The sequence below is a fragment of the Bacillus cereus group sp. Bce019 genome (assembly GCF_051781745.1).
Taxonomy (GTDB): Bacteria; Bacillota; Bacilli; order Bacillales; family Bacillaceae_G; genus Bacillus_A; species Bacillus_A cereus.
In genome coordinates, this window is record NZ_JBPWJX010000012.1 from 1 (window position 1) to 115,343 (window position 115,343).

A 115,343-nucleotide genomic window follows, 5' to 3' on the forward strand; every position below is an offset into this window, starting at 1 on the left:
TGCGCTTTCTCTTCTTCTTTAGCTTTCTCTTCTTCTTTAGCTTTTTCTTCTTCTTTAGCCTTTACTATTTCTTGCGCTTTTTCTTCTTCTTTAACTTTTACTTCTTCTTTAGCCTTTACTATTTCTTGCGCTTTTTCTTCTTCTTTAACTTTTACTTCTTCTTTGATTTTTGCCTCTTCTTTAGGTTTTACTATTTCTTGCGCTTTCGGTTCTTCTTTAACTTTTACTTCTTCTTTGATTTTTGCCTCTTCTTTAGGCTTTACTATTTCTTGTGCTTTCGTTGTTTCTTTCGCTTTTGCTACTTTCTGCGTCTTTATTTCTTTCTTTTCTTTAACTGATTTTTGTACTTTCGCTACTTGCTTCGTTTTCTCTTCAGTTTTCTTTTCAGTTGGTGCTGTACTTGATAGGAAAGAAACGTTTGCATAAGCAGTTTTTCCTTTATACTCAAATTGCAGCCATCCGTCTTTTACTTGATGCGTTGATTCAATTACATCATCTTTTTTTAGTCTGCCAAGAATTTCTGAATCCGTGTTTGCTTCAGTACGTACATTTAACAAATTCGCCGTTACATGATATACATCTTTTGTAAACTCCGAACTTACAAACACTTCTTTACCATTCAACTCAATTTTTGACCAGCCATCTTCGGTATTTATGACTTTTAACTCTTGCCCATTCTTTACTTTTTCGACCACTTTTGATTCTGTAGTCGGTTTTTCACGTACGTTAAGTACATCTGCTGTTACGATTGTTTCTGCGGTAGCAGTTGTAGTAAACGCTCCCAATCCAAAAACAGTTGCTGTTGCTGCGCCAATTACTTTTTTCATATTACCCTCCATTAAATTTTTTGAATTTTATCAAATGTCTCTGTAAAATTGTATAATTTTACATAATATCAAAACATTTGCAACAGCATATTAATATTGTTTAATATACTGTTATTAAAACTCCTTACTCCAATACTATCAAATTCTCATTTCTAATTCTATATATTATAAATCTCCTTATCTTTTATAAAAGCTCCATGCCCTTCTTCACACTAAATAGTTGTGGCAATTCCCGCCAAAAATAAACTTACGATTGCTAAAATTTGAGTAGCGACAATAGCCCCTCTTAAATGAAACTTATAATCTTTATATCCTTTCATACCTTCCGTACTAGGAATCACAACAAACCTTGGAGTAATCCAGCAAAAAATTAGCCAATCAATTATAAGTAAATCTACTAAATTGAAAATCATTAAAATACCAAAAGTGTGTAAATAGGCATCCATATACATTAACTTTTCATGCTTATGTAGTATATATGTAGAAACGAAAGGAGTACCGAAAAGAATAGTATTATATACAATATTAAAATAAATGGTTTGCTTTTTTTCATGAATCGATTTTGGAAAAACTACCTTTTGAATATCTTTCGGATAATCAGTTAACGAAAGTCGAGGATTATAATATAAGGACCCTAAAATCATTACGGATAGTACAATAGACATGATGACACCAACGTACATCATTTGCTCAAATTGATTCATATGCTTCATTCACCCTTTTCTGTAATTACTATGATGGTCATTCACTTAATTACATATTGTATGTACGTACATAATCAAAAATTAACAACTAGCTTTAATAGCGAAGCAAAATTGTTGCAATGCAAATGCAAATTTAATACAGTGGAAGCCTAATTGATACAGATAGGATTGGTGAAACCTATGAAAATTGAACATATTGCAATTTGGGTAAATGACTTAGAATGTATGCGTGATTTTTATATGAAATACTTTAATGGTAAAGCAAACTCTTTATATCATAATAAAACGAAACAATTTGAATCTTATTTTATTACGTTCGAATCTGGAGCAAGACTTGAACTTATGCGTAAAAAAGGGATTGAAAATAAGCCTAATTTAAACATAACCGGCTACACTCATATGGCTTTTTCTGTCGGTAGTGAAGAACGTGTGAATGAACTAACAAAGGTGATAAAAGATGCTGGTTATCCTTTATTAAATGGACCACGTTTTACTGGAGATGGCTATTATGAAAGTGTAATAGGCGATCCAGAAGGCAATCAAATAGAAATTACGATTTAACTTACCCTTTTCCACCACCTCCGTATTTTTCCACAGATTAGGCGGTGCTGTTGTTGAGGTGCCAAATGAGGCAACTGCTTACTTTTACCGAAAAGCACTATCAAACATGCCAATATTCGCTACTTGGGAACAGCCAGAAGGTGCTGGTGGAAGTATTCGATGGGTTGAAGACTTCCGCTTAGCAATGCTTCCATTTACAAAAGGTGTCTATGTTAATACTCCTGACCTATCCATTAAAAATTGGCCAGATGCATACTTCAGTTGCAACTTTGACCGATTAATGGAAGTAAAAGCGGAATACTTTGCGAAAAATGTCTTTAACTTTCCGCAAAGTATTCCGCTTTTTTAAACTATATATTCCACCTAATATATCAAAATATAAAACATCCATTTTTTTATGGGTGTTTTACAAAAAGAGTTTACATAATATAATTATTAGTTGCTTCTTTTACTAAATATCTATTCAGCAATCGAAAGTAACACTTTCTCAAGGTCTTTTTTAGATAACATACTTTCGTTTATATAGCCATTCTTTTAATTGTACTTCATCCAAAGCTCCGTTCCCCTCTCATAATCCTTCACACTATATTCGCTCGTTTTTCACAAAAGGTTCATTTTACATGAAAATTTATTTATTACAATAAAAATATAAGGTATATTTTTATGAAAAGGAGGAATTCAATAATGAATACAGAGGATAAAATTCACGCTGAAAAAGTGTTAAAAAATCTATTCATCGGATCACAAGTTGATGGATTACAATTTGGTATTTCTCCAGGCGCTATAAAGATTCATTTCACAAACTTTCACGACTCAGTTTATTATGACGGACAATTATATATCAATATCGAATCCAAATGGTGTTTATTTAATAAACCTCAAAAAAGCTACCCATTAAATGAAGATGAATTTGAAGTTTATTCTGAGAAAGAAGAATATGAAAGAATATGTAAGATAAGAAGACAAAAAGTTACCGATATACAACTTGGCTTAGAAAGCCCTCATTTAATTATTACATTAGAGAGTGGACAAATTATTTTTTTAAATGGTTTTCATGATTATTATGAATGTTGGCAAGCTGGTGTCCTATGTGAGCAATGGCTTGTAGTCGCTGCACCTGGGAATGAAATCGCCACTTGGGCTCCCGATGAGTTTACCGATAAGTAAACTGTCTTCACGAAGAAGAAACGAAGATATTTTATGAAGTACTATACTAATGAACTACATAATCATTTCTATTACACGTAAACAAAATGACGATTTTACTTTAATAGAGCTCACTTTATTAAAGTTGAAAGGATGATAATGATGGCATGTGTCCATGATTTTGGAATAATTGACGATTTTACTTCTCAAAAAAATTACGAAGATTATACACCAGAGAAATATCATTGTATATCTGTTGATGATGATATTATCAGTAGTTTAAATCAAAATTTATCAATTATGAAAACCTACTTCCATACAGTCAAAAATCAGAAATACGGTTTAGCTTACTGTGGTATTACAATTATCCCGCCTGAATCATTAGCAATTTTCTATGAAACAGTTACATCCTCAAAGTTCTTCAGAAAATCTGATGAGCTGAATGAGTTAGCTTCAAAAATTGTACAAGCTGCAGCAGAACAGAAGTACATGATCCATTATGGGGTTTAAATGTAATACATTTATTCCTTAACCATTTAGTCAATGCTTGAGCCTATGGACCCATCTTTTACAAGTGAGGGCGCCCCTATTAATCTAAATAAGCGTCTCATTTCCAATCTTCCAGCTAAACCATCTCCCGTGCCCTTCTGTTTCTCCCACCGTTTCACGATATTCGTTTCCGTTAATATAATAATCAATATGAAGGTCACGATCCCACATGTTGTTATACAGGTGGAATACATCACGTTTTGCGCCAATTTCTTGTATTTGTTTTTCTAACTTATGTTTTACTTGTTCTGGTATTTGATTTGCAACATGTGTATGGAAAATACAAATAACAGCTTCTTCACTTATTTGTTCAATAATAGATGATAATAGCTCTACACCGTCTCCTTCTATTAATTGGACAGATTCATTTTTCACTAAAGATGCAGCTTGATCAAACATCTCAAGCCTTTCTTTATGTTCTGGCCAAATTAAAGCACGTAACCATAAATAATGTTCCTTATTATGTAAATCATTCACATGTAAGTCCAGTCCAATTCTTTCTACGACAGATGGGCTTTCTTTTAGAAAATGTGGCACATTCGTCCCTCTTATTTCAGAAGTTACATGCACATTTGAATTTATATTTCCGTACATTTCATCCGTCCCGTACGAATAACTATATTGGTCCCAGAACAGTTGCAACCCAGAACTTGTCCCAATTTCAATTAACGCTAACGGCTTCTTCACTTTGTTAAATATGTAGCAGAAACTTGGGTATAAGTATGCGCACCGTCTTACTTCATTTGTTTGAACGAGTTTCGTTTGTAACAAAGTAATGATTTCTTCTCGGTACTCTTTACAGAAATCTTTAAAATGATTAAAAGCTTTATCTAAATTTGTATCAGCATTTTCAACTAAACTACTATAATACGTTTTTAAATGATGTTCTTTCCCTGCTAACAATAAATAATGTACTGCACCTAATAGTAAGTTTGGGACTGGTTGACCTACCTGAGCATAGGACGATAGTGTAAGTACTTCCTCATCTTCAGCAATTTTCATTGATAAATATTCATATAAATCACTTGACCCTTTACATTCCTTTATTGAAAAGTTTCGAAATAAGTTTGAAATTTGTTCTTTTGTACACATTAGAGTCCCTCCTTTTTATTTTTCAGAATAATCTTACCATTACAGAAAGAATAATCCTATAAAAAGGTACTCGATTTAGTCACTTAAGGATACGTAAGCTTTTTCGAGATAATTTCAAACTGTAATTTTTTTCTATTTATCACCTTAAAAGAGCTTGTTAAATAAGATTTTTAGCGAATAAAACGTTAAATAGTTTAAAATTATCAGATAACACTAGATATTTTAGTCTATTAATTATTATAATAGAGTATGAGATGGTTATATAATTGAGACAAAAAAGGTATACACCTAGGTGGGGCCTAGGCGGTGTTTCTCTTTTACGGCTTAGACATAGAAAACACCTACACTTTTTTGCCAATATAGGGGATGGAGAGATTATCATGAGCAACATGCAGCAAAAAACAGACGTTATCTTAATTGGTGCAGGAATTATGAGTGCAACGTTAGGCTCATTACTAAAAGAATTAGCACCAGAATGGGAAATTAAAGTTTTTGAAAAACTCGCAAGTGCCGGGGAAGAAAGCTCTAACGAATGGAATAATGCAGGTACAGGGCATTCTGCGCTATGCGAACTGAACTATACTTCCGAAAAAGCTGACGGATCTATAGATATTAGTAAGGCTGTAAAAGTGAATGAGCAATTCCAGCTTTCAAGACAATTTTGGGCATATCTTGTAAAGAGCAAATTAATTCGTAATCCACAAGATTTTATTATGCCACTACCTCATATGAGTTTAGTACAAGGGGAAAAAAATGTTGAGTTTCTAAAAAACCGTTTTGAAGCGCTTTCAAAAAATCCACTGTTTCAAGGAATGGAATTTTCTGATGCTCCTGAAACATTAAAAAAATGGCTTCCACTCATTATGGAAGGCCGCACATCTAATGAACCGATGGCGGCAACGAAGATTGACTCTGGAACAGATGTTAACTTCGGTGCATTAACACGTATGTTGTTTGATTACTTAAAAACAAAAAATGTCGAGCTAAACTACAAGCATAGTGTCGAAAATATTAAGCGCACGAAAAATGGTTTGTGGGAAGTAAAAGTACACGATATGAATAGTGGTAAAATTGAGCATCATACTGCTAAATTCGTCTTTATTGGCGGCGGTGGCGGTAGCCTACCTCTACTTCAAAAGACTGGTATCCCTGAATCAAAACATATCGGTGGATTCCCGGTAAGTGGACTATTTATGGTATGTAAAAACCAAAAAGTTGTAGAGCAACATCATGCGAAAGTGTACGGTAAAGCTAAGGTTGGTGCTCCGCCAATGTCTGTACCTCATCTAGATACGAGATATATAGACAATAAAAAAGCTTTACTGTTTGGACCATTCGCAGGCTTCTCACCTAAATTCTTAAAAACAGGTTCAAATCTTGACTTAATCGGTTCTGTAAAACCGAATAACGTCTTAACGATGTTAGCCGCTGGTGTAAAAGAAATGGGACTTACAAAATACTTAATTCAGCAAGTTATGTTATCACATGAAAAACGTATGGAAGAATTACGCGAATTCATTCCGAACGCGAAAAGTGAAGATTGGGATATTGTAGTTGCTGGGCAACGTGTACAAGTAATTAAAGATACTGATGCTGGCGGTAAAGGGACACTTCAATTTGGTACAGAAGTAGTAAGTGCAGCTGACGGCTCAATCGCCGCATTACTAGGCGCATCACCAGGTGCTTCTACTGCTGTTCACGTCATGCTTGAAGTATTAGAAAAATGTTTCCCAAGCCGCATGGTAGAATGGGAAGAAAAAATAAAAGAAATGATTCCTTCATATGGCATTTCACTAACTGAAAATCCAAGATTGTTCCAAGATCTTCACACTTCTACTGGTCGTACACTTGGATTAAACGAAAAAGAAACTGTTCATAATTAATGAAGAAATAAAAAAACGTCCGATATATTCGGACGTTTTTTTGTCTACTAAAAATTATACTTATCAATATTGTCTTTCGTAAATACAACTCGTTCTGGTAATACGATAATTCCATTCCCTTCTGCCTCATAATCATATCCTTGAATGGAGTTTGGCTCTACCTTCACTTTTCCAATTCCTTTTACTTCAAAGCTATCCCCTACTTTTAACTTCTTCCCTTTTACAACAATTTCATTTGCTACATACGTTGCGAGAGCACCTTGTTGTTTTACATCCCATAAACCAAATTGTGCTACTGTTCCTCGTTTTACGTAATCACGCATAACGTTTGGTGTAGAGAAGCCAGTTACGACAACCTTTTTATCCATTTTTAAATTTTCAGCTGCTTGTGCCATTGCCGGAAGTGCCGTTGCATCTGGACAAATGACTGCATTAATATCAGGATACGTTTTTAAAATATTCTCTCCTACTGACAAAGACTTTTGCGCATTATTTTCACCGTACTGCGTCGTTACAATTTCCCAGTTCGGATATTTCTTTTTAATAATTTCTTTCGCTTTCGTTACCCATTGGTTTTGATCCGTTACTGTCGGGCTAGAATAAAAGAAGGCTACTTTTCCTTTATCTCCAATTTGCTTTGAAGTCATTTCTATTAATAAATTAGCAAGTTGGTCTGGTGTTCCTTGGCTTATATAAAAAGAACGATCTTTCGGATTCACATCAGAATCCCATGTTAACACCGTCATCCCTTTTTTCTTAGCACGTTGCAGTGATTGCGATAACCCATCCACTGACGTAGATGAAACCATAATCGCATCATAGTTTTGATTAATGAAATTGTTTATATATTTAACTTGCCCTGAAACACTCGCTTCAGACGGTCCATCATACTTCACTTGCACGCCTAACTTATCTCCCATCTCTTTTGCCCCTTCACCACCCGATGTGAAGAAACCAACTCCTGTTAATTTCGGAATAAATGCAAATTTCACATCATCAACCTTTTTCTTATCTGCCGTTTGGCTAGAACACGCAATTAAACCGATTAAACAAATACATACAATCAATACAATCCCCAGTTTTCTCTTCATGACATTTCCCCCTTATGCAAATTCTTTCTTTTCTCCGCTAAGAATTGATGTAATTTGAAATGTCTCATAATAACTGAAAGAATAAGGATAATACCTATTACTACATTGGATTGTTCATTTGTTAAACCCGTCATTTGCAAGCCATACTGCATGAGCCCAATAAAAATACTCGCTAGTACAGTACCAATAATACTTCCTTTTCCCCCCGTAATAAGTGTCCCGCCTAATACGACTGCTGTAATGATTGGTAAAATTGTTTCACTTCCCATATCAGCACGTGCGGAACCGAAGTAGGCAGTTAAGAAAGCGCCTCCTAATCCACCTCCTAACCCTGAAAGTATGTAAGCAATAATGACTACTTTTTTCGTTTTAATCCCGGTGTATTTTGCTGTATTTTCGTTTGCACCTGTTAATTTTACATGGCGCCCGTATATAGTTCGGTGAAATAATACAGTACATAAAACTGTTAATACGATCAGTAGCCATAATAAATTCGGTATTCCTATAAAACTACCATTTGCCAGTTGTACAAATGTGTCAGGTAAACCGCTTATTCCTTCGTACCCAGAAGCACCTGCCCCTCCTGAAATGACGAGGGCAATTCCCCCGTATAAAAACATCGTTCCGAGTGTAACGACGAGTGGTTCTACATCCGTCATTTTTATAATGAGTCCGTTTAAAGCGCCTGCTAAACAACTAATTATTAGGGCGATTATAACAGCAAACAAAATAGGTATTCCGTTCATCCAAAGTACACCGATTAAGATTGAAGTGAGCCCCATTATTGAGCCGATCGATACATCAATTCCTCCTGTTACTATAACAAAAGTCATTGGTATCGCCGCAATTGCGATAAATAGGAAATCATTTGTACTAAAAAGGAGATTACTAATATTTAAGAAATCACTATTTATTAAACTAAAAAGGATGAATTCTACAAGAAGTAATACAATTAGAACCCCTTCCCATCTATATACATACTTCATAGATTCATCCTCCTTTCTGCCTTCCACTTTTTCATAACACTATCTAATATGATGATAAGTAATAATAAAAAACCTGAAATAGCATTATTCCAAAATGCTGGTATTTTTAAAAAGACGAGTGAGCTACTTATTGTTTCTAAAAATAACGCTCCTAATGCAGCTCCAAATAAAGATCCTGTTCCTCCTTTTAAATGAATTCCTCCTAGTACAGCGGCTGCGATTACTTGTAATTCTAATCCTGTACCTGTTTGATTTGGCACGAAACCGATATTCATAACAAATATGCAACCAGCGAGCGCAGCGCTTATGCCTGAAATCATAAACGCATATATCTTCACTTTATTTACAGGTATACCAATAAGCCTCGCGCCATCTTCATTATCACCTACCGCATAAAAGTATCTTCCCAATGGCACTTTTCTTAAAAAGAAGTATAGTAGTAGTAAAATAATAAGAACGAACCATACAGTTATAGGTAAACCAAGAATGATGATAGATGACAGCTGCTTAAAATCGTTTGGAATATCTTCAATCCACTTCCCGCCTGTGAAAATTAACATTGTACCTCTAATAATTCCTAACATGCCTAATGTCATAATAATGGCTGGTACCCGAAACTTCGCAACTCCAATACCATTTACGAAACCAATAATGGCCCCAAGTATAATAGCTACAAATATCGACAAGAATGCACTATACCCATTCGTTAACATCATTCCGCAAACTGCTGCACTTAACCCCATGCTTGAACCAACTGATACATCTATATTTTTCGTAAATAAGACGAACGATTGACCGATTGCTAGCACGACTAAAATAACGCTTGATTTCATCAGTAAAGATAACGAGTTAAATTGAATAAAACTAGGGTTTATCATTCCTACAATAGCTATATAAATTAGTAGTAACAGTATGATAGACGTTTCATGCATTTTTAACATATGTTTCATTCCGCTACACCTCCGTATGCAAGGCGTGTAACTTCATTCACACTCAGTTGTTCTTTTTCCATATGAGAAACAAATCGCCCATTTCTCATTACATATACACGGTTTACTAATTGGACAATTTCTTCAACATCTGAAGAGATTAATAAAATTGCGAGTCCTTCCCTTTTCATTTTTTTTATCGTCTCATACACTTCAAGCCTTGCTTTCGCATCAATTCCGCGAGTCGGCTCATCAAGAATAATAATTTTAGGATTACATGCAAGATACTTCGCAAGCACGACCTTCTGCTGATTACCTCCTGATAAAGATGCCAGTTCTTTATTCATATCCTGTACAACAATTCGGAACTGTTCTATAAACGAATTAACTAAAGCGCTTTCTTTTTCTTTATTTATAAAAAAGCGATTATTTTGATATAAACTTGCTGCTGCAATATTTTCTTTAACAGAAGCAATTGAGAAAATTCCATTCCTCGCCCTATCCTCTGGCACATAAACTAGTCCTTCGTCTAGCCTTTTATGCAAAGAACACGTATCAATTGATTTTCCACCCAATAAGATAGACCCTGATTTTATAGTTTTCAATCCAAATATCGCTTCTGCTAATTCCGTTCTGCCAGATCCTATAATGCCAGCAACACCTACAACCTCACCCGCATGTACAGTGAATGATATATTTTCGAATGCGTGACCATTTATATCAACCACTTCTAATATTTTTTTCGTCTTTACTGTCTCTTGAACTACTTCTATTTTCTCTTTCTGTTTATATCCTTTTGGCAATAGTCCCTCCATCAGCATGTCATATGTATAGTCACATACATCACCTTGGCTTACAACCATTCCATCACGTAGTATTGCTACTTTGTTGGCAATTTCAAAGATTTCTGGAAAACGATGCGTAATATAAATCATCCCAATTCCTTTTTCTTGTAAACTTTTCATCAACACAAAAAGACTCTTAATTTCGTGTGTTGTTAATGTCGATGTTGGCTCATCTAGAATAAGAATCTCAGCTTCTCTTATTAATCCTCTAACGATTTCTACTAACTGTTGTTGCGCAATCGATAATGTTCCTCCTAGTTTATTAAGGTCAATATCCCATCCTAAGCTGCTAATCAATTGCTGAATCTGTACTTTTAGTTTCTTTTTCTTTTCTTTTAACCCGATACATATATTTTCTTCAATAGTCATATGCGGAAAAATGAGTGGTTCTTGCGGTATTAAATAAATACCTTTTCGGTGTGCTTCTGATGGATTTGAAAACTGTTGCTTCCTTCCTTTTACATACATCTCTCCATCATCATACGAATATAACCCCGTTAATATTTTCATTAATGTTGATTTCCCGGCGCCATTTCCCCCCACTAAAGCGTATATATCTCCGCGCTCTACTTGTAAGTTCACTTCTTTTAATACAAGTTGATTTAAAAACGCCTTACTCATTTTCTTTACTTGTAATAAAGGTACGTTCTCCACATGATGTCACCTGCCTTTATCCAGAACATTTTTTGAGAAAATGATTATTTGTTCTACTTGTTTTGTAGCATTGTATATTCCTTTTTTTATATCTAGAACACTTTTTTCTACGTACTATTAATCGTTTCAACTGGAATAAACAAAATATATGGTACATATGTTTAAGCTGTGGTCAATTGTTGAAAGGGATGAAGAGTATGACTCAGCTGAACTTTGAAGAAAATTTATTAACTAAAGTAGCTTGGTACTATTATAAAGACCAATTAACACAACAGGAGATCGCGTCACTTCTTCATATTTCAAGAAATAAAGTCGTCCGGTTATTAGATAAAGCGCGGAGTGAAGGTATCGTTACATTTCACGTAAAAGGGACTGGTTTGCACTGTTTAAGTATTGAGCGTGACCTAATGAAAAAATTCCACTTAAAAGATGCTTTTATTATCCCTACCCCAGTAAACAATTATCACGCTTCTCTCGGAAAAGCTGCTGCACAATATTTAGAAACTCATCTCCAGCAAGGCGATTTACTCGGTATTGGCTGGGGAGAAACAATTAGCAAAATGCTAGAAAACATTCATTTTGAAAGTTCTATCAACCTTTCAATCGTAACGCTCACAGGCGGGGTAAATCACTATCTCCCGAGAAAACAAAACTATTTACACTACATGCAAGGCGAACTTCACATTATCCCTACGCCGTTTCTAGCGTCTACAACCGAAATGGCACAAAGTATTCTATCAGAACCGAGTGTAAAAGATATGCTTCAAGTCGCTTCACTTGCTCATACGGCTGTTGTCGGTATTGGGGGATTATCTCAAGACGCTACGATTGTAAAAGAAGAAAAATTAACACTACGTGAGATGACATATATTCGTAGTCAAAACGGTGCTGGCGATATTTTAGGACAGTTTTATAATACAAATGGCGATTTATTAGAACTCTCGCATCACAATCGTCTAATTGGCACGCCCCTCTCTATTTTGCGCAATATGAAGCATGTCGTCGGTGTTGCTGGAGGTACTGAAAAGATAGATGCAATTTATGGTGCCTTAAAAGGAAAGTTTATTCATTCATTAATTACCGATGAGGAAACTGCCCTCTCCTTATTACGAAAGGATGGTGATTGTTAATGACCCATTTATTAGCTTTCGATGCTGGTACAGGGAGCATTCGAGCAGTTCTTTTTGATTTACATGGTAATCAAATTGCAGTAAGTCAAAAAGAATGGATTCACAAATCTGACCTTCGTTATCCAGGCTCTATGAACTTTGATGTAGTAGAAAATTGGAAGCTAGTACAAGAATGTACGAAAGAGGTGCTTCAAAAAAGCAACACTCCTGCCTCTTCTATTCTTGCTATTAGCGCTACAAGTATGCGAGAAGGATTTGTTTTATATGATCAAGATGGGCAAGAAATATGGGCGTGTGCAAATGTTGATGGGCGCGCATCCGTCGAAGTTAGTGAATTAAAAGAAATTCGGTCACATCTTGAAAAAGATTTATATACAAAGTCTGGTCAAACTTTTTCATTAGGTGCTTTACCACGCCTACTCTGGATAAAAAAACATGAACCCGACGTCTATAATAATATTTACTCTTTTACAATGTTAAACGATTGGATTTTATATAAACTAAGCGGCGTACTACAAATTGATCCCTCAAACGGATGCACGTCAGGTATTTTTGATTTACAAAATAGAGTGTGGGATAACGATGTCGCTAAGGAGTGCGGTCTATCTTTGCCATTTTCACCAACAGTAAATGAAGCTGGTACAGTAATTGGCAACGTTACAAAAGAGTGTGCAGCATTAACTGGATTACGTGAAGGGATTCCTGTCGTCGCCGGGGGTGGAGATGCTCAAATGGCATCGCTCGGAACAGGAATCGTGAAACCAAATCAAACGTTAATATGCGGGGGTAGCTTTTGGCAACAAGAAGTGAATGTTACTGAGCCAATAACAGATCCACATGCTGCGATTCGAGTAAATTGTCACGTCGTTCCGAACCTATGGCAATATGAAACAATCGCCTTTTTCCCAGGTCTCGTTATGCGCTGGTTTCGAGACGCTTTTTGCCAAGAGGAAAAGAAACTTGCTGATAAACTTGGTGTAGATGCTTATGAATTACTAGAAGAACAAGCGAAAGACGTACCTGTCGGTTCACATGGCATTATCCCTACTTTTTCAAACGTTATGAACTACATTTCTTGGCGTCATGCCGCACCTTCATTCTTAAATTTAAGTTTAGACGCTGACAAATGCGGAAAAAAAGAACTGTTTCGTGCTATTGAAGAAAATGCAGCCTTCATTACACTTGGAAACTTAAAATTAATAAAAAATCTAACTGGCACATTCCCTTCTGAAGTTATTTTTGCTGGCGGTGCCGCTAAAGGAAAACTATGGCCACAAATTCTATCAGACGTACTCGGTATTCCTGTAAAAGTACCTGTTGTGAAAGAAGCAGCTGCTTTAGGAACTGCGATTGCTGCTGGAGTTGGTGCTGGCATATATTCATCTATGGAAGAAACTGCCGAAGAGTTTGTACAGTGGGAGCAAACATTCGAACCAGTTACTGAAAATCACGAACTATATAAAGAGTTCTATGAAACATGGAAAACTGTATATGACAGTCAGCTCGCTTTAGCTGATAAAGGGCTCACCTCACATATGTGGATTGCGCCTGGTGCACTGTAACACATTACATAAAGGAGTGAACTGTATGTTAAAAGCGAATGAAAATGACTTCTCCTATCGCTTCGGTGATAACGGGCCGAAATATTTAATACAAGGGCCAAATATTGATCTTGGCCTTGTTGTCATTCAACCGGGCCAGGAGTTTCAAAACCATTATCATACGACGTGCGAAGAGGTCTTTTATGCATTAGAAGGTGAAATAGACTTCTATGTAAATAACGAAAGAGTTCCGATTAAACAAGGTGATGTCCTGCAAGTTCGCCCTCATGAATCTCACTATCTGATTAACCATTCTGACAAACCTTTTAAAGCTGTTTTTATAAAGTCACCACATTTACCAAATAAAGATACGGTACAAACGGAAAATCCAACATTAACGAAGGAGTGATTTTGAATGACTTGGGGATTTAAAAATCGATTAAATACAATTTTACCTGATGGTAGAGCGGTTATGTTAGCAATAGATCACGGTTATTTCTTAGGACCAATTCACGGACTAGAACAACCACTTGAAACAGTTAAAAACTTACTTCCTTATACAGACTCCCTCTTTTTAACACGCGGTGTACTTAGCTCCTGCATTCCTGAAAACTGCAGCACACCGATGGTTATGCGTGTATCTGGTGGCGCTACTGTCGTCGGTAAAGATTTAGCGAATGAAACAATTGTTACACCTGTGAAGGAAGCAGTGAAGCAAAACGCAATTGGCGTTGGCGTTTCTGTTTTTGTCGGATCAGACTATGAAACACAAACTGTTACAAATCTCGCAAATGTAGTTTCTGAAGCTCATGATTACGGCCTACCAGTACTCGGCATTACCGCAGTCGCAAAGGAATTACAAAAACGTGAAGCTCGCTTTCTAGCACTTGCTTCCCGCGTATGTGTTGAAATGGGTGCTGATATTATTAAAACGTATTACTGCGAAGGATTCGAAAAAATAACGAGCACATGCCCTGCCCCAGTCGTCATCGCGGGCGGCCCAAAACTAGATTCAATTGAAGACGCATTAAACATTACGTACAATGCATTGCAAGAAGGAGCAATTGGAGTAGACATGGGCCGAAACATATGGCAATCCGAGCACCCAGCTGCGATGATCCAAGCAATACATGGCATTGTGAAAAATGGATTGAATGTGAAAGAGGCACTTGAACTTTATGATGATGTGAAGAATTAATGTGAAAAGACAGACTATTTATTAGTCTGTCTTTTTTACTTTACAGTGAAACTTTCATAATCCGTCTTCTAATATGATACATACTTAAATTTTATACACCTTCAAATGATTACTCTTGTTGATCGCTATTAAGCTTTGAAATTTTCTTACCTTCTCTATAATCAAGACAAGACACTTCAATTAATAAGCCATTAAATACTGTAAAATAAAAACCATAACTACTACCTCGCATCGAATAAGGTTCCTTATCTATTTCAATGCCGCCTGCTACTAAACGATTATACGCTTGATCAACTTCATTTGAAGTATCCACTAAAAAACCAATATGAAAAGCTTCAGGATACATAACTTCCTTATTTCCCTTAAATGCTTTTGGATCGCTCAGCACAAGTATAAATCCACTTTCATCACTCATTACTAATAATGCCTTTCCCTTTTGCTCTAAAAATTGAAAATCAAAAAATGTTTCAAAGAAATGTCTCGCTTCTGATAAATCATCAACACATAAATTCAAATGATTTAACTTCATTCACTCATCTCCTTTTAAGCAGAGGGTATGTAGACTCATTTTCATAACACTTAAATATGAAAGGTAAGATATTCAAGCGTTCCGTCTAAGACTATGCTTTATAAGTCTAATACTTTTCTCCATAGCCTAGAACGTTTTTTTAAATGAATGAAAGATTTCCTATCATTCCCATCCCCCCAGTCATAAAAAAGAGGATACATGATTGCTTCTACAACATGTATCCTCTACTTATATATTACGACTGTTGATAAGCCGATTTCGATGATTTCACATAATAAACTGCATGATCCACATTAATAATATGATCTGGCTTTGGTTTACCACGGCCCGCTCTATGTCCAGCTAAGTGTTCTTCACTTGTTTCCCAGTTTTTCCATGCTTCTTCAGATTCCCAGCGAATCATTACGACAACTTCTTCGTCGCCGCGTCTTACTTTTTTCACGAGAACACTTAAATCGATGAAGCCTTCAAATTTTTCAATAATACCTTCTCCAGTGAAACGTTCTACAACTATATTTGATGTACCTTCTTTTACTGTAAATGTTTTCGTTTCGATAAACATATATCCCACTCCCTCTTTGTTATACGAATACTAGTATTCTTCTATTATAATTGATTATGATAATTATTTTCAATTGTAAAGTTTTAATTTTTTGAATTATGCTGATTTCTTTTCTATCGCCTCATCTAAAAATTTGAAATATGGAAGTAAGATTCCGACTAAAGAAGTGACACATATAATTGAACCGATAATAAAGTATAGTGCTCTTACTCCCCACATTTCACTCAATATGCCCCCTACTAACACACCTAACGGCATAGCGGATCGTATGAAAAATAAGCGCACTGAAAATACTTGTCCTATCATATTATTCGGCACGGTTTGTTGGCATATTGTCGTGTTATGAACATTGAAAAATGCAATACAAATCCCTGCTATTACTTCAATTATTATTGCAATGATAATACTATGATTGAATCCTAATGAAATGTATGTGAGTCCCCCTATAAACAATCCTCCAAGCATAAGTATACGCCGACTTTTATATGTTACTTTTCCGACTAATACTGAGCCAATTACGTAGCCAAGTGGAAAACCTGCCATGAAATAACCGTACTCTGCATATCCCGCTGACAGCTCGTCTTTTATATAAGGAAGATTTGTGACCATCGTTACCCCTACTCCAAACTGCACGAAAGTAAGAAATATACCGAGCCAAATGATGATTGGTTTTGTGAAAAAATATGTAAAACCGTGAAAAAACTGTTCTAGCCACGTTTTCCGAATAGGTTGCGACGTTCTATTTTCTTTTATATAAAATAAGAAAGTGCCACTAACAAATAAACATATGCATACGAAAGATAATGTAAGTTCTGTTCCAATCAAATGAATGACTACTCCGCCTAATACTGGCGCAAGAGACATCATAAGGCGAGTCATTCCATCAATGTACGCATTTGCATCTTGAAGTTGTTCTTTCCCTACAATGCTCGGTGTAATTGCTTGACTTGCAGGTGTATAAAGTGGTGTAATAAGTCCCACTACAATTTGAACAACATAAATGTGCCAAACTTCTATACTACCCGAAACTAGCATCACCAAAGGTAATAAAAATACGGACGCTCGTATCCATTGTGAAAATATCATAATCCACTTCCGGCTCCATTTATCAATAAATGGGCCACTTATTAATTGCAATATGAGTGATGGGATGAAATATAATAACCACATACTACTTAAAGCCATTTCTGATCCTGTTAACTCATATACTAGAATTGAATTACATAACGTTCCGAAAGCCCCTCCTAATTCAGAGATTGCACTACCAATCCACATAAAAAAGAACGAACGATTTTTCAATACACTCTTCATTATAGCTCACCAACTTTTCTCTTAAATTCCTCCCTTTATGTACATTCTTGTTGCATATTATCTACTCAAAAACGCTTCTAATTCTTTCGCTAACGACTGCACTGCTTTCTTCCTTAATACATACTTTCCATCATGTATATCAACTAACTTCGCTGCACGTAACAATTTCAAATGATGGTGTACTGTCGATTTACCAAGCTGCAATCTTTCCGTTATTTCCTGTAATGTACGTTCTTTTTTAAACAACATTTTTACAATTCGCAATCTCGCCTCATCCCCAAGAGCCTTATGTTTTTGAACTAAAAAATAATTCGGTTCATACGGATCTTCAGGATGAATGCTTTCATTCGCAACTGGATAATGAAATACTTTCGTATCATCAATATCTGCTTCAATATTCCACGGTCTGTACGTCATTTGCGGAATAAGAAGTACGTGATGAACACTTGGCTCTGGCATATAGTTCACGCCACCAGTCGCCCACTCGACAAACTCTTCCGGCTTCATCTTTTTATTCATTTCATTTTTTGCTTCATAATCTCGTTTTAATATAGAAAGTATTTCTTCTTCCTCACTCTTAATTACACTCTCATACCAACCTGTCATTACAGCGATTAAATGAGATTTCAGCACTTGTACATCTACATCACATATAAAGCGAATGTACGTAGAGAAAAACTGATGATCATGTGTTAATTCCTTTAGTTCATGTATTGCAGTTCCATCTCTACTTGCGGCTAAACGTCTTTTTTTCTCATATTTCTCCCCTAAAAACGGTAAACATATATACTTCAAATCTTCTTCTGAAAGTGAATCGATTTTAACATGAAACTGTGATACATCCTGTATGTCTTCTTCATACAACAACTGAAGCAATGCTTTCCACGTATTATTTTCTTCGACAAATTGTAAGTGCTCTCTCATTTCTTCTGTTAATGATTTCTTAATTTCTTCCCATTCATTTTGACTCTTTTCAAGTGTATCAATTAACCTCTTATGAGTAATTGCTGCAATGCCAAGCGCACATTCGAAAAGTATCGAATATTTCACTTGAACGTTATAAGTTTCCCTCTTTCTACTCGTTATGTGATAGACCTCCATTTTTATCCCCTCCTTGTTTGCTATATATCAAATTCTATTTTTATCGAATTTAACCTTCTATATTTTTAGAATTATTTTGCGACTTCAAAAAAACTCTAATCAATGAGCAAATAGAGAAAGGTTTATACTCTTTTTCATTCTGACTCAATTAAAGCCTTGATTATTAAGTATCATATTAAAAAGAAGTTTTTTAATGGCTCTGTTATAAGTTGTCTTTCACCCTCTTGTGCAACTATAGAAAAGGTTTATTGAAGAGAAAAGAGAATTGGTTTTATTAAGAAAAATGAACAGGAGGCTATACGAATGGGAAGAAAAGAAATGTTGCAAAATGGAGTCCAACAAGTTTTTTACGAAGAAGAATGGTACCCACCAATATCAGAAGCGTTAAAGAATCTTACGGCTGAACAAGCATGTTGGCAACCAGAAGGTGCTGCCAGTAATACGATTTGGGAAAATGTGAACCATTTATTAATCTTTAAAGAACGCCTACTTTCCCGCTTACATGAAGACGACACATTTGTTGCTCCACAAAATAATGATGAGACGTTTATCCAAGGTGGACCTAATGAAGATGCCGCTTGGCAGCAAACCGTAAAGCGAACGCTTCAAGTACATGATGCCTTACAATCTTCATTAACCGCCCTTCAAGAAGCAGAACTAGATCAACTAAGTCCTTCTCTACCAGTTTGGCAACAATATATGAATATCCTTTTGCATGATGCTTATCATACAGGACAAATTATACAGCTTCGAAAACTTCAAGGTTCATGGCCAACTCACCGTTCTTATTTATAAAGTGAAATTTTAATCAGCTCTTACCAATCGGGATTTTGCGGGCAGCCCATCTCCACCTCACTTCTTTGCTTTCCTTGAATTTTGAGGTAAAAATCTTACTGCTCGTTAATCCGGAATAAACGATGTTTAAAATCGCATACGTTTAATATCCAACAAAACAATTGAAAACAGCTAATTGTTCGATAATTACTGCGATTGCTCAAATTAAAATACATTGATTCCTAACATAACTTACATGCTTCATAACTTCTAATCATAATCCAAATTTGGAAGAATAGATGCTTTTTTATATACAAATAATAACTCTCAAGGAGTTGTTGACATGTATTTCATATTGAATATGTTAGGGATTTTCGTTGTCATATTAATCATTTTCTTATGTTCGCCTAATAAAAAACATATAAAATGGAGACCAATTGTAATTCTCATCCTATTGGAGCTTTTTATTACGTGGTTTATGTTAGGCACAAAGCTCGGCAGTATTATCATTAATAAAATTGCGTCATTTTTCAGTTGGCTACTAGCATGTGCGAATGAAGGTATTCGATTTGCATTTCCTTCAGCTATGGAAAGTCAGCACATTGATTTCTTCTTTAGTGCGTTACTTCCTATCATTTTTGTTATTACTTTTTTCGATATTCTTTCTTATTTCGGAATCTTAACTTGGATTATTGATAAAGTAGGTGCAGTTATTTCAAAGATTTCTCGTTTACCAAAGTTAGAAAGTTTCTTTTCGATTCAAATGATGTTTTTAGGAAACACCGAAGCACTTGCGGTTGTTCGTGATCAATTATCTGTTTTAAAAGAAAATCGATTATTAACTTTTGGAATTATGAGTATGAGTAGCGTTAGCGGATCCATTCTTGGTGCTTATTTATCAATGGTTCCAGCAACATATATTTTCAGCGCAATCCCATTAAACTGTATTAACGCATTAATTTTAGCCAATGTATTAAATCCTGTGGAAGTTTCGAAAGAAGAAGACGTTGTTTACACACCTTCAAAACATGAAAAAAAGGATTTCTTTTCTACTATTTCAAACAGTATGTTAGTTGGGATGAATATGGTTATCGTTATTTTAGCTATGGTAATTGGTTATGTAGCTTTAACAGCATGTTTAAATGGGATTTTAGGATTTTTTGTAACGGGGTTAACAATTCAAAAAATCTTCTCCATTATCTTTAGTCCTTTTGCATTTTTACTCGGTTTATCAGGCAGTGATGCTATGTATGTAGCTGAATTAATGGGGATCAAAATAACGACGAATGAATTTGTTGCAATGATGGATTTAAAATCAAACTTAAAGTCGCTACAACCGCATACGGTTGCGGTTGCAACGACATTTCTAGCTTCTTTTGCTAACTTTAGTACAGTAGGTATGATTTACGGAACTTACAATTCATTATTTGGCGGAGAAAAATCATCAGTCATCGGTAAAAATGTTTGGAAGCTTCTTGTTAGCGGGATGGCTGTTTCTTTATTAAGTGCTATGCTCGTTGGGCTATTTGTATGGTAATTAATTTTTATAATAAAAGACACCCAAGCCAATTGAGTGTCTTTTATTATTATTTTCGAATTTGTCCATTTCCACGAATCACATATTTTGTAGAAGTTAATGCTGGAAGCCCCATTGGTCCTCTTACGTGTAACTTTTGTGTACTGATACCAATTTCCGCTCCGAATCCAAATTCGGATCCATCTGTAAAACGAGTCGATGCATTATGATAAAGTGCCGCGGCATCTACAGAAGTAAAAAACTTGCTGACGTTTTCCTCGTTTTCAGTAATAATTGCTTCAGAATGCATAGATCCATACGTATTTATATGATGAATCGCTTCTTCAACAGTGGAAACCATTTTCACTGCTAGTGTGAGAGATAAAAACTCAGTTTCCCAGTCTTCTTCTGTCGCAAGTAAGATAGAAGAATCAATCGCCACTGCTTTATTATCACCACGTAGCTCCACTCCTCTTTCCTTCAAGGAAGAAAACAACTCGCTACCATATTGCTCTGCCCAATTCTCATGAAGTACAATCGTCTCAATTGCATTACATACAGATGGGCGCTGTGTTTTTGCATTTATAATAATATTAAACGCCATTTGTTTATCTGCTGTTTCATCAATGAATATATGACAATTTCCCGCACCTGTTTCAAGTACTGGAACAGACGCTTCTCTCACAACAGTATCGATTAATTGTTTGCCACCTCTTGGTATAAGAACATCCAAGTACTCGTTCAATGTAAACAACTGTTTTGCACTATCTCTCGTTGTATCTTCTATGAGCTGTACACTTTCTGAAGGCAAGCTAGTTTGCTTAAGCGCCCGGTGAATAACGCTAACGATGGCTTTGTTAGAATGGATAGCAGAAGAACTACCACGTAGTATTACTGCGTTTCCTGTTTTTAAACAAATTGTAGCAGCATCAACAGTTACATTCGGTCTTGCCTCATAAATCATCCCGACAACACCAAGTGGTACGCGCATCTCCTGAATAGATAGTCCATTTGGCCTTTCCCATGCACTTACACATTCTCCTACAGGATCACGTAATTCAATTAGCTGCTTAATCCCCTCTGTCATATCAATAATACGATTTTCAGTTAGCAGAAGACGATCAAGGAGTGAATCAGAAAATCCTTTTGCCTTACCTTCTTCAATATCCCTCTTGTTTTCTTCTAAAATATAAGCTGTTTCTAATATTAACTGATCAGCTATTGCGGAAAGTGCTTCGTTTTTTTGCTCTGTAGATTTAAGCACAAGCTCTCTAGCAACCTCTTTTGCTTTTATCCCCTTTGCCAACACTTCATTCATTTTTATTTCCTCCTTTTTAAAGTGAAACCCAATGATCCCTATGGATGACTTCATAACTATGTCTCTCGCCTCTTACTTGAATATCTTGGCTTTGCATACCTTTTACATCTATTAGTTCCTCTGCACTATATGTGCATTGTCCTTTTCCTATTACGCGCCCTTGTTGCGTTACAACCTCTACAACTTCACCCACTTGGAAAAATCCTGATACATTCGTAACACCAGCTGGAAGTAAACTCTTACCATGCTGAATGATGGCAGTAGCTGCCCCAGCATCTACTTCAATTTGTCCGCTAACAAGCGAATGTAAGGCAATCCATTGCTTGTTCATCTTCATTTCTTTTTGAGGAGCATTACCAACATACGTTCCATCACCCTTACCCTTCAAAACATCTACAAACTTTTCCTGTCCACGTCCTGTTCCGATAAATACACTCACACCAAGAGAGAGCGCTGTCTTTGCAGCGTCGATTTTTGATTTCATACCGCCAGTCCCAAGTTTTGAGCCAGCATCTCCTGCAAGAGAAGAAATTTCTTCCGTAACTTCAGGAAGAAAATAATATTTTTTTGCATCCGCATTTTTCTGAGGATTTTTGTCATATAACCCGTTCACATCCGTAAAGATCATAAGCATATCCGCCGAAACAAGCCCGCTTACTAAAGCTGACAGCATATCATTATCACCGAACGTCAGCTCCTCTAAAGAGATGGAATCATTTTCATTAATAATTGGAAGAGCGGAGCGGTTTAATAATTCTCCTAACGTAGCGTAAGCATTACTATATTGTTCTTTTCTAGAAAAATCACTTCTCGTCAGCAAAAGTTGCGCAGTAACGATGCCATATTTACGGAATTCCTCCGTGTACGCCTGCATTAACAAACTTTGTCCGACAGCTGCTGCAGCCTGTTTCCCTTTAATCGTTACAGGTCTGCTAGGATATCCTAGCGCTGAAAAACCTGCAGCGACGGCTCCAGATGTAATTAACACAACCTCGTGCCCATCTTCTTTCAACCGAGCCAATGCGGCAACGTGATCTGAAAGCTGTTCTGTAGAGATGCCTCCGTGACTATCTGCCAAGGAACTACTCCCAATCTTTACAACAACTCGTTGTTTTTTCACTTTTTTATCCCCCAAGTCTAAAATCAAAGTTTTTTATAAATTACACTTCATTCACTTTGTAACTATATCTATTCTCATCAATGCTGCAATGAGGTATTTAAGAGCAAAATAAAAATGACCGCTTCGCCCTTAATAAAATAAAAAGGACGAAACGGTCATTGTTCCGCGGTACCACCTTAATTGATATACATAGATATCCACTTGGTGCCTATAACGCAGGCGAACGCCTAAACTTTCATTTAAGACTCAGGGATAGGTTCGATATATTCTATACGAGGAATCTTTCAGCCGGTGAATTCCACTCTCTTTCGCAAGAAGACATATGTACTAATTCCCTTCAACGATTTTCAATCTAATTTTTTTATATTATGCGATATAGTTCGATTCGGTGTCAAGAGGTATTTTTAAAAATAAATAGAGCCGCAAGTTATTTGTATGAAATTATCGCCCTACTGAATGAAAATACAAAATGATATAAGTTTAACTCATATTCATAAACATAAAACCTTTCATTATAGTGTATATATTTACATAATGTCGAATATAATTAATTTTTATCTTTTAGTGTTGCAAAAAGGAATATATTCTCTTAGAATGTTTCTTTATATTGCACAGGGATGTTATTCTTATTCTAAGAAAATAATATCAAACCGATATAATTGATTATAAAAGGAGCAAGATTGAGTTATTATGGATAAACAAATTGGATTCATCGGTTGCGGAAATATGGGAATGGCTATGATTGGCGGAATGATAAACAAAAATATAGTGTCTTCAAATCAAATTATTTGTTCAGATTTAAACACTGCTAATTTAAAAAATGCTAGTGAAAAATATGGACTAACTACAACTACCGACAACAATGAAGTAGCTAAAAATGCTGATATTTTAATTTTATCAATCAAACCAGACCTATACGCGTCAATAATTAATGAAATAAAAGAAGTAATCAAAAACGATGCTATCATCGTAACGATCGCTGCTGGGAAAAGTATTGAAAGTACTGAAAATGCCTTTAATAAAAAAGTAAAGGTTGTAAGAGTAATGCCTAATACTCCTGCTCTTGTTGGAGAGGGAATGTCTGCATTATGCCCTAATGAAATGGTGACAGAAAAAGATTTAGAAGATGTACTAAACATTTTCAATAGTTTTGGTCAAACAGAGATCGTAAGTGAAAAATTAATGGATGTTGTCACATCCGTAAGTGGTTCTTCACCAGCTTATGTATATATGATTATAGAAGCGATGGCAGATGCTGCTGTACTAGATGGTATGCCAAGAAATCAAGCATATAAATTCGCTGCTCAAGCTGTGTTAGGCTCTGCAAAAATGGTACTAGAAACAGGAATACATCCAGGTGAATTGAAAGATATGGTTTGTTCTCCTGGCGGAACGACAATAGAAGCTGTAGCAACATTAGAGGAAAAAGGACTGAGAACAGCGATTATTTCAGCTATGCAGCGTTGTACGCAAAAATCTGTTGAACTATCTGGTCAAACTAAAAAGTAAAACTGTAAAAGAGATCGCGTTAGCTATGAATTCATATGAATTTAATTAGAAATTCACTACATGATAAACGGCCAAACTCATATATACTTGAGTTTGGCCGTTTCAGCTTTAATTATATTAAAATAATTTCATTCAAATCTTCTTTACAGGTTCTGTTTTATCCCTTACCTATTCCCTACTATGATTGTGTAATTTTATTAGAAACTAATAATTTTTCAATGCATTTCGGTAACATATCTAATAGCGTTTCAAATGCGTAGTTTACATCTAGACGTTCTGTCCATTGATGTGCATCTTTTCCTACCGGCCCCATATTTAATACTGGAACATCAAACTCTTCTAATTCCTGAAGCGGAATTGAATAACCTTTATCCCATAATGGCATATTGTCTACAAGCGAACTAATTGAATCCAGTGGATACTGCAAGCCTACATAACTTAAATCTGAAATCCCCCCAAAATAATTTTGGTTTTCAAATGTAATTTTATGATTGTAGTGTGCATACTTTTCCATTTCTACAACTACCTCTTTTATTAAAGGATTGTTACGTGAACTCACAGCTGGATAGTACGGCGGAGCGAAGAAAAGTACAATCATCGGTGCCTTTTCTTTACATAAAATCGCTAATTTATCTACTAAATCAATCGTTACCGCACGATCATCTTTATCTCCTCTATTTTTTATAATATTAGATTGAATATGATTTATTTTTTCTCGTCCATGTTGCTCAATTGCATATGTGATAAGCTCTTCATAAGTTAATACATTTACCTTGAGATTAGGTGGTATAAATGGATTATATTTAGAAAAACGATATGCATGTTTTTCATACGACTCTTCTATTTTCTCTGCTACTTTCGTTACTTTTTGACGTAACAATGAAACTACATCTGTCATTGATTTTTCTAATAAAAACAAATTAAATAATGTAACTGCACGATGCGGAATTTGTACAGAATAATCCTCTTTTAAGTCCCTTTGAAGTAAGTTAGTTGGCGGAGGACTCGCTTCCCCTTCTACAATATCACAAAGGTCTGTGTTTAACTCTAATTCTGCTGTTATTAATGAAGCCATATAACTCCCATTTAACCCTGCAAAAGGTTCACCTACATGTGTCTCTTTTCCGTAGCAAAGAAAACCAGGTAACACTTTACCAATAGAGCCAGTGTAAATATACTTATTTTGGTCACCAGGATGTCTTGAAAACATAGGCTCTGAGTTTAAGACCGTTTTATAATCTAAGTTATGCTCTCTTGCTAAATCTAACAGTCTCGGAACAGCGGCCCTCATCCCTACAGAATTTACTTCTTCATCTGGTACAGCCAATAAAAGAACATTCCCATCAAATCTTTCTTCGCAAGCTTGCTCAATCATTGCCATTTGTAATGCGAGGCCGCATTTCATATCCATTGTTCCTCTACCAAACAGCCATTCTCCATGTTCTATATCTTCACGTACATGGTCTGGAAGTTCATCTTTATGAGAATAAAACATAGATGTTAACTTTTTAGGATTAAATGCATCTTCTTTCCACATTCCGTAATCTTGTACATCTACAACATCAAAGTGACTTACTAGAATTACAGTATTTTTTGTACTATCGCTTTTCTTTACTAGTGCTGTAACAAAATATCGTCCGTCCCCTGTCGGATTTTTTTGCAAATGGTGCGGGTTTTGTTTGAAATACTGTAAGTCAGATAATTGTTCCACAACAAAGTCTGGCAATATTACTTCAGCTTCTGAACCGGTAATACTAGGAATTTCAACAAGACTGCTTAATAATTGAACCAATTGTTCTTTTGATTGCCACTTTGACATATAAATCCCCCTATTTTCCACATTATGAAAACTAATTCCAGTATATGAATAAAAAATGACGACAGCTATCAAAATTATAGTTCTGATGTACTGCCGATTTTTATTGATATTTCATGAGCCGCTTGTTTTACCTTGCTAATAAGAAAAGATAGTCGATCATCATTAATACGATGACTAATTAACCCAACACTTAATGCTCCTACTACTTTATGATTAAATCCGATAATAGGTGCAGCTACTGAAGCTGTCCCTTCTGTTTTTTCACCATAACTGACAGCATATCCTTCGTTTCTTATTTGCTTTATTTGATCAAGAAGAATTTGCTTTTGTTCTGGTAAAGCAGAAAGTAGTTGCTCAACAATATATTCCGTTTCATTCTGTTTCATATTGGCAAGCATCGTTTTATTTGCAGCACCAATCGAAAGAGGAATCTGTTCCCCTAAGTTATCAATAACCCGAATTTTTAAAGGGCTATCCATTCTTTCAATAATAATAGAATGTGTTCCGTTTGGAATATTCAAATAGACACTTTCTTCCACTTCAGAAGCCAAACGTTTCATCACTTCTCTTGCAACAGATCTATAGTCTACCTTCTCCAATTGACGCAACCCTATTTCCATCCACATTGGTCCAATTTTGTACTGTTTTGTCTCTGTAATTTGTGTAACTAACCCATGCTCCATTAGAGAGTTAAGTAATCTATGTACTGTACTAACCGGGAGATGTGTTCCATCAGCTATATCAGAAATAGCCCAATACTCTTTTTCATTTGTAGAATTCAATAATTTAATAATACTTATCGCTCGATCAATGGACTGTACCATAACTCGCCTCAACTTTACTCGTAATATGTTAGTACGCTTAATTAACTATCAATTTAGCAAACATTCGAAATGAAATCAATCTATTTATTTAATTTTCTAACAATAAAAACATATCACTAACAACGAATTGAAAACGCAAACAAAAAAATATTGACTTTTCTTTTTAATTATCTGAAAATTATAACAAGATTTCACATCACGGAATACATTCCATAATACGGAAAAACATCAAACGTTATTCTATCAACTACGAAAGTGAGGAAAACAATGGCGCAAGTAAGCAATACAAACAATGAATTAAAACGTACGATGAAAAGTAGACACTTATTCATGATTGCACTCGGTGGTGTGATTGGAACCGGGTTATTTAACGGATCTGGCTTTATTATAAGTCAGGCTGGACCTGGTGGATCCGTACTTGCCTTTATTGCTGGTGGATTATTAATGTATTTCGTTATGCTATGTCTTGGTGAACTTGCTGTAGCCATGCCTGTTTCAGGTTCTTTTCAGGAATATGCTACTAAATTCATCAATCCTGCAACTGGCTTTACAATCGGATGGTTGTATTGGTTAAGCTGGGCGAATACGACCGGTCTTGAATTTACAACTGCCGGTATTACAATGCAGCGCTGGTTTCCTGATATTCCTGTTTGGGTTTGGTGTTTAATATTTGGCGTTACCATCTTCACTATTAACGCATTATCTGCTCGTAGTTATGCAGAAACAGAATTTTGGTTTTCAAGTATAAAAGTATCTGCCATTATAGCTTTTATAATTCTTGGTGGCGCCGCTATGTTCGGTTTTATTGATTTAAAAGGCGATGAACCAGCTCCACTTCTTTCAAATTTCGTAAATCATGGTGGTTTATTTCCGAATGGACTTGCGGCTATTCTATTAACAATGGTTACAGTCAATTATTCCTTCCAAGGTACAGAGCTTGTCGGAATCGCAGCAGGTGAAAGTGAAGATCCAGCAAAAACTTTACCTCGTTCTATTAGAAATATTATATGGCGCACAATGTTTTTCTTCGTCTTAGCAATCTTTGTTCTTGTTGCTTTAATTCCTTGGGAAGAAGCTGGATTAACAAAGAGTCCATTCGTTGCTGTTTTTGATAATATCGGTATTCCATATGCAGCTGATATTATGAACTTTGTTATTCTTACTGCTGTTCTTTCTGTCGCAAACTCAGGACTATACGCTGCTACTCGAATGCTTTGGTCTTTATCAAAAAACGAAATGGCTCCAGCATTTTTAAAGAAATTATCATCACGTGGGATTCCTCTCAACGCTTTAATCATGACAATAGCTATTTCTGCTTTTTCTCTTTTGACAAGTGTAGTAGCTGCTGAAACTGTTTACTTGTGGCTCATTTCAATTTCCGGAGTCATTACCATTATTGTTTGGATGTCAATTTGTGTTTCTCAATTCTTTTTCCGCAAACATTATGTAGCAGACGGCGGAAAATTAGAAGACTTAAAATTTAAAACGCCACTTTATCCACTCGTACCAATTCTTGGTTTTGGATTGTATGGCATTATATTAATCAGTCTTATTTTTATCCCAGAACAACGACTTGGAATCTATTGCACTGTCCCATTTATCATCTTTTGCTACACTTACTATCACTTTAATGTTAAGAAAAGAAATTCTACTAACACTCATAGTAAAACTAAAATTAGCGAGACTTCGTAATATTTGACTATACATAAAAGACCACACCTGGCGTTTCACTTCATGTGTGGTCTTTTTTCATTATTTTAATATGATTTCATCTGAATTTAATGAATATATCCCCTTTCCTACAAAAGTAGTAGAGTGTTCATTTAAACACTTACTACCTCAGTGGGATTTATCACATTCCAATTTCAATATAATAGTAAATAGGTATATCGGATATAGATGTACATTACTAGGCTTATACATATTTCAACTTTAGAATTATATTCACTATTCAATTGGTAGTTACCAATAAAGAAAGGAATGATTATAATAATACAGAACATATACGAAACTCATTTACATGTAAGAAATTTAGAGAAGGCAATAAATTTCTATCAAAACAAGCTAGGATTAACGTTAGCAAGAAAACTCTCCAAAAGAAGAGTGGCTTTCTTTTGGGTCGGAGAAAATAAACAACAAATGCTTGGACTATGGGAAGTACATAACATTGAAGACTTTGAGCCGAGACATTTTGCTTTTGGTGTAAATTTAGAGTTTTTAATGACTTCTAAAGCGTGGTTAGAGGAACGTGGAATAGCAGTGATAGGAAGTCAAGGAAAAGGAAATCAAGAGCCAATTGTCCAAAGGTGGATGCCTGCTGCAAGTGTATACTTTCTAGATTGTGATGGAAACAAATTAGAATTCATTTCTATGCTACATGAGAATCCAGATGAATTAGAATATGCGTCCTATTTAAGTGTATGGAATGCGGAACACCAAGAAAAATGAATGGAATTTTCGTTCAAGTCTTTTCTTATTTTTGGATATAATGTTGTACGATCCCCCCTTTTACTATGAATTTGTTAACATAATGCATTTACTGTCATCTTATATTTGTACTTACGTACGAGCAATTCCTAATCTGCTTCAATTACAATTTGAATTATGTAAATTTTCCTCTTATCTGGCATCTACTCTTTAAACACAAACTCCCCTTAAATCGAAAATGATTAAGGGGAGTTTTATATACGATGCAATTATAGTTCAGATTTCACTCGAACAGAAACATTATTTTTAATTATATTTTTGACATCTTTAAAGCTAACAAAATTGTTACTTTTCTCATCCCAAAGACGGAAACGTAGTGATTGTAAGCTTGTAGCAAGCGTAATCGTTGGTACATTTTTTAACGGAAGCGTATTATTGTGTGCCTCTTCTAGTTTATAGTTAGGTACCCTTGGGCTTAAATGGTGAACATGATGGAATCCAATATTACCAGTTAAGAATTGCAAAATTTTAGGAAGCTTATAAAAAGAACTTCCTTCCACTGCCGCTTTCACATATTCCCAATCTTTATCCTCTTCAAAATAAGAATCCTCAAATGTGTGCTGTACGTAAAACAGCCAAATCCCTACTGAACCTGCTATTAAGAATATAGTACCATGTACTAACAGAAACGATTGCCACCCAATTGCCCAGCAAAGTATAGCTACTACAGCAACAATTATAATATTCGTCAAATAAGTATTCATACGTTCTTTCTGCCTTGCACCTTTTCGGTTAAATCTATTTTTAAGCAAGAAAACATAAATCGGACCTAATCCAAACATAACGAATGGATTGCGATATAAACGATATGCTAAACGATGTCTAAATGGTGCAGCTACATATTCATCAACTGTAAGCGTCCAAATATCCCCTGTACCCCTCTTATCCAAATTACCACTTGTAGCGTGGTGAATAGAATGTTCATGCCCCCACTGATCAAATGGGAATAATGTTAAAACACCCATACACGTTCCAACTATTCTATTTGCACGTCGACTTTTAAAGAACGAATAATGGGTGCAATCATGAAAAATAATGAAAATTCTTGTCATAAATCCAGCGGCTAACAGTGCTGGAACTAATGTTAACCAATAAGAAACTGACAAACTTTTATAAGCAAGGTACCATAAAATAATAAATGGCATGATTGTGTTGATCAGTTGCCAAACACTTTTTTTAATCGTTGATTTTTCAAAAGGAGCAACTTGTTTTTTTAAATTTTTAGTATTTTCTAAGGTCATTATTCTAATTCCTTTCCTTTTTGTTGCTAATTCATATTATAGCACACTATTAGTATCAGGTGTTAAAAGTAGCTATAATAAATATTATATACTATGAAAATCTCTTTTTTCTTACTCATTACTTACAAATTACTTACGCCCAAAATAGCTTCTATAATTGGACAGGCGGAGTATTTTATTTATAAAAGAAACTTCGAATTTTTCCAATAAGTACATAAAAAAACAGCAAGTTTTTTCACAAGAAGAAAAAAGCTGCGATAAGTCAGTTTCACCGACTTATCGCAGCTCCTCTTCGTTTTACCTTATTTTATCGATGAAGCCACACTGCACCTGCAGACTTGTCTTCAGCTTGGCCTACCACTTCAAACTTCAGTCCTAGTTTCGGTAACTTACGTCCTGCATCAGGAATAATGCTGTTGATGTATTGCTTAGAATCATCAAATTTTGCCACTCCTGGTAATCCTTTATAATCGAAGATACCGCGAGTTGGTGAATTTACTTTCCATGCTGGTGTTTGATCAAATGAGAATGCCGCATCGGCAATTTGGTAACGCGTACTGCTCTTCACAGTAGGTTGTCCGTTTAATGTCCCTACAATTGCCTCTGGATGAGAATCTACTACTCCTAAGAACCCTTCACCTGGATGAACGCCTACCCAGTTATCTGTAAAGCTTTGATCCGCATACCATACAACCATTCCTGTATTAAATACTGGGCCACGTGCATGTTGTAACGCAGTGTCAGAGCCAGCGTAATTTCTCCACTCTACATAGTAATTATGTTTTTTCTGTTCAAATCCGTTAGACACAGTAAAGCCTTTTAACGTCATTGCTGGCTGACCTTCTGCATCATCAGAGAAAACAACTTTTCCATCTACAGTTAATGCTGCATTATCTAACGCAAACCCTTTATAAGCTACTGCAATATCTGTTAAGTACTCAAATTGCAGTTTTACTTTTTTTCCTTTGAATTGGCTTAAATCGTATGATTTATCAACCCACTTACCATCAGTTGTATCCGCGCCGCCTTTTACATCTTTTTCGCCCATTCTATCAATGCGTGTCTTCGTTCCATCTTCTGCAATCGCATATACGTCAAGGAAATCATACTTCGCTTCAAGTTCGTAAAATGCCTTATAATCGAACTTAGCATCCTTTGCATTTGTTAAGTCAAATACTGGTGTCTCAAGTGTTGTATGAATGTCATTTCCTTTTGTACTGTAATAGAACTTCTTACCAAACGCTGATTCGATATTTTTTATATCTTTGTCCGGCAAGTTAACACGAACGATTCCAGGTCGTTTAGATTTTGTAGTACTTTGATCTACATATGTCGCAACACCGATTCCTTTGCTAAGTTTGTCATAATCTACTTCAAGGATATTCGCCCAGTTCCCCTTCATATTCTTTTGGAAAAATTCTTTATTTTGTGGTGAGAAACTCGTTGGCTCTGTTCCTGCAATTTTTCCAGCCCAGCTACCACCACTCATAATAGACCATGACTCAACAGGTTCACCTTGTCCTGAGTACTTTGTATCATATTCATCTGGTAAGCCTAAATCATGGCCATACTCATGTGCAAACACACCAACTGCCCCGTCTTCAGGCTCAATTGTATAATCATATGCAGCCATCTTTCCGCCCCAGTTCGAAACAGAAGATTTCGTGCCATCAATTGCATATGGTTTTGAACCTAGTTTTGAACGATGTGACCAAATCGCATCATCTTTCAATTTACCGCCGCCAGCTTCTTGACCAACGCCAGCATGTACAACCATTAAATGATCAATAATGCCATCTGGCTCATTTTTATTTCCATCACCATCTTGATCGTATTGATCAAATTGGTCATAGTCTGCTAAATTGATTCCTTTTGCTACCGCTGCTTTTAATGCTTCTTTCACAAAATCTTTTGGTCCTAAAGGCCCCTTGTTATCATGCCCAGTACCCGCATCAGCACCATAATCTGATGCTTTTCCTGGAACAGTAAGCCATTCTGTTACAGTCCCATCAACTGTGTAGCTACCACCAGATTGTTCTTCATAATATTGCTTAAATGTGTTAATCTTCGATCCATCAAATAAAGTAAATGGTTCATCACCAAATAACATTTTTTGATAATGTTCACGATTAAAGTCTTTAGAATACATGTATCCTGGCTCTTGATCAATATTGTTATGCTTAAAATCGCTAAATTCTACAAGTAAAACAAGTACTTTATCTTTTCGAACAGTTCCATTGTATTCTTCTTGCTTCGCTGATGTAGTAGGTACTTTTCCATTTAATTTCCCAGGGTTCAATGCTGCACCTTGTCCAGCTACTGGGCCTACTTCAGGCTGCTGCGCCTGTTCATTTTCCTTCATTTTTGCATCTTTTACTTTTTTCATAAAATCAGAAGCTTCTTGCGTAAGACTATCTCCTGTTAAAATTTCTTTCCCAGGGTTTTCCCCTTTCTTTTTCTCAACATATTTTTCGACAGCCTTTGACGTCTCAGCTTGCGATGCAGATTGATCAATTACCCCCCGTTGTTTTAGCGCTTCAGCCAAGCGCTCCTCCGGTATTAAGTGCTCATCTATTGGTAGAGATGATGTTGGTGTCTCAGCATGCGCTGCGTGACCTCCAAAAGCAAACGTACTACTTAGTACTGCTGCTGTTGTTAATACCGCTAATGGTTTTAATTTCTTTTTCTTTTTCAATGTATTTCCTCCCCAGTGTCTGCAAATTATCGTTTTTTGCCGATAACAACATAATATTCGTTATAATACGAATATTCAATCTTTTTCAACAAATAAAATGTTGAGAAATATTTTTTATGCAGGGTGAAATACATAAGATAGAAAAACAAACTCACCTATAAATAACAGTGAACTTTTTTAGTAAAAATAAGAATTAAATATTTTCTATACTACTTAATCTATGGGTTACCATATTACTCACTAATCTCATTATTACAAGCTAATAGTGGTTCGTACATCATTATAGCGTGATTCTCTGTTACATATTGATCTTCTATTAACTGTTTCTGTAGATTATATACTTTACGTTGAATCACATTATGTCGTATATAACCGCCCCAGTATGCAGGTTGAATTGAGTGTTCTTTCTCATACACTTCATATTGATAAAGTTGCGGATAGACTGTTCTCCATTCACCAACTAAATGTTCATCTGTCATATAAAGGTGAAGTTGATACGGTTGATCCGTTTCATTTTTAATTTGTAAATCCAAATAGTTATAGGAACAAGTTGCCCCACTCCCAAACGGTTGAGTTCGCCTAGAATCAGGAAAGACATCAAAGCTATGACGATATCGTTCGGTTACTGTCAGTGGTGTATGTAGAGTCATCCAATATATTAAATTTGAAAGCTGACAAAGACCTCCTCCAATACCTGATTGAAAAGATCCGTAGTGTAATACCATACCTTCTACATACCCTTTTTTCCTCGTTGGCTTACCTATTAAACGCCAGTAAGAAAATGTTTCTCCCGGTCTAATGACGATACCATTTAGTTTTTTAACAGCAATTTTCAAATTAACAACCTTATTCTGTTGATACCACATATCTACATCTTTGAGCTTACGAAGTAATATTGTTTGGTGCTGAATTGCTGTACAAGGTAGCTTTTCTTGTTGGAACCTTTTTGCATATGTTTTTCCGTCTGCTAACCACTGAATGTGCCTCTTTGTAGAGTAATACCACTTACCTAGCATAATGCGATACTTAGACCGCTGTTTAGGACGTAAGTGCACTATATTCATTTTATTCCCTCTCTCTTTCTTCAACTAAATTCTAATATATTTCTAATTCAATAAATTACAGTTTTCTTAACTGCATAATAATTTCCGCAAAAAAATAATAAATTTACTCTAGTGGAGATTTTATTTTGATGATTGCTTTATAATTATATAAAACTGAGCTTCAATACAATAAATTGAAATAAACACATTATAAATATAACGGATAACCTTAAATAAAAAATAATGAACATTAAAGAAATTCTAAAGTATTAATATATTTTTCGTAAATATTAATTGATAACCCATTAGACTTTACTATATGTATAACTTCTTATTCTACAAAACGAAATTTTTTAATGTAAGAAAAAACTATACTTTCCCTTTAACATTGATACCAGTCTCATATGGAAAACTTTACAAAACAATCCGAACCCTTATATTTAGAATAAACACAAAAAATTGCCACCAGTTAGCTTAACTGGTTGGCAATTTTTTAACGAGAATGCTTTACAAATAGTTGAATTGCTTCTTCTGGTACATAGCACTTTCCATTACTCTCTACAATAATACTTCCTAATTCATACCCTTTACCATTGATACGAATTATATTTTTGTTACCAAATAATTGTGCTTCTACTTTATTACGTTTTACTACGAGTAACGGGTTTGCTCCTTCGGTTTTGTCGGCTGTTACAGTTGCACCGATTTTCTTAAAGGCTTGTTCACTCTCTAAAAATATTTTATTCGTTACTTCTTCTAAGTTAAAGCCCATCGCTTTCGCCATCGTCTTCGCAATGTCTGTATTTTGGATTAAGCCTTCTGGTTTTTGAGGTCCATAAGAATGTAAAAATACATCCTCACCTGTATGTCCTCCTGTCGTAAAGCCGATATTTGCACGATTAGCCAATAATGTAGTAAGAATTCGTCCTACATCCATTTTCTTTTTTGCCGCTTTTAATTTTTCTTTTTCATCATGAGTTAGATTATCCAAACCGTATAGTTTAGCTACATCTTCTACATTTGATAAATCAGATTTCAGTTTATTTATAGTTCCTTCAAGTGTCATTTTCGCCTTTTTCAATGAATCAATGTATGCAGAAACCGGTGTAGTATTGTATCCTTTTGTCGTATTTCTATTCCCTATAGAGATACCGCTGTTACCATGATCAGTTAAAGCTATGAGCATCGTATCCCCATCTTTCTTTGCAAATTGTAACGCCTTTGCTACCGCTTCATCAAATGCCAATACATCACTAATCATCCCAATTGGATCATTAGCATGGGCTGCCCAATCAGGCTTACTACCTTCTATGAATAAAAAGAAGCCATCTTTATCTTTTGATAATGTTTGAATTGCTTTTTCTGTCATTTGAGAAAGTGTTGGTTGTTCTGGGTTTGTTGCTATACGATCCATATCAAACGCAAGAGCATGATGTGAGAAAGAGCCCCAAATTTTATTAGATTTGGAGTTCAATAACGCATCTTTCGTTTCAACGAAATCGTATCCTTTGTCTTGAATCACCTTCACTAAATTTTCACCATCTTTTCGGATTCCATTACTTTGCATAGGTAGCAGCGCTGCTTTTCCCCCGCCTAATACGACATCTATATTTTGATATACTTGCTGCTTCGCAATTACGTCAAATTGCTTGCGATTGACATGGTGAGCCGAGAATCCCGCCGGAGTAGCATGCTGAATTTCAGATGTAGCAACAATTCCAGTTGCACGACCAGTACGTTTTGCACCTTCTAATACGTTTGCGACCGGCCGTAACTTGTCCTCTTCTTTTATTGGCTCTAAGCTAGGCGAACTTACAATAGAAGGTAATACACCTACATATCCTGAATTTGATTTATTTCCAGTTGCTAATGCTGTTGCTGCTGGCGCTGAGTCTGTACTAGCTGATTCCGCCGAAAACGTACGAACTCCTCCTGTTACAATTTGATCTAACGTAAGCGGTGCCCCTTTATACCAGCGAGCCAATGTTGTCGCCGTTGAACTCGTTCCGTCCATAACCATCATAATTATATTTTTAGGCTGATGTTCTACTTTTTTCACCTTAGCTTTGGCCGCATGATAATTCATCATACTTTCCGTACTTAATACGCTTACTATTATAGCTGCCACTAGTAGCAACTTTTTCATCTTCACACCATAATTCAACATGATTGTTCCTCCATAAACTTTGCATTCATTTAAATACACACTATTTCCTTTTCCATACCAAAACCTACATATGTTTTATTAGTTCCCAATTCTCATAAAGCTAACAATAGTTACTTTCCCTTTCTTTCCTTTATTAAATATCGGTATGCATCATCTATCTTATAAAAAAGATTTAACATCCTTTTCATTAATTACTTGTTTAACAATAAATCCTCGATCAAAAGAAATAAAAATTTATTGTTAAACAATAAATTTCGTGTTAAATTAATAAGATATTAAATAAATGAGGTGCTTTTTATGAAACAAGGATCCACACTCTTTTTAAAGACCGTTGTGATTCTGATTGGAATCCCCGTTCTTGCTATGTGCATTTTTTTAGTCCCTAAAATAGGAAATTTCGCCGCAGAATTATATCCAGATATTTCATATATTAAATATCTTGTATTTATCAATTTATATGCAACAGCAATACCTTATTACTTCGCACTGTACCAAACATTTAAGCTTTTAAACTATATTGATAAAAACAACGCATTCTCAGAGTTATCTGTTCAAGCTTTAAAAAATATTAAGTACAGCGCATTGGCAATTAGTGTATTATATGTATTAGGTATGCCACTTTTCTATCTCGTGGCAGAGAGAGATGATGCCCCTGGCATTATTATTATCGGAATGATTATGATTTTTGCTTCAATGGTAATCGCGGTCTTTGCTGCCGTTCTCCAAAGACTATTAAAAGATGCTATAGATATAAAATCAGAAAATGATTTAACGGTCTGAGGTGAATAATATGGCAATTATTATTAATATTGATGTAATGTTAGCAAAAAGAAAAATGAGTGTAACAGAACTTTCGGAGAAGGTTGGAATTACAATGGCTAACCTTTCTATCTTGAAAAATGGAAAAGCAAAAGCAGTCCGTTTTTCAACTTTAGAAGCAATATGTAAAGCATTAGAATGCCAACCGGGGGATATTTTAGAATATCAACCTGAAGATACCGAGTAAAAAGAGTCCTTCATACGAGAAGGACTCTTTTTATTACACATTACGGCGCAAAACTAATTTGACCAGTAAACAATAGGATAATCGCTATGATCCAAAATATAAAAAATGATGAGGACAGTATTAATGAAAGGATAGCAATCCCCTTCTTCTCTGTTTTTTTCGTCATTGTGATTATTGAAAGCATGATCCCTACACCTGTCAGGGCAATTGTAATATAATCTCCAACTATATTACCTGCATTCGCTATCCTTGTTGGCGTTATAAAAACGAATAGAAAACACAAAATGCCGATGAGTAAAGATATATAGCTTATTATACTGTACTTCTTTTTAGGAACTATTTCTGTTTTCATACTAATCCCACCCCTTCTATATAGCTATGAGTTTATATTAGCATGAATAACCATAATTTAGTTATGATAAAAAGCAGATAAAACGGACACTATCACTTTATCTGTCTATTTCTATCTAACAACTAACCTGACTATTTCTTTACTAAAGATATACAATCATTCTTTAATCCACGGCAATTGGTATATAATAGCTCTAAAAAATAAAGACTGTACCTTTAAAATGAAAGATACAGTCTTTATTAATAACTTTTTTTATAAAGAAAACTCTCTATCAATCACTACCTTAAAAAACTCCGAGTATTGTAATAAAGAATAATCCGCTACATCACAATTACCTTGAAACATACATGTTGAAATACCTAATTCTTTTGCGGGTATTAAATCTAATTCTCTATCTCCAATAGCTAAATCAATATTATGTTTTTTATGTAAATGATTATAAGCTAAAGAGTTGGGCTTTCGTGGAAAGCCATCGTCAATTGTAACCATATCTACAAAGTACTTTTCCCAGCCGTAATATTTAAAAATGTCCATAACCCCTGCCCTATGTTTATGGGTCATAATCACATTTTTATCTGCAAATTTCAAAACCTCTTCGACACCTGCAAAAGGTTTCATATCTTTTGGCGTGAATTTCCCCTTCAAAACTTTAATCTTTTCTTCCTGCTCACATGAAATATTATAATACTGAATTGCATGAGAGTATGATATTTTTAAGTTTTTGTATATTTCTTGTTTTTCTACTGAATCACCTAATATTTCAGAAAGCATCATTGTATATGCAGGATACGTATCAAATAACGTCCCATCAAAATCCCATAAAATATTCATTCTATTCACCTTCTATTTTCAAATCATTCAATGACTAAATCCGCCCTATCCCTCGGCAATTCCGTTTTTAAGTAATAATCCTCTGCTTTCCAATACCTATTTTCAAACTTTGAAAGGTTTTTCTGCGTTTTTTCACTCTCACGTAGAAACCTTGTCTCTCTTGGACAGTCCAAATAGACCATATAATGAAAAAAATCTCTCCATTCTTTTCGCTGTAGAAAAACTCCTTCAATAACAATTACGCCTACAATAGGAATCTGTACTTTTTCCATTTCACATATATCTGTTTCTTCATGAAAGAAAGGTAATTTCAATTTTGTTTCATGTTGTAGCTTTTGAAAAAATTTCCGCCTTAGCCATTCAATGTCCCATTGTAAATAATAATACTCATACCATTCTTCATATCCAGTATGATATCGTTTATTACGCTCCACTATATGATCATCAATATGGAAAATACGAAACGGAATGCCTTCTTGTTTCATATTTTCTTTTAAATTGGCTACGAATGTTGTTTTTCCAGATCGACTTAAACCATCTATACCTAAAATGAATCTATTTTCCCTATGCTTCTTCATAATCGTTATAAGTTCGTTTGTACTCATTACTTCTTCCACTCTTCTTTTAATAAAGAATATAAAATGGTATCATGAGCAACTCCATTTTGAATCATATGTTTTCGAAGGAATCCTTCTTCTTGAAACCCTGCTTTTATTAATAACTTTTGAGAAGCATTATTTTCTACATATACAATCGCTGCGATTCTTATTAGTTGCAGTATTTCAAATCCGTAAGCTAAAATTGCTTGTAATGCTTCCAATGCATATCCTTGTCCCCAATATGTATCATCTAATTCATAACCAATTTCAGCTCGTTTATGATGATTATTAATTAAATGAAATCCGCACGTTCCGATTAATTGGCCCGTCCCTTTTTTCTCGACTCCCCAGCGAAATACACTGCCCTCTTCATAACGATTTTTGAACGTTTGAATCGTTGTTTTCGCTTGCTCAATATTTTGGAAAGAATCCATTCCGAAATAACGTATAACTGATTCTTTCGAAAAATATTGGAACATCGTTTCTGCATCTAATAGTGTAAGTTCTCTTAAGAATAAACGTTCTGTTTCTAGTTTCGGAAATCCCATCACTCTTTCTCCCTCTATTCTAATGAACTGCAAATTTCAATATAATTTCCATCTGGATCAGCAATGTAGGCAATTGTTTGTCCCCACGGTTTTACAATTGGCTCCACTAAAATTTTAATACCTTGCTCTCTAAATTGCTCAATCGTTTCTTGTACATTCTCAAGAACGAATCCTAACTCGAAATGAGAAGACTGTAATTCACCTTCTGTAAGCGGTAGTCCTGTTAATTCTTTCACATCTTGCCGCGTATTCATCGCTAAAATGGTAGTTCCAGTATTAAATTCAATATATGTGCCGTGCTCTGCTTTTATAGGTAACTGTAAAATATCTTTATAGAACTTTAAACATTCCTCAAACTTTTCTACATATAAAATGATGTACTTCATTTTCAAATTCATTTTACATCCCCCTTTGTATCTATCCCTAAAATTTCGACAAAAGTCTCATAAAACCTTGTTCCTTGTAGTAATGAGCAAAAAAAATGAGGCCGATTTCTCGGCCCCCCAGCTTATTGGCATAAAACAGGAGATTTGGTTTGGACATAACCAGTTCGTACTTTTATTATATTTTATTTTTTCTGAATTTTAAATACATTAAACACCTATTTATATTGAGAAAGTTTTTTGCTTGCATAAAATTAAAGATTTTAAGAAATGATACAAATGGAGGTGTATACATATGGAACCAATGCTATGTCCAAGTTGTAAAACGAACCGTACTCGCTTTAATATTCTTGAGCAACAAGTAAAACCAGTCAAAATAAATCCACAAACTGGTCAAGTGGAAGAAGAATACACAAATGAAACGATGAATGCTTTTCATATGGGCTATCAAGGACCTACATACCGTGTCCAATGTGCTGTATGCGGACTTGTTGAAAACCCTGAACAATTTATTAAACCTGCGCAAAATCAGTCTTTCTAATAAAAACATGATTATCCCTTGTAGAAATAGATTTTTCTATAAGGGATTTTTTCGTTTAATACATTAATTAAAAATGTATTTCTTCCTTATTATATGTTAAAATCCACACCATTTTAGTAATATTTACATAAGGGAGGTGAAACAAATGATTTTAAATAAAAAGATAATGCTTCCATCAACATTTCTACTATTAACTTGTCACATAATCCTCTTTTACTTTTGGATTTCCGATTGGAAGAAAATCTCAACTTCTTACGGTTTAGCTATATGGATACTTTCTACTATTTGTGGTCTTTTACTTTATTTCCTTTATAAAAAACAAAAATCTAATAAAGTGATATTCATTGCTAGTTCGTTATTATTAATTACTTCTTCATTTATGATTTTTTTAGATATTGTTACTGGTAATCATCTTTGTAACTGTTAGTTCTATACCTTAAATATACAATGTTTTATTATATAAAAAATACCCAACAAAACAAGGATATATAGAAATTAAAGAAGATGATTTCCATTCAATATACAACCATCTTCTTTAATAAACCCAATCTTTGTTACAATATTTCATTTTTTAACTTTTTAATCTTCCAATATACATTAATAAATATATACAAATACATACAACCTATAAATCCTATCATGCCTTTAAATATATAAGGAATTCTAGATTCTGATGGTCCAAGAAAACATAAGTAAAGCGCTGGCATTATTGTTACAAACATAATTACAAAAAACTGTAACAACTCAGTAAGTTTTTGTATCCTCGTTTCCTTCTCTGAATATATATCAGGTAACTCATTTGCCTCTTCTACTTCTTTACAAAAGTAATTCCACTTCGCAAAACTCGTTACATGTTTCCAGCCACACATTTCATATATTTGGATATATTCTTTTTGTTTTTCTGTCGAATCTTTATACTCTAATCTAAAGTCTGCTTTATATACTACATCTTTCGGCTCAGTTTTCTTAAACGTATACATTACGTTATACTTTTGTAACGCCCAGCCTTGTTGATGCATTTTACGTAAATACCCTTCTTCTTTTTCTAAGCTCCATACTGCGAAAGGTTTGAATATCTTCTTTGTCTCCATCTCTCATTCACTCCCCTAATATACCATTTCCATTCCTTACAGATCTCTGCAATCTGTTATACTCGAGCTCTAACACTTCTCTCCCAAACGGCGTTAACTCATAGCACTTCTTTCTGTCTGTAGAGGCAACTTCAACAATTAACTTCTCTTTTAGTAATTTCGTCGTATTTCCATATAAAGTACCAGGGCCGAGCTTTACTTCCCCATTTGTCATCTCTTCTACCATTTGCATAATTCCGTAGCCATGCAACGGCTTCACGAGTGACAATAATATGTAATATGTCGCCTCAGTTAACGGAATATATTTTTGCGCCTTCGCATTCATTATAACTACCTCCGATACATCGATATATGATATATCGACTCACGATACATCGTATATCGATATTGTATAATTATATTCCAAAATATGCAAGAGTAATTTAATAATTAAATATCCATTTCTTTGAATTAAAAAATCATACCAATTTTCTGAATAATTTGTTAAAATATAGAAATATTAGCTCTTTTATAATGAAAGGAATGGTACATATGATAAATAAATTGAAAGAAAACATCGGATCTGTGTTTGTTGGTAAAGAAAATGTTATTGATCTACTGCTCGTTTCACTTCTTGCTGATGGACATGTACTACTCGAAGACGTGCCTGGTACTGGGAAAACGTTACTGGCGAAAACCATTTCAAAAAGTATTGGTGGTAGTTTTTCTCGCGTTCAATTTACCCCTGATGTACTTCCAAGTGATGTAACAGGTATTGAATACTTCAACCCAAAAACAAGCGAATTCGAATTAAGAATTGGACCAGTTATGACAAACATTTTGCTAGCAGATGAAATTAACCGTGCAATGCCGAGAACGCAGTCGAGTTTGTTAGAAGCGATGGAAGAACGACAAGTGACGCTGGAGAAGCAGTCAACTCCTCTTCCGAAACCGTTCTTTGTTATTGCGACGCAAAACCCAATTGAATCACAAGGGACTTTCCCTCTTCCAGATGCACAGCTTGATCGCTTTTTAATGACGATTTCAATCGGTCATCCAACTCCTAAAGATGAGTTACAAATGATGCGACGTTTTCGGAACGATTTACCATTAGAAAGTGTCACATCTGTCATCTCATTAGAAGATATTTTAGAAGCTCAAAAACGAGTAAAAGAAATATTTGTTTCGGAACCGTTAGAACATTACATTATTAAACTTGCTCACGCTACAAGAAATCATGATTATATCGCTAACGGTGTAAGCCCACGTGCCACATTAGCTTTAGTACGTGCTGTTCAAGCTTTAGCCTTTTTACACGGGAGAGAATATTGCACACCAGAAGATATACAATTGTTAGTTCCTTCTGTTTGGAATCACCGTATCGTCTTATCAATGGAAGGTGCCCTGCGTACGACAAAAAATGATATTATGAAAAGTATTTTAAAAGAAGTTGACGTACCTGTGGAGATTGAGCAAGCATGAATAGGCAACGCGTTGTAACTGTACCTTTATTTTTTCAACTCCATATTATTCAACTAACTGTTCCAATCGCGTTACTTTTCACATTCTTTTTCCCGCAACGAATGCTTATGTTTCTCTTTTTCTTCTATTATTTATTTGCGATTTTTATTTATAAATATGTCGCTTTCATAGAGAAGAAGTTTCAAATCATAAATGAGAAACAAACTACACGGCTTTTTCCTGAGGAATCTGGACAGTTTTTTATTCATTTAAAAAATGGAGCCAGCATACCGCTCGTTAATGGTGTTTGTTATTTTCATTTAAATTCGTCCCTTATACCGCATAAAGAGCAAGGCATTGAACAAATATCAAAAACATTATTCTCTTTCCCATTTTCACAACCTGCACATTCGGCACAAAAATGGGGTTTAACATTAACCGCAACGAAGCGTGGTGTGTTTCAAATTGAACGGTTTGAATGTGTATTAAAAGATCCATTTCATCTATTAACTGTACATTTACCTGTTTTTGATAAATTAAGGACTGAAATTATTGTGTATCCTTCTCCTAAAGAAGTAGCAGGTTTGCAAGAACTTCAGCAACTTTTGAATGGATTTTATCGAACGAATTTTTCTTTTTACAATGATGAAACATCTATTATCGGTGTAAAGCGATATGAGCGTGAGTCTTTCCGCTCTATTCATTGGAAGGCATCTGCTAAAATACAAGAATTACAAGCGAAGCAATATGAACCTGTAAAAAATTATAGTTGGACGATTTGTCTTTCTTTAGCTGCCGATCGTGGATTTGGTTGGAAAGATAATGTTGAAGATTTAATTTCATTCGCAACATACATTTGCCAATATGCAACGAAGCAACACATACCGTTTGAAATATTTATTAGTGTATTAGCAGAAGGCGGTGCATTGCATGTACCGTTAAATGAAGGACAAACGCAATATGCAAAAGCTTTAGAAGAATTAGCCCGTATTTCAGATGATAGTACATTACTTCCAAAACAAGGATTTCTTCATTATGTAACGAGAAAGAGAGAACGATCGTCTACAATGATATACATTGGTTTACAAAGAAATGAACTCCTTCTTCTCTCGCAGCCAACGTTTCTCATTACTAGTGAAGGGATGGTGGAACCAGTTGAAAACTTGGCTATATCACATTCATGATTTCATTCTGCTCCTCCTGCTTTCATTATTAACAGAAAGAGATGAACTAATTAGTATTGCGATATTTTTAACAACAGGCTATATTGGAGTATTTCTTATTCATAAATTTATGCAGAAAAAAACTACAGGATTTGTAATACTTTTAGTTCTTCAAATCGTTCTTTTCTCTTTATTTTTACCTTTTTCTCTTTTTGGCACAATCATATTACCACTATTTTTCTTTATCGTACATGCGGTCGGACCTGGATATCCAGTTCAAAAATCTTTAGGTGGTATTGTATGGTTTGTCGTTTCAGCTATATTTTATGCACCCTTTCCACCGCTGTGGAAACTATTAATGTTAGCCTTGCATCTTATGATTACATTTTGGTTAACCGGGGCAAATCGGAAACAACAACTATTACGTTTTGCTTCTATCATTACGATTGGCTTAATAAGTATATTAATTGTTCAAGTATTTCCTTTCATTCGACTTATTTTTGGTTTTATAACGGAAGTAGTCGCATTAGGCGTTGGCTATGCTTTAATGCCATTAATTAAAGCAGCGGAATTAAAAGATACTGAAGATGTTTGGGCAAATAAAGGACATCTCTTAAAACCAAAAATTGAAGACGGAAAAAAAATTCCTGATTTTGATCCAATACTCATAAATAGCGCTACAATAATAGTCTGTACAGCTATCGCTATTTACGTCGTTTGGAAAATAGTAAAAAAACGAAAACATTTAAGTTTACCAAATATGCACGTCTTCGAATCTACTATCATTATTGATAAAGAAGGAATGAGCCAAAATCGTTTTAAACGAAATAAACCGCCGCATAACGAAATTCGGAAGGAAATTTTTAAACTAGAGAGTAAGTTAACCTCTCCTTTAAATAGAAAACGGGGAGAAACTGTTGAAACTTGGCTAGAAAGAATAAACGATGAAGAAGATGTAAATATTCAAAGTGATATTATTATAGATGCTTATAATACTGTGCGTTATTCAAATGGTGCAAACACTGTACTTCTACATGAATTTAAGGAAGAGAGTCATAAGCTTTATGCATATCAAAAAAGTTTGAAGAAACGAAAGAAATAACGTAACAAAAAGACTCCTATATTCATAGGAGTCTTTTTGTACTTCTACGTTGCTTTTTAAATGGAAGCATTCTTCCCTGCTTCAATTTCTAATGACTCTTCATGCCACCAAAGTGTTTCTTCAGGGTCTTCTTTAGCGATTTGGTGTGCTTCTTTTTTCGTTTCTACTGTAGGATATGAACCTTTTAGCGCACGCCCTGAAGTTGTAACGAATAGTACACTAAATACAACTAATCCAATAATACTTACACCTGCTAAATAAAATGCCGGTGCGAGCGGGTTACCAGTTGCATGAACTAAGTATGAACATACGAGCGGTGTTGTTCCACCGAATATCGATACAGAAATATTAAATGAGATCGAAAGTGCTCGATAACGTACATCAGTGAAAAAGAGTGATGGTAATAATGAAGGTAATGTTCCTTCATATACACTTAAGAAGAAACCTAGTACGAAAATACCTGCAAATATAGCTGCAATATGTCCGTTACCTATTAGTAAAAATGCTGGAATTGCAAATACAGTTAAACCAAGTAAACCAATTTGCACAACGCGTTTATTACCAATTTTATCACTTAATTTACCGAAATATAGTGCTAGTGGAATCATAAGTGCCATCGTAATAGAAATAATTAATAAGCCTGTTGTTTCTTCGACTTTAAGTACTTGAGTTAGATAAGAAGGAATATACGAAAGAATCATATAATTTGTAATATTAAAGAAGGCGACAATTACTGTGCTTAATAAGAAGTCTTTTTTGTGATATTTAATAATATCCATGAATGAAAATTGTTCATTGTCTTCAGATTCCTCTTGTGCTTTTTCCATCTCTTCAAAGATTGGAGATTCATCTAGATGACGGCGTAAGTATAAACCGACCAAACCAATTGGTGCAGCTATTAAGAACGGAATACGCCATCCCCAGCTGAGCATTTGCTCATCTGTTAACAATAACGTCAAAATGGTAACAATTACCGATGCAGCAATGTAACCTGAGAGTGTTCCAATTTCAAGACCACTACCGAGTATACCACGCTTTTTATCTGGAGAAGATTCTGCGATATAAACCATTGCACCTGAATATTCGCCGCCTGTAGAGAAGCCTTGAATCATTCGGGCAACTAAAAGTAGTATTGGTGCCCATACACCAATTTGTTCATAGGTTGGTAGTAATGCGATGAATAATGTAGAAAGTGCCATTAAAATAATAGTAGTACTTAACACGATTTTTCGGCCGTACTTATCTCCTATTCTACCAAAGAATACACCTCCGATTGGTCGAACGAGAAAGGCTGCTGCAAATGTACCGAATGTAAGTACAAGTTGCAATCCACTATTATCAACACCTGAGAAGAATAATTGACTTAAAATTACCGCTAAATACGCGTATAATCCGAAGTCAAACCACTCCATTGCGTTCCCTATACCAGTAGCAATTACTGCTTTCCTAGCTTGTTTAGGATTGACAATATTAACGTCTTGCGGTTCAAAATTTAAATCATTATTTTGTTGCATATAATAAAACAGCTCCTTATTTAATTTAACTTCTTTAAGCACACCTTCTCTTATTGAATAAAATTAATTCGAAGCACTTAAGGAAAAGCAGCGTATCCTTATCTGTTATTATTATTTCACATAATTAATTATTTGTCCAATTAAATGCTCTTTTTATATAAAATTACACCCTATTTAACTTGTTATAAAATGACGTTTAGCTTATATAATACATACCTTTACACTACAAATGAAACTTTAATTTATTTATATTTATAACGTTTCTATAATTGCTTCCTTTAACCTAGAAATCAGTAACTTTTACTAAAGATTTGCATATATTTAAAAAGTGAACTCATTAGCTCGAATTTTGTCTTATTACATTCAACTATAGTATTATTATAGATTTAAAGGAGGCTATTTTATGTTGGAAATAATACTTTTACTTGCTACTGTTTCTTTTCTCTTAATTATTTCTGGATTTTTCATTACCTTAAAGCAATATAAAGAAATAAAAAAGATAAAGACTATATTAACTACCAAAAAAGAAAATGAGAAAACTACATCCGAAAACTCAATCCCTATGCAATTAGACCTTAGCGTTCTCAATAATTTACTCGCTTCTGGAATAAATAAAGGTTCGAATTCAGGTAATGAAAATTCTAAATCTGATAAAACTAAATAGTCGTTACGTATATAATAAAATATTCATCTCCTATTTTATCTAACCTTATTAATAACTACCTCTGATTAAAAAGGAGACTACTTATGTGTAAAAATCCGATTTCTATTATTATTCGTATACAGCATAACATAAGAGTTTTACCTGAAATTTTGAAAGCCTGTGAACAACTACAGCCTTTAGAAATCATCCTTACTATTAACGGATGTATCGATGATTCCATTGATATTGCACAATCTTACAATTGTAAAATTATCACATTAGAAGAACCGACAGAATCAAATAATTGTTATGTAATTGGTGCCAAAAAAGCAAAGGGTAAGTACCTCTTATTTTTAGATGCAAATTACATTATTCACCCTTCCTTACTTATACCATTTCTTCAACCATTACTAGACGAATCAGCTGACGTAGTATTAAACAATTTAGATGATTTTTTTTATCAAAAGCAAAAGCCCACTATAGAAATGATTTGGCAGCAAGTTACGAATCATTTTTTTCATCGTCCAGATTTACATGTTAACTCATTATTATTTCCTCCCTATGCAATAACAAAAGAAACTCTTGAAGCAATTACTCCAGAAAGTTTATTAAATCCGATACTGGCACAAATGAAAATTATTAAAAATAAATTTCGCATTAGCAATCATTTTAAAATTTCTATACCGCAAATTCCCTCCTTCCCCTCAAAACAACTCATTCGTTACCACCTAGAAGCGATTGAAAATTGGGTAAATATATTACAAGATCCAAGAGGAAACTATACTGATAATAATCGAAGACGGGATATTATTTTAGAACTTCAAAACGGCGAACAAAGAGCTATACCTAAAATAATTACAGGTAAAGAGTTTTATTCAAATACTTATGGAAATAAACAATTATCCATCATTATCCCTGTTCAAAATGAAGAAAAAACGATAGAATCTATCATTTTTGAGGTGCAGAAATTAAAACCTTTAGAAATCATCATTATTGTTAATGGATCAACAGATACAACAGAGGAATTGGCGAAGAATTGCGGTGCAACAGTTATTACTTACAAAGAAGCACTCGGCATTGATACCGGACGTGCCGTTGGTGCATATTTTGCAAAAGGTGATATATTATTATTTATTGATGGTGATTTCTTAATTCCTAGTTCTGATTTATTACCATTTGTACAATCTGTTCAAAATGGAACCGATTTAGCTTTAAATAAATTAGAGCACTACTACATGTATCGTCTTCCTTATACTATCGTGACTGCATGTAAGTATGCTGTTAATTTAGCATGTAATCGAAAAGATTTAGGTATGGGATCCACAATTGCTGTCCCTCATGCTTTTAGTCGAAAATGCATTGATATAATTGGGTTTGATTCACTTCTTTCACCAACCTTAAGTCAAGTTAAAACAATTTTAGCAGGCTTGTATATACAAAAAACCCATTCTGTCGACGTTGACAGGATAAATCGAGTTCGACCCAAAAAACACTTCTCTGAGGAAGGCTACCTTTCATTAGCAACACAGCAAATCATTGGTGATCATATAGAGGCAATTTCTTACCTCCTCGAACAAAAAGGAGACACTGAATGCTTTTAATTGTATATCCTTACGAACAGATAATATATAAATTCAATTTAAATATATAGCAAAATAAAAAAGATGGTTTGTAACCATCTTTTTTATTTTTACATTAGTTCAAAAGAAAAGTAGAAAGTAGGCTTTTCATTTCTTGATTTTCTTAAGAAGTTTGAAAAGAGAGGCTTGTTAATGAAGATACAACACTTAAATCATCGTTTAGTGTAATTGAGAAACATGCAACCAATGGTAAAGTAATTACAATTGATCCACTAGGACTAATTACAATTGTAGGACTTGTCCCACATGCCCCCCCACAATCCACTACAGCGTCAATTCCACTACCAGGGGTAATTGTAATTTTAAGACATACATCAAAACAAACATTATTCGTAGTACATGCCATAACTCTCCCTCCTTTCTCTTAACAATATATGCAGTTAGTTAAATTCGGACACGACTCTCTTACTAAATTTTATAAATTAGATGTTATTTCACTATTAGTTCCATAAAAAATTAACGTTTTATTAAACTATCTAAATCAACTAAAAAACTCAAATCATCCTTTACTGAAATAGAAACACATGCAATAAACGGTATTACATTAAAATTAGATGAACATTCATCATTGCACCTTACGAATATTTCTGCCCCACCATTTGGATTGACTTTAGTTTCTAAACAAATATTAAAACAACTTTTATTGATGCAAGACAAGATATTTCCTCCTTTCTTATAAATAATATCAATTTATTCAGAAATAAAAATATTGTTACAACTTTATTCACTCTTTACTTTCCATACATAAAATAAAAAAGATAAAAGCTCCTTCATATATATAAAGAAGCCTTTACCTTTTGGTTACTTGTTCATTTATTATCAGTCAGTGAAACATGCTCTTCACTTGTACCTAAGCTAAAAATAATAAAAATTTTTGATTTCAGTTTCATTGCAATACTAAATATCGTCAAGTTGCATAAATGAAATGTTTAGGTTACTCATTCAATAGACAAATTTACCTTTTAAAATAAATCTTTAAAATCCTTATTCTTCAATAAATACGAAAGTCCTTCTAAATGATCCCCAGTAATTCTTAATACAGCTGGTGGATGTCCTATCGTGGCAAAATGCTCTTGTGGCCGAATACGATTAGGTTTCATTACATCTACAAAATGGACACATTCAACTTTATATCCTTCTAATATTGCCTTTACTTGCGCAACACACGATGTGTGAAGTGTATCCCAGCCGATTCCCTCTAAACATTTTCTACTAATAGCATGAGGAACAGCAATTGTGGATCCCACTCCTAAATCTTTACGATTACAAGCAATATTCAACACATATTTATATAAATTTACAATATATAGAGGAAATCTAAGATTTAAATTTAAATCGTTTAAAGCTATATCAATCCCATTGGCAACAGCCTTTGTTAATGGGTGAAGATCTTTTGCTGGAATAGCAAAATCAGCATCAATAAAGAGAAGTATATCTCCTGTAGCTTCTTGTGCACCAATTGCCCGTCCTACATCGTGACCCAATGCTTCTTGATAAACAATTACTGTAGCTCCTAATTGCTTAGCAATTGCTTCTGTTTGATCTGTTGATCCATTAATTACAACAATTATTTCTTTCGGTTCAATTTTTCTTGCCTCAAGAATAACTTCTTTAATCGTTGTTTCTTCATTTTGTGCTGGTATAATAATAGATAACTGTTTTCCATTATAAATAGAGGAATTCATTCCCCATCCTTTATGAAAAAGTGAATAATTCTTCTGTTTTTTTAGTTGCTCTATAACTTCTCTTTTTCTTCCTCCATCTGTATAATTACCTCTATCATCTTTTCCTTGTAACCAACTCTCTAAAGCTTTTACATTCTCATTAATCTCACGTACTTCTAATTTAGTTAGTTTATTTCTATAAAAAGAGGTATGATTTGCATTTAAAGAGGTTTTAGTGATTGCTGAAGAGGTGTGTACTCGCCACCCTTTCTCAATAAGAGTTACTTGGGACAGAATAGGGTTCTGCAAGATATCATACCCAATGTCTTCAATTGCTTTTTTTGTAATAACATATGGCATAGATAACATCGAATCATATTTCAAATCCATACGTCCCAATACATCGTTTACTATTTTTCTATACACCATAGCGATGCTTGGCCATTCTACTCTCACCTTTTCAAACCAATTCGAGTCTATATTATTTAAAATTACATCCTGTTCCTTTTTTAGTAGTGGTTCTATAAATCGTTCTAATTCTACCGAGAAAATAACATCTTCTCCATTTAAAAATAAGACCACATCACCATTGGCGACTTTTGCCCCATGAACTGGTGCTTTCCGTTTACTTTTCTCCTCAATCACAACAACGTTACTTTCAACAAATGTTGGTATAGATTGTATCGCACTCATTCTATCATCAGATACAATAATTATTTCTAGTGGTTTTATATGCTGCACTTTATTTAAAATTTGATTCAATTTTGATTTATCTTCTCCTAAAACTATAACGACTGATAGGTCCACTTCTTTTTGTTCTTCTTTTACAGTCTGATTAGGTTTTACTTTTTTTATATATTCAATTGTTTCACTCTTACCTACAGCTGCATGCCCTGCTTTTTTATCAAAATATAAGTCAATTATAATTTGATTTACTTCCGTGTCTTTATCAAGTTGCTCTAATTCGGAAATAAATGGTAGCAAATGATTTTGAACATCAAATTCACACGCGAAATTTTGCAAAAAATAAATATTCGGTACATATTTAATGTGATTAAAAAATTTCACAACATTAATTCTTTCGCCAAATTTCTCTTCAACTTCTTCTCTTGATAAATTTGGATAAGACAAATCGAAAACTAGATTTATTGGTACAGGTATCCATTTTAATAAATTTGTTTGAGGATTATTAATGAAAGCTGTGGAGCCCTTAACGAATCCAGCTAAAATTAAAGACATAAATCCTCCCCCAGAACTGCCATAAAACAACACATTTTTCGAATCAACTTTTAACTTTACAAATACTATTTCTAAAATATTTGCTATATCTTGTAAATAAAATCTATTTAACTCTCCCTGTCCCCAACCTAAAGATAATTTTCCAAGATATAACGTAGGGTCATTATAATATATAACAGTATCTTCAAATTCATCCATCCAAGAATGTCGATGAAAAATAGGTGGACCAATTGGCTGTTCTTGAAACCCACCTGCTCCGGATCCAAAAACAATAGTGTTAGAAGCATCGGGCTTAATACGAATTAAAAATTCATACGTTACTTTATCCCAATCAACCTTGAGTATAAATGGTTCTGTAATTTGAAAATCCATTTGCCATAATTGTTCATATGAAATGTTAATTATTTTATACTGGTCTAACAGTTTAATCACCCTTTCCATCCATTTCGAGTTGTTCTATCAAGTAAGAGAGAGCTTCAACGTGATCACCAATTATTCTTAATACTGCTGGAGGATGCCCATTGTGACTTACATTTTCCTTTAAACGAATTCTATTCGGTTTTACAACATCAACGTAATGTACACATTCTACTCTATACCCTTGTAATATTGCTTTTACTTGTGCAAGACTAGGACATAGTAAGCTTTCCCAGCCTATTGCATCTAAACATGATCTACTCATAGCATGTGGAATTGCTACTAATGAGCCATTGCTTAATTCTGGACGATTATATGCTAAATTAAGCATATATTTTACGACGTCTACAACATAAAACGGAGGGTGTAACATCGGATTCAAATCATTTAATGCTATGTCTACACCAGCTGAAACTGCTTTTGTAAAATGATGCAAATTACTTCCTGAAACACTAAAATCACCATCAATAAATAAAAGAATATCTCCTGTAGCTTCAAGCGCTCCAATAGCACGTCCAACATTATGACCAAGTCGTTCGTTATATTTAATAATAGTGGCACCAAGTCTTTTAGCTATATCAGCTGTATGATCTGTTGAACCATTTACAACGACAATTATTTCTAGCGGTTCTATTTTTCTTGCCTCGAGTATTACTTGTTCTATAGTTTCTTCTTCATTTTGCACCGGTATAATAACAGAAAGTTGCTTCCCGTCATAAATTGAAGAATGCATTCCCCAGCCTTGATGATAGGAAGGGTATTGCTTGGCTTTACCTAGCTTTTGAATAATATCCCTTCTTTTTCCTGCATCAGTAAACCCTACTCTTCTTCCTTTTTTCTCTATCCATTTAGATATACCCCTTAAATATCTTTCTACTTTCTCTTTTTCATTTTTTGATAACTCTTTTTTTATTAAATATCCTTCTTCCTCTATAGTCTCATCTTTAGATAACGTATTAATTGCATATTGGTCGTTAATCCGCCAGCCTTGATTCACAATCTTCATATGAGATAAAACGATATCTTTCATATAATCAAAGCCGATATGTTCCACCACTTCCTTCGTAAGCGCATATGGCAATGAAAGTATTGAATTGCTTTTTAAATCTGGTCGTCTTAAAATTTCATTTAACATTTTTCTCCATACAATGTCCATGTTTGGACATTTACCTATTTCTATCAATTTATCTATTTTATTTAAAACTACATCGGCCTGATTTGTAACAATTGGCTCAATAAATCTCTGCATTTCATTTGTGGATAATGAAAAATTACTATCTAAAAATAATAAAATTTCTCCTTTTGCTTCCTTTATACAAGCTTCATATCCTTGATAATGCGCACTATATTTATTCATTAAAACACTATGACATCTATATTTCATTGCTATTTCATACAAATTACTTCTATCGTTAGGAACGAAAATTATAATTTCAAGAGGATTTAGCTTCCATATAGATTGAATTGACTCTTCTAATATTTGCTCTCTTTCACTGTACAAAATAATAACCGTTAACGATTTCATTACACGCCCCCTTTACACATCATGTGACATAAAATGTTAATTATTGCCATTCCCTATGAATTTGCTACTTTATTAACATATTCAAAAGTGAATTATACTGTGTGAAAACAAACGTCTATTTTTGAAAATATAATCTCTACACTTGTATCCCTCCTCTTATCGTTGTCTGTTACAACTCTCACCATTTAAAAATAAAAAAAGTCCTAATTTCTTTAGGACTCTTTTACATTAATTTATAAATATCATTAATTTTATATACAACCTTTTTCCATGTTATACCTCTATCCGTTGTAGTAAATATTTCTTTTTTATTACAAGCCCAACCTTTACGCCGATTAAAAAAATGTAAACAAAATACATTTTTCAACAATGGATTACTTGATACCTTTATCCATTTTGCTCCTTTTTTTATTATTTGATATACACTTCCATGTTCACTATTTATAACCCAGCCATAATAGGAACTAAAAAAAGAAACAGCCGCTTTACTAGTATTTATTGTTTTATTTGAAATATGCCACGAATTCCCCTTATCAAATGAGTAATTCATTAAAAATACATCATTATTCATTTTAGTTGGTATTACTAACAAGTTATTTTTATAGATTGCTTTATAAGCCATAGAAGTCTCATTATTACTTCCTTCAAGACTTGGAATATCTTTTATAGGCTGCCAACTTGCCCCACCATCTATTGTTTTAAATACCGCTGATGTTTCATATTGTTTGTGTAATGAAATAAATCCAACTAACTCGTTTATAAATGTTATTCCTGAAATACTATCACTAATACTTATATTTTTAATTATTTTCCAAACTTCCCCTTTCGTTTTCAAATAGTATAAATTATGTTCAAATTTATTTGATGCAAGTTTTCTAGACAATACAATCCATATACTATCCATATTCGTGGCATGCAATTGTACTTGAACATCAGTCGATTTCTCCCACTCTTCTTCAATTGGTAATATAAACTCACTCCATCTTTCCCCTCTATTAACTGTATAAAATATAGCGGGCAATAAATCATCATTCGTTTTTGTTAAACCATATGCCCAAGAGCTTCGAGCATTTATTGGATATCCAAATATTACAATTGAATTTAGAGGGTTAACAACATCCCATTCTACTCCTCCGTTTCGAGTATATAAGATGGCTTGCTTTTTATTTGTATATTGAATACCAGCCCACCCAAATCTATCAGTTCGCATTTGTAAAGAAGTAAATTGAATATCATTATTTTCCAATATATCACCTCATTCTTATCATATATATATTCGTATGCTATTATTTTCAAAACGTTCTATCATTAGTTGTTAGTACCACTCGTTTTATCTACTATCTTTACACATTTACTTTCTCTTTTCCTCACCAACCAAATATCAATAAATAAAATTCTACTATAAAAAGTGCACCCCAATTGTAAAACTATTTCTAACAATTAGAGTGCACTTTATATAAAATATAGCTTTAATTTTTAAGCACTTACTACAGCAGCAACTTTATCTAAACAAATAATAAACTGATTCATAAATGCGTCAATTTCCTCTTTCGTAATAATATACGGCGGAAGTAATCGAATAATATTCCCTTGTGTTACATCGACTAACATTCCTTTATTCATTAGCTCAACCTGTAATTTCTTCACATTTTCATTCGTATCATTCAGACTAATTCCAAACATCATGCCAGCATGACGCACTTCCTGTATATAATAAGAATTTTCTTTCTGAATGTCTTGCAGTTTGTCATTCAAATATAGTGAAGTTTCATAAGCTTCTTGCATTAACCCATCATCAAGTAATGTATTTAATACCGTTAAACCTAAAGCTGTTCCCATTGATGAATGAGCAAACGTTGTCCCGTGATCTCCTGGTGAAAATACATCACATAACTTTTCACCTACAATAATTCCTCCTAGCGGTATCCCGCCTCCTGCTCCTTTACCAATTTGAATAATGTCCGGTGTGATATTAAAATTTTGATAAGCAAATAGTTTTCCCGTTCGACCCATACCACTTTGAACTTCATCAACGACAAGAAGTACATTATATTTTTCACATAAATTTTGAACACCATGCAAATATTCACTTGATAAAGGATAAATCCCCCCACTTCCTAAAACAGGCTCTAGCATAATCGCAATTGGTTTTTCTTTAATAATGGTCTCCTCTAATTGGTCTATTTTCTCACGCTCTACTTCGTATACAGGAATAGATGTTTTAGGGAAATTTTGATATACCTTTTCTTGTCTCGTAAAATGTAGTGCCCCTAACGTCCTCCCGTGAAAACTATCTTTTAACACAACTACTCCGTCACGCTCTTCAGTCGCAATAGATCTATATTTATCAATTAATTTTAATGTCGTTTCTGTCGCTTCCGTACCAGAGTTTGTAAAAAAGACTTTTCCGCTTTTTAAAGTACACTCTACTAATTTCTTTGCATACTCAATTGCAACTGGGTTTAAGAAATGAAACGGTAAATGCAACGATTTCACAACTTGCTCCATTGTCGTTTGTACAATTTTAGGATGATTGTATCCTAGTACATTTACTCCTACGCCAGAAAATAAATCTAAATACTCTTTACCATCTACATCATATAGTTTACATCCTTCTCCTCTTTCCATTGCAACCTCTGTCCGACAATATGTAGACATCATATATTCTTTATCTAATTGAAACCAATCCGACATGTTAAATTCCTCCTAGTTATTTTTCCTTTTTTAACGTTTATTCTCTATATAATCGTTTATAAATTAAGTTTTAAGATTGAAATTTTAATAGTGGTTTTCTTCCACATTTTTTTATTAAAACGTGTGCTTTCTCTTCCCGATATTCATTTTTCCATAATTTCTTCTATTGCAACAGGTCCACTACATATGTGTTTTTTTCATCTAGCGGTATGTTACTGCTTTGAACTTTGTATGTCATACATAATCGAGACTATAAAATCATATTTAGTAACAATCGACGAAAAAATTTGGAGGCTATATCGATGAATGAAAAATATGATAAACATAGGAAAGAATTATTAGAAGAAGACTTTAATAAACATCGAGAACTTACTGAACCAGCTAAATTTCACTCTCAAACAGTTGGTTCACGTGGACCCGTACTAGAGCAAGATAGTGTACTGCATGAGTCATTACAACAATTTATTCATGAAAAAATTTTAGAAAGACCTGTTCATGTAAAAGGATTTGGTGCGTTCGGTTATTTTCAAACGATATATTCGATGTCTGAACATACTAAATTAAGTTTTTTACAAAATTCTAATGAGAAAGTTCCTGTTATGGTTCGATTTTCGTTAGCTGTTAGTACGAAAGGAACACCGGATACTGCTAGAAATGTACGCGGTTTTTCCACAAAATTTTATTCAAAAGAAGGAATTTTTGACCTTTTATGTAATCACATTCCTGTTTTTTCTGTTCGTGATCCAATGCGTTTCCCTGAAACGATTCAAGCATTATTGCCTTCACCTAAAAATAACTTAATAGACCCTAATAGATTTTGGAGTTTTGTCGCTAAAGCACCTGAATCTATTCATTTTGTTGTCCGTTTATACTCTAATAATGGTACGGCCAAAAGTCTTCGCCACATTCCAGGACATAGTGTTAATACATATGTATGGAGAAATGCGGAAGGTAATCGAAAGTATGTAAAGTATCATTGGTACCCATTTGAAGGTGTACAGTACATTACTAGTAAAGAAGCAATTAAATTAGCTGCTGAAAATCCTGATTATAGCGGGAAAGATTTATATGATGCTATTGAAAATGGTAAACCAGTGGAGTATGGTTTATACGTCCAGCTCATGGATCCGAAAGATGAAGCGCACCTTTCTTATGATCCTTTAGATGACACAAAAGTATGGGATGAACAGACGTATCCTCTCATACCAGTCGGGAAAATGGTATTAAATAAAAATCCTGAAAATTTTATGGAACAAGTAGAAAAGGTCGCATTCTCTCCTTCTAATTTACTGGATGGTGCAGAACTATCAGATGATAAAATGCTGCAAGGGCGCGCTAACATTTACAGTGATTCACAAAGAAGAAGAATTGGTCCAGAATTTCGCAAATTAACGATTAACCAACAGCAAGATTGGACACCTGCTAATCAAATTACAACCGGTGAAGGAAGGTACGTTGAAGGTAAACTTGAAAGAACTTCTATAATGAAACAGGATGACTTTACGCAGGCTGGTGAATTTTATACGAAGTTACAGCCAATAGAAAAAGAACATCTCGCTGAAAACTTAGCTAGTGATTTGAAAGTTATATCCGATGATATTAGGGAGATCGTTTTGGGGTATTTCAATCAAGTATCAACTGATTTGAAAACAAGCATTGAGACAAAAATGAAAGAGCATTAAGAAGATTAAAACATGCTTTACGAATGAGAATTCAAATCTATATTAATTATTTTCTTGTCAAAATCCAATGAGGTTATTTAATTTGAAAATATAAAGCCAACATATCCCTGTTCTATAATTAGAACAGGGATATGTTGGCTTAGTTTAATGTTTAACATTAAATACTTTATTTCGCTAAAAAATGCGATAAGTAGCCTTTCAAAACAAACTATAGTAAACTATTTTACTTGTACCGTATAATTCCCTGTTCCACCACCATACTTATATACACTTAAGTAATATTTCCCTGGCTTTGCATTATAATTTCCAAGCAATTTGTTTCCATCACGTTTTGTTGCATAAGCTACATAATTATTTAAATCTGATTCAGAATATAATACCCAGTTCAGTCCAAGATTTTGTTCGTTCGTAACAGAAATTTGTAAATCTTTTTGATCCTTTACATCAATAACAAATTTATCCCCCTGATCTTGATCGCTCAAGGTTCCTCTTAACAAAATATTCAAAGATAGTGGGTTTGCTGTTTCAAATGAATTATTTGGTTCTTTTTCTACAGCAGTACCTTCTTCCGTATTCACTCCGCTAAACACAACATCATATTCAAATTGCCCAGCATTATTTACACGGTAATTTACAAAATAAGCAGTCAATGTTTTATATCCAGTCCACTCTTTTCCTGAAAGACGTTTCAACATATCATTTGTTGCTTCATTCATCACTTTCCAGTCCTCAACTTCTCCTTTAGCCGCCCTTCCTGTATATGTCCCCTGTAGTGTAAATGTATTAAAGAATTGTGATGTATTCTTTGTTACTTTCACATCTTTTAATTTCGCTTCATTCGTAATATCTGAAGTAACGTCCGAAAGCGATTTTGGATCATGCTGAGTTAAATACTCATCTGATACTTGTGGAATTGTATACTTATCGCGATTATCAATAAGCATTTGCATATAAGATTGATATTCTTCATTTAACTTATTATCTTTGCTTAATGTAGCACGGTATGCATCGTAACTTGAAACATCATTTGCACGAATTAAATCATGTACTTTATCGAACATTTCTGGACGCTTATTATACATATATGATTGCAGTGCAAACGAATAATTATAAAAATCCCACGTTCCATATTTCGCATTTAATGTTTGTGATGCTGTATAACGTTTTGCAGGATCATTAGATAACCCACCAATTATACTTTTTCGCGGTACTACACTATCTAATCGCGTTGCACCTGCAAAGAACTCTGCATTCCCTTCTTCAAACCATGTTAAACGTTCATTTTGATACATTTCCCCTTGGCCCCATAATCCCTGAACTTCGTACCTTCCCTGTAAGTAGTGCGTAAATTCATGGCGGAACAATTCTTCCAAACTATAAATACTTTGCTCTGGTGTACGTTCATATGTAAAGAAAGTCCCTGTCCCTTCAATATAAATCCCACCATTATTCGTTTCATATCCGTACAGTTGACGATTAAATTGATACTCATCTGGGCTATTATAAATAACCATCGTTAATACATCATCAGCATGTCCACTTTCAAGTGGTTTATCGCTACCAACTGTACGATAAAATTGAGAACGCACCTCTTTTGCCGCCCAGTATAGACGTTTAATTTTCTCTTCGCTAACTTTATCCCCAGCTTTAAAGACAATTGCTCCATCATCAAACGTATACGTTTTCGGTAAATATTTCTTTTTACCTTCTTCTCGAATTTGATCTAAATTTACAGTTTTTCCATTCGCATCTATTCCTCCATAATTTGTAGTAATTTGTTCTGCCGCAACAAAGTATTGCTCTCCTAAATATGGATAAATTCGCATTGCATCTGTAACAACTTGTTGTCCTTTTGTCGGCGTGCTATGAAGCTTGCCCAATCGGCCAGCATAATAAATTCCATTATTAATTAACCATCCGTTTTTATTTGTTACTGTACCAAGTAGTGCAAAACGATTTACTTCATTAATAAAGGTATCGATATTCCGAAACCACATCGTATCTTTTGGCTCTTTTCCAGTCGTGTACATATCCGTCTGAATATCAAAGTCAATTCCCTTCATCAACTCATATATAGCGTCTCCTTTTGTTCGGTCTTCAATGAAAGTTGCAAGATTATCATTATATTGTTTAAAAATTTCACCTGCATATAAAACCGTTTCAACATCTGCTGATGCATTTCCAATTAATTTTCCATATGATGCAATTACTTTATTTTGTTCTGATGTACCAAGTTTGAAATTTGGATTTTTTGCAATTGTTTTTAAAGCTGGTAAACATTTATCATGGTAGCTACGCTCATTTAGTTTGCTTAATTCATCATGGTAAAAACCTAAATAAAATGCTGCACGTAGAGCTTCTACTAATGTTTCAATCCCTTTTGAATCATCTTTCGTATAAGCTTGTCCTTGTTCTGCTAGTTTATTAATAATTGCTTGCATTCGGCTATCATCTTGATAGAATTTAAGACTATCACTATTAAACTGAAATAATTCTGGAATTTGATACCATTTAATTGTCACAAGAAGATCAGTTAATTGTTTATTATTTAATTGATTTAACTCAGCCATTGAATACTTTTTTTCTTCAGCTAACGGTTTAATATTATCGGTTGGTGCTAGTGGACGCTGCGATAAATCCGCTAATTTTAACCGTTTTGTAAAAGATGCATTTTCTTGTACTTTTGAAGGGTGCGCCAATTCATCAACAGATTTCTGTATTCCTACCGGCTCCATTTGTAATACGTTCTTCACATTTTTCTCTTTTGTCTCTGCTTGAATTTGCAAACCATTACATGTTATTGTCACCAATCCAACACCAAGAATCCACTTAGAAATTTTCGAATATTTAACCATACCATTGCCTCCTAATAATTTAAAATAAAATTCAGATTTTTAAAATAAAAAAACCACTTATTTGTATGTATTTACAGTTCCGCTATAAATACAACTATGATTAATAATGCAATAGTAGCTTGTTTTATACTATTACGAGTACAGATTCCTTACATACAATCTCCCTTCCTTACATGTAATACAAGCAAAAACTGTGCCAATTATATTTCTTATGAATAGCCAACATTCTTTTATAAATACTGTAGAATAAAATATACATAGGTGCTTCGGCAATGTATAAATCATTTGACACAAAATCTAATGTTTATGAAGAACAAATTCATTGAATATTATAAGTTCATTAGCCAGTAAATAATTCCCCACTAACTACATCCCCAATTTTTAAATCTCTCAAAAAAGGTAAACAAACATATTCCATAAAGCTAATATGTTCGTTTACCTTTTTCTATTTCAAATCAACAGCAAAATATCGTTGAATAAAAACAGCATGAATAAGTATTTTGTTATTCATTTCTCTTCTTCATATAATCTTTTTCACATTGCAACGGCTTGAATTTCACTTTTTTCCCTTTCTTCTTTTTCGTTTTTATAACGAGCCATTCCCCTTTTTCAACGTCTAGTTTTAGGCTTTTCATTACATTGATATTATCTTTTTCTTTATAAAGTAAAAATGCTTCTTGCGCCCTCACAAATAGGCTGGGCTGTTCGCTAAATCCACCACTATCATAAATTTTAGTTAGCGAAGTATAATAAGAATCATTTTCCTTTCCACCATACATCAAATGAGCAGCCTCCAGATCTCTTTTACTTACTTCCCAAAAACTATGTTCATCAATATTTAAATTAAATGTGGATTTAATGTCCTGTATTATATTCTTCACATACTTTTCATCTCGAACTTTTCTTTCTTCGAGACAATCCGAAGATAACTTTGGTGCATCTGATTGGGAATGTACAACGTGTTGTATCGATACACACAGAATAAATACGCTTAAAATGTAAAATATTTTTTTCATATTTACATATCACCTCAAATGATTTAGATACTATATCATTTGAGGCTTACAATATTCTTATGCTAATAATAAGAAAGATCCTATAAAATAAAATTTTTATAGGATCTTTCCTTTTAATATTGTTTTATCAAATTCACGGGCGGGGCAACTACCTTACTACTTTTCACATCATATAATCCTATAGGTGTTACTCGTATAAAAGGCAAGTGCGTCGCAGAAAAGAATAAAATTGTAAATGCTGGATCATCATACGCGTAGCCACGCTCTTGTAGTAATTTCACCATCTGTTTCTCTTCCTGTATTAATTCACTCATTTTTAAATTAGACATACTCCCGAGCAATGGTAATGCTATTTCGTGTAATACTTCATTCTTTTCAGCTATTACCATTCCCCCGCCAAGCTCTTTTACTCTACGAAAAGCTGTAAGCATATCTTCTTTTCTTTTTCCTATAAGAATGATGTCACCTGTACCAGAATAAGAGCTAGCAAGCCCACCTAGTTCTTTTGCAAAACCTTTCATAGCTGTATTCACTTGCCAACTGCCATCACGAGCAATCATCATAAAGAAACATTCATCATGATCTGTGGACAATTCATCACAGTCTATATTGATTTCACTAGTGTATGGTTTTGTAATAACGTTATTTAATAAGTGTATCCCCGTTTTATTAGAGAAAATCATATCCTCTTTTTCTATTGACCAATCTAGTGATAATGGAGTTACTTTATGTTTACTCCAGTCTATATGTAATGCTTCATGTGTATTTACACCGTCACGCTTCACCCATTTCCCCTTTGCAAGGACACTAATTGGTACTGGGTTTTCTTTACTTTCTAAAATATTGATATTAGCAATTCTACCTGTCGCAATCGAACCATGTACATGTTCCATATTATAATAACGAGCAATATTATAACTTGCCATATCGTATGCATCTATTACTGGTACTCCTTGTTTTATCGCGGTAGAAATCATAACGTTTGTCATTCCATTTTCATAAAACGAAGGATGTGAGCCGTCTGTTGTAAAAAAGAATCTATCAAACTGCTTTACGCCTAGTTCCAACAATTCTTTCAGTAAAACTTCTAAATCTGGGCGGATTGAAGAATTTCTTAAGGAAACAGTGTAACCTTGCATAAGACGAGTGAAAGCTTCCTGCCCTGTCATCGCTTCATGATCACAATCTGTACCTAACAGTTTTAACTTCGCTAAAGTCGTTTCAGATGCACCCGGAAAATGTCCTTCTACTTTCTTTTGCAATCGCTTCGTTTCCTGCACCCAAGTTAACATTTCATCATCGCCATGTAATAGTTTTGGCCATGCTGTTAGCTCGCCGCCTTGAAGAACCGCTTCATGCTGCAACCACTCTATTATTTCTTCACTATTAAACAAAGATTCCCTGTTTTGCAATTCAGTTTGTCCATCAAAACGGCACCACCAATACATACTTGCTGGAATCTTTTTGAATTCATCTAATAAACGAAATGCTTCTTCACGCTTTAATGTGAAAAATAAAGTTAAATTATCATTAATAAAAGTTGTTGTCCCAAACTGCATCGCATAATTCGCTAACGTCTCTGGGTTATACAACTGATACGGATGTGCATGCGGTTCTATGTAACCGGGTACGACATACTTTCCTTCGCAATCAACAACTTCACACTCCATTAATTGCTCTGGCAGCTGCTCCCCTACGTATACAATTCGATCATTATATATCCAAATGTTCGCTGTCATCCACTCGCGCATATAGGAATTTAAATATGTTGCATTCTTTAATAATATGTGTGGACTTCTCTTACCATCTAGTACTTCAACATGCTCTCGTAATTGTTTATTACTCCATTTATAATGATTTTTCCCCATTGTATTCAACTCCAAATCAACTCATAATTATTTTGATTAAAACGAGAAATAATTAACTAACTAAAGTATTTTCCATTCATAACTCCCCAATTGGCGCCCCTATATCCTTCATTATATGGAACAATTTCAAAAATAACAATTTTCAGAACTATACACATACCTCTTTTATCCAAAATAAAAAGAATGTCATGTAACTGACATTCTTTTTATTTTTATCGTAAGCATTAAAATTGATTTTAACTTTGAAATACACTTGATGTCATATCATAAATGCAACTACTGTCCATAGTTGCGAACTTAAAAAAGCACCTCTTTTAAATACAACTATAACAAAATTCCATTCATTTTCTTTTCATCTATTTATTAAATTCAATTTGCATCATTTTATTAAACTGCGAAACTATATCGATCTCATCTAAAGAGTTAATACTGACAGCCAATGTATGCTTACCACCAATTACTCCGCCAGCAAAAGTTGTAAATCCGGGAATTCCTCCTCCGTGACCCCAAACTGAAACACCATTCGGAAGTTTAGTCTCATAGATTCCAAGACCATACCCATCACCAACCGCTTTTCCTTCTACAGGAACTGTAGTAAGCATTTCTTTTAGCTCTCGTTCCTTCAATAACTTACCACTGAGTAAAGATGAAAAGAATTTATTTAAATCATCCGCATTAGAAATCATATCTCCAGCTGCATTAGCTAAACTCGGATTATAATACGTAATGTCTTTCAACTCGCTCGTTCCTTCGGTTTTCACATACCCACGAGCGTGATTCTTTCCTGGGATTACAGGTGAATTACCTGGTAAAAACGTATTTGACAAGTCCAAAGGTTCAATAATTCGCTTTTCGATTTCCTCCGCATAACTATTACCAGTTATTTTTTCAATAAGCATTCCTAGTATTACGTATCCTGTGTTTGAATACGACCAGCTTTTACCTGGCGAAAAATCCGGAGGCAGCGCAAGTCCTATTTTCACTATTTCTTCTGCTGTATACGTTTTTTTCGAATTCATTATGTCAGCATCTTTTGACTTTAAATATTCAGCTATACCACTCGTATGATTTAAAAGTTGGCGTATCGTAATTTGATTACCATCATACCCATTTCCTTGAATGAGGCCCGGTAGCCACTTTTCAATTGAATCGTCAAGTTGTACGCGATTTTCTCCAACTAATTGCAGAACAGTCGTAGCAGTAAAAGTTTTCGTCACACTACCAATCCGAAAGCGATAATCTGATTTCACCGGTTTCTTTGTACTTAAATCTGCTACGCCAGCAGTATAACTACTCGTTTTTCCGTTATTATACGCCTTAGCTAATATCCCTGGAGCGCCAAGCTGTACAGTTTCCTGCATTACTCGCTTCCAACCATTCCGATTCTTTTGTTCATGCGCTTTTGACAAATTAGAGATACTTTGAGTAGACTCCGCTTTCACAGTAAAATCTGGTGTGATTAGAGTAGTACCCGCCAATAAAACTGCCAAACTTGCTAATTTCATTGAATTACGTTTTTTCATAAGGGTTTCTCTCCCCTATTCATATCGTATTGATTCAAGCTATACTTTCATCCTATATGATAAAACTTTCTTTTTTCTTATCCATTCCTTACGAAATACTTACGTTTAAATTTAAGTAAAGTAAACTGAGGAAGAATTATGTATGCAAATAAAAAGAGAACATGTTTTCATTTTTTATGTAAACATGTTCTCTTAAACATTTAAAATTCTATATCAACTTTTCATCCTATTCTTTACACAACTAATTTATATGCCTTTTTACCAGCCCGCACTAGCATTCATACCATTTCCAATAATAGAAAGTAATAGCGGCCATAATACTGGTCCCAATGTAAGAAATACATTTAGAAGTATGAGCATTCTATATCCACCGGTGAAATTATGATTTTTACGATTAACAAATACGAGACTAACTAATGATATTATGGTCGTTAAAAATAACACTAACATTAGCAACCAATACCACACCATTAAACTGAGACTCCATGGTGTTAATAGCTCGTGTATGATACAAAACGAGATTCCTAATACAGAAAAACTAAAACTAGTCACCGCTGTTTTTATAAGCCATTTATTTACTTTTTTATCGTATGTATTTTTACAATATAAATCTATTAAAGTATATAAAGATAAATATGCCATTAATACACCTATCCAAGACAATAACCAGTCTCCGTCCCCTTTGAATAATACGTACAGTAACCAACACATACCTACTGCAGAAAAAACAAAGGAAATAAGTATGCTTTTTAATACCGATTTCATTACATTTTCACACCCTTAAAAAACTTAAAAATTAATTATAGTTTATAAAAATTAAGTATAGGTTAACATGTAATGAAGTATAAGTAAATAAAGTTAATTTTGTTTACCTATTTAAATACGGTTTCATATAAGAAAATAATTCATGTTAATCAAATTTCCGTATAAAAAAAGAAAAGGTGGATATTTATGTATCCACCTTCCCATCTCCCTCTACCCACTTCATTATTTCTTCCACATCTAAATCCGTATACGTCTTTTCCCCATAACGAACAGACTCATATAACGAGATAATATCCCTTGTTCTACAAATTCTTTTTAACCATTGTTGCATCGTTTCATAGGACCTTCTCTGTTCATGAAATGGTAATGTTCTTTCCCATTCAACTAACGTTTTTCTTATCTTATCTGTCGGTAACGGCTGTTCTAACTGATGAATGACTTTTTCATTCTTTATGCTTCTTACCGCAGTTTGCTTTGTGATCGATTCTTTCTCCTGTACTATTTCTGTTTTCGTCAATTTTTTCCTAATATACTTGTAGATGGCATATATAATTGATATTGCGATTATCACATAAAAAACTATAGTAATCCATACATTTGAAAGAACAGAAAGCACGTCATTCCATAGACTTTCTCTTTCGAAAGGTTGAAATTTTTTACCCGTTTTCGTTCTTATACCCGTATCTTTTACTTCTTCATATTCATCTTCATCTATTTTGGAATCATCAAAATTTTCACCTATACTAGTAAAGTCATAATTTCTTTCCGATATTGTCTTAGTCTTACTGAAAAAACGCTCTTTTACTATGTCTTGTACATACACAATACCTTGTGATAACGTTATCGCACTAATCGCAAAGAAAAGTATGATTAAAGTTCTCACACTCCATAACTTCACTTTCATATGTCGCTTTTTATTCACCATGACATAAGCCCCTTCTTATTCTTTCATTACAATCCATTTATTCGTTCTACTGTATTTCTTTGGTGAAGTACCAATAATTAAAGGAACCGCATCCAGTTCCTTTCGACGAAAGCCTGCTGTGTAAAAGTAAGAAGAAGATATAGGCGTATCTTGGTCTGATATCGAGGCAAGTACCCTTAATACATTTTGCAAATGTTTCCGATTATCACCATTTTTTATATGTAGCAAACCGTTATCTTTTACACTATTGATCCATACTTCAAACGAACAGTTTTGCATAAGAAGTTGTTTGCATATACCTGCTGTTAATTCAATTAATTCCTCTATATCATTTCGCAAAGAAACACCACTTTTATTTTGCAAGTTGAGATAAATCGCGTATTTATCACATTGTGTTCGCTCATACTTTTTCGCAATTATCGTCCCTGTTTTCGCTGTTGCACTCCAGTGGATGGAACGAAAATCTTCATTTTCATAAGACTTTACTCCCATTACTTTCGTTTCATCATATAAGGGTGAAGACATCGCTTTTCGAAATCCTCGTGACCATTCTTGTAATTCAGGAACTTGTATTTTCGGAACAGCTGGTAAGACTAAATAAGAGGGCGTATCAACTTGTTTATATGTTATATGGTTCGTTATAAATCCAAAGAGATCAGTAATAACAATTTCAACTTCTTCCCATTTCGCGATGCCTCTTTTTAACGCTACAGCTTGCAAATCAAATGAAACTGACTCCCTTCCTTTTAAATTAAAATTCATATAATAATTTGAACCTGTACTATGATTTTTGTTTATTTCATCATGATTCCAAGTTAGCTTATTTTCACATTTAAATCGAAATACGATATTAAGAATAGGAAATGTCGACTTGTTTGAAATTTTCATTTTGCACATATTCGTTTCACCTATAAAAACATTCGAACTCCCTTGACTGTATTCCCATTCAACACGAGATACTTTACGTATATATACATGCATAGCACCTATTAAAATTACATATAAAAATACGAGAGATAAAAACAGTAGATTACTTGAAAATACACTTAAAATAACGGCTACAACTGACATAACTCCCATTACGAAAGGCTCCGCTAAAGGTGTATACACAAGCTGTTGATTCATCGTACATTCTCCACTGGCACACTAATCGTATGAAGAATTTCTTTCATAATTTGTTCTTTCGTCGTTTTCATCTCTCCCTCAATCGTTAACGTTAAACGATGAGCACAAACTGATGCAGCGAGCGTCTTAATATCATCTGGCGTACAGTAATCTCTTTCATTTAATATTGCCCGTGCTTGAATTGCTCTCATAAATGCCAACGTTCCCCGGGGGCTTACACCAATTTCAATTAACTCATGGTTACGAGTTGCTTCAATAATTTCAAGGAGATAATCTTGCACCTCATTCCCTACTAACACTTCTCTTGCACGCTTTTGCATCGTAATAATTTCTTCACTTGAAATAATAGAATGTAACGTTTCTAACGGATCATTCATTTGAAACCGATTCATCATTTCCTTTTCAGCTTCTCTCGTAGGATAACCTTGGCGTATTGTGAGTAAAAACCGGTCTAACTGAGCATCTGGTAAAGGAAATGTGCCCGCTGATTCGAGTGGATTTTGCGTTGCTATAACTAAAAAAGGTTCTGGTAATGAATGTGTCTGTTTCGCAATTGTAACAGTACGCTCTTCCATAACCTCAAGTAACGAAGATTGTGTTCTCGGTACAGCTCGATTAATTTCATCCACTAATACGATATTTGCAAAAATAGGACCTAACCTCGTTTTAAAATCCGATCCCTTCACATCAAAATATTCAAGGCCAATAACATCTCCAGGCAAAGTATCCGCTGTAAATTGTATTCTTTGAAATTTAGCGTTCACACTTTTAGCCAAACTTTTCGCTAATGTTGTTTTTCCTGTCCCAGGTACATCCTCTAATAAAATGTGTCCTTTTGCTATTAGAGCAATGGCTGCTAGTTCTATCGATTCGTCTTTTCCTATAATAACCTTCGAAATATTATTAGTAATTTTCTTTAATGTACTCATATAGTAATCTACCACCTTTTAATTATCTAAAAATTAAGAATACACTTTTTTCCAAATTATAACATGTAATTCGAAGATGAAATAGAGTGAAAATGAATCTTTTATTTTTTCTTCATTGCACGCAAAAAAGCACCTATTGTCGTACATTGACAATGAGGTGCTTAACTCAATCCAACAGCCTTCTTTCCCTCTAATTTTTAGTAACAATACATCCTCTTTTCTGCCACGCATGCATTGTTTTCAATTAACTAGTAAAATGCATTCTAATATTACATATAATAAAAACCATTTCGATTTGTTCGTTATAGAACTTCCTCTACATCGACACTCTCAATCTTCACTTCATACATATTTGGGATGTTTGCTTCTTTTGGTACCCATGCATAATAATTTTGATCATTCTCTAACATAAATTGAATTAACTTTGTTTCTGATCCATTCCAGAAATTTTTAAGATTATCAATGTAGTCTTCTAAATCTTCTTTATAGTCCAGTTGTAATATATAATCTCTTACCGTCAAGGCAAACACAATTAAACTTCCTAATAGATTTTTTTGCTCATTTTCTTCTTCATACTCTTGTGGTAAGAACCACACTTGACCTATTCCTATCGTTTTTTTGTATTTCTCATAAAAACTACTATCATCGATATTCTTATAGTCATGTATTAATTCATTGACCAATGAATGCCATTTTGGCGGAATAATATTTTCCAATGCAGGATGATGTTCAATTCCTTCTACTATATCCTCGATTTCTTCTGTCTCATCTTCATAGTGATATTCACTTAGGTCTATATGCTTGAATTTCATTTCATTTTTATAATGTGCCAAATCATATGGATAGTGATTATTATCTTTTAAACTTGTATCATCAAGTTCCAAAATTTTCGCAAGCGCCGCTGTTTCAAAACTCCAATATCCTACATATCCAGGTTCTTTATGCGCATTTTTCCATTCATAATCATAATGGCCTTTAAACCATTCTTTCTCCATGTACGTTTGTAATCTTTTAGATGCTTCTTTTTTATCTGTTTGTGCAAGTTCTATAATCTCTCTTGTTTTTGCATATGGATTTTCTTTATAATATCTATTCGTCACTTTTGTGTATCCGATATCACTAGCGCATAAGAGGAAATCGATTACTGCATCATTCACATTTTTTTTATCAACTATCTTTTTTAATCTTTCTATATTCTTTTTATCCGTCTCTAACAAAATTCCTAAAGAAATTATCCAAAGCATATATATATAACCCACTTTGCTAGTCCCTGTATGCTCTAAATCATCTATCGCATTATAAAAATATACTTCCATTTTACTAATGTCTTCTCCTAAAGAATACATTGCCCTAATGTCGTTCATCTCATGTATAAAATTCGACAAATAATTTTCTAATATAATACTTTTGTTATCATTAGGATATCTTTGAATACCATTTTTTTCATCTTCTTCTAAACTTTTAATCTCTTCTCTATTTTCTTCGATAAACTCTTTATGATATTCTATTCCCCTTTTACATTTTTCTTCTATACATAAATGATCCCTCATTCTTTTTAATTCCTCCTCGCTTCTAGATTATGGCCACTCTCCAACGATGTTACCCTTTGCATCTATCTTAAATGTTTTAACCTTTCCACTACTATCAACTTTTGATAATACTCTTTCAACTTTACCTCTTTTCAAGGCTTTCGTAATCTGTTCAGCTAATACTTCATCTCCCTCAACAGCTTTTAATATTCTACTTTTTCCAGTTTCAGAACCTTTCAACCAATCATTTGACATTTGTCGTCCATCTTTAGTTTTCCCCAATTGTGAACTGCCAAACTTAGCCTCATCTATAACGTATTTGATCTTTGATTCTACATTTGCATTTTCGTATAATCCATCAATCCTTTTTACTATTTTATCATTTATGCCTGATGGTGCACTTTTTCCGACTGGCTTTAAATCAAATCCAGCTTCTTTTAAACTTTGATTATTCAATAAATTGTCACTAGATTTTATTTCACCATAATTACCTTTTTGCTTATTTGTAGCTGTTTTTGCATCAAAATTATCTACAGTTGTATTTTTGTTACTGCTAGGTTTACCGTTAGCCGTACCCCCACCAGAAGACTGGATTTCTTGAATAGTATCCTTAGTATTTTGAATCGATTTATTCCAAACAAATCTACCATGTACAAAAAGACTTGCCCCAGTAGCTGTTGCTGCTATATCTAATGGAATAACAATTGGTGATGCTAACCCACCAGTTCCTACTTCTGCCACGATAGTTAAGAAATTAGATTCGCCTATGAGCGAGATACCTTCAAACATTTCTACAATGGACCCGGCTATTTAATAATTTTGCCCTGTTTTTTTTAATGTTTTTTGACATTGAAAAACAAACTATATACCTGCAATTGAAGCCTATGTGCATATTCTGTTAGCTTTAATTCATAAAAATAATTTCGATAAATTTATAGCTTACCTTTCAATTAAAAAAGCACTTATTGTCTCAAATAGACAACCAAGTGCTTTAAGTTCATATGTTTTTAAGTAGCATAAATTTGTAATTTTTTTCCTATTCCAAGTCTTTAATATTCGTCGTACAGTAAAATGTCATCTCGCCTAAGCTCGTACCTCGTTTTCTATTCTATCATTGCACATAACACTCTATGATGGTACAACCATCATGATCTATGAATTTCAAGAAAGTATCATTATATCCCATGGTTCTATACTTAAGCACACCAACTATTCCTTTAATTTAAGGATTTTCTATATAACTTTCTGCAATATCAATATCATTTGTCATTTCTAATTCTGGAAATTTTCCATCTAATTTTCTTAAGCAATTAATTAGTTCTTTACTTTGTATAATTTCTACTATATCTTCCAAAACTTCACTTATCCAATATAACTCTTCTTTACTACAGTTCTCTAAATATCTTATAGTATTTTCCTCATTTTCTGAGAGAACTTCTATTATTTCATTCCAACTTTTTTGTATCCCATAGTCATCATTCAAATTTAATTTTTTTCTTTCATTTAATATAACTTCCATTTTATTTGCTATATCCATATTAATCCTCCAAACTCTATCTACGGTTGTTTAGTCGCATCTGGAAAAATAGTCCCTATCTCTCCATTTGTTTTTATAACTCCAACCCTAACCCCATTATACTCTCCAAAAATAGCCACACCATTTTCTGTATTCGCAAATCCGGGCAATTCAGCAATCTTAGCACCTGCTGCTGTAATATCAGACTCTGTCCAGCTTTCTGGAAACCATGATTGATTGGAACCTGTTCTTTTTGCTTTCACCTTGTGTCCAGGCACATTACCTACCCTAACACCGTTTTCGTATACTTTATTTATATTATAATCTACATTATTTTTTTCCAAAAATTCAATATTACTTTGTCCATGTCCTCCACCCTTCATTTTTGAAATATCTCCTGTTTTAGGATGTGTTGTAAAGTCACCTACATTTGAATGTTTAATGCTACTTTCGGGTATATTAACCTTGTTAGCCCGACTAGTTCCATTACTGAATCCACCCGTACCCTTACCACCATCTTTAGACTTCGCAAACTTATAATAAGCTTCTATTAATTCGCCTTGAGGTATTTTGGTTACGATAGTTCCACCAATACTAGAGAATGCATAGGAAGCCTCTCTCTTAAATGATTGTAACATTTCAAGTGTAGGCTTCAATTCTTTTGCTAGTTTTACTGCATTAGCAAATGTACTTACTCCACTTGATGCTTTTGCTCCTTTTGTGATATGGCCTATTGAAGATTCAGCTAAACTCCGATATATCTATATAAACAAATAATAAAAATAATATGTTGATGAAGTTGCTAAAAATCAATTAGATATTATGGAAGGTTATACAAAATCCCGAAATGTGGATATTCGAATAAAAAACTCCAGTCATGATTCATAAAATCACTGGAGTTTTCATCTTAATACATACTATAGTTTTTATCATTCATCCGATTACAAAAGCCGTTTCCTAATCGAACGAGCTTCTACCCTCTTTTCAATAAGACTACGCTCTCGAACTATGATTATTTGATAAAAATATTTCTTCTTATTTCAATCAATTAAATCCATATAATATAAATCATTTTCTGATATTTTTGCAAGAAAATCTTCTAGTGAATCGGCAATTTTAAATTCATCATAATAAATCCCATTATTTTCTTCTGTTGTTAATTTAATTGAAATTAAAACTGTTTCATTACCTTCAAAAAAGATTATTTCTTCTTCAAGATCATCATAAACTTCAATGTCTGGAAAAAATTCATAATCATTTTGCTTTAATCGAAAATCTCTAATAGAATAAGGGTCCATAATACGATTAATATTGTGCTTAGAACCTTTGATAAAGCCATACCCAACATTTAAGAAGAAATCTTTTAGTTCTTTTGGAAATTTCAAACCTAATACCTCTTCCACTTCTTCTATCTCTTCTAATGCTACTGGATAAAAGCTATTATGTTTATTTGATACTAGATAATCATACTTCATATTATTTACCTCCATTAAAAAGTTTATTTCCTGGTGAACCCGAACCATGAATACCACCTTGATGCTCATTAGGAAATTTAGCAGGATGGATATTCCACCACTCATGTTCCCCACGATAAGAGTTTTCAATTATATGATGAGCATCATAAGGTTCTCCTTTTTTTCTTAAGATTTTTCCTGTTTTCTCTGAAATCACATCTTCTGTATAAGTTGGCCATTTTTGACCAGTTTGTTTTTCCCATTCATCAATTAATGAATTCTTAATTTTATTAAACTCTCGTCTATATCTCTTTGTTTCTGAAGACGTCATCTTTTTATATTCTGTATTTCTTAATGCACTTTTTAATTCTTCCATTTGTTTTTTTGGTATTTTTCTATTTGTCTGTGTTTCAATATCTCGTACATATTTTCTAATTAGTTCTCCATCAATCTTACTTCCAGCCCCACTAACGCCCTTACCAACATCACCCGTACCCTATGTTGTAATCTTAAACCCTCACAATAAAAAAGCAAACCATGTAAACCTTATTAAACTACTTCTTTTTCTTCCACTACCGGCAACTCATAAGCTGTTTTATATTTCATCATGCCATATACAATGTTTACAAGCCTTCTCATAATACATACCAATGCTTGTCCCTTTGTTTTTCCTTCTTTTAGTTTCTTTTGATAGTATGCATGAAATACTGGATTCCGTGGCGTCTTACTTCCTTTCGCTACTTGCACTTGCTGTACAGCTAAATTATAAAATAAAGCGTGTAACGCCCTGTTTCCTTGTTTGCTTTTATGCACCTTACCTTTCCCACCAGAACCAAAGTAAACAGGCGCAATCCCCGCAAATCGTGCTAATTTGTTGGCATTTAGAAATCGCCTTACATCTCCAATTTCTGCAATTAATGCTGATGCAGTCACAAGTTCTATTCCCGGCATTGTATCTAATTGATAATCTAGTAGTTTTACTAGCTGTTTTAATTCTCTCTCGATGTATTTCATTTCTGTCTTTTTAAACTCAATATCCCGTACAATACTTCTTACTAAAAAGTCTCGTGTTTCTTGATATTCCTTCATTGTATGTCCATCTTCTTTTACAAGTTTTAATATGTCGCTTGCTTTCTTTACTGAACATGTATTGTTGCTAACATCTAATAAAAAAGCTGTTAATTGCTTTATATTTGCCCCCTCTAAACAAGAGGGTGACGGATATTGCTGCCAAAACGCTAATGCTGTTTTTCCATCTAACTCTGAGAAAAACTTTTTATAACTTGGATAATGGTGGTTTAATTGAATATGTAATTGGTTCTTTAACGCACTTTGTGCTTTTACTAATGCATTCCTTCTTGAAACTAGTTGTTGTATCGACCAAAATAAATCGTTTGGCTTTGCATCTGGTAATTGATTAAATTTGTTTACCAATATGCGTGCTACACATTCCGCATCCCAGCTATCGTTCTTTTTAATCATTACCTCACTTTTGCGTTCTAAAAATGATAAAGCTGGATTTACTTCTTTTACTACCTGTTCGTGATCTACTAAATATTTCGCTAATGCTCTTCCATAACCACCAACATCTTCTAAACCAAATACAACAGTTATCCCATCACACACATATGTCTCTACTTCTAGTAAAAACTTCGAAAATGCAGATGGTTTATTCTCAAATTGTATTTCTCCTAATTTCTCTTGCCAACAATTAATAATAACAGCCGTATGATGCTCCTTATGTAAATCTACTCCTACATACAAATAGTTCTGTCTATTATGCATAACTCATCCCTCTATTCAATGATTTAGTCATATATAAAAATGTCGGCAACCTTAGTTCGAGCGATCATCTTTCGATGCGCATAGGTACGCAAGCCTATCCATTTTTCATAACTCTAGTAGTATGTATAGTAAAATGAGCTAATTTTTTAAGTGAGTTTATAAAATAATTGCTGGATGTTTCCCATTTGTTTGTATTTGCCCGTATGTATATACCCCTCGATAAAAGTTCTCTCGGTCTAACATGCGTTTCACTTGTACTTTCGTAAACCGCTTCCCTTTCTCTGTACAATAGCCTTCCCTATTCAGTCGTTCTGCCAATTGAGTTAGCGACCAATGCTTAAAAAAGTGTCGTAGCTCAAATAGTCTACGTACAACGATTGCTTTATTAGTATCCACTTCTAACACTTTTTGTCCTTTATTTGCTCTGTAACCAAACATCACACCGCCCCCCGCATATCCACCTTGTTCCGCTTTCTTCTTTCTCCCTCTACTTAGTTTTAATGCAATTTCAAGACGTTGGTATTGGTCTAATAGCTCTAACATGCCATTTACTAAAAAGTCATTGGGGTCATGTGTATATATACTGTAATTCGGTTGTTCAATTGCTTTCACATCTACCTTGTATTTCTTTAGCTCTCGTTGTATTAACACTTTTGCCATATCAGAGCGCCATAACCGAGATGTATTGAGTACAATCACGTGCTTCACTTGTTGATATGCCATATCTGACAATAGTTCTTGTAAGCCTTCACGTTCAACTGTTAATCCATTTTCATCAACAGTTGCGCCACTTAGTCCTCTATCTTCATATACATGAAGCAATTGTAAGTTGTTTTCCATACAGTAACGTTCGATTTCTTCTACTTGATACGCTAAGCTGTATCCGTCACGTACTTGTCCTTCTGTTGAAACTCGTACATAACCCACTACTTTCTTTTCCATATTGAGTCCTCTCCCGTTACAGCAATTAAAGTTCCTGTAACGTTTACCCGTTTTTTGCGGATAACGTGTGCATAACGTCCATCCGTTAAAACGTACTTTACGATGACTTCAAAAAATAATACAACCCTTTATTTTTTCCTCTACTATCGTCGTACACTGTACATAGCCATTACAATCTATAAAACAACAATAAAAATTTAACACTTAATGCACTTATAAAATTATAGTGCTCTTTTAAATTTCTACGCTAAAACGCAATAAAGCACTTGTTGTCTTTAATTGACAATCAAGTGCTTTACGTTCCTATGTTTTTAAGTAGCATTAAATTTGTAAGTTTTGTAATAACAGTATGACACCTATTGTATGCCATGACACTACTATGTTAAAACTTACGAGTTTGTACGAGTTCGTTAGTTTCATATACATTCCATGTGTTTATATTCATCACCCAGTAAAATATCATCTCGCCAAAGCTCGTACCTCTTTTTCTATTCTATCATTGTACATAGTACTCCATGATGGTACAACCATCATGAGTCTCTACTTTTAAACCACTTATTGTTTTTCTTTTCCACTGCAATTATATTTTGCTTTGCATTCACCTGTTTATGCCCTTATATAAATTTAAGTTAAGCACCACAAACCTTATCTATTTTCTTCATCATACTCTAGGAATAAATCTTGTAAGTCACCATTAACAGGATCACTATTATCATTAATAGTTAATTCAAACTCTACCTCTTTATCTTCAATCATTACCCCTTCATCTATTACACCTAAAACTGTTGATAAAGTGTCAACTTCTATTTGCTCAATTATTTTAAATAATACGTCTTTATTTTCATTAGAAAGTTCTGTATAAAATTTCAGTGCTTCCTTCCAATATGGATCAGTCACTTCATTAATATTCGTATTCAAAAATAGTTCACGATAAGCTGTTAAATTCTCCCGTATTACTGATTGATGTAAATGCTTAATAATATCTTGTTTATTCATGTCTTCTATTTCCTCCTTAATTCAGGGTATAATTTTTTATTCAATTCAATAAGTTTTTTAATTTGAGAGTTTGGAATATCTGGATAAACCCTTCTTAATTCCATAATATCCCTTGCTAATAATTGTCTTCCATTCTCAATTCCTTTTGAACTTCTTGATACTATTCCTTTTGGTCCTCTGATTGTATGTCCAACTTTTGGTACCAATATTGCTGGTGCAACTTTTGGATCATAATCCGCAATAAATTTTTTCATGATAGCTTTTTGTCCAATATGATGCGCATCTAAACCTGGTACACCTTTTATTTCATTATAGAGACCTACATCATATTTAGCAGCTTCACCCGTACCCTTACCACCATCTTTAGACTTCGCAAACTTATAATAAGCTTCTATTAATTCGCCTTGAGGTATTTTGGTTACGATAGTTCCACCAATACTAGAGAATGCATAGGAAGCCTCTCTCTTAAATGATTGTAACATTTCAAGTGTAGGCTTCAATTCTTTTGCTAGTTTTACTGCATTAGCAAATGTACTTACTCCACTTGATGCTTTTGCTCCTTTTGTGATATGGCCTACTTTATTTAGTGCCCTATCGCCTAATATTGTGGTAGCTATTTGTGTTAATCCATAGGTAGTCAATTCTGTACGACTCTCTGCATCTCCCTCTATCATATCTCGTTTTATTTTATTTGAAAATGCATGCCACATATTTTTTGCAGTTTCATCCAAATGGAAAAGTGCATAGGTTACATTAATAAAAGTTCCTATGTCCATATTACTTAAAGCTATTGCGGACTCGATTTCATCACCAATAGCTTTCCCCGATCCTCTTTGAATAGCTTCCCACATCTTTTTCGCTGTTTCAAACGTGCCAACTATACTGTCTGTCGCATCGTCCCAAGCATTTCTAACCGGAGATTTCTTCTCAATTATGTTATTTATTTCTATATCTTTAATTGACTGATCATTTTTTCGAGCTATTTCTTCTATAATCCCCTGAATCGAACTCACCCAATCCATATTCAACCCTTGTGTACTAAACGTACCACTCACAGGACTAAATCCTTTCCCACTTTGCACTTCAGCGAGTCCGGCTGTGATGCTAGCTGCTAATTGGAGAGCGGTGCTGTAGTTGTTGCTGGATGAATGATTGAATTCATATAAATGCTCTAGTTTTTCTTCCAGTTTTTTTCTCATTGCACCTAATACCGTTACAATCGCACTTACTCCGGGCATTGGTGTAAGTACTGCTATTGCTTCTATACTTGTAATCGATTGATTAATTCCCCTTATTTGTTCTCTTATTTCTTGTTCAATCACATCTGTCGAAGCAACTTTCGCTTGGAACTCATTTGGAAATGCTTCATTTTGGCGAATTAATTCTTCACATAAGCATATGATTCCTTGCGCTAATGGCCGAAATGTTTGGACAAGGTAGGCTTTTGCACTACTGTATGTTTGTCCTTGTAATACTGTGTCTATCGCAAAGGCATCAATAGATTGAATGACTTGTTCCATACTTTGAATCGTAGCATTACATATAGCGTTCATACTTTGAGTTTGACTTTGTACTTCTCCCAAATACATGTTTAAACTCATGTATTGGCCTCCCTTTGTAGTTGCTGCTGTTCATAGGAAAGGTCGTTTTCTTTCTCACTGAGATGCCGTTTTTCTTTAAGCAACGTCTCTTTTTCAATTTCTAATTCGAATGTAAGTTTTCTTTCATACTGTCCGATTTCTTGCCGCATATTCGTAAAAAGGTGAAACACTTCTTTGTCGCCGTGCCAAGTTTCTAGTATTCGGTTAAATAAACGATTGCTTCTATTTTTCCATTCATGAAAACTAGCCTCGGCTCGTTCTTGATTTTGCAGCGCAATTCGGTTTTCATTTTGTTCTTCAAATATATTTCGTAATTTTTGATTACATTGACTGATTCTCTTTTCAATTTCTTGACTCATCTTTTCTCCCTACCTTTTCCCCTTTACGTAGGTTGTTACATTATTGAAAAGTCTTTTGAAGTCCTGTATCCATTTTCTCAAATTCATTTGCTACGGAATGGATATTATCAATTGTTTGTTGAAAAGCAGTACAAAATTGTTTCGTGATCTGTAAATTTTGTTGATTTGCTTCTTGTGCCTTGAAGTTCACAGATAGTGTAGTACGCGTTGCCTTATTTATAGAGCGACTAGTAGCACTTTGCATTCTATCTGAAGCATTTCTCATTTTCGTTGCAAGTTGCGTTGCCGTATGCAAATTACTTTGAAATTCTCCCATTACTTACTCCCCTCTACCTTTTATTTACAAGAAAATTATAACACGGAAAAATATCCCAATAAACCAAATGTTCGAATTTAACATACAATTCACCACAGTTACTGAGGATACGAGCAACACTTATCAATCAACATAACTGAGTCCAAAATGGATTCTACTTATACAAAAAAGATGACTTCAGCCATATGCTAAAGTCATCTTTTTCTACCTTATTATTTTACTAACTCTCCATTATAAGCTTTTATATCAAGAGGAGCAGTTAAAAATTGTGCTGCTTTACTAACGAAAGATGTGAAGTGTTCACTCGTATTATGGCTCGCAACTGCTGCTTCATCTTTCCATACTTCTACCATCGTATAAACACTTTCTTTTTCTGTATCTTTATATAAGTCATAAGATACATTTCCACTTTCTTCTCTTGAACCATGAATGAGTGGCTGAATTTCTTCTAAAAATGCTTGTTGTTTTGCTGGGTCTACTTGAAATATTGCGTGAATAATAATCATGGTGCTTCCCCTCTCATCTTTCACTTATTGAAGTTCTTTTATAAAATTACTTCCACTCTGCAACTTTTTCAATTGGAAGACGTACTGATTGGTAACCACTGTCTGCAGCTTTCCCGATTGAAATTAACATAACTGGTACGTAGCGTTCTTTATCTAGTCCAAATGCTTCTGCGATTTGGTCTTTTTCAAATCCACCAATTGGACAAGTGTCATAACCGTGCGCACGAGCTGCTAGCATAAATTGCATTGCTACAAGACCACCGTCAATTAATACTGTATCTTTCATTACTTCTGGTGTAACCATAGAGAAGTAAGCTGAAAGTTTTTTCATTTGGTCTTCTTTTACTTCTGCTGGCATTAAGCCACGCTCTACTGCTGTACCGTAAATTTCCTCTGCGTTATCAAAATTGTTTAAATCACCAAATAAAGCAATCATTGCTGAAGATGTTTCTACTTGAGATTGATTGAATTTCGCAAGTGGCGCAAGTGTTGCTTTCGCTTCGTCACTTTCAATCACTACGAATCTCCATGGTTGCATGTTTACTGAAGATGGTGCAAGTGTTGCTTCTGTAAGAATTTCTGTCATTTCTTCTTTGCTAATTTTCACTGAAGGGTCGTACTTACGAATTGAACGACGTCCTGTTAAAATTTCGTTAAAATCATTTGTTTTTACTGAGTTAGTCATAGTTGTATTCTCCCTTTTTTATAATTCTTTTATATTTTCTTGAATGTGATTTAACATATTTAAAAGATTATCGCGTTCTTCCTCACTTAATCCTTTAAATGCAGATGCTGCAAAACGTTCTTTTTCTTCTTGAAACGCCTGAATTTTATTTCGCCCCTCTTCAGTAAGAGAAACTAACGTAATTCTGTTATCATCTGGATTTTTACGTCTTACAATCATTTCATTGGCCTCAAGCTGCTTTAAATGCCTTGTTATCGCAGCATTATCAATATTCACTTCTTGCTGAAGTGCTTTTTGACTAATTTCACCTACTTCAAATAATTGAAGTATAAGCTCTAATCGAGACTGGCTCATACCCGTACACCCTTCAAATTTCGAGCTTACTTCTTTATTTAGAAAGTGTAATTTATATAAAATAATCGCTTCTTTTGAGCATGAACTTGTCAAATTAACCCTCCTTTACAATCAAAATAAAAACATTTGATGTATCAATAGTTGATATGTCAATTAATATAATCTATATCGATTTAGAATGCAAGCATTTTGTTTTTATTTTATTTTTTCCAAATTAAGGCGCTTTGTCTCGTTACAAATAATGTTAATTGCACTATAATAGTAATAATTTAAATGACTGGAGAGTGATTGTAATGCGGCAATACACAAATAGAAATGAGGAAATGAAAATGGAAAATGAAATGAGGATATTCATAAATGACAACAATAAATATAGGGATTGTTGCGCACGTAGACGCTGGCAAGACGAGTTTGACTGAGCGTATTCTTTATGAAACGAATGTGATTAAAGAAATTGGCCGAGTAGATAGTGGCAATACACAAACTGACTCAATGGAATTAGAAAGACAACGCGGAATTACGATTAAAGCATCTGTCGTTTCTTTCTTTATTGATGATGTAAAAGTAAATGTCATTGATACACCTGGACACGCTGATTTTATCGCTGAAGTGGAGCGATCATTCCGCGTTCTAGACGGTGCAATTTTAGTTATCTCTGCCGTTGAAGGTGTGCAAGCACAAACAAAAATTTTAATGCGAACATTACAGAAACTAAACATACCGACAATTTTATTCGTTAATAAAATTGATCGTAGTGGAGCAAACACTGAAAAAGTTATGAAACAAATAAAAGAGGTTCTTTCAAATGAAGCATTCCCCTTCTATTCTGTTCTAAACGAAGGAACGAAAGAAGCCCGGATCATTGAATACAAATCATATGACGATTGTATGGAACTGTTAGCACCATTTAATGAATCATTACTTGAATCATATGTAAATAACGAAATAATACCGGACGCACTACTAAGAGAAAAACTAGAACAGCAAATACAGCAAGCAAATGTGTATCCAATCTTTTTCGGTTCAGCAATGACAGGTATAGGAGTAACTGAAATACTTGAAAAACTTCCGGCCCTAATGCCAGCTCTTACATCGGCACAAGAGGAACCATTATCCGGTGTTGTTTTTAAAATTGAACGTGAACCTTCTGGAGAAAAGGTTGCTTATATAAGAGTTTTTTCAGGTAGCTTACATGTTAGAAAATATGTTGATATACAACGCGATGAGTCTCTACCACATAGGGAAAAGATTAAAAAAATGTGCATGTTTCATAACGGAAATGCTGTTCAAACTTCTACCGTTCCTAGTGGCGAATTTTGCAAAGTGTGGGGACTGAATGATATAAAAATTGGTGATATTATCGGTGAACGTACGGATTATATAAAAGATATTCACTTTGCCGAACCACAAGTGGAAGCAGCGATTGATGCGGTACCTAAAGAGCGAATTCATGATTTATACGCTGCACTTATGGAACTCTGTGAAGAAGATTCACTCATTAAAGTGTGGAAAGATGATGTTCATAATGAACTTTATATTCGCCTTTTCGGTGAAGTACAAAAAGAGGTTATCGAAACAACACTTTATGAGAAATATAACTTACAGGTTACTTTCTCAAATACGCGAGTTGTATGTATTGAGAAGCCAATTGACGCAGGGAATTCTGTTGAAGTAATGGGTGAAAAAGAGAATCCTTTTTACGCAACAGTCGGATTCAAAGTTGAACGTGGTGAACTTAATTGTGGCATAACGTATAAATTAGGTGTTGAGCTCGGCTCACTACCTTTAGCATTCCATAAAGCGATTGAGGATACGGTATTTCAAACGTTAAAACAAGGATTATATGGATGGGAAGTTACAGATATTATCGTCACGTTAACACATACTGGTTATGCTAGTCCTGTTACAACAGCGAGTGACTTTAGAAATTTGACACCGATCGTATTAATGGATGCTTTAAAGCAAGCTGAAACATATGTATATGAACCGGTAAACGAGTTTGAATTAACTGTACCGGAGTACGCAATTAGTACTGCAATGTATAAGCTTGCTGCCATTCCAGCAACTTTTGCAGAGCCTATATTCAATAACAATTTTTATCAGCTAACAGGATTATTACCTGTTGCGAAAACAGAGGATTTCAAACGAATGCTACATTCATTTACTGAAGGAGAAGGCATATTTATAACGCAGCCAGCTGGTTTCACAAAGCTTATGGCTCCCTTCCCTACTCGAAAACGTGTTGATTATAATCCGCTGAATCGTAAGGATTATTTACTTCATGTTTTGAAGGCTTATTAAAGTAAAAGAGGTGCAATTCGCACCTCTTTTGCATGTATTAATAGGTTAGTTTGTCCTAACAACTTCTTTAAGTTTTCCTATTATTTTCGCTATAGCCTCAATTGAATTTTCCGTTTCATATCCCCCAACATTTACAGAATGATTTGCATTTTTGACAACTTCAATCTGTAAATTCGTTTTATATAACTGATCAATTTGATCTGCATTGTATTGGTGATCTTTATCCCCAATTACTAAAAGCCCTTCGTGACTACTATGTAAAATAGAATCAAAAATGGAATCAAAAGTTAGTAAAGGTGTAAGTACTATCATTTTTGACTGTAAAAAATCGTCTCTCCTCATTAAATCATTTGCAATCGGAATTGTTCCAAGTGACTTCCCTAAAAACATCGTCTCGTTGTACTGCTCATCTTTTAATACTTCATTTATTACCGGATTAATATCATCCATCATTACTTTCGTTACTTCTTCCATTGGTTTATTCATTAATTGTCCATCATAAGAATAATGAATATGTACAACATCTATTTTATGTTCAAGCATTAACATCGTTGCGTAATAAAATAACGGCTTATCATAATTGTATCCTGAACCTGAAAACATAAAGCAAACGGTACTAGAACCTTTTTCGATATGTGTGTAACGAATTACTTTGTCATTTATATGTACCTCTTTTTTAGTTCCCTTCACCATTTTCCCCTCCGAATACATTTACTTTTTTAATACTATATGTTCTGTGTGAACTGATACATCCTTTACTTTCTCTTTTATAAATGCAGGCTGTAAGTTATATGTATGCAGTTCTTCTACTGGCACCCATCTAAACAAATACGTTCTACCCTCTTCTTCCAAAATATATTGATCCGCTCCACTCGCAGGTAACTCATGTAGCTCTACTTCATAATAAAAACTAATTTCTTTACACTTTCGCTCAGAAAGTGTAAAGAAATTTTCTACTGACCATATTAACCTTTTCCTTTTAATAGGAACACCTATCTCTTCCGCAAGCTCTCGTTTTAATGCATCTTCACTATTCTCTAGCATTTTTACTCTACCGCCGGGTACATACCAAAAATCTTCACCGTCACCTTGCAGAATGAGTATTTTATTATCATGTTTACAAATTGCTCCAACGCGGTAATTAAAACATGTTTCCTCAACTTTAAACGTAAGATCCACACCCATTCCCCCTTACATATTTTTTAAATATCGAACAATTACAAAACCAATATATATGTGCTGTACAAATAAGATTACTAAATTTCTCTAGTTCGTTCAATAATTTTCGAACTTTCCAAAAACGATGCACATCATTTGTCATCACAAGTATAAATACATATGTCACAATTACTGCGCACACTTTGGAAGCAGTATGGGGACGAATGCATCTCTATCAATACACAAAACTGAAAAATCAAATAAGTTTCAAGAAATCATTGTAAAAGATAAAGTGAAACATCAATAAGTGGAGTTTTTATCTTTTTCCTGTTGTTTTTAAATATAGTTAAGACATTATTAAAAAGACGCAAGGTCAACTTATGTGCTAATTAATTCTTTTTCTAGAAAAAGCGTCTTTTATTGCACTTGTTACTACATTTAGGAATAATAAAATAGCCATAACTGCCGTTAGTACATTAAATTGCTTTGTTTTATAAGGAGCGAACCATTCCGTAAAGAACTCTGAATTAACGAGACGTTCCCCAACTCCTCCTTCCTTGAAGTTCGGTATCCACGAATTCATATCAAGGATGATAAAAATTAGTTGCATAACGAAAAATGCTCCAATAGTTTTCAGCCAATTTCGTATTCGACTAGGACGCTCTTTTTTTGATGTCATTTAAACCATCCTCCTTTTAGAACTTGCTATTAAAGAGCCTTGTTCTGATAGATACGAATAGATAATATCCATGAAACCCCATAGCACCCCACTGCTATGACAGCAAATAAAAGAAATAATTTCAAATCTGAAATCTCTTTTAAAAAGGTCAGTACGCCATTAGCATATTTATTTAATAAATATGGAGTATTTCGCATTAAATATATAACTCCAATAGATAAAAATATAAAGACTGGTACAAGTGTTTTCACTTTAAATGCAACAAAAAATGGGATGTAAAATGCTGTTATCAGCATGACTGCCAAGAAGCCTAGTATGTAACTTTCTATGGAAAGTTGAAATTCCATGCTGTCTAAAATGAAATATTTTCCAACTAAACAAAATGGGATGATTACTATTGTAAAAAGTAAAGTTCCAACGTATTTTGAACTTATAATTTCCTTCCTAGTATACGGTAATGAGTTTACTAAAATATTAGCATTATCTTTATCATCAGATTGATATGTGTTAATTACAAAAACGGCACTACAAATGATTATGACATATGCTACATCCATGCCGGCCCACAAATAGGTAACTAGAAATAAGAGATAAGCAGGCAAGAAAGTTTTTTGTAAAATCAAATCCTTTTTAATTAAATTAAGCATCTTGAATCCCCCTTTTTCATGAAATACATAATATCCTCTAAACTTGGTTTTTCAATCACCACATCCTTATCAAATAAATTTTCGATAGAATGTGCATTTTCAATCAATCCCTCGAAACCTGTATTTGCCTTACGTACAGAAATAAATTCACGCTCAGTATCAAACTTTAACAAATCTAGTGGTCCTTTGACTAAAACATAATCCTCTGCAATGGCATAAATATCTTTTGTGAAAATATGCTTCCCATTTTGAATAAATGTAATATAATCGGCAATGCGGTCTAAATCCGTTGTAATATGTGATGAGAAAAAGATAGTTTTCTCTCCATCCTGCATAATATTTTGTAGAACATCCAATAATTCTCTTCTGAATACAGGGTCAAGTCCAGATGTAGGTTCATCCATAATAATTAGTTCAGCATGATGTGAAAGGGCAATTACGAGAGAGGCTTTCATTTTCATTCCTTTGGAGAATGTTTTCATTTTTTTATTTAATGGTAATTCGAACAGATCTTTATAATATGTAAATTGGTTAAAATCCCATTTTTTATAAGCAGGCGCAATGATTTTAGTAATTTCCTTTAATGTGAGTTCATCATAAAACACATTATCGTCATAAACGAAGCCAATTCTTTCTTTAATTCGTTTCGCATCAGTCGAATAGTTCATGCCAAATAAGGAGACGTTTCCACTATCCGGGTTTATTAGATTCATAATCATTTTAATCGTTGTAGATTTACCTGATCCATTTCCTCCAATAAAACCTGTAACAAATCCTTTTTTTACTTCCATCGAAAAATTGTTTATTTGAAACCCTTTAAAAGATTTACTGACATTTTGAAGTTCTATTACGTTTTCCAAGAGTTTTCCTCCTCGTATAAAATTGTAAGCATTTCTTTTAGCTCATTTAAAGAAACATCCATTTGCTTAGCATTTTGAATCGCTTCACATAACTTTTCTTCAACTGTTTTTAATTTTTCTTCTTTCATAGTTTCAATGTTTTGTTCTGCTACAAAGGACCCTCTTCCGACAATTGAATTAATAAAACCGTCTTTTTCCAGTTCTTCATATGCTCTTTTCGTTGTAATAATACTTACTCGTAAATCTTTTGCTAACTGACGCATTGAAGGAAGAGCATCTCCTTGTTTTAAATCACCTAGTAAAATAAGCTTTTTTATTTGGGCACTAATTTGTTCATAAATAGGTTCCTTTGAAGTGTTCGTAATAGTGATTTGCATGCAAATACCTCTTTTTGAAAATATTGTATATATACTTTATATACAATATATACTATCGTACATTTCAAATCAACAGAAAATTTCCAAAATATAGTCACAAACACAATCTAATAATGTAATTAATACAACTTATTTATACAGGTCTTCCTTGTATTAGCCGGATTTTGAGGCGGCGGTCTTGCTACTAGCTAATACACGATAAAGACTTCGTTGTGTTTTACAGAAAAATTGGCACAACTGATAGTGTGAAAAAGAAAGAGTTTGAAATAGAAGAAAAATTTGAGAAAGTTGATATCAAGTTAGACTAGGATGAGGATGACGAAGAAGGACTGAAAAATATGTTTTCTAAGCTGTGGGGAATGTACGAGGAAGAACCAATTGAATTATAAATTCACATACGAAAAACACCTTGTTTCTTTAGTAACAAGGCGTTTTTTCTTAATACTAGGTTTAAATTGTTATCTTTCCGCTCTCCCACCACTCCATAAAAGTCTTTAAAGAAGGAGCAACCCACGTTCTACTATCATTTTCATGATTCCATACATATATATCATCTCTTTGCACTTTTCCATTCAAAATGGAATATCCAAACAAATCATCATTTCCGCCATCAGTAAAAAATAATAAACAGTCAAAAGGCATGTATAAATCCTTAAAATCAACTATATTTCTCATATTCATATTTTCAGTTTTAATTTTTGAAGCAGATCATATAAAGTCACCGTATTCACCTTCTATACCGTTTGTTTCCTGTAATAATTGATATAAATCATTCGGTAACTCCACATGTATACATTGTTGTATATCAGTAAGTTCATCCTTCGTAGCTGGGTTTTTCAAGCTTAAATTTGATGAGATACTGTGAATGGTGTCTTTCCACATCACCTTTTCCTCCTTATGTGCAATCAAGCACATTCAAAGAACTCCGCTAAATTTATTGATACCATCTTTCTAACAATTTCTTCTCCCTCTCGCCTGAAATACCTGCTTTTAATTCCCATTCTTCCGTACTCTCCATCCACTCATACACATCTGTAACTGTCTCTTCTATTCTTCTAAAAGTAAGCCCTTCATTAACCGCACTTTCGATACAAATAGAAAACCCACCTCTCCACGGCTTCTTCTCACCATCTAATGGGAAAGTTTCTGGAATCCACAAAGGCATTTCTGTCCAAGGCTGCACATTATGTTCACTCATAAATGATTCGTCTACCCAAACAAATTCAGCATCGCTATTCGTAACTTTTTTACACGTATTTAATAGCTCTTCCATCGTCAATTCATCATTCGGACCTGTTATATTGAATGTACCTGCTTTATTATTTTCTGCCATGTTGAGTCCAAATCTCGCGACATCTTTTATATCAACTATCTGCACTGGACGATTATTTCTTCCTGGAACTAACACGTTACCTCCTTTTGCTACACGCTGAATCCAGTATGGAAGTCGATCTGTATAATCGAACATTCCTGAAAGAAGTCCTGCTCTTACATGTAAAACACGCCCCGGCCAATACTTCTCTGCTTCTTTTTCGCATAATACTTTCAGCGCACCATAATGCTCATAAGGAGATATTTCACCATTCTCTACAGCCTTTATTTGCTCTTCCGTCGGTTCAGGTTGTAATATATAGTCTTCTTTTATGTCATGCGGAATCCAATCTTTATATACGGAAAGGCTTGAGATGAATACATAGTGTTCAATATTATCTTTAAGCACTTCTCCAACATTCCTAATATGATGTGGAGAAAATCCACACGTGTCTATGACAACATCCCACTTTCGATTTTTTAAACTTGATACATCGTTATTTCTGTCACCGATTAACTGCTCCACCTTAGAAAAAATTTCTTTGTTTGTTCCTCGGTTAAATAACGTAATTTCATGCCCTCTCTGTAAAGCCTCATCTACAAATGCTCTTCCTAAAAATCGTGTACCGCCTAGAATTAATATCTTCATAGTTCTCCCCCATTCGTGATTAATAACCCTTCCTAATGTTTAACGATTTTTTATTGAGGAAAGTTACGGGGCGCGTTTAAATTTTTCTACAAGTTCACCATTACTCTTTTAAAAGTATATACTCTTTGATTAATCTCCATCTATCCTTTGCTTCTGGCACAACTTCAGAAGCCATCACCACCACCAATTCCTTCTCTGGAATACAACAAATCATATTCCCACCATCGCCCATTGCACAGTATAAAAAGATTCCATCTTCTTCTCGTAACCACCATAAGTAACCATATTGATTTTGGTTCATTGTTGTCGATTCTTTTATCCATGATTTTGATAGAATTTGTTTTCCATTATGAATACCTTTATTCAAATACAGCTGTCCAAACTTCGCCATATCTTTAACAGTTAACGTTAGTCCCCATCCGCCCGTCGAAATACCATTTGGATCGTGAACCCATCCTTTCACATCTTTTCCGAATAAGTCATCGAATCCAAATGCTTTCATATTGTAGTTTGGAATTTCTCTCATACCGAGTGGCCGAAATAAGTATTCATTCGCAAATTCACGAGCACTTTTTCCTGTTGCACTCGTGATAATTGCTGATAGTACATGCGCTCCTGCAGATGAATATTTTAAAGATCCAATTTCTCCGCCGTTCCCCATTCTATTAAGTGTATACTGTACCCAATCCTCTTGTGTACATAGTTCTTCTAACGGTTCCTGCCAGTCTACAAAAGGATATGGAGCTGTCATAGTAAGGAGATGCCGCACTGTTATTTCAGATGAATTACAATTATATTCTTGGAAAAATTCTATTACTTTTTGATCAACACTTTTTATATAGCCTTTATCTATACATATCCCAATTAGCGCAGAGATTATCGTTTTTGTGACTGACGCTACATGAAATGCATCATCTGAACCGTGCCCGTTATAATATTTTTCAAAAATAACATTACTTTTCTGCACTACTAACATACCATTCATATTTTTATATTCTTCTTTTATAATCTGTTCTAACTTTTCAGCAGTTTTCATTATTCTTTCCCCTTTAACCTATGATTAAAAAGGTTCGATAGGTACATATATATCAACTATATGTTTATGCTTTGGATGCTGCTTTGGATCATTTCTATATACTTCAAAAGGATACGAGTCTCTCGGTTTATATCCGCTATTTGGCAGCCATTCACCGTATAAGAAATCCCATGCTCCTTTATATTCATCTTGGAATATTTCAAAATGACCTACTGCATACTTGCCTGAAGGTATTACCATTATTCCTATGTCGTTCGTTTCTATTGGGGATTCATCTGGAATTGTTATACATAAACTTGTTCTTAAATGATAGTCCTCAGTAAATTCATGATGATCGTGGTAAATGGTTAATACTTTCGTATCCTCAAATACATGATAGTTTTGCTTAGCTGCGTAATGAAATAGTTTCTCTATCATTTCTGGAAAAGCAATAGTTAACTCTTCATATGTACCGATATGTCTTATGTATGCGACGTTTATATTATCCGCTGTTACAATTTCAATATCTCCTCGAACCTTCTTACATTCATTGTATTGAGGAATTCCCCTTACGTCTTTGCAATTCTTGCTATTGTTGTTTCGATATTGAGACGGACTTACTCCGTAATAATTTTTAAATGTACGGGAGAAAACTGCTGAATCTGTGAAACCAAAATGGTAAGCAATATCGGTAATCGTCATATCTGTGCGATATGTAAGTAGATTTGTTGCCCTTTCTAACTTCAAGCGATTCACATACCGAGATAACGGCTCGTCTACTATTCCTTTAAAAATTCGATGAAAATGAAACTTTGAAAATCCTGCTATATCCGCTAACTCTTCAATTGAAAGTGAATCATTTATGTGTAATTCTATATAATTTTGTACTTTGTATATGCACTGTAAATACTCATTTCTACTTTGTTTACTCTCCATACTTCTAGCTCCTCACAACAAAAAGGCTAACTTTTCGCTAGCCTACTTTTACACATTTTTCAAAAATAAAACTCTACTCCCGCCGTTCCCATCATAATTTGTATGTACCGATACACCCTCTATCTCATCATCCCCAGCCTCAATTTGAAAGCCAATCTCCCTATGAAACTGTATCGATTTTTTATTAACCGGTGACGTGATTGCTTTTATAACTTTACGATTGTTTGCACTAGCTACATCGAAGAAATAAGAATACAATGTCGATGCGATTCCTCTTCTTCTATACTTCGGATTTACTCCAATAAAATGAACGTACGCTTCCTCTTTATGCGTTTGTGAGAAGAATCCGCATAAGAAACCTAACGTTCCTCCCTCTTCTTCAATGATAAAACTCGTTTCCTGAAAATGGACGAAGAACAATTTCGGCAACATACTAGCCATATCTCTCCCGCCCCACCATTCATTTAATACGGAATGAATCTTTTCATAATCTTCCCCTTGGATGTTTCTTACTCGCATATGTTTCTCCCTCTCACTCACTTCATTTTTTCATAAATTTTAATGACTGTTTCTACTAAAAGGATGAATACCCATATCCCGCAAAATACAAGAACAGACTGGAATAAAGAACCTAGCATAACAATACTTATTAAACCTAATTCTGGGCCTGAAATGGACATTTCATCAAATCCTATATTATGTATAAATGGACCGGTTGAAAAAGCCATTAAAATAGATGCTATTAAATAAATCACACTTATTATTTTTAATATTTTTATAGAAAGATACGAAGTTTGTTCTTGCTCCACTTGTGATAATTCGATTTCACCGCTCGCAATTCCTTTTTGTAAACAGTCCTCACATAGAAATTCTTCCTTAATTTTTTTACCACCGTGCAATGTACCTGTAATTTCTTTACAGCGCGAACACTTTCGATTTATCATTTTGTTATCACTCCAATCTCGTAAGATTATACTTATACAATTCTGTTTTTGCCTTATTATTCCTTTTGTGTATTTTATAGAGAGGTGACGTGTCTTATGATATCTAAACTTATTTTTGGTTATAAAAAGCCTACTGAGCAATATGTATTACGGCCTAGTTGTTATGCAATTATTTTTAACTCAACTTCTTCAAACATTGCTATTATCCAAAAAGGAGACCGTTATTTTTTACCTGGTGGCGGTATGGAAGGTACCGAAACAAAAGATGAATGCTTACATCGTGAACTACTAGAGGAATTAGGATGGGCAATTGAAATTAATCAATATATCGGTAATGCAATGCGATATTTTTATGCGGAAAAAGAAGATACATATTATTTAAACGATGGATTCTTTTATATTGCGAACATGGTGCAGACACAAACTGAAAACTGTGAGGAAGATCATGTTTTGCGGTGGATGTCTCCTTTACTTGCTGTAGAGCTTCTCATTCATGATCATCAAAAATGGGCTGTTGAACAAGCGCTTTTATTACAAAAACCAAAAGGATCTCCTTCTATATGAAAGAGATCCTTTTTATTGTTAACTTACTTTTTTCAAATTGAGAGCTGGCTTTTGAATTCCACCCTTTTTTACAACATATAAGCCGATAAAGATTATAAGTCCGCCAACGAGTTGCATCATGTTGATTTGCTCTCCGATAGTTACTGCCGCGAAGATAACTGCGAACAATGGTACAAGATACATATAAACCATTACTTTCGTTGAGCCTATTTTACTAATACCGACATACCACATTGCAAGTCCGAAGATTGTCGCGAAGACGATTGAATATGCTAGAGACCCCCAGCTTGGCATGTCTACTGGCCACGTTAATGTATTTACGTTGAATAAACAATATACAACGAGAGGTACAATTCCAATTAAAGTTGACCAAGATGTGACTCTCATTGCGGAATATTTTGTTATAAGAGGTTGCGCTAATATTGGGTACCATCCCCACGCAATCGCTGCGACTAATCCAATTATGTTTCCGAGCCACGCATATTCGTAAGTAGCTCCTCCTGTATGCCCTGTTAATAAAACGAATGCTGCACCAACAAAGGCCACTATTGAACCAATTTGTACTTTCATCGAAAAACGTTCTTGTTTGTGCAATACTGCTAATATCCCTGTAAAAATAGGTGACATTGCAATTAATAATGAGGCGTTTGTTGCTGAAGTATATTTCACAGATAGCATAAACATCGTTTGATACATTGTTGTACCAACGATACCGACTGCTACTAATCGTAACCAATCTTTTCTTTCAATACGTAATGAGCGTTCCATTATAAAAGTAATAAGTAATAATACCGGTGATGCTACTAAAAATCGTAAACTATTAAATTGAATGGATGACATAAATGCCACTCCATACTTTCCTATTGTATAATTTGCTCCCCATACTAATGCAACTGATACTAGGAGCCATTCCATTTGCCATCGTTTCATCCGAATCTCCCCTTCCCTATTTAGCATAGTAAAATTGGCTGGATATAACACCGTCCAATTGGCTGTTTTTTTACCCAGCCAATTTGCTATACTTGATGTATATAAGAGATACGGAGGCGTTTTTTATGGAATGGAAACTAGATAGTGACAGTAAAATCCCTATTTATCAGCAAGTTGTTGACTTTATTGAAAAACGTATTACATATGGAGAACTTCCTCCAGGAAGCTTCCTCCCTTCAGAACGGAAATTAGCTACGCAGTTAAATGTAAACAGAAGTACAGTAACGACTGCTTATAATGAACTACGTGCTATGGGAATTGTAGAAAGTACGACTGGTAAAGGAACACGCGTGAGTACACATATGTGGGGTGTTTCTCCAACATTAACGCCGAACTGGAGAAATTTCGTAGAAGGTGGTACTTTTTTACCAAACTTACCACTACTTCGCCATATTCGGGCAGAAGTACAACAAAATGAAAATATTATTGATTTTGCAAACGGAGAGCTCGGTTGTAATCTTTATCCCCACGATCAACTACAAGCGATTTTACGTGAACAACCGTTAACGCATTCATTAAGTTACGATCATCCGCAAGGCTATCTCCCGCTAAGACAAGCGGTCGTAAAATATATGAAGGAATATTTAAAAGTTGAGGCGACTGAACAATCCATTATGATTACATCTGGCGCACAGCAAGCACTTCACCTTATCGTGCAATGTTTATTAAATCCAGGTGATGCTGTTGCTTTCGAAAGTCCTTCACACTGTTATTCCCTGCCTCTATTCCAATCAGCAGGTATTCGTATTTTCCCATTACCTGTTGATGAACACGGCATTAACCCAGATGATGTACAGGAGTTATATAGAAAGCACCGCATTAAAATGATTTTTTTAAATCCAAATTTCCAAAACCCTACGGGGACGATGCTTCATCCAAACCGTAGAAAAAAACTATTATCACTTTGTGCAGACTTACGAATTGCGATTGTGGAAGATGATCCGTCTAGTTTACTTACGCTAGAAAAGAAACAACCTTGCCCTACTTTGAAATCAATTGATGAAAATGGAACTGTCATTTATGTACATTCTTTATCAAAAATGATTGCACCAGGCTTACGAGTTGGTTGGCTCGTTGCCCCGCAGTCTGTAGTAGAAAGGTTATCCGACGCAAGGCACCAAATGGAATTAGGTATGAGCATTTTCCCACAGTGGCTTATGCAACAATTTTTTGAAACTGTACCATTTCAGTCGCATATCGTACCGTTACGAAAACAACTAGCAGAAAAAAGAGACGTTATCGTTCGCGCCTTAAACGAGCAACTTCACGATAAAATCTCTTTTTCAAATCCGACCGGTGGAATATACATATGGGGAAAATTAAAAGAACCGATAAACGAAAAACAACTTATTATGCAAAGTTTAAAACAAGAAATTGCTTTTATGCCAGGTAGTATTTTCGGCGCAAAAGATGGTTATATACGTTTATCTTATGGAAAAGTGAATATTAATCAAATTGAGGAAGGTATTTCTCGTTTGCGGGAGGCTATTTTGGTTTGTGGGAAATAAAATAACTTTTTAATACATTTAAAACTTCTTTATTCATTAACTCCAGATAATAAGTAAGCAAAAAATAATGAAAAGAAGCTTCATTCCAAAATTAAATTATAAGAAAGCTCCTGATGATTGATACAGGGGCTTTCTTTTCGAAATTTTTCGTTTTTCTTTATCTTTCTTCCCTACTTCTAAGAATGATTCTTATAAATTGTAACTCATTATGATTAATTCACCTTTCCGCCCCATCCTTCTAACCCCATTATCACAAAAACCACATTTTTCATATAAAGATTGTGCAGCTACATTTTTAACGTTTACTGCTAAAATAATTTCATTTATACCTAAGAAGTTATTTCGGACAAAGTCAGGTAATATCTTTAAAGCTTGTTTTGCATATCCTTTCCCTTGATGGTGAAAATCTGTTGAAAATGCTCTTATTAAAATAGATTTTTCATTATTTGTATATGGTTTAACCCCGTCATTTTTATGTAAAACAAAAAACGTTACAAGCTCATTATCTTTCATAGCTAAAATTGAATGCCGATCTGAATCCTCACTCGATAGTTTTACAAGCTTTTTAGGTAAACCTGTATAACAAAGCTGCTCTTCTGACAATGTATATTGATTTATTATATTTCTGAAGTTTTCATTATAAAAATATAACTGCATATAAATATCGCTCTCCTCAATAAATGGTCATTTCTATTTCGTTGTCTATAAGTTAAATAATAAAACTCATTCCCTATTTTCTGTAAAATATTCCTCTTTAATATTCTTAACTACATATCTATTATAAATACAGAAAAGCAACTCTCCATTCTCACAATCTAGCTGTATACTTAATAAATACTATGGGATTTGAAGTTTTTATCTCCACATTCTCACCCTCAAATATATACATTTGTTTATTTTCGATATCAATAAACACCATAAGTCCATTCTCATTATATGCTTCTGAATATTCACCATCTATTTTTATTCTTTCAAAAGAAGAAAAAGGGGAATGTACTACTTGATATTCGGAAAGCTTCATTATTCGCTTTTCTTCCGGTACGTGCACAATTTTTGGATCATCATCAGGTAAATATTCTAGCCCAATTTTATTCGGCGCAACGAAAATTAATAGATGCAAGGGTTCTGTTTCATTATTTTTATAGCCATGTATATGGTTCTTCCACCCAAACACAATCTCTCCTTTTGATGCACGAATCATTATTTTATTTGAAATATAATAATCCAAATGACCTGACAACACAACTGCACAATCTTCTCCAAATGGATGGCTATGAGGTGGTATGCCTTCATGCGATTGAAAAATCACTTCATACACCCAATACTTATTATCATTCGTTTTATAAATAAGATCATTTTTTGATATATTAATAGTTGTTTGTGATAAATCGAAACTCCTCATTCGGCCCTCCTGATTAATTTCAGACTTACTTATCTTTTGAAACCATTGCATAGAGCAGTAACATGAAATGATCCTCTAATTTAAAATACATTTTATTTATATATATTCTATTGCTATTTTATCCAAATAAACACTATTAAAAATCAATCCGCAGAATGAAATTCAAATAAAACTTCCTAATACTTTCGTATTAAGAAATTTTCACATCACTACATATAACCACTTATTAAAATCTATAGTACATTCGTTATTTAGTTCGAAATATCCGTTTATTTTATAAAAATACATACGTATTAAATTGAGGAAGATATTACTCATTTGACAAAACCTAAATCTACCATTATTATCAACACGAACCTAGTTATAGGAGTGATAAAAATGAAAATTTACGTTGATGCAGATGCTTGTCCTGTAAAAGATGTAATTATTTTTGAAGCTACGAATGCGGAAATTCCTGTTACACTCGTTACTAGTTTTTCTCATTATTCTAATGCAGAGCAGCCGAAAGGTGTGGAAACAATATATGTTGATTCCGGAGCAGATGCTGCTGATTACCGAATTATGCAGTTAGCAAAAAAAGAAGATTTAATCGTAACACAAGATTACGGTCTTGCTTCGCTCGCTTTAGCAAAAGGCTGTATCGTACTACACCATAAAGGCTATAAGTATACGAATGATAACATTGAACAATTGTTACAAACACGATATTTAAGTGCAATGGTTCGAAAAAGTGGTAAGCGTACAAAAGGACCGAAACCATTTACAGCAGAAGATAAAGAGAAATTTAGAGCGCTCTTTAAAAGTATGATCGCACTTTAAAAATGAATCGTCTATTTGCTAGGAAAACTTCGCAAAACAAAGAAGAGAATATCCAAATGAACATTCTCTTCTTGAGGTTTACCCGTTTAAAATGAAGGTAAATTATCTAAGTTATTTTCTTTTATTCCATCCGGTTCACTACGTATAATATCTCTGCCATACTTATGAAATACGTCCACATGAGCTAACTTCCCTGATTTCGCTTCATTAAGAGCAGTCATATAATCTAACTCTCTCCCGCTACTTGTTTTAAAAGCAATCAAATCACCTTCATCATTTTTACGAACAGCAACAATTTGTTCTGCTCCTGTATTGACTTCATGGCCTACTTCAAATTGAGCTTGCTCTTCCCCTTGAGGTAAATAATTATTATATACTTTTTCAAAGTCTTTTTTGTCCATTAAACTCACCTCCAACACATTTTATTAGTATGGTTGGGAGATGTTGATTTTATGTACTTTTCTGTTAGAAAAAAGAATTTTTAATACCTACGCAACCCTTTCAAAGTCTCCAATACATCATCTGTAAAGGCTGTATTACCCTCTGTCTCTAAAACTCTAAAATATAAACTTCTTAAGAAAGCTCTAATATTTTGTACTAAAATATCATATTGAGGATGCGGGATGTCTTCAACAATTGCTATACTATGTAACCAGTTGCTCCACTCTTCTTCAGTTAAAAGATTTTGGTTAAGTAACGACATAATTGGTGCTACTAATCTCTCATCCTCAAAGTGAATGTATACGTAGTCATGTAAGCGTACCTTCTGACGAACGGCAGCTAGTATTGCATATGAGAACTCACGATTTTGGATTGTACGCGCTAAAGCATCAAGCGCATCTGCTGCATGTGCAGTAGAGTGTGCCCAGCCTTTTCCTTCTACGTAGCCCCTTACATCTTCTTCTAAATATACATATTCCAACACTTGTTCTGCCACACTGTACAATTGTTCTTCCGATAACAACGGTTCTCTTTCATGAACAGATAAAATAAGTGGTGGAATTAATACGGAGAATGCACGTTTAAATACAGAGTCTGTTCCCTTTTCACCAATTTTATAAAATAAATAATCAGGACTAATTGCTTGTAACATTAATCCTCTTAACTCTTTTTGTCTAAATACATCATTTGTAATCCATGTGTGAAGCGTACTATAAATTAAATCATCACGTAATTCAGCATCAGGTGATCCGATATAATCTAGCATCCATTGCGCATATGGATATGCATCTACGTCTTCTGGTACAGCATAATTGTTATTTTTAATTTGTAGTAGTTCTTCTTTTAGTTCGAGTACTTCATTCATTATATTTCTTGTCCCCTTTTTGCGTTTTTTATTGTCTTATCCCCTTTTATTTGCTTCATAAAATTAATTTAATTATAACAATAAACAAAAGGCTATACATATATTTCTGATTATGTATTACGCTCTTTCATGAAATATAACTTCTGGATTTCCTAAATCACTATTCTTAAATATAACATTCGCACACTCTTTTGGATTATGCTCATCTATATACATCTTACAGGCCGCATGATATCTGTTCAAAAACATCTTCTCTGCTTCTTCATAACTTCCAAAAGCTTCAGTTTCCCGCTTAGCACCACGTTTTCTCGCAATCTCAAAATTTGTATCTACAAAGATTTTGTAATCAAATAAATACGCAACGTCTTTTTTCAATAGAAACGTTCCATCTACTATTAATATCATATTTTGCGTGGCCAATAGCGGCTCATTATGTACAGGCATATTCGTTATTAAGTTATGAGAAATCGTTTCATACTGTAAATTTCCGTTAGGTCCTAAAGGCATTAATAATCTTTCTTTGAAAGCTGTATAATCGTGTGCATCTTCATAATACCCTCTTGCAGATTCTTTTCCTTTTGCATAGCGAATCACTCTTGGATTATGAAAATCATCAATGCTTGCGCGTGTTACTGGTAATCCTCGTTTTTTTATTTCTTCTGCTAATTCGTTTGCAAATGTTGTTTTTCCTGATGCTGTAATACCACTTACTCCAACTCTTGTTGGATAGGTTAAGTTTAGCTTTACAATATGATCTGCAATTTCTTTGATTCGTTGTTTTCGGTTCATGATATCTCCCTTTATAATTAGTTTACATAATATGATTATAAGTAACAATTCATGTCACTATTTGTCGGTAAATCGATATCCTTTGTCGAATCGTTGATATATCGAAAAAATCGTTGATATATTTTAAGTTATGATAGATATATTTGAAAAATCGTTGATATATTATTAGCTTACTTCCCCTTAAACCCCCGATATAAGGCCGTCCGTAACTCTTGCTTATACTCTTCAATTTCTGGCATTTCGAGTTCTTCTGCTAATCTGATAGCTAATTCAATATCATACGGTACTCGTACAAGTTGAATAGAAAAGCTCGCCGCTTCTTTTTCATTATATGTTCCTTCAAATATTAAATAGGAAGCTTGCGTTATTTCAAGTGGGTTTCCTACGCTACCGGCATTACATAACGTTTTCCCTCTGAAATTTTGAACGAACGCTTGGTGAACATCACCGTAACAAACGACATCTGGTTTTCTTTCTCCTTCTATATTTTCTGTCAAATCACTATTTTCGAACATACTAATACGTTCTTCTCTTGAAGCGTGTGGTTGAATTCTTTCATATAAACTTCTCGGTGAAGCGTGAAACATACGAATGAGTTTTCCACTCATAAAAAATTCGATTGAAAATGGTAAACTTCTTAAATAATCATTTTGTTCTTCCGATAATTGTTTTTGATGCCATTTTAATGCTTCAAATTCAGTCGGCTTTGTAATAAAATCATCCCAGTTTCCCATTACGACTACTTCACATTCTTTACGAATGATTTCAATTGCTTCACTGGAATGAGGTCCTTTTCCTACTAAATCTCCAAGGCAAATAATGCGCTCGATTCCTCTTAATTTAATATCATTCAACACGGATTCTAATGCTTGAATATTACCGTGAATATCTGAAATTACTGCTATTTTATCCATATAAATTACTCCTTTATTTATTAAATTCGCTTGATTGATACCATTTTGGAATATAAGATGAAAAATGATTATGATCTTCTAAAATTCCATTTAATCTTTCCTTCATATCATCTACTAAATGCGGTGTACTTCGATTCGTCCAAACGATATCCGCTGGGAATGTCATCGCGACGTACAATGTATACAGTTTCCAAAAATGAAGCGATGGTTCGCCTCCGAAATAACCGTGAACTTGTCCAACCGCAAATGGTTTACTTATTCTTATAGTAAAAATCGCTACGTTATAAAAATCGTGTATTGGATCACCAAAATCATATCCACCAAAATCGATAACGATAAATTCCTTATTATGAATCATGCTATTTGCTGGATGGAAGTCATCATGTAAAAATCTTATTGGACGATTTCCCAATAAATCTTTATGATTTTCTACAAAGGTTAATACTGGCTTCAAATCCAGAAAATTCACCTCGTAATCTGTTAGTGCCTCTATGTATCTTTCGTATTTATTCCATCTAGATGTTTCCCATTTATTACTTGCACTTTCTCTTTCAATTGAGTGAATCCTCTTTAATACTTCCCCTGCTTTTCTTCCTGCCTTATACTGTTCTTCCACCGATAACTTCGTTAAACCTTCTTCACCATTTATACCTCGGGTCCATTCAAATACTTGAACACATTTATTTAATTTCTCAATTATTATGAAATGAATTAACTTGGGTGTTGGAATATGTAATGACTCTAATCGTTTCATATACGTATATTCTTCTTGTTTACGTTCAAAATGAACTGTATCACATACTTTTACAAAATATGTTACTTTGTTTTCTAATTCTATTTTATGTTTCTCTTCATGTGAGAAACCTTTTGAAATAGCTGTACACTTTACAATACGAGGCCATTCTAGTATTCTCTCTATCTCCCTAAGCATTTCTTCCACAACGTTCACCTCTATTAATATATGTACAAACTACCTAGCACTTCATGCTCTCGTTTATTTCCACCTTTAAACTCTACTGCAAATGGATATTCACCATTCTTATTCAAATGTTCTAGTACTAGCCCTTCTCCAATCGGTTCACAAAACTGCACATGAATATCTCCAAATACTACACTTTGACACTCGGCATTCCATTTTTCATTTTTCACAACTGAGCTTGTAAATAGCTCCATTACTTCTTTCCATTTCCGTACTGTTTCTCGAACATTTTTCACTGCGTAATGAATCGTTTCAATTTGTTGTACTTTATTTTTATGTTCAGTGATTGTCCCTATATTACGTAAGTCGTTTCTTCTTTCTTCGTCCGTTTCATTCCACTGTATAAAGAAAGGTAATTTCGGTCCGTTTTTCTCTTGCTTTACAAATAACATTTTCCATTCTAAAAGGCGGCCATCTTTTCTCATTCGTTTCCCTTCAAATGGGCCTATCGTATGTAAACCGTGTTTACTAAACTTAACTGCTAGCTCTTCAATGGCATCTGTTCGAATTGCAATTTGTAACATTCCTTCTCCGTCTTGTAATTTCACTACTGTTTCTTGTACTAATGGATTTTCTGATTCTTTCGCTTTTTCTTCATGTTGAACTGCCAGAAATTCTATGTATGATAAATCAAAATAACTTAAACTATTCCAAGTCCCCCAAGTAGTATGCTCTCCGCCTAATACAGTATGAAATCCAAGCTCCTGCATTTGTTTTGCCGCTTCCTCCGGTGTACATTGCACTGCGTGAACGAGATGATCAAATGCTAACATATTCTTTCTCCCCTTTCTCTCCATCCTTTTATTGTATATTTTATTTTTCTTTCATTCAATTCAAAAACATTAAAACCTAGTTGATTTATACGATTAATATGTATTATAATGAAACAAATTTAATTATTGCTGATTGGAAAAACCAAAGGCACTTTTCTCATACGGGAAAAGTGTCTTTTTCATTTATTATTACAGGGGGATTATTTATGCAGAAATTAATTGTCTTTGCTATTATTGGATTTTTCGCTCAACTGATCGATGGAGCACTCGGAATGGCGTATGGGGTAACGTCTACTTCACTATTATTAATGTTTGGTATTGCACCGGCTGTAGCTTCCGCATCGGTTCATTTAGCTGAAGTCGTTACAACTGCAGCTTCTGGCGCATCTCATATCAAATTTGGAAACGTTGATAAATATACAGTTTCCAGGCTTACATTACCTGGGGCAATCGGCGCATTTGTTGGGGCATGTTTTTTAAGCAATTTACCTGGTGATGTAATTAAACCGTACATTTCCGTATTTTTATTTACTTTAGGGGTTTATATTTTATTACGATTCATCATTCAAAAACAAATTGTCACTTCAAATAAGCGTATGTCTGCAAAACAACTTGTGCCGCTTGGTTTATTCGCTGGATTCGTTGATTCAACTGGTGGCGGTGGTTGGGGGCCGATTACGACACCTGTTCTTCTAGCAAGAGGAAATGAAGCTAGAAAAGTTATTGGATCTGTAGATACGAGTGAATTTCCTGTTTCACTCGCTGCAACAATCGGCTTCTTCATCTCACTTGGCTGGGAACAAGTAAGCTGGGTTTGGGTATTTTCTCTCATGCTCGGTGGTATCGTAGCGGCACCAATCGCGGCATGGCTAGTTCGCATCGTTCCTTCTCATTTACTTGGCGTATTAGTTGGTGGTCTTATTATCTTTACAAACATTCGTACACTGCTTACTACATTTAAAGTGGATCCAACTATTATTTCACTTTCTTACGTTGCAGTTGGTCTTGTCGTTATTATTTCTATTTTCATTGCTGTTCGTAATCATTCCAATCGTCCTAATACGTCAACGGCTGAGTATCCGAATGATCAGAAGCAAATGCTACCATAACTATAAAAAATACCGCTCAATTTAGAGCGGTATTTTTTATTTTTCTATTTTCCAATTAATCATCATTTCTGTAGCATTTACTCTCTTCATATGTAACTTTTCTAAAACACGCATCGAACTATAATTATCTAGAAGTGTCTCTGCAATTATTGTTTCTACCTCACCTGTTTTGAAAGCCCAATCGATTAGTTCTTTTACCGCTTCTGTTGCATAGCCCTGATTCCAATATTTCTCAATGAATCCATAACCGATTTCTACTGTTTGATTCTCATTTGGTTTCCCCTTAAACCCAATATCACCTAAAACGATATCATCTTCTTTCCGAAGAACATACCACGCCCCCCATGGTAATAAAGCCGCATCTTGTTTTACATTCTCTACATGCCCCACAATATGCGGACCGCTATTATATCCTTGCTCGTTAGCGACTTGAATCCTCTCTTCTGTACACGGCACTATATAGAGCCTTTCTGTTTCTAATTTCATTTTGATTTCCCCTTTTTGCTTAAACGTTACCCTAATTATAACAAATAATATGACCTTATCATGAATGTCGAATTATATTTTTCTGAATTTTCTTTTAATTTAAAGGATTTTTCAATATTTTTTGCGAAACATTTGTATAACAATTTTTTCTTTGCTTATTGCTACATAATAGTTGGTTCGGGTGGAGTTTTGCAAGCGTTTCCTATACAATAACCGATATTTTTTGATTTTTTCCTACAAAATATCTTGCAATATATTCAGAAATTCATTACAATTGCCATATATTAAAAATCTTAGCAATATATAAATCCTCATCAATCCGATGAGGTAGAGGTTGCGACTTTTAATAGTAAAACGGACGAGACACAGAGAATGTCAGCTGACTCCGTTTGAAAGGAAAAGTTGCCGAAGTTTATATTTCTTCTCTGGAAATATAAGCTGGGGCTGTCTCCGAAAGGAACAGAACTGTCACATTTACAAAATTACCGTGTAAATGTGGGGTGCTATCTTAACGGAAGGGTATGATGGGGTGGTTATTTGTGAAACGTTCCGCCAAATTCCTTTGGCGGTTTTTTGTATTTTTCTCCCCCGCTCCTTCCTAACCTACAAGAAAAGGAGTGTTGAACATGAATAGCGCAACAAATCAATCTACCTCTAAAACGCAAACTACACAAGGAAAAGGTGAATTAAGACGTGGTCTAAAATCAAGGCATCTTACGATGATTTCTCTCGGTGGTACAATTGGTACCGGACTATTTCTTGCCAGCGGTGGTGTCATCCATTCAGCTGGACCTGGCGGCGCATTAATTGCATACGCCGCAATTGGAATTATGGTTTATTTTTTAATGACAAGCTTAGCTGAACTCGCAGCTTACATGCCTGTTACTGGATCTTTTAGCACGTATGCAACAAAATTTGTTGATCCATCACTTGGCTTTGCACTTGGATGGAACTATTGGTATAACTGGGCAATTACGATTGCTGCTGAACTTGCAGCTGTAACATTAATTATGAAATTTTGGTTCCCAGATACCCCTTCTCTTATTTGGAGCGGATTATGTTTAGCTATTATTTTCCTTTTAAACTACTTATCTGTTAAAGGGTTTGGTGAATCTGAATATTGGTTCGCACTTATTAAAGTAGTTACTATTATTATCTTTTTAATTGTTGGTTTCATGATGATTTTCGGAATTATGGGCGGCGAAACGGTTGGATTCAAAAACTTCACTGTTGCAGATGCACCATTTAACGGCGGTATCATGGCAATTATCGGTGTGTTTATGGCAGCTGGTTTCTCCTTCCAAGGTACTGAACTATTAGGAGTAGCTGCTGGTGAAACGTCTGATCCAGAACGTAATATTCCGAAAGCAATTCGTTCAATCTTTTGGCGTATTCTTTTATTCTATATCCTTGCGATTCTCGTTATCGGTTTATTAATTCCTTATACAACTGAAAGCCTTGCAGCAAGTGATGTTACAGTAAGTCCGTTTACACTTATTTTTGAAAAAGCGGGCGTTGCCTTTGCTGCTTCTGTTATGAACGCTGTTATTTTAACTGCTGTACTATCTGCTGGTAACTCTGGTATGTATGCATCAACTCGTATGCTTTGGGATTTAGCTCGCCAAGGAAAAGCACCAAAGTTTCTTGGTAAATTAGATAGCCGCGGTGTACCTGTTAACGCGTTAATTGTAACGTCAATTGTTGGTAGTATTGCTTTCATTGCTTCTTTATTCGGTGACGGTGTTGTATACATTTGGTTATTAAACGCATCTGGAATGTCTGGTTTTATCGCATGGGTCGGAATTGCAATTAGTCATTACCGTTTCCGTAAAGCATATATCGCACAAGGAAAAGATTTAAATGACTTACCATATAGAGCAAAATGGTTCCCATTTGGTCCAATCTTCGCATTTACACTTTGTATCATCGTAATTTTAGGACAAAACTACGGCGCATTTATGGGTGAATCAATCGATTGGAATGGCGTACTCGTTTCTTACATCGGTTTACCACTCTTCTTAGTACTATGGTTAGGATATAAATTTACGAAAAAAACAAAAGTGATTCCACTTGATAAATGTGAACTAAAATAAAGTGAAACGAGCAAACAAATTTGTTTGCTCGTTTTTTGTTGCAAACCTCTTTGCTTCCCTATTGCTCCTGTTTTTGCAATAATAAAGGAAATATAAATAAAGGTTGGGATACTATGAACATTCGTATTACTGATGAAGCAAAAGCAGCTATACATAGATTAGAACGTGAAGACAAAAAGATCATTCGCATTAGAGGGACAATGACAAACTCTTGTAGTATTTTCGTTGATGTCGATTTAATTTGGGATACATTTGTTGAAGATGATGTTGTATATGAAGATGCAGAGCTTATCGTACAAATGGATTCATTCACGAAAGACTACACTGGTGATACAGTGAAGCTTGATTATAAGATGACTGGTTTTAGTATTACGACTCCGAGTGAGACGTTAGTTTATGGATTGTCGATTAAAAAATAAAAATTGCTTTTAACTGGCCACCGAGGTGAAAAAATGGGTAAATACGTTCCATTAAAATTTTTATTCAACGAAGAATTAGCAGAAAAAATAGCTGATTCTATTTGTAAATACGATCCGAATTTCTCTAAAAAAAACTTTGTATCCTCTGTAACATGTAAAGTTGAAGGTTTAGAGTTAAAACAACGTATTGAAGTAATAGCAGATGAATTACAAAATGCTTTACAAAAAGATTTTAATGCAGCAATACATATATTACTGAAAACATTAGGACCAGAAAATACAACAGAAGTAGGCACGTTTACAAATGGATATATGTACATGCCTATTGCAAAATACGTTGAAAAATATGGACTTAACGACTTTGAAACCTCATTCAACGCCATGTATGAAATAACGAAAAGAAATACTGCTGAATATGCCATTCGGCCTTTTCTTGAAACATACCATGAAGACACACTAAATATATTACAACAGTGGATTCATGACGAAAACAGCCACATTAGAAGATTAGTTTCTGAAGGTACAAGACCAAGGCTTCCTTGGGCTAAAAAAATAGGAGCTCTGAAAGGTGACTTTAAGTACAATTTACAGCTTCTTGAACCATTAATGAATGACCCTTCTAAATATGTTCAAAAATCTGTAGCCAATCATATTAACGATATTACGAAAGAAGGTACAGAACTCGTCTTTCAATGGCTAGAGCAATTACGCGATAAACAGCATCCTATTAATCCTTGGATTATAAAACATGGGTTAAGAACGGTAATAAAAAGTGGTACTTTACCAAAAGATTTTTCTTTTTAATTATTTTAAACAAAACCGCTTATGCTTCAAAAATGAAGCATAAGCGGTTTTCTTTTTGAATACAGAAATAACAAACGTAAAAAGCACTTTAAATTTCTTCTTTATATCATTATTTTACTAGCTCTTCTATGTTATTACTTTCCTTAATTTTTTCGGATGATAGCCAGAGTGAATAACTTGTTCCATCCTTGTTCCTTAAAAATATGTTAAATTCCTTATTATATAGTTCTTCTTTAAGAATAGTGACTACCTTTCTCAAATCCTCTATTACATATGGATCATTTCTATATTTTATCTCACTGTCATTGAAAACTAATGTCAATTCATACTCTAGACAATTGCCGTCTTTCGGGTGTGGACAAGTAATATCCTCAATTACAAAACGATCATTTTGAATTTCATTTAACCTTACGCCTACTTTTGTTTCAGTTTGAATCAAATATGTCCAATAACCGCTTACTGTGTTTTTCATTGTTAAAAGCAGTTCTTCTTTCGTTATAGCTTTTTGCACATTTTGAAAAGGGAAACCTATAGATTTACCATTATGATCTTCAATTTCAATTTTTGTTATCTTTCTATTACTCTTCTGAATGAATTGGATTAGAGCATATAAACGATCTAATTCTTTTGATTGGAATTGACTGTAATCAATCTTGTCACTCGTTTTTAAAGTTAATAATAACGTATCCGTTGGTTTCTCCTCTATATCATCATCCACTATATATTGAAAAACATTTTTATTTTCAGGTTCCACGTAACCTAATTTTTTAATTTCTTCTAGCATTGGTTTAAATTTCTTATATTCCTCATATGTTTTTTTTCCGTATTGATATTCATCACCTTTTATTCTTGAGTATACTAAGCCATCAACCTCTACTCTAAATTGAATATTTTTATTGTTTTTCGCTTGAACAGTATGGTATGTATGCCCCATATTCCCTTCGTGTATAGCACCCCAATCTGTTACAATCACATCAATTCCGTGCTTTTTTTTCACATATTTTTTCACCTGATCTTCATCTTCATAATTACAACCACTTAAACATAAGAAACATAACAATAGTAACATTACATTTTTTATTCTTTTCATATAGCACCTTGCCCTCTTTTCACATAAACAAAATATTCCATATATAAAGAATACTAAATCGCTGAATGTTTTCAAAGAATTAAAATATTTTTACACTCAGTTTATATATTTTTTTCTTTTATTAATGGCTCTATTAAATTTTAATATTGATAATCGAATATAATAAAAGGAAACCTAAATTTAAGGTTTCCCATTTTTACCAACAATTTAAATTTTAATAAATATTTTTTATCCAAGTAATAATTCGTAGTACCTGAAACGACTCAAACCAAGTAATGAAAAACAGGACAACAAAGAAAGAGATAAGTGATATGAATTTTAAGCTTCCATCTTCACGTCTAGCGATCGCTATAATACTCAGAACCACTCCAATTAAAAATGTAATATACCCTAATAGGATAATAGGCTCAGAATAGCTATCTATTATCCTATTTAATCCAAATAATAATAGTCCAAAAGTCATCAAGGTTATTGAAAATACACTAAATTTTTTCATAATTCAACCTCCAATATAATTTTACTATTTTATGGAGAGAATAGTTTTTTATGCGTATGAATGAACAATTACACTATAAAAATAGATAACTCAATTTATTTTTTCATTAAACAACTGCCTTCTTCTATTCCTTCAAAGGATTTCCACTCAATTATCCCGAATATATAAATAACCATTCTCACAAGGAGCGAATTTATATGAATCTATTCGAACACGAAACGTAAAACCGCTTCTCTTTCATAAGAGGTCCTCCCTTTTTCTTTTCTCATCATATCATTTACTTACAAAATAAGAGGATACAATTATGAAACGTGATCCATTATTTTTAACTTTATTAGAAAGTGCTAATACAAATTTTAGCGGTTGGGATTTTTCTTTTATTTCAGAAACCGGTCGAATGAAGAGTGAGCCTTTATCGTGGTCATATGGCAGTACAGCTTTCCAGCTTATGCAGCATGCAGAATCAATGCTCGATATGGGTACTGGCGGCGGAGAGTTTTTATCTATGTTACAACCATTCCCGCCAACTATATTCGCTACTGAGGGCTACGCTCCAAACGTGCCAATTGCTCGAAACAAATTAGAGCCTTTAGGAATTACTGTTTTAGAAGTAACTGATGATACTGCATTACCATTTCAAGATGGGCAGTTTGATTTAATTATAAATCAACATGAATCATATGCTGCTTCTGAAGTAAAAAGAATTCTTTCTCCAAATGGAACATTTCTTACACAACAAGTTGGCGGTCTCGATTGTGCGGAACTTAATGACCAATTTGACACACCACTAAATAGTGAATTTGCAAGTTGGTCGCTTGAAGCGGCATGTAATAAACTACAGGAAAACGGATTTACTATCTTAGAAGCAAAAGAAGAATTCCCTTTCCAACGATTTTATGATATTGGCGCTATCGTCTATTATTTAAAAGCAATTCCATGGCAAATTTCTGATTTTACTGTCAAAAGGTATTATGAGGAATTATATCGTATACATGAAATCATCTTACAAAAAGATTATTTTGATGTGAAGCAACATCGGTTTATCATTAAGGCGATTCGTGACTAACGGAAAAGAGGTGGCAAAGCCACCTCTTTTCCGTTTACGTATGTTCTCTACGCTTTCACCATAAGAAAAGTTATATCATACATATTACAATTATGACCAATGAATTGTATTTCTGAAGCATATAATCACCTCGCATATATAATGAGAGTAAAAACGTGATTTTTCACTATCCTCTTCTATTGAGAAACAAGTTGTTTTTCATATCGCTTGTTCGCATCATCTTCTGTCAAACATGCAGTTGTGTAATTAATAATATTCCGGTTATCGTACGTGAATATATGTTTTAACTTATTTTCTTCTGTTAATACTGTCGGTAAGTATTTTGGTAAATTGCTAACTACACCTCTATTATCACCATCTAATATCCAATCAATTTCTTTCCATTCTAATAATCCTTCAGCCGTACGAAATGGTGTATTCATCTGCATGCCATCTGGCAGATCAGCAACGAACACATACATTCCTTCACTAGCCTGGGGCTCATCTTTACCTTTAAAACCAACAGTCCCTTTATACGTTACACTTGAAAGTTCTATACCCGTTTCCTCAAATGTTTCTCTAATTATTCCTTCGTATGGCGTTTCATTCTCTTATATTTTTCCTCCAACACCATTCCACATCCCCATATTCGGCTTTTTATTTCTATTTAATAGCAATATTTTATCACTTTTTCTAATAAAGCAAATTGTGTATTTGTACATACGATTATTTCCTTTCATTTTCCACATGAGTTATTTGGCTTATTTTCAAGTAAAAACACTCGCCTTACAATTCCTTACTACATAATATATAGTACAACTTTCATGCGTAAACACTTTACGTCAAACGAGAGAAGCCTTTTTAGAAAGGAGAATTTAAAATCGATACTATAAGCAATGAATTTCTAAAACAATATTACGATAGCCTTGTGTGGTTAAAAGATACACATTGGTTTGGAGTTCCAATCTGTAAACTTCCCTCTGATCTCTTTTTGTATCAAGAAATCATTTATGAATTAAAGCCCGATTTAATTATTGAATGCGGGACTTTTCACGGTGGTAGTGCACTGTATTTAGCTTCTATGTTAGATTTAATTGGAAAAGGTCACGTACTTACTATCGATATAACTCCGCAGCCAAATCGGCCATCACATAATCGGATTACGTATTTAACAGCATCTTCTATTTCTGTGCAGGCCATCCAAACAATAGTAAGCATGCGCAAACCTGATGATGTGATTTTAGTTATTTTAGATTCTGATCATAGTAAAGAGCATGTATCCAAAGAACTCTTACTATATAAATCTATCGTCACTACTGGCAGTTATATAATTGTAGAAGATACCTCCATTAATGGAAATCCGCTTCTTCCCGATTGGGGTCCTGGCCCGATGGAAGCTGTGGATGAGTTTTTAACTAAAAATAATAACTTCATAATCGACGAGTCTAAACATAAATTTTTCATATCATTTAATCCAAAAGGTTTTTTAAAGAAAATAAAGTGAAACTTTAATAAGTGGGGTTTTGCTCATCCCCCCACTTATTCTATCATTTTCATTTTTGAAAATGGATAATATACAAATTCCACCTTGCCAATTATGTTATCTTCTTCAATATATCCTAAGCCATTGCGACTATCTCTACTTACTTCGCGGTTATCTCCCATTACAAATAACTTATTTGGCGGAATTTTTGTCTTTTGAAAGTTATAAAACACTTGTGTGTTGTTAAATAAATCTTTGTTCGTATATGGTTCTTCTTGCTTTTTATCGTTCACATATACCTTTCCGTTCGTTATGTTAATTACATCACCCGGAAGCCCTATTACACGTTTCACATAATATTTCGATTCATCCGCTTCCTTTATAATGACAATTTCTCCGTGTTGTAAATTAGAAAGACGTACTACCGCTTTATTTACAAATACGTAATCTTCTTCATATAAAGTCGGCTGCATCGATTCCCCTTCCACTTTACATACAGTAAAAGAATGGTAGCCTATTACCATCACCAATATAAATAGTATGTACTTTCCCCAGCCTCTCTTAATTTCCTTTTTCATATCCATTCCCACCTTATAAAGCGCTTTTTAACTCAAAAAATATATCACTGCACAATATGTTTCCATGCAGTGATACTATTTTTATTGTGCTTTGTTCGGTTGTTCTAATGGAATTGAATTTGCATTTGATCTATTTGTTTTTAATTCAAAATACGCATCCAAAATCTCTTTACCAATGGCAGAATTAATTCCTGATTTATCATCATTCACCCACGGCACAACAACTGAAAAAGCTATTTCCGGATCAGCATCATATGGCGCATAACCGGCAAGAGTTAAATTATAACATTTTTTTCGGTTGTTGTTCTCATCTCTTCCAATATCACTTTCTCCACCATATACTGTCTCAGCTGTTCCTGTTTTTCCCGCTGGTTTATATGGTAAACCTTTAAACGTTCCGGTACCTGTTCCGTCAGCTTCTTGAAAAACTCTTCTAAATCCTTCTTTTACATGATTAATGTACGAAGTGTCCATATCCACTCTATTTAATACAACTGGTTCAATCGACCGAACGACTTTTCCTACATCCTCTGGTCTATTCGGTTGCTCTCTAACTTCTTGTACAATTTGTGGTTTCATTCGGTAACCGCCATTTGCAATGGTTGAAATATATTGCGCAAGCTGAAGCGGCGTATATGTATCATACTGTCCAATCGCGTAATCAAGTAAAAATCCGGGTATGTTATCAGTTCTACCTATTTGACCGATTGATTCATTTGGCAGGTCAATACCAGTCGACACACCTAGGCCAAATTGTCTAAAATAGTAGCGCATTTTATTAAATGTTTCTTGTTTAATGTCTAATGGATTGTTTGGGACATAATTAATGCCTGCCATTTTTAAAGCTGTATTAAACATATAAACGTTCGATGACACTTGCAAAGCTCTTAAATCATCAATATCTCCAAATTCTTTCCACGATTTCTTCGGCTTAGAACTTCCTTTAAAATACATTGGCGCATCAAAGAAATGTGTATACGGCTTAATCGCTTCTGTTTGATATCCAGTTAATAAAGTAGCCCCTTTTACAGTTGACCCTAACTCATAAGAACTTGTCATCGTTCCTAAGGCATAATCTTCTATTTGCATCCCGCCATCTTTATTTACAATTTTCTTTCCTGCCATTGATAAAATTTGACCGTTTTTCGGATTCATCATTACTACGAACGCACGATCCATCATCGGCTCTGCAGCATGAAAGGCTCGTAAATTCTTTTCAAGGCTTCCCTCTACTCTTTTCTGTAAATCCATATCGACTGTTAACATCAAGTTATTTCCACTTTTTCCTTCAGTCACTTTTTCTGTTCGAACAATCTTCCCTGTTTTATCCATAATATTTTTAGACTGTTCTTTCGTTCCATGTAGTGCATCTTCGTATTGTTTTTCGATGTAACTTTTACCAATACGGTCGTTTCGATTATAATCACGAACTAAATAATAATCTAATTGTTCTCTTGGCAACCCCTCATTTTCATTAGAAACGCTACCTAGTATAGAGCGCAGTATTTTATCATTTGGGTATTCACGTTCCCAATCTACTGTTGTATCTACCCCTGGTAAACTTGCCAACCTTTCACTAACGACAGCATATTCATTTTGACTTACATCTTTTTTAACGATTTGCGGCGTCATTTTATATCCCGCATTCATTTTGCTTTTAATTACTAATACTTCTATATCTTCCTTTGAAAGCTCATTTAATTCTTCTTGTGTAATTCTTTCCCGGCGCAGTTCTTCTACTTTTTTATCTAACTCTTTTCCTTCTATTTCTTGCTTTCTAAATTTACTCTCATCTTCTTTCGTTACTTTCGCTGCTGCCCGCTTTTCATTTAACTGCATCCAAAAATCTTTCTTATCTGTCTCTGTTAACTTATCAATGTCCTCTTGCGACATTTCAATTAGTTTGGCTAAATCTCTTGCTACTTGTAAAACTTCTTTCGAGTCTACTCCTCTCATTTTCGTATATGTAACGGTTCGCAATGGTTTATTATTTACAATAACGTGACCTTGCCGATCAAACATTTTCCCTCTAGGAACGGGAGTGCTTACCGTTACATCTTCCTTTTTATTTACTTCATTTCTATACGTTTCTCCATCAATGATTTGTACTTTACCTAATTGAATTATAATAGCTGAAAATAAAAGAAAGACAATAAAAAATAGTACATTTAACCGAAATGGAATATGAGTCTTTTTCTTTTTCGATTGTTTTTTCTGCTCCTTTTTCTGTCTCATTTCGCTCCCTCGCTTCATTCTATTAACATTTCTACGCAAAATCATTATGTATCAAATTTATTTATATGATATATATAGAATTTTATATTAATTATAAAAGAAATAAAAGATTTAATTTTCAGTTTTTTGTTTTTACATCCTATTTATTACCATTCCCTTAATGCACAATAACATGAATATTATTCTAAAAGAAAAATGGGGCAAATTGATTTTTATAAATTATAGAGATGTTGTTACTACATTATCAAAATGTTTTCATATGGCTTAAAACAGCGATAACTCAAATAAAAAACTGAGGCAGATACCTCA

111 protein-coding genes, 6 pseudogenes, 1 riboswitch and 1 other annotated feature are annotated in these 115,343 nt (G+C 34.1%); of the genes and pseudogenes, 34 read left to right on the plus strand and 83 right to left on the minus strand.

Translation table 11 applies throughout. The features are described 5' to 3' along the window. Positions 1-827: SH3 domain-containing protein (locus tag ACS2QP_RS16700; protein WP_438882646.1), on the minus strand; the 827-nt coding region annotated here is incomplete at its 3' end. 212 nt (positions 828-1,039) lie between these two features. After that, the gene (locus ACS2QP_RS16705; protein ID WP_001071244.1) at positions 1,040-1,531 is read right to left on the minus strand and encodes a hypothetical protein; all 492 of its coding nucleotides are present in this window, start codon (positions 1,529-1,531) and stop codon (positions 1,040-1,042) included. Between the two features lie 180 nt (positions 1,532-1,711). Between ACS2QP_RS16705 and ACS2QP_RS16710 the strand changes: the two genes are divergently transcribed. The 4 genes from ACS2QP_RS16710 to ACS2QP_RS16725 all read left to right on the plus strand — a co-directional run bounded on the left by ACS2QP_RS16710 (position 1,712) and on the right by ACS2QP_RS16725 (position 3,748). Continuing rightward, the gene (locus ACS2QP_RS16710; protein ID WP_000687535.1) at positions 1,712-2,092 is read left to right on the plus strand and encodes a VOC family protein; all 381 of its coding nucleotides are present in this window, start codon (positions 1,712-1,714) and stop codon (positions 2,090-2,092) included. A gap of 58 nt (positions 2,093-2,150) precedes the next feature. Continuing rightward, a complete protein-coding gene (locus tag ACS2QP_RS16715) occupies positions 2,151-2,441 on the plus strand; it encodes a BBE domain-containing protein (RefSeq protein ID WP_002041349.1) in 291 nt (96 codons plus the stop codon). Positions 2,442-2,776: 335 nt separating this feature from the next. Next, positions 2,777-3,259 carry a hypothetical protein gene (locus ACS2QP_RS16720; RefSeq protein WP_400154791.1) on the plus strand — a complete coding sequence of 161 codons (483 nt, stop codon included), beginning with the start codon at positions 2,777-2,779 and terminating at the stop codon, positions 3,257-3,259. A 138-nt stretch (positions 3,260-3,397) separates the two neighbouring features. Continuing rightward, positions 3,398-3,748, plus strand: a complete 351-nt coding sequence (locus tag ACS2QP_RS16725; RefSeq protein WP_001999997.1) for a hypothetical protein — start codon at positions 3,398-3,400, stop codon at positions 3,746-3,748. Positions 3,749-3,832: 84 nt separating this feature from the next. On the opposite strand, the gene ACS2QP_RS16730 is transcribed toward ACS2QP_RS16725, so the two are convergent. After that, complete coding sequence (locus ACS2QP_RS16730; protein WP_017673831.1) at positions 3,833-4,879, minus strand: DUF2332 domain-containing protein; 1,047 nt, start codon at positions 4,877-4,879, stop codon at positions 3,833-3,835. A 380-nt stretch (positions 4,880-5,259) separates the two neighbouring features. Between ACS2QP_RS16730 and ACS2QP_RS16735 the strand changes: the two genes are divergently transcribed. Next, positions 5,260-6,762 (plus strand): malate:quinone oxidoreductase, encoded by a 1,503-nt coding sequence (locus ACS2QP_RS16735; protein ID WP_000069138.1) that lies wholly within the window; start codon positions 5,260-5,262, stop codon positions 6,760-6,762. Between the two features lie 47 nt (positions 6,763-6,809). Here ACS2QP_RS16735 and lsrB read toward each other — a convergent pair whose 3' ends face one another. The 4 genes from lsrB to ACS2QP_RS16755 are packed head-to-tail and all read right to left on the minus strand — an operon-like array spanning position 6,810 to position 11,267. Continuing rightward, on the minus strand, positions 6,810-7,853 hold the full coding sequence (gene lsrB / locus ACS2QP_RS16740; protein WP_000823660.1) for an autoinducer 2 ABC transporter substrate-binding protein LsrB: 1,044 nt from the start codon (positions 7,851-7,853) through the stop codon (positions 6,810-6,812). Then, positions 7,850-8,839, minus strand: a complete 990-nt coding sequence (locus tag ACS2QP_RS16745; protein ID WP_000878521.1) for an ABC transporter permease — start codon at positions 8,837-8,839, stop codon at positions 7,850-7,852. Before ACS2QP_RS16745 ends, lsrB begins: the two co-directional genes overlap by 4 nt. Continuing rightward, the gene (locus tag ACS2QP_RS16750; protein ID WP_000682144.1) at positions 8,836-9,789 is read right to left on the minus strand and encodes an ABC transporter permease subunit; all 954 of its coding nucleotides are present in this window, start codon (positions 9,787-9,789) and stop codon (positions 8,836-8,838) included. The genes ACS2QP_RS16745 and ACS2QP_RS16750 overlap by 4 nt, the downstream gene beginning before the upstream one ends. Then, positions 9,786-11,267 carry a sugar ABC transporter ATP-binding protein gene (locus ACS2QP_RS16755; protein ID WP_000432615.1) on the minus strand — a complete coding sequence of 494 codons (1,482 nt, stop codon included), beginning with the start codon at positions 11,265-11,267 and terminating at the stop codon, positions 9,786-9,788. Before ACS2QP_RS16755 ends, ACS2QP_RS16750 begins: the two co-directional genes overlap by 4 nt. 197 nt (positions 11,268-11,464) lie before the next feature. Here ACS2QP_RS16755 and ACS2QP_RS16760 point away from each other — a divergent pair, with 197 nt between their 5' ends. Genes ACS2QP_RS16760 through lsrF form a run of 4 tightly spaced genes read left to right on the plus strand, consistent with a single transcriptional unit; the run spans position 11,465 to position 15,136 of the window. After that, positions 11,465-12,397, plus strand: coding sequence for a sugar-binding transcriptional regulator (locus ACS2QP_RS16760; RefSeq protein ID WP_000192709.1), 933 nt, complete (start codon positions 11,465-11,467; stop codon positions 12,395-12,397). Further along, positions 12,397-13,959, plus strand: a complete 1,563-nt coding sequence (lsrK, locus tag ACS2QP_RS16765; protein ID WP_438882647.1) for an autoinducer-2 kinase — start codon at positions 12,397-12,399, stop codon at positions 13,957-13,959. Before ACS2QP_RS16760 ends, lsrK begins: the two co-directional genes overlap by 1 nt. Before the next feature lie 25 nt (positions 13,960-13,984). After that, a complete protein-coding gene (locus ACS2QP_RS16770) occupies positions 13,985-14,347 on the plus strand; it encodes a cupin domain-containing protein (protein WP_000909986.1) in 363 nt (120 codons plus the stop codon). Between the two features lie 6 nt (positions 14,348-14,353). Then, a complete protein-coding gene (lsrF, locus tag ACS2QP_RS16775; RefSeq protein ID WP_000219782.1) occupies positions 14,354-15,136 on the plus strand; it encodes a 3-hydroxy-5-phosphonooxypentane-2,4-dione thiolase in 783 nt (260 codons plus the stop codon). Positions 15,137-15,245: 109 nt separating this feature from the next. On the opposite strand, the gene ACS2QP_RS16780 is transcribed toward lsrF, so the two are convergent. The 4 genes from ACS2QP_RS16780 to ACS2QP_RS16795 form a co-directional block, all read right to left on the minus strand. After that, positions 15,246-15,665, minus strand: a complete 420-nt coding sequence (locus tag ACS2QP_RS16780; RefSeq protein WP_438882648.1) for a VOC family protein — start codon at positions 15,663-15,665, stop codon at positions 15,246-15,248. A gap of 235 nt (positions 15,666-15,900) precedes the next feature. Further along, positions 15,901-16,227: a heme-degrading monooxygenase HmoA gene (hmoA, locus tag ACS2QP_RS16785; protein WP_000469498.1), complete on the minus strand. Its 327-nt coding sequence runs from the start codon at positions 16,225-16,227 to the stop codon at positions 15,901-15,903. 96 nt (positions 16,228-16,323) lie between these two features. Continuing rightward, positions 16,324-17,538: an MFS transporter gene (locus ACS2QP_RS16790; protein WP_438882649.1), complete on the minus strand. Its 1,215-nt coding sequence runs from the start codon at positions 17,536-17,538 to the stop codon at positions 16,324-16,326. Between the two features lie 57 nt (positions 17,539-17,595). Continuing rightward, positions 17,596-18,639 (minus strand): ArsR/SmtB family transcription factor, encoded by a 1,044-nt coding sequence (locus ACS2QP_RS16795; protein ID WP_438882650.1) that lies wholly within the window; start codon positions 18,637-18,639, stop codon positions 17,596-17,598. A 303-nt stretch (positions 18,640-18,942) separates the two neighbouring features. On the opposite strand from ACS2QP_RS16795, the gene ACS2QP_RS16800 reads away from it, so the two are divergent. After that, on the plus strand, positions 18,943-19,434 hold the full coding sequence (locus tag ACS2QP_RS16800; protein WP_438882651.1) for a DinB family protein: 492 nt from the start codon (positions 18,943-18,945) through the stop codon (positions 19,432-19,434). A 322-nt stretch (positions 19,435-19,756) separates the two neighbouring features. After that, positions 19,757-20,950 (plus strand): NupC/NupG family nucleoside CNT transporter, encoded by a 1,194-nt coding sequence (locus tag ACS2QP_RS16805; protein ID WP_000273596.1) that lies wholly within the window; start codon positions 19,757-19,759, stop codon positions 20,948-20,950. A gap of 49 nt (positions 20,951-20,999) precedes the next feature. Here ACS2QP_RS16805 and ACS2QP_RS16810 read toward each other — a convergent pair whose 3' ends face one another. Further along, a complete protein-coding gene (locus tag ACS2QP_RS16810) occupies positions 21,000-22,247 on the minus strand; it encodes a glutamate-5-semialdehyde dehydrogenase (RefSeq protein WP_400154794.1) in 1,248 nt (415 codons plus the stop codon). 16 nt (positions 22,248-22,263) lie between these two features. After that, positions 22,264-23,367 carry a glutamate 5-kinase gene (gene proB / locus ACS2QP_RS16815; protein WP_000744803.1) on the minus strand — a complete coding sequence of 368 codons (1,104 nt, stop codon included), beginning with the start codon at positions 23,365-23,367 and terminating at the stop codon, positions 22,264-22,266. Positions 23,368-23,506: 139 nt separating this feature from the next. Next, positions 23,507-23,717, minus strand: a binding site (T-box leader). 340 nt (positions 23,718-24,057) lie between these two features. Here proB and proC point away from each other — a divergent pair. Then, on the plus strand, positions 24,058-24,876 hold the full coding sequence (gene proC / locus ACS2QP_RS16820; RefSeq protein ID WP_000360725.1) for a pyrroline-5-carboxylate reductase: 819 nt from the start codon (positions 24,058-24,060) through the stop codon (positions 24,874-24,876). 178 nt (positions 24,877-25,054) lie between these two features. On the opposite strand, the gene ACS2QP_RS16825 is transcribed toward proC, so the two are convergent. Continuing rightward, entirely contained in the window at positions 25,055-26,695 is a 1,641-nt protein-coding gene (locus tag ACS2QP_RS16825; protein ID WP_438882652.1) for a M20/M25/M40 family metallo-hydrolase, read from the minus strand. A 74-nt stretch (positions 26,696-26,769) separates the two neighbouring features. After that, complete coding sequence (locus ACS2QP_RS16830) at positions 26,770-27,519, minus strand: IclR family transcriptional regulator (RefSeq protein WP_119683580.1); 750 nt, start codon at positions 27,517-27,519, stop codon at positions 26,770-26,772. A gap of 267 nt (positions 27,520-27,786) precedes the next feature. Here ACS2QP_RS16830 and ACS2QP_RS16835 point away from each other — a divergent pair, with 267 nt between their 5' ends. Both ACS2QP_RS16835 and ACS2QP_RS16840 read left to right on the plus strand, forming a co-directional pair. Continuing rightward, positions 27,787-29,211, plus strand: a complete 1,425-nt coding sequence (locus ACS2QP_RS16835) for an amino acid permease (RefSeq protein ID WP_438882653.1) — start codon at positions 27,787-27,789, stop codon at positions 29,209-29,211. Between the two features lie 297 nt (positions 29,212-29,508). Further along, entirely contained in the window at positions 29,509-29,967 is a 459-nt protein-coding gene (locus ACS2QP_RS16840) for a VOC family protein (protein ID WP_025687456.1), read from the plus strand. 248 nt (positions 29,968-30,215) lie between these two features. Here ACS2QP_RS16840 and ACS2QP_RS16845 read toward each other — a convergent pair whose 3' ends face one another. The 4 genes from ACS2QP_RS16845 to ACS2QP_RS16860 form a co-directional block, all read right to left on the minus strand. Then, entirely contained in the window at positions 30,216-31,247 is a 1,032-nt protein-coding gene (locus ACS2QP_RS16845) for a fatty acid desaturase (RefSeq protein WP_438882654.1), read from the minus strand. Between the two features lie 307 nt (positions 31,248-31,554). Continuing rightward, positions 31,555-33,942, minus strand: coding sequence for an immune inhibitor A domain-containing protein (locus ACS2QP_RS16850; protein ID WP_438882655.1), 2,388 nt, complete (start codon positions 33,940-33,942; stop codon positions 31,555-31,557). 233 nt (positions 33,943-34,175) lie between these two features. Next, positions 34,176-35,006, minus strand: coding sequence for a VanW family protein (locus ACS2QP_RS16855; protein WP_001028236.1), 831 nt, complete (start codon positions 35,004-35,006; stop codon positions 34,176-34,178). A gap of 472 nt (positions 35,007-35,478) precedes the next feature. After that, positions 35,479-37,152, minus strand: a complete 1,674-nt coding sequence (locus ACS2QP_RS16860; RefSeq protein WP_438882656.1) for an alkaline phosphatase — start codon at positions 37,150-37,152, stop codon at positions 35,479-35,481. 297 nt (positions 37,153-37,449) lie between these two features. Here ACS2QP_RS16860 and ACS2QP_RS16865 point away from each other — a divergent pair, with 297 nt between their 5' ends. Together ACS2QP_RS16865 and ACS2QP_RS16870 are read left to right on the plus strand one after the other, a co-directional pair. After that, positions 37,450-37,932 carry a DUF2975 domain-containing protein gene (locus ACS2QP_RS16865; protein WP_000809125.1) on the plus strand — a complete coding sequence of 161 codons (483 nt, stop codon included), beginning with the start codon at positions 37,450-37,452 and terminating at the stop codon, positions 37,930-37,932. A gap of 10 nt (positions 37,933-37,942) precedes the next feature. Beyond that, the gene (locus ACS2QP_RS16870) at positions 37,943-38,158 is read left to right on the plus strand and encodes a helix-turn-helix domain-containing protein (RefSeq protein ID WP_000974619.1); all 216 of its coding nucleotides are present in this window, start codon (positions 37,943-37,945) and stop codon (positions 38,156-38,158) included. A gap of 40 nt (positions 38,159-38,198) precedes the next feature. On the opposite strand, the gene ACS2QP_RS16875 is transcribed toward ACS2QP_RS16870, so the two are convergent. From ACS2QP_RS16875 to ACS2QP_RS16895, 5 genes are all read right to left on the minus strand, one after another. Then, positions 38,199-38,510, minus strand: coding sequence for a hypothetical protein (locus ACS2QP_RS16875; protein ID WP_000845548.1), 312 nt, complete (start codon positions 38,508-38,510; stop codon positions 38,199-38,201). A gap of 252 nt (positions 38,511-38,762) precedes the next feature. Continuing rightward, the gene (locus ACS2QP_RS16880; protein WP_438882657.1) at positions 38,763-39,341 is read right to left on the minus strand and encodes an HAD-IA family hydrolase; all 579 of its coding nucleotides are present in this window, start codon (positions 39,339-39,341) and stop codon (positions 38,763-38,765) included. Positions 39,342-39,364: 23 nt separating this feature from the next. Next, positions 39,365-39,946, minus strand: coding sequence for a kinase (locus tag ACS2QP_RS16885; protein WP_000106114.1), 582 nt, complete (start codon positions 39,944-39,946; stop codon positions 39,365-39,367). Continuing rightward, complete coding sequence (locus ACS2QP_RS16890) at positions 39,946-40,488, minus strand: GNAT family N-acetyltransferase (protein ID WP_000506640.1); 543 nt, start codon at positions 40,486-40,488, stop codon at positions 39,946-39,948. The genes ACS2QP_RS16885 and ACS2QP_RS16890 overlap by 1 nt, the downstream gene beginning before the upstream one ends. Positions 40,489-40,502: 14 nt before the next feature. Then, complete coding sequence (locus ACS2QP_RS16895; RefSeq protein ID WP_332284352.1) at positions 40,503-40,886, minus strand: VOC family protein; 384 nt, start codon at positions 40,884-40,886, stop codon at positions 40,503-40,505. A 280-nt stretch (positions 40,887-41,166) separates the two neighbouring features. Between ACS2QP_RS16895 and ACS2QP_RS16900 the strand changes: the two genes are divergently transcribed. Next, entirely contained in the window at positions 41,167-41,412 is a 246-nt protein-coding gene (locus tag ACS2QP_RS16900) for a DNA alkylation repair protein (RefSeq protein WP_332284350.1), read from the plus strand. Between the two features lie 145 nt (positions 41,413-41,557). Continuing rightward, a pseudogene (locus tag ACS2QP_RS16905) lies at positions 41,558-41,852 on the plus strand (hypothetical protein). A gap of 114 nt (positions 41,853-41,966) precedes the next feature. Here ACS2QP_RS16905 and ACS2QP_RS16910 read toward each other — a convergent pair. Next, positions 41,967-42,503: a DUF2812 domain-containing protein gene (locus tag ACS2QP_RS16910; RefSeq protein ID WP_332284349.1), complete on the minus strand. Its 537-nt coding sequence runs from the start codon at positions 42,501-42,503 to the stop codon at positions 41,967-41,969. A gap of 7 nt (positions 42,504-42,510) precedes the next feature. Continuing rightward, on the minus strand, positions 42,511-42,828 hold the full coding sequence (locus tag ACS2QP_RS16915) for a PadR family transcriptional regulator (protein WP_153582427.1): 318 nt from the start codon (positions 42,826-42,828) through the stop codon (positions 42,511-42,513). A 206-nt stretch (positions 42,829-43,034) separates the two neighbouring features. On the opposite strand from ACS2QP_RS16915, the gene ACS2QP_RS16920 reads away from it, so the two are divergent. Genes ACS2QP_RS16920 through ACS2QP_RS16930 form a run of 3 tightly spaced genes read left to right on the plus strand, consistent with a single transcriptional unit; the run spans position 43,035 to position 46,208 of the window. Further along, complete coding sequence (locus ACS2QP_RS16920) at positions 43,035-43,964, plus strand: AAA family ATPase (protein WP_438882658.1); 930 nt, start codon at positions 43,035-43,037, stop codon at positions 43,962-43,964. After that, positions 43,961-45,127: a DUF58 domain-containing protein gene (locus tag ACS2QP_RS16925; RefSeq protein WP_438882659.1), complete on the plus strand. Its 1,167-nt coding sequence runs from the start codon at positions 43,961-43,963 to the stop codon at positions 45,125-45,127. Before ACS2QP_RS16920 ends, ACS2QP_RS16925 begins: the two co-directional genes overlap by 4 nt. Continuing rightward, complete coding sequence (locus ACS2QP_RS16930) at positions 45,099-46,208, plus strand: DUF4018 domain-containing protein (RefSeq protein WP_438882660.1); 1,110 nt, start codon at positions 45,099-45,101, stop codon at positions 46,206-46,208. The genes ACS2QP_RS16925 and ACS2QP_RS16930 overlap by 29 nt, the downstream gene beginning before the upstream one ends. 56 nt (positions 46,209-46,264) lie before the next feature. Here the strand turns inward: ACS2QP_RS16930 and ACS2QP_RS16935 are convergent, their stop codons facing one another. Next, positions 46,265-47,722, minus strand: a complete 1,458-nt coding sequence (locus tag ACS2QP_RS16935) for an MFS transporter (RefSeq protein WP_001186926.1) — start codon at positions 47,720-47,722, stop codon at positions 46,265-46,267. A gap of 403 nt (positions 47,723-48,125) precedes the next feature. On the opposite strand from ACS2QP_RS16935, the gene ACS2QP_RS16940 reads away from it, so the two are divergent. Beyond that, the gene (locus ACS2QP_RS16940) at positions 48,126-48,386 is read left to right on the plus strand and encodes a hypothetical protein (RefSeq protein ID WP_438882661.1); all 261 of its coding nucleotides are present in this window, start codon (positions 48,126-48,128) and stop codon (positions 48,384-48,386) included. An 83-nt stretch (positions 48,387-48,469) separates the two neighbouring features. Further along, the gene (locus tag ACS2QP_RS16945; protein WP_438882662.1) at positions 48,470-49,966 is read left to right on the plus strand and encodes a glycosyltransferase family 2 protein; all 1,497 of its coding nucleotides are present in this window, start codon (positions 48,470-48,472) and stop codon (positions 49,964-49,966) included. A 142-nt stretch (positions 49,967-50,108) separates the two neighbouring features. Here the strand turns inward: ACS2QP_RS16945 and ACS2QP_RS16950 are convergent, their stop codons facing one another. The 6 genes from ACS2QP_RS16950 to ACS2QP_RS16975 all read right to left on the minus strand — a co-directional run bounded on the left by ACS2QP_RS16950 (position 50,109) and on the right by ACS2QP_RS16975 (position 57,544). Further along, positions 50,109-50,351 (minus strand): hypothetical protein, encoded by a 243-nt coding sequence (locus ACS2QP_RS16950; RefSeq protein WP_000752466.1) that lies wholly within the window; start codon positions 50,349-50,351, stop codon positions 50,109-50,111. Positions 50,352-50,461: 110 nt separating this feature from the next. Beyond that, positions 50,462-50,662, minus strand: coding sequence for a hypothetical protein (locus ACS2QP_RS16955; protein ID WP_001277651.1), 201 nt, complete (start codon positions 50,660-50,662; stop codon positions 50,462-50,464). A gap of 305 nt (positions 50,663-50,967) precedes the next feature. After that, positions 50,968-53,280 (minus strand): glycosyltransferase, encoded by a 2,313-nt coding sequence (locus tag ACS2QP_RS16960; protein WP_332284372.1) that lies wholly within the window; start codon positions 53,278-53,280, stop codon positions 50,968-50,970. A gap of 52 nt (positions 53,281-53,332) precedes the next feature. Next, entirely contained in the window at positions 53,333-54,850 is a 1,518-nt protein-coding gene (locus ACS2QP_RS16965) for a glycosyltransferase (protein WP_332284342.1), read from the minus strand. A gap of 223 nt (positions 54,851-55,073) precedes the next feature. Beyond that, positions 55,074-56,096 carry a hypothetical protein gene (locus ACS2QP_RS16970; protein ID WP_332284340.1) on the minus strand — a complete coding sequence of 341 codons (1,023 nt, stop codon included), beginning with the start codon at positions 56,094-56,096 and terminating at the stop codon, positions 55,074-55,076. 230 nt (positions 56,097-56,326) lie between these two features. Continuing rightward, a complete protein-coding gene (locus ACS2QP_RS16975) occupies positions 56,327-57,544 on the minus strand; it encodes an aspartate aminotransferase family protein (RefSeq protein ID WP_332284339.1) in 1,218 nt (405 codons plus the stop codon). A gap of 302 nt (positions 57,545-57,846) precedes the next feature. Between ACS2QP_RS16975 and ACS2QP_RS16980 the strand changes: the two genes are divergently transcribed. Continuing rightward, the gene (locus ACS2QP_RS16980) at positions 57,847-59,226 is read left to right on the plus strand and encodes a catalase (RefSeq protein ID WP_001003610.1); all 1,380 of its coding nucleotides are present in this window, start codon (positions 57,847-57,849) and stop codon (positions 59,224-59,226) included. Positions 59,227-59,444: 218 nt separating this feature from the next. On the opposite strand, the gene colA is transcribed toward ACS2QP_RS16980, so the two are convergent. The 23 genes and pseudogenes from colA to ACS2QP_RS17095 all read right to left on the minus strand — a co-directional run bounded on the left by colA (position 59,445) and on the right by ACS2QP_RS17095 (position 82,368). Next, complete coding sequence (gene colA, locus ACS2QP_RS16985) at positions 59,445-62,081, minus strand: collagenase ColA (RefSeq protein WP_153582434.1); 2,637 nt, start codon at positions 62,079-62,081, stop codon at positions 59,445-59,447. Positions 62,082-62,584: 503 nt separating this feature from the next. Next, positions 62,585-63,097 carry a hypothetical protein gene (locus tag ACS2QP_RS16990; protein ID WP_153582435.1) on the minus strand — a complete coding sequence of 171 codons (513 nt, stop codon included), beginning with the start codon at positions 63,095-63,097 and terminating at the stop codon, positions 62,585-62,587. 113 nt (positions 63,098-63,210) lie between these two features. Beyond that, positions 63,211-64,965, minus strand: a complete 1,755-nt coding sequence (locus tag ACS2QP_RS16995; protein WP_438882663.1) for an adenine deaminase — start codon at positions 64,963-64,965, stop codon at positions 63,211-63,213. A 356-nt stretch (positions 64,966-65,321) separates the two neighbouring features. Further along, positions 65,322-66,488, minus strand: a complete 1,167-nt coding sequence (locus tag ACS2QP_RS17000) for a serine hydrolase domain-containing protein (protein ID WP_061457379.1) — start codon at positions 66,486-66,488, stop codon at positions 65,322-65,324. Positions 66,489-66,746: 258 nt separating this feature from the next. Further along, on the minus strand, positions 66,747-67,253 hold the full coding sequence (locus ACS2QP_RS17005) for a DUF3902 family protein (protein WP_061457380.1): 507 nt from the start codon (positions 67,251-67,253) through the stop codon (positions 66,747-66,749). 184 nt (positions 67,254-67,437) lie between these two features. Then, positions 67,438-68,178 (minus strand): hypothetical protein, encoded by a 741-nt coding sequence (locus ACS2QP_RS17010; RefSeq protein WP_000247494.1) that lies wholly within the window; start codon positions 68,176-68,178, stop codon positions 67,438-67,440. Positions 68,179-68,193: 15 nt separating this feature from the next. After that, positions 68,194-69,303: a DUF58 domain-containing protein gene (locus ACS2QP_RS17015; RefSeq protein ID WP_061457382.1), complete on the minus strand. Its 1,110-nt coding sequence runs from the start codon at positions 69,301-69,303 to the stop codon at positions 68,194-68,196. Further along, positions 69,300-70,232: an AAA family ATPase gene (locus ACS2QP_RS17020; RefSeq protein ID WP_438882664.1), complete on the minus strand. Its 933-nt coding sequence runs from the start codon at positions 70,230-70,232 to the stop codon at positions 69,300-69,302. Before ACS2QP_RS17020 ends, ACS2QP_RS17015 begins: the two co-directional genes overlap by 4 nt. A 302-nt stretch (positions 70,233-70,534) precedes the next feature. Further along, entirely contained in the window at positions 70,535-71,782 is a 1,248-nt protein-coding gene (locus tag ACS2QP_RS17025) for a PoNi-like cognate immunity protein (RefSeq protein WP_438882665.1), read from the minus strand. A gap of 27 nt (positions 71,783-71,809) precedes the next feature. Beyond that, positions 71,810-72,571, minus strand: a pseudogene (locus tag ACS2QP_RS17030) (hypothetical protein); the annotation flags it as partial. A 412-nt stretch (positions 72,572-72,983) separates the two neighbouring features. Continuing rightward, positions 72,984-73,298, minus strand: a complete 315-nt coding sequence (locus ACS2QP_RS17035) for a hypothetical protein (protein WP_000350220.1) — start codon at positions 73,296-73,298, stop codon at positions 72,984-72,986. 20 nt (positions 73,299-73,318) lie between these two features. Beyond that, positions 73,319-74,023, minus strand: a pseudogene (locus ACS2QP_RS17040) (EndoU domain-containing protein); the annotation flags it as partial. A 294-nt stretch (positions 74,024-74,317) separates the two neighbouring features. Next, positions 74,318-74,752, minus strand: a complete 435-nt coding sequence (locus tag ACS2QP_RS17045) for an SMI1/KNR4 family protein (RefSeq protein ID WP_061457387.1) — start codon at positions 74,750-74,752, stop codon at positions 74,318-74,320. Position 74,753: 1 nt separating this feature from the next. Next, a pseudogene (locus tag ACS2QP_RS17050) lies at positions 74,754-75,227 on the minus strand (cytoplasmic protein); the annotation flags it as partial. Positions 75,228-75,280: 53 nt separating this feature from the next. Then, a complete protein-coding gene (locus tag ACS2QP_RS17055; protein WP_086419725.1) occupies positions 75,281-76,516 on the minus strand; it encodes an IS110 family transposase in 1,236 nt (411 codons plus the stop codon). Positions 76,517-76,672: 156 nt separating this feature from the next. Beyond that, positions 76,673-77,458 (minus strand): recombinase family protein, encoded by a 786-nt coding sequence (locus ACS2QP_RS17060; RefSeq protein WP_000412791.1) that lies wholly within the window; start codon positions 77,456-77,458, stop codon positions 76,673-76,675. 645 nt (positions 77,459-78,103) lie between these two features. Further along, positions 78,104-78,454 carry a hypothetical protein gene (locus tag ACS2QP_RS17065; protein WP_017560553.1) on the minus strand — a complete coding sequence of 117 codons (351 nt, stop codon included), beginning with the start codon at positions 78,452-78,454 and terminating at the stop codon, positions 78,104-78,106. Between the two features lie 5 nt (positions 78,455-78,459). Beyond that, on the minus strand, positions 78,460-80,055 hold the full coding sequence (locus ACS2QP_RS17070; RefSeq protein ID WP_332284333.1) for a T7SS effector LXG polymorphic toxin: 1,596 nt from the start codon (positions 80,053-80,055) through the stop codon (positions 78,460-78,462). Further along, positions 80,052-80,414 (minus strand): DUF3958 family protein, encoded by a 363-nt coding sequence (locus tag ACS2QP_RS17075; RefSeq protein ID WP_000076582.1) that lies wholly within the window; start codon positions 80,412-80,414, stop codon positions 80,052-80,054. The genes ACS2QP_RS17070 and ACS2QP_RS17075 overlap by 4 nt, the downstream gene beginning before the upstream one ends. Before the next feature lie 40 nt (positions 80,415-80,454). After that, entirely contained in the window at positions 80,455-80,730 is a 276-nt protein-coding gene (locus ACS2QP_RS17080) for a TIGR04197 family type VII secretion effector (protein WP_000503639.1), read from the minus strand. A gap of 212 nt (positions 80,731-80,942) precedes the next feature. Next, complete coding sequence (locus ACS2QP_RS17085) at positions 80,943-81,236, minus strand: putative quinol monooxygenase (RefSeq protein WP_000583804.1); 294 nt, start codon at positions 81,234-81,236, stop codon at positions 80,943-80,945. A gap of 46 nt (positions 81,237-81,282) precedes the next feature. Then, positions 81,283-81,921, minus strand: a complete 639-nt coding sequence (locus ACS2QP_RS17090) for a nitroreductase family protein (protein ID WP_000185391.1) — start codon at positions 81,919-81,921, stop codon at positions 81,283-81,285. A gap of 18 nt (positions 81,922-81,939) precedes the next feature. Beyond that, positions 81,940-82,368 carry a MarR family winged helix-turn-helix transcriptional regulator gene (locus ACS2QP_RS17095; protein ID WP_000204162.1) on the minus strand — a complete coding sequence of 143 codons (429 nt, stop codon included), beginning with the start codon at positions 82,366-82,368 and terminating at the stop codon, positions 81,940-81,942. Between the two features lie 264 nt (positions 82,369-82,632). Here ACS2QP_RS17095 and ACS2QP_RS17100 point away from each other — a divergent pair, with 264 nt between their 5' ends. Then, positions 82,633-84,576, plus strand: coding sequence for a GTP-binding protein (locus ACS2QP_RS17100; RefSeq protein ID WP_438882666.1), 1,944 nt, complete (start codon positions 82,633-82,635; stop codon positions 84,574-84,576). Between the two features lie 45 nt (positions 84,577-84,621). Here the strand turns inward: ACS2QP_RS17100 and ACS2QP_RS17105 are convergent, their stop codons facing one another. From ACS2QP_RS17105 to ACS2QP_RS17160, 12 genes and pseudogenes are all read right to left on the minus strand, one after another. Beyond that, complete coding sequence (locus ACS2QP_RS17105) at positions 84,622-85,287, minus strand: alpha/beta hydrolase (protein ID WP_438882667.1); 666 nt, start codon at positions 85,285-85,287, stop codon at positions 84,622-84,624. After that, positions 85,288-85,755: an NUDIX hydrolase gene (locus ACS2QP_RS17110; protein ID WP_438882668.1), complete on the minus strand. Its 468-nt coding sequence runs from the start codon at positions 85,753-85,755 to the stop codon at positions 85,288-85,290. It abuts the gene before it with no gap. Positions 85,756-86,119: 364 nt separating this feature from the next. Beyond that, a complete protein-coding gene (locus tag ACS2QP_RS17115) occupies positions 86,120-86,413 on the minus strand; it encodes a YfzA family protein (protein WP_063547746.1) in 294 nt (97 codons plus the stop codon). A gap of 29 nt (positions 86,414-86,442) precedes the next feature. Further along, on the minus strand, positions 86,443-87,060 hold the full coding sequence (locus ACS2QP_RS17120) for an ABC-2 transporter permease (RefSeq protein WP_000933348.1): 618 nt from the start codon (positions 87,058-87,060) through the stop codon (positions 86,443-86,445). Beyond that, on the minus strand, positions 87,048-87,920 hold the full coding sequence (locus tag ACS2QP_RS17125; protein ID WP_438882669.1) for an ABC transporter ATP-binding protein: 873 nt from the start codon (positions 87,918-87,920) through the stop codon (positions 87,048-87,050). Before ACS2QP_RS17125 ends, ACS2QP_RS17120 begins: the two co-directional genes overlap by 13 nt. Continuing rightward, a complete protein-coding gene (locus ACS2QP_RS17130) occupies positions 87,908-88,297 on the minus strand; it encodes a GntR family transcriptional regulator (protein ID WP_001167463.1) in 390 nt (129 codons plus the stop codon). Before ACS2QP_RS17130 ends, ACS2QP_RS17125 begins: the two co-directional genes overlap by 13 nt. Positions 88,298-88,747: 450 nt before the next feature. Continuing rightward, positions 88,748-89,179, minus strand: a pseudogene (locus tag ACS2QP_RS17135) (SMI1/KNR4 family protein). A 52-nt stretch (positions 89,180-89,231) separates the two neighbouring features. Beyond that, on the minus strand, positions 89,232-90,257 hold the full coding sequence (locus ACS2QP_RS17140) for an SDR family oxidoreductase (protein ID WP_438882670.1): 1,026 nt from the start codon (positions 90,255-90,257) through the stop codon (positions 89,232-89,234). A gap of 100 nt (positions 90,258-90,357) precedes the next feature. Next, complete coding sequence (locus ACS2QP_RS17145) at positions 90,358-91,293, minus strand: serine hydrolase domain-containing protein (RefSeq protein ID WP_438882671.1); 936 nt, start codon at positions 91,291-91,293, stop codon at positions 90,358-90,360. A gap of 24 nt (positions 91,294-91,317) precedes the next feature. Continuing rightward, complete coding sequence (locus ACS2QP_RS17150; protein WP_438882672.1) at positions 91,318-92,208, minus strand: AraC family transcriptional regulator; 891 nt, start codon at positions 92,206-92,208, stop codon at positions 91,318-91,320. A 48-nt stretch (positions 92,209-92,256) separates the two neighbouring features. Beyond that, positions 92,257-92,727: a GNAT family N-acetyltransferase gene (locus ACS2QP_RS17155; RefSeq protein WP_438882673.1), complete on the minus strand. Its 471-nt coding sequence runs from the start codon at positions 92,725-92,727 to the stop codon at positions 92,257-92,259. Positions 92,728-92,744: 17 nt separating this feature from the next. Then, complete coding sequence (locus ACS2QP_RS17160; RefSeq protein WP_332284325.1) at positions 92,745-93,152, minus strand: DUF3980 domain-containing protein; 408 nt, start codon at positions 93,150-93,152, stop codon at positions 92,745-92,747. 96 nt (positions 93,153-93,248) lie between these two features. On the opposite strand from ACS2QP_RS17160, the gene ACS2QP_RS17165 reads away from it, so the two are divergent. Next, a complete protein-coding gene (locus ACS2QP_RS17165) occupies positions 93,249-93,716 on the plus strand; it encodes an NUDIX hydrolase (RefSeq protein WP_000623966.1) in 468 nt (155 codons plus the stop codon). Between the two features lie 18 nt (positions 93,717-93,734). Here ACS2QP_RS17165 and ACS2QP_RS17170 read toward each other — a convergent pair whose 3' ends face one another. After that, positions 93,735-94,646 carry a DMT family transporter gene (locus tag ACS2QP_RS17170; protein WP_332284324.1) on the minus strand — a complete coding sequence of 304 codons (912 nt, stop codon included), beginning with the start codon at positions 94,644-94,646 and terminating at the stop codon, positions 93,735-93,737. 125 nt (positions 94,647-94,771) lie between these two features. On the opposite strand from ACS2QP_RS17170, the gene ACS2QP_RS17175 reads away from it, so the two are divergent. Next, positions 94,772-96,214, plus strand: coding sequence for a PLP-dependent aminotransferase family protein (locus ACS2QP_RS17175; protein ID WP_000454919.1), 1,443 nt, complete (start codon positions 94,772-94,774; stop codon positions 96,212-96,214). Between the two features lie 189 nt (positions 96,215-96,403). Here ACS2QP_RS17175 and ACS2QP_RS17180 read toward each other — a convergent pair whose 3' ends face one another. Both ACS2QP_RS17180 and ACS2QP_RS17185 read right to left on the minus strand, forming a co-directional pair. Then, on the minus strand, positions 96,404-96,871 hold the full coding sequence (locus ACS2QP_RS17180; protein WP_001177778.1) for a GNAT family N-acetyltransferase: 468 nt from the start codon (positions 96,869-96,871) through the stop codon (positions 96,404-96,406). A 151-nt stretch (positions 96,872-97,022) separates the two neighbouring features. Then, positions 97,023-97,616 (minus strand): cupin domain-containing protein, encoded by a 594-nt coding sequence (locus ACS2QP_RS17185; protein ID WP_001255984.1) that lies wholly within the window; start codon positions 97,614-97,616, stop codon positions 97,023-97,025. Between the two features lie 378 nt (positions 97,617-97,994). On the opposite strand from ACS2QP_RS17185, the gene ACS2QP_RS17190 reads away from it, so the two are divergent. Continuing rightward, positions 97,995-98,435 (plus strand): YaiI/YqxD family protein, encoded by a 441-nt coding sequence (locus ACS2QP_RS17190; RefSeq protein WP_000708761.1) that lies wholly within the window; start codon positions 97,995-97,997, stop codon positions 98,433-98,435. Positions 98,436-98,521: 86 nt separating this feature from the next. Here ACS2QP_RS17190 and ACS2QP_RS17195 read toward each other — a convergent pair whose 3' ends face one another. The 6 genes from ACS2QP_RS17195 to ACS2QP_RS17220 form a co-directional block, all read right to left on the minus strand. Further along, complete coding sequence (locus tag ACS2QP_RS17195; protein ID WP_332284322.1) at positions 98,522-98,836, minus strand: DUF3892 domain-containing protein; 315 nt, start codon at positions 98,834-98,836, stop codon at positions 98,522-98,524. Between the two features lie 80 nt (positions 98,837-98,916). Continuing rightward, a complete protein-coding gene (locus tag ACS2QP_RS17200) occupies positions 98,917-99,741 on the minus strand; it encodes a DUF2785 domain-containing protein (protein ID WP_438882674.1) in 825 nt (274 codons plus the stop codon). 117 nt (positions 99,742-99,858) lie between these two features. Further along, on the minus strand, positions 99,859-100,530 hold the full coding sequence (locus ACS2QP_RS17205) for a hypothetical protein (RefSeq protein WP_119683613.1): 672 nt from the start codon (positions 100,528-100,530) through the stop codon (positions 99,859-99,861). Positions 100,531-100,700: 170 nt separating this feature from the next. Continuing rightward, positions 100,701-101,444 carry a metallophosphoesterase family protein gene (locus tag ACS2QP_RS17210; protein WP_000357656.1) on the minus strand — a complete coding sequence of 248 codons (744 nt, stop codon included), beginning with the start codon at positions 101,442-101,444 and terminating at the stop codon, positions 100,701-100,703. A gap of 13 nt (positions 101,445-101,457) precedes the next feature. Next, positions 101,458-102,384, minus strand: coding sequence for an aminoglycoside phosphotransferase family protein (locus tag ACS2QP_RS17215; RefSeq protein ID WP_326263852.1), 927 nt, complete (start codon positions 102,382-102,384; stop codon positions 101,458-101,460). 14 nt (positions 102,385-102,398) lie between these two features. Beyond that, the gene (locus tag ACS2QP_RS17220) at positions 102,399-103,196 is read right to left on the minus strand and encodes a VOC family protein (protein WP_438882675.1); all 798 of its coding nucleotides are present in this window, start codon (positions 103,194-103,196) and stop codon (positions 102,399-102,401) included. Between the two features lie 98 nt (positions 103,197-103,294). Between ACS2QP_RS17220 and ACS2QP_RS17225 the strand changes: the two genes are divergently transcribed. Beyond that, positions 103,295-104,305 carry a sulfite exporter TauE/SafE family protein gene (locus ACS2QP_RS17225; protein ID WP_002024365.1) on the plus strand — a complete coding sequence of 337 codons (1,011 nt, stop codon included), beginning with the start codon at positions 103,295-103,297 and terminating at the stop codon, positions 104,303-104,305. Positions 104,306-104,341: 36 nt separating this feature from the next. Here the strand turns inward: ACS2QP_RS17225 and ACS2QP_RS17230 are convergent, their stop codons facing one another. Beyond that, positions 104,342-104,791: a GNAT family N-acetyltransferase gene (locus tag ACS2QP_RS17230; RefSeq protein WP_438882676.1), complete on the minus strand. Its 450-nt coding sequence runs from the start codon at positions 104,789-104,791 to the stop codon at positions 104,342-104,344. A gap of 320 nt (positions 104,792-105,111) precedes the next feature. After that, positions 105,112-105,305, plus strand: a riboswitch (Lysine riboswitch). 112 nt (positions 105,306-105,417) lie between these two features. Between ACS2QP_RS17230 and ACS2QP_RS17235 the strand changes: the two genes are divergently transcribed. From ACS2QP_RS17235 to ACS2QP_RS17245, 3 genes are all read left to right on the plus strand, one after another. After that, entirely contained in the window at positions 105,418-106,884 is a 1,467-nt protein-coding gene (locus ACS2QP_RS17235; protein ID WP_438882677.1) for an amino acid permease, read from the plus strand. Between the two features lie 113 nt (positions 106,885-106,997). Beyond that, entirely contained in the window at positions 106,998-107,303 is a 306-nt protein-coding gene (locus tag ACS2QP_RS17240; protein WP_153581792.1) for an iron-sulfur cluster biosynthesis family protein, read from the plus strand. A 33-nt stretch (positions 107,304-107,336) separates the two neighbouring features. Then, complete coding sequence (locus ACS2QP_RS17245) at positions 107,337-108,107, plus strand: DNA alkylation repair protein (RefSeq protein ID WP_153581793.1); 771 nt, start codon at positions 107,337-107,339, stop codon at positions 108,105-108,107. Positions 108,108-108,216: 109 nt separating this feature from the next. Here ACS2QP_RS17245 and ACS2QP_RS17250 read toward each other — a convergent pair whose 3' ends face one another. Beyond that, positions 108,217-109,197 (minus strand): hypothetical protein, encoded by a 981-nt coding sequence (locus ACS2QP_RS17250; protein WP_438882678.1) that lies wholly within the window; start codon positions 109,195-109,197, stop codon positions 108,217-108,219. Between the two features lie 214 nt (positions 109,198-109,411). Further along, positions 109,412-109,693 (minus strand): hypothetical protein, encoded by a 282-nt coding sequence (locus ACS2QP_RS17255; RefSeq protein ID WP_332284317.1) that lies wholly within the window; start codon positions 109,691-109,693, stop codon positions 109,412-109,414. A 304-nt stretch (positions 109,694-109,997) separates the two neighbouring features. Between ACS2QP_RS17255 and ACS2QP_RS17260 the strand changes: the two genes are divergently transcribed. Further along, positions 109,998-110,759: a class I SAM-dependent methyltransferase gene (locus ACS2QP_RS17260; RefSeq protein ID WP_332284315.1), complete on the plus strand. Its 762-nt coding sequence runs from the start codon at positions 109,998-110,000 to the stop codon at positions 110,757-110,759. A 176-nt stretch (positions 110,760-110,935) separates the two neighbouring features. On the opposite strand, the pseudogene ACS2QP_RS17265 reads toward ACS2QP_RS17260, so the two are convergent. After that, positions 110,936-111,460, minus strand: a pseudogene (locus ACS2QP_RS17265) (NUDIX hydrolase). A 158-nt stretch (positions 111,461-111,618) separates the two neighbouring features. On the opposite strand from ACS2QP_RS17265, the gene ACS2QP_RS17270 reads away from it, so the two are divergent. Further along, positions 111,619-112,242 carry a cephalosporin hydroxylase family protein gene (locus tag ACS2QP_RS17270; RefSeq protein WP_438882689.1) on the plus strand — a complete coding sequence of 208 codons (624 nt, stop codon included), beginning with the start codon at positions 111,619-111,621 and terminating at the stop codon, positions 112,240-112,242. Between the two features lie 35 nt (positions 112,243-112,277). Here the strand turns inward: ACS2QP_RS17270 and lepB are convergent, their stop codons facing one another. Together lepB and ACS2QP_RS17280 are read right to left on the minus strand one after the other, a co-directional pair. Further along, positions 112,278-112,799, minus strand: coding sequence for a signal peptidase I (gene lepB / locus ACS2QP_RS17275; protein ID WP_438882679.1), 522 nt, complete (start codon positions 112,797-112,799; stop codon positions 112,278-112,280). Positions 112,800-112,880: 81 nt separating this feature from the next. Then, positions 112,881-115,034 (minus strand): peptidoglycan D,D-transpeptidase FtsI family protein, encoded by a 2,154-nt coding sequence (locus ACS2QP_RS17280; protein ID WP_103621598.1) that lies wholly within the window; start codon positions 115,032-115,034, stop codon positions 112,881-112,883. Positions 115,035-115,343: the final 309 nt, after the last annotated feature.

Coding starts and splice junctions, on each gene's coding strand:
- ACS2QP_RS16705 (WP_001071244.1), bottom strand. CDS start 1,531: ATGAATCAATTTGAGCAAATGATGTACGTTGGTGTCATCATGTCTATT.
- ACS2QP_RS16710 (WP_000687535.1), top strand. CDS start 1,712: ATGAAAATTGAACATATTGCAATTTGGGTAAATGACTTAGAATGTATG.
- ACS2QP_RS16720 (WP_400154791.1), top strand. CDS start 2,777: ATGAATACAGAGGATAAAATTCACGCTGAAAAAGTGTTAAAAAATCTA.
- ACS2QP_RS16725 (WP_001999997.1), top strand. CDS start 3,398: ATGATGGCATGTGTCCATGATTTTGGAATAATTGACGATTTTACTTCT.
- ACS2QP_RS16730 (WP_017673831.1), bottom strand. CDS start 4,879: ATGTGTACAAAAGAACAAATTTCAAACTTATTTCGAAACTTTTCAATA.
- ACS2QP_RS16735 (WP_000069138.1), top strand. CDS start 5,260: ATGAGCAACATGCAGCAAAAAACAGACGTTATCTTAATTGGTGCAGGA.
- lsrB (WP_000823660.1), bottom strand. CDS start 7,853: ATGAAGAGAAAACTGGGGATTGTATTGATTGTATGTATTTGTTTAATC.
- ACS2QP_RS16745 (WP_000878521.1), bottom strand. CDS start 8,839: ATGAAGTATGTATATAGATGGGAAGGGGTTCTAATTGTATTACTTCTT.
- ACS2QP_RS16750 (WP_000682144.1), bottom strand. CDS start 9,789: ATGAAACATATGTTAAAAATGCATGAAACGTCTATCATACTGTTACTA.
- ACS2QP_RS16760 (WP_000192709.1), top strand. CDS start 11,465: ATGACTCAGCTGAACTTTGAAGAAAATTTATTAACTAAAGTAGCTTGG.
- lsrK (WP_438882647.1), top strand. CDS start 12,397: ATGACCCATTTATTAGCTTTCGATGCTGGTACAGGGAGCATTCGAGCA.
- ACS2QP_RS16770 (WP_000909986.1), top strand. CDS start 13,985: ATGTTAAAAGCGAATGAAAATGACTTCTCCTATCGCTTCGGTGATAAC.
- lsrF (WP_000219782.1), top strand. CDS start 14,354: ATGACTTGGGGATTTAAAAATCGATTAAATACAATTTTACCTGATGGT.
- ACS2QP_RS16780 (WP_438882648.1), bottom strand. CDS start 15,665: ATGAAGTTAAATCATTTGAATTTATGTGTTGATGATTTATCAGAAGCG.
- hmoA (WP_000469498.1), bottom strand. CDS start 16,227: ATGTTTATCGAAACGAAAACATTTACAGTAAAAGAAGGTACATCAAAT.
- ACS2QP_RS16790 (WP_438882649.1), bottom strand. CDS start 17,538: ATGAAGAGTGTATTGAAAAATCGTTCGTTCTTTTTTATGTGGATTGGT.
- ACS2QP_RS16795 (WP_438882650.1), bottom strand. CDS start 18,639: ATGGAGGTCTATCACATAACGAGTAGAAAGAGGGAAACTTATAACGTT.
- ACS2QP_RS16800 (WP_438882651.1), top strand. CDS start 18,943: ATGGGAAGAAAAGAAATGTTGCAAAATGGAGTCCAACAAGTTTTTTAC.
- ACS2QP_RS16805 (WP_000273596.1), top strand. CDS start 19,757: ATGTATTTCATATTGAATATGTTAGGGATTTTCGTTGTCATATTAATC.
- ACS2QP_RS16810 (WP_400154794.1), bottom strand. CDS start 22,247: ATGAATGAAGTGTTGGCAAAGGGGATAAAAGCAAAAGAGGTTGCTAGA.
- proC (WP_000360725.1), top strand. CDS start 24,058: ATGGATAAACAAATTGGATTCATCGGTTGCGGAAATATGGGAATGGCT.
- ACS2QP_RS16825 (WP_438882652.1), bottom strand. CDS start 26,695: ATGTCAAAGTGGCAATCAAAAGAACAATTGGTTCAATTATTAAGCAGT.
- ACS2QP_RS16830 (WP_119683580.1), bottom strand. CDS start 27,519: ATGGTACAGTCCATTGATCGAGCGATAAGTATTATTAAATTATTGAAT.
- ACS2QP_RS16835 (WP_438882653.1), top strand. CDS start 27,787: ATGGCGCAAGTAAGCAATACAAACAATGAATTAAAACGTACGATGAAA.
- ACS2QP_RS16845 (WP_438882654.1), bottom strand. CDS start 31,247: ATGACCTTAGAAAATACTAAAAATTTAAAAAAACAAGTTGCTCCTTTT.
- ACS2QP_RS16855 (WP_001028236.1), bottom strand. CDS start 35,006: ATGAATATAGTGCACTTACGTCCTAAACAGCGGTCTAAGTATCGCATT.
- ACS2QP_RS16860 (WP_438882656.1), bottom strand. CDS start 37,152: ATGTTGAATTATGGTGTGAAGATGAAAAAGTTGCTACTAGTGGCAGCT.
- ACS2QP_RS16865 (WP_000809125.1), top strand. CDS start 37,450: ATGAAACAAGGATCCACACTCTTTTTAAAGACCGTTGTGATTCTGATT.
- ACS2QP_RS16870 (WP_000974619.1), top strand. CDS start 37,943: ATGGCAATTATTATTAATATTGATGTAATGTTAGCAAAAAGAAAAATG.
- ACS2QP_RS16875 (WP_000845548.1), bottom strand. CDS start 38,510: ATGAAAACAGAAATAGTTCCTAAAAAGAAGTACAGTATAATAAGCTAT.
- ACS2QP_RS16880 (WP_438882657.1), bottom strand. CDS start 39,341: ATGAATATTTTATGGGATTTTGATGGGACGTTATTTGATACGTATCCT.
- ACS2QP_RS16885 (WP_000106114.1), bottom strand. CDS start 39,946: ATGAGTACAAACGAACTTATAACGATTATGAAGAAGCATAGGGAAAAT.
- ACS2QP_RS16890 (WP_000506640.1), bottom strand. CDS start 40,488: ATGGGATTTCCGAAACTAGAAACAGAACGTTTATTCTTAAGAGAACTT.
- ACS2QP_RS16895 (WP_332284352.1), bottom strand. CDS start 40,886: ATGAATTTGAAAATGAAGTACATCATTTTATATGTAGAAAAGTTTGAG.
- ACS2QP_RS16900 (WP_332284350.1), top strand. CDS start 41,167: ATGGAACCAATGCTATGTCCAAGTTGTAAAACGAACCGTACTCGCTTT.
- ACS2QP_RS16910 (WP_332284349.1), bottom strand. CDS start 42,503: ATGGAGACAAAGAAGATATTCAAACCTTTCGCAGTATGGAGCTTAGAA.
- ACS2QP_RS16915 (WP_153582427.1), bottom strand. CDS start 42,828: ATGAATGCGAAGGCGCAAAAATATATTCCGTTAACTGAGGCGACATAT.
- ACS2QP_RS16920 (WP_438882658.1), top strand. CDS start 43,035: ATGATAAATAAATTGAAAGAAAACATCGGATCTGTGTTTGTTGGTAAA.
- ACS2QP_RS16925 (WP_438882659.1), top strand. CDS start 43,961: ATGAATAGGCAACGCGTTGTAACTGTACCTTTATTTTTTCAACTCCAT.
- ACS2QP_RS16935 (WP_001186926.1), bottom strand. CDS start 47,722: ATGCAACAAAATAATGATTTAAATTTTGAACCGCAAGACGTTAATATT.
- ACS2QP_RS16940 (WP_438882661.1), top strand. CDS start 48,126: ATGTTGGAAATAATACTTTTACTTGCTACTGTTTCTTTTCTCTTAATT.
- ACS2QP_RS16945 (WP_438882662.1), top strand. CDS start 48,470: ATGTGTAAAAATCCGATTTCTATTATTATTCGTATACAGCATAACATA.
- ACS2QP_RS16950 (WP_000752466.1), bottom strand. CDS start 50,351: ATGGCATGTACTACGAATAATGTTTGTTTTGATGTATGTCTTAAAATT.
- ACS2QP_RS16960 (WP_332284372.1), bottom strand. CDS start 53,280: ATGGATTTTCAAATTACAGAACCATTTATACTCAAGGTTGATTGGGAT.
- ACS2QP_RS16965 (WP_332284342.1), bottom strand. CDS start 54,850: ATGAAATCGTTAACGGTTATTATTTTGTACAGTGAAAGAGAGCAAATA.
- ACS2QP_RS16975 (WP_332284339.1), bottom strand. CDS start 57,544: ATGTCGGATTGGTTTCAATTAGATAAAGAATATATGATGTCTACATAT.
- ACS2QP_RS16980 (WP_001003610.1), top strand. CDS start 57,847: ATGAATGAAAAATATGATAAACATAGGAAAGAATTATTAGAAGAAGAC.
- colA (WP_153582434.1), bottom strand. CDS start 62,081: ATGGTTAAATATTCGAAAATTTCTAAGTGGATTCTTGGTGTTGGATTG.
- ACS2QP_RS16990 (WP_153582435.1), bottom strand. CDS start 63,097: ATGAAAAAAATATTTTACATTTTAAGCGTATTTATTCTGTGTGTATCG.
- ACS2QP_RS16995 (WP_438882663.1), bottom strand. CDS start 64,965: ATGGGGAAAAATCATTATAAATGGAGTAATAAACAATTACGAGAGCAT.
- ACS2QP_RS17000 (WP_061457379.1), bottom strand. CDS start 66,488: ATGAAAAAACGTAATTCAATGAAATTAGCAAGTTTGGCAGTTTTATTG.
- ACS2QP_RS17005 (WP_061457380.1), bottom strand. CDS start 67,253: ATGAAATCGGTATTAAAAAGCATACTTATTTCCTTTGTTTTTTCTGCA.
- ACS2QP_RS17010 (WP_000247494.1), bottom strand. CDS start 68,178: ATGGTGAATAAAAAGCGACATATGAAAGTGAAGTTATGGAGTGTGAGA.
- ACS2QP_RS17015 (WP_061457382.1), bottom strand. CDS start 69,303: ATGAATCAACAGCTTGTGTATACACCTTTAGCGGAGCCTTTCGTAATG.
- ACS2QP_RS17020 (WP_438882664.1), bottom strand. CDS start 70,232: ATGAGTACATTAAAGAAAATTACTAATAATATTTCGAAGGTTATTATA.
- ACS2QP_RS17025 (WP_438882665.1), bottom strand. CDS start 71,782: ATGAGGGATCATTTATGTATAGAAGAAAAATGTAAAAGGGGAATAGAA.
- ACS2QP_RS17035 (WP_000350220.1), bottom strand. CDS start 73,298: ATGGATATAGCAAATAAAATGGAAGTTATATTAAATGAAAGAAAAAAA.
- ACS2QP_RS17045 (WP_061457387.1), bottom strand. CDS start 74,752: ATGAAGTATGATTATCTAGTATCAAATAAACATAATAGCTTTTATCCA.
- ACS2QP_RS17055 (WP_086419725.1), bottom strand. CDS start 76,516: ATGCATAATAGACAGAACTATTTGTATGTAGGAGTAGATTTACATAAG.
- ACS2QP_RS17060 (WP_000412791.1), bottom strand. CDS start 77,458: ATGGAAAAGAAAGTAGTGGGTTATGTACGAGTTTCAACAGAAGGACAA.
- ACS2QP_RS17065 (WP_017560553.1), bottom strand. CDS start 78,454: ATGAATAAACAAGATATTATTAAGCATTTACATCAATCAGTAATACGG.
- ACS2QP_RS17070 (WP_332284333.1), bottom strand. CDS start 80,055: ATGAGTTTAAACATGTATTTGGGAGAAGTACAAAGTCAAACTCAAAGT.
- ACS2QP_RS17075 (WP_000076582.1), bottom strand. CDS start 80,414: ATGAGTCAAGAAATTGAAAAGAGAATCAGTCAATGTAATCAAAAATTA.
- ACS2QP_RS17080 (WP_000503639.1), bottom strand. CDS start 80,730: ATGGGAGAATTTCAAAGTAATTTGCATACGGCAACGCAACTTGCAACG.
- ACS2QP_RS17085 (WP_000583804.1), bottom strand. CDS start 81,236: ATGATTATTATTCACGCAATATTTCAAGTAGACCCAGCAAAACAACAA.
- ACS2QP_RS17090 (WP_000185391.1), bottom strand. CDS start 81,921: ATGACTAACTCAGTAAAAACAAATGATTTTAACGAAATTTTAACAGGA.
- ACS2QP_RS17100 (WP_438882666.1), top strand. CDS start 82,633: ATGACAACAATAAATATAGGGATTGTTGCGCACGTAGACGCTGGCAAG.
- ACS2QP_RS17105 (WP_438882667.1), bottom strand. CDS start 85,287: ATGTATTCGGAGGGGAAAATGGTGAAGGGAACTAAAAAAGAGGTACAT.
- ACS2QP_RS17115 (WP_063547746.1), bottom strand. CDS start 86,413: ATGACATCAAAAAAAGAGCGTCCTAGTCGAATACGAAATTGGCTGAAA.
- ACS2QP_RS17120 (WP_000933348.1), bottom strand. CDS start 87,060: ATGCTTAATTTAATTAAAAAGGATTTGATTTTACAAAAAACTTTCTTG.
- ACS2QP_RS17130 (WP_001167463.1), bottom strand. CDS start 88,297: ATGCAAATCACTATTACGAACACTTCAAAGGAACCTATTTATGAACAA.
- ACS2QP_RS17140 (WP_438882670.1), bottom strand. CDS start 90,257: ATGAAGATATTAATTCTAGGCGGTACACGATTTTTAGGAAGAGCATTT.
- ACS2QP_RS17145 (WP_438882671.1), bottom strand. CDS start 91,293: ATGAAAACTGCTGAAAAGTTAGAACAGATTATAAAAGAAGAATATAAA.
- ACS2QP_RS17150 (WP_438882672.1), bottom strand. CDS start 92,208: ATGGAGAGTAAACAAAGTAGAAATGAGTATTTACAGTGCATATACAAA.
- ACS2QP_RS17155 (WP_438882673.1), bottom strand. CDS start 92,727: ATGCGAGTAAGAAACATCCAAGGGGAAGATTATGAAAAGATTCATTCC.
- ACS2QP_RS17160 (WP_332284325.1), bottom strand. CDS start 93,152: ATGATAAATCGAAAGTGTTCGCGCTGTAAAGAAATTACAGGTACATTG.
- ACS2QP_RS17165 (WP_000623966.1), top strand. CDS start 93,249: ATGATATCTAAACTTATTTTTGGTTATAAAAAGCCTACTGAGCAATAT.
- ACS2QP_RS17170 (WP_332284324.1), bottom strand. CDS start 94,646: ATGAAACGATGGCAAATGGAATGGCTCCTAGTATCAGTTGCATTAGTA.
- ACS2QP_RS17175 (WP_000454919.1), top strand. CDS start 94,772: ATGGAATGGAAACTAGATAGTGACAGTAAAATCCCTATTTATCAGCAA.
- ACS2QP_RS17180 (WP_001177778.1), bottom strand. CDS start 96,871: ATGCAGTTATATTTTTATAATGAAAACTTCAGAAATATAATAAATCAA.
- ACS2QP_RS17185 (WP_001255984.1), bottom strand. CDS start 97,616: ATGAGGAGTTTCGATTTATCACAAACAACTATTAATATATCAAAAAAT.
- ACS2QP_RS17190 (WP_000708761.1), top strand. CDS start 97,995: ATGAAAATTTACGTTGATGCAGATGCTTGTCCTGTAAAAGATGTAATT.
- ACS2QP_RS17195 (WP_332284322.1), bottom strand. CDS start 98,836: ATGGACAAAAAAGACTTTGAAAAAGTATATAATAATTATTTACCTCAA.
- ACS2QP_RS17200 (WP_438882674.1), bottom strand. CDS start 99,741: ATGAATGAAGTACTCGAACTAAAAGAAGAACTACTACAAATTAAAAAT.
- ACS2QP_RS17205 (WP_119683613.1), bottom strand. CDS start 100,530: ATGAACCGAAAACAACGAATCAAAGAAATTGCAGATCATATTGTAAAG.
- ACS2QP_RS17210 (WP_000357656.1), bottom strand. CDS start 101,444: ATGGATAAAATAGCAGTAATTTCAGATATTCACGGTAATATTCAAGCA.
- ACS2QP_RS17220 (WP_438882675.1), bottom strand. CDS start 103,196: ATGTTAGCATTTGATCATCTCGTTCACGCAGTGCAATGTACACCGGAG.
- ACS2QP_RS17225 (WP_002024365.1), top strand. CDS start 103,295: ATGTATTATAATGAAACAAATTTAATTATTGCTGATTGGAAAAACCAA.
- ACS2QP_RS17230 (WP_438882676.1), bottom strand. CDS start 104,791: ATGAAATTAGAAACAGAAAGGCTCTATATAGTGCCGTGTACAGAAGAG.
- ACS2QP_RS17235 (WP_438882677.1), top strand. CDS start 105,418: ATGAATAGCGCAACAAATCAATCTACCTCTAAAACGCAAACTACACAA.
- ACS2QP_RS17240 (WP_153581792.1), top strand. CDS start 106,998: ATGAACATTCGTATTACTGATGAAGCAAAAGCAGCTATACATAGATTA.
- ACS2QP_RS17245 (WP_153581793.1), top strand. CDS start 107,337: ATGGGTAAATACGTTCCATTAAAATTTTTATTCAACGAAGAATTAGCA.
- ACS2QP_RS17250 (WP_438882678.1), bottom strand. CDS start 109,197: ATGAAAAGAATAAAAAATGTAATGTTACTATTGTTATGTTTCTTATGT.
- ACS2QP_RS17255 (WP_332284317.1), bottom strand. CDS start 109,693: ATGAAAAAATTTAGTGTATTTTCAATAACCTTGATGACTTTTGGACTA.
- ACS2QP_RS17260 (WP_332284315.1), top strand. CDS start 109,998: ATGAAACGTGATCCATTATTTTTAACTTTATTAGAAAGTGCTAATACA.
- lepB (WP_438882679.1), bottom strand. CDS start 112,799: ATGAAAAAGGAAATTAAGAGAGGCTGGGGAAAGTACATACTATTTATA.
- ACS2QP_RS17280 (WP_103621598.1), bottom strand. CDS start 115,034: ATGAGACAGAAAAAGGAGCAGAAAAAACAATCGAAAAAGAAAAAGACT.